100 protein-coding genes (2 of these 100 cut by a window edge) are annotated in these 115,343 nt (G+C 37.4%); 52 read left to right on the top strand and 48 right to left on the bottom strand.

What is annotated here, in order from left to right:
- The 3 genes in view from B0169_RS10930 to B0169_RS10920 are tightly spaced (at most 44 nt apart) and all read right to left on the bottom strand, a layout consistent with a single transcriptional unit that may run on beyond the window.
- Positions 1-367 carry the 5' portion of an alkaline phosphatase gene (locus tag B0169_RS10930; RefSeq protein WP_077286009.1) on the bottom strand. 1,040 nt of this gene lie to the left of the window's left edge, so the window shows 367 of its 1,407 coding nt (coding positions 1-367); the start codon lies at positions 365-367; its stop codon lies off the left edge, out of view.
- A 44-nt stretch (positions 368-411) separates the two neighbouring features.
- Entirely contained in the window at positions 412-1,626 is a 1,215-nt protein-coding gene (locus B0169_RS10925) for an endonuclease/exonuclease/phosphatase family protein (RefSeq protein ID WP_077286008.1), read from the bottom strand.
- Between the two features lie 12 nt (positions 1,627-1,638).
- On the bottom strand, positions 1,639-2,271 hold the full coding sequence (locus tag B0169_RS10920) for a TetR/AcrR family transcriptional regulator (RefSeq protein WP_077286007.1): 633 nt from the start codon (positions 2,269-2,271) through the stop codon (positions 1,639-1,641).
- Between the two features lie 687 nt (positions 2,272-2,958).
- On the opposite strand from B0169_RS10920, the gene B0169_RS10915 reads away from it, so the two are divergent.
- The 3 genes from B0169_RS10915 to deoA all read left to right on the top strand — a co-directional run bounded on the left by B0169_RS10915 (position 2,959) and on the right by deoA (position 8,051).
- A complete protein-coding gene (locus B0169_RS10915; RefSeq protein ID WP_077286006.1) occupies positions 2,959-6,105 on the top strand; it encodes a TonB-dependent receptor in 3,147 nt (1,048 codons plus the stop codon).
- A gap of 197 nt (positions 6,106-6,302) precedes the next feature.
- Complete coding sequence (locus B0169_RS10910) at positions 6,303-6,722, top strand: cytidine deaminase (protein WP_077286005.1); 420 nt, start codon at positions 6,303-6,305, stop codon at positions 6,720-6,722.
- 12 nt (positions 6,723-6,734) lie between these two features.
- Complete coding sequence (gene deoA, locus B0169_RS10905; RefSeq protein WP_077286004.1) at positions 6,735-8,051, top strand: thymidine phosphorylase; 1,317 nt, start codon at positions 6,735-6,737, stop codon at positions 8,049-8,051.
- Positions 8,052-8,171: 120 nt separating this feature from the next.
- On the opposite strand, the gene B0169_RS10900 is transcribed toward deoA, so the two are convergent.
- The 4 genes from B0169_RS10900 to udk form a co-directional block, all read right to left on the bottom strand.
- A complete protein-coding gene (locus tag B0169_RS10900; protein ID WP_077286003.1) occupies positions 8,172-8,750 on the bottom strand; it encodes a thymidine kinase in 579 nt (192 codons plus the stop codon).
- Positions 8,751-8,799: 49 nt separating this feature from the next.
- Positions 8,800-9,573 (bottom strand): deoxyribose-phosphate aldolase, encoded by a 774-nt coding sequence (deoC, locus tag B0169_RS10895; RefSeq protein WP_077286002.1) that lies wholly within the window; start codon positions 9,571-9,573, stop codon positions 8,800-8,802.
- A 95-nt stretch (positions 9,574-9,668) separates the two neighbouring features.
- A complete protein-coding gene (locus B0169_RS10890; RefSeq protein ID WP_077286001.1) occupies positions 9,669-10,910 on the bottom strand; it encodes a NupC/NupG family nucleoside CNT transporter in 1,242 nt (413 codons plus the stop codon).
- A gap of 61 nt (positions 10,911-10,971) precedes the next feature.
- Positions 10,972-11,613 (bottom strand): uridine kinase, encoded by a 642-nt coding sequence (gene udk / locus B0169_RS10885; RefSeq protein ID WP_143323521.1) that lies wholly within the window; start codon positions 11,611-11,613, stop codon positions 10,972-10,974.
- Positions 11,614-11,899: 286 nt separating this feature from the next.
- On the opposite strand from udk, the gene B0169_RS10880 reads away from it, so the two are divergent.
- Both B0169_RS10880 and B0169_RS10875 read left to right on the top strand, forming a co-directional pair.
- Positions 11,900-13,111 carry a phosphopentomutase gene (locus B0169_RS10880; protein ID WP_077285999.1) on the top strand — a complete coding sequence of 404 codons (1,212 nt, stop codon included), beginning with the start codon at positions 11,900-11,902 and terminating at the stop codon, positions 13,109-13,111.
- Positions 13,112-13,222: 111 nt separating this feature from the next.
- Positions 13,223-15,475: a TonB-dependent receptor gene (locus tag B0169_RS10875; RefSeq protein WP_077285998.1), complete on the top strand. Its 2,253-nt coding sequence runs from the start codon at positions 13,223-13,225 to the stop codon at positions 15,473-15,475.
- A 112-nt stretch (positions 15,476-15,587) separates the two neighbouring features.
- On the opposite strand, the gene B0169_RS10870 is transcribed toward B0169_RS10875, so the two are convergent.
- Positions 15,588-16,640 carry a 3-deoxy-7-phosphoheptulonate synthase gene (locus B0169_RS10870; protein ID WP_077285997.1) on the bottom strand — a complete coding sequence of 351 codons (1,053 nt, stop codon included), beginning with the start codon at positions 16,638-16,640 and terminating at the stop codon, positions 15,588-15,590.
- 127 nt (positions 16,641-16,767) lie between these two features.
- Positions 16,768-17,577: a posphoenolpyruvate synthetase regulatory kinase/phosphorylase PpsR gene (gene ppsR / locus B0169_RS10865; RefSeq protein WP_077286141.1), complete on the bottom strand. Its 810-nt coding sequence runs from the start codon at positions 17,575-17,577 to the stop codon at positions 16,768-16,770.
- A 216-nt stretch (positions 17,578-17,793) separates the two neighbouring features.
- Between ppsR and ppsA the strand changes: the two genes are divergently transcribed.
- Complete coding sequence (gene ppsA, locus B0169_RS10860) at positions 17,794-20,184, top strand: phosphoenolpyruvate synthase (RefSeq protein ID WP_077285996.1); 2,391 nt, start codon at positions 17,794-17,796, stop codon at positions 20,182-20,184.
- A gap of 311 nt (positions 20,185-20,495) precedes the next feature.
- Entirely contained in the window at positions 20,496-23,570 is a 3,075-nt protein-coding gene (gene ydiJ / locus B0169_RS10855; RefSeq protein WP_077285995.1) for a D-2-hydroxyglutarate dehydrogenase YdiJ, read from the top strand.
- A gap of 105 nt (positions 23,571-23,675) precedes the next feature.
- On the opposite strand, the gene B0169_RS10850 is transcribed toward ydiJ, so the two are convergent.
- Positions 23,676-24,716: a Leu/Phe/Val dehydrogenase gene (locus B0169_RS10850; protein ID WP_077285994.1), complete on the bottom strand. Its 1,041-nt coding sequence runs from the start codon at positions 24,714-24,716 to the stop codon at positions 23,676-23,678.
- 206 nt (positions 24,717-24,922) lie between these two features.
- Between B0169_RS10850 and B0169_RS10845 the strand changes: the two genes are divergently transcribed.
- Positions 24,923-25,333: a DUF4826 family protein gene (locus tag B0169_RS10845; RefSeq protein WP_164474803.1), complete on the top strand. Its 411-nt coding sequence runs from the start codon at positions 24,923-24,925 to the stop codon at positions 25,331-25,333.
- A 24-nt stretch (positions 25,334-25,357) separates the two neighbouring features.
- Here B0169_RS10845 and B0169_RS10840 read toward each other — a convergent pair whose 3' ends face one another.
- The 7 genes from B0169_RS10840 to B0169_RS10810 all read right to left on the bottom strand — a co-directional run bounded on the left by B0169_RS10840 (position 25,358) and on the right by B0169_RS10810 (position 31,498).
- Complete coding sequence (locus B0169_RS10840; protein WP_077285993.1) at positions 25,358-25,819, bottom strand: GNAT family N-acetyltransferase; 462 nt, start codon at positions 25,817-25,819, stop codon at positions 25,358-25,360.
- 5 nt (positions 25,820-25,824) lie between these two features.
- Complete coding sequence (locus B0169_RS10835; RefSeq protein ID WP_077285992.1) at positions 25,825-26,979, bottom strand: cupin domain-containing protein; 1,155 nt, start codon at positions 26,977-26,979, stop codon at positions 25,825-25,827.
- A 149-nt stretch (positions 26,980-27,128) separates the two neighbouring features.
- Positions 27,129-28,499: an adenylosuccinate lyase gene (purB, locus tag B0169_RS10830; protein ID WP_077285991.1), complete on the bottom strand. Its 1,371-nt coding sequence runs from the start codon at positions 28,497-28,499 to the stop codon at positions 27,129-27,131.
- A gap of 21 nt (positions 28,500-28,520) precedes the next feature.
- Positions 28,521-29,144: a high frequency lysogenization protein HflD gene (hflD, locus tag B0169_RS10825; protein WP_077285990.1), complete on the bottom strand. Its 624-nt coding sequence runs from the start codon at positions 29,142-29,144 to the stop codon at positions 28,521-28,523.
- A gap of 12 nt (positions 29,145-29,156) precedes the next feature.
- Positions 29,157-30,302 (bottom strand): tRNA 2-thiouridine(34) synthase MnmA, encoded by a 1,146-nt coding sequence (gene mnmA / locus B0169_RS10820; protein WP_077285989.1) that lies wholly within the window; start codon positions 30,300-30,302, stop codon positions 29,157-29,159.
- A gap of 64 nt (positions 30,303-30,366) precedes the next feature.
- Positions 30,367-30,888 carry an NUDIX hydrolase gene (locus B0169_RS10815; protein WP_077285988.1) on the bottom strand — a complete coding sequence of 174 codons (522 nt, stop codon included), beginning with the start codon at positions 30,886-30,888 and terminating at the stop codon, positions 30,367-30,369.
- Positions 30,881-31,498, bottom strand: a complete 618-nt coding sequence (locus tag B0169_RS10810) for a pseudouridine synthase (protein WP_412842129.1) — start codon at positions 31,496-31,498, stop codon at positions 30,881-30,883. Before B0169_RS10810 ends, B0169_RS10815 begins: the two co-directional genes overlap by 8 nt.
- Positions 31,499-31,916: 418 nt before the next feature.
- Here B0169_RS10810 and B0169_RS10805 point away from each other — a divergent pair, with 418 nt between their 5' ends.
- Both B0169_RS10805 and icd read left to right on the top strand, forming a co-directional pair.
- A complete protein-coding gene (locus tag B0169_RS10805; RefSeq protein WP_077285987.1) occupies positions 31,917-34,148 on the top strand; it encodes an NADP-dependent isocitrate dehydrogenase in 2,232 nt (743 codons plus the stop codon).
- Between the two features lie 510 nt (positions 34,149-34,658).
- Positions 34,659-35,909 (top strand): NADP-dependent isocitrate dehydrogenase, encoded by a 1,251-nt coding sequence (icd, locus tag B0169_RS10800; RefSeq protein ID WP_077285986.1) that lies wholly within the window; start codon positions 34,659-34,661, stop codon positions 35,907-35,909.
- 90 nt (positions 35,910-35,999) lie between these two features.
- Here the strand turns inward: icd and cspD are convergent, their stop codons facing one another.
- A complete protein-coding gene (cspD, locus tag B0169_RS10795; RefSeq protein ID WP_077285985.1) occupies positions 36,000-36,221 on the bottom strand; it encodes a cold shock domain-containing protein CspD in 222 nt (73 codons plus the stop codon).
- Between the two features lie 203 nt (positions 36,222-36,424).
- Between cspD and clpS the strand changes: the two genes are divergently transcribed.
- Positions 36,425-36,745 carry an ATP-dependent Clp protease adapter ClpS gene (clpS, locus tag B0169_RS10790; RefSeq protein ID WP_077285984.1) on the top strand — a complete coding sequence of 107 codons (321 nt, stop codon included), beginning with the start codon at positions 36,425-36,427 and terminating at the stop codon, positions 36,743-36,745.
- Positions 36,746-36,773: 28 nt separating this feature from the next.
- Positions 36,774-39,026: an ATP-dependent Clp protease ATP-binding subunit ClpA gene (clpA, locus tag B0169_RS10785; protein WP_077285983.1), complete on the top strand. Its 2,253-nt coding sequence runs from the start codon at positions 36,774-36,776 to the stop codon at positions 39,024-39,026.
- Between the two features lie 150 nt (positions 39,027-39,176).
- On the opposite strand, the gene infA is transcribed toward clpA, so the two are convergent.
- The 5 genes from infA to ald all read right to left on the bottom strand — a co-directional run bounded on the left by infA (position 39,177) and on the right by ald (position 43,471).
- Positions 39,177-39,395: a translation initiation factor IF-1 gene (gene infA / locus B0169_RS10780; protein ID WP_011043571.1), complete on the bottom strand. Its 219-nt coding sequence runs from the start codon at positions 39,393-39,395 to the stop codon at positions 39,177-39,179.
- A gap of 84 nt (positions 39,396-39,479) precedes the next feature.
- On the bottom strand, positions 39,480-40,181 hold the full coding sequence (locus tag B0169_RS10775) for an arginyltransferase (RefSeq protein ID WP_077285982.1): 702 nt from the start codon (positions 40,179-40,181) through the stop codon (positions 39,480-39,482).
- A gap of 160 nt (positions 40,182-40,341) precedes the next feature.
- Positions 40,342-41,064: a leucyl/phenylalanyl-tRNA--protein transferase gene (aat, locus tag B0169_RS10770; RefSeq protein WP_077285981.1), complete on the bottom strand. Its 723-nt coding sequence runs from the start codon at positions 41,062-41,064 to the stop codon at positions 40,342-40,344.
- Between the two features lie 3 nt (positions 41,065-41,067).
- Positions 41,068-42,027 (bottom strand): thioredoxin-disulfide reductase, encoded by a 960-nt coding sequence (trxB, locus tag B0169_RS10765; protein ID WP_077285980.1) that lies wholly within the window; start codon positions 42,025-42,027, stop codon positions 41,068-41,070.
- Between the two features lie 322 nt (positions 42,028-42,349).
- Positions 42,350-43,471 carry an alanine dehydrogenase gene (gene ald / locus B0169_RS10760; RefSeq protein WP_077285979.1) on the bottom strand — a complete coding sequence of 374 codons (1,122 nt, stop codon included), beginning with the start codon at positions 43,469-43,471 and terminating at the stop codon, positions 42,350-42,352.
- Positions 43,472-43,593: 122 nt separating this feature from the next.
- Between ald and lrp the strand changes: the two genes are divergently transcribed.
- The 21 genes from lrp to B0169_RS10655 all read left to right on the top strand — a co-directional run bounded on the left by lrp (position 43,594) and on the right by B0169_RS10655 (position 65,172).
- Positions 43,594-44,076 carry a leucine-responsive transcriptional regulator Lrp gene (gene lrp, locus B0169_RS10755; protein WP_077285978.1) on the top strand — a complete coding sequence of 161 codons (483 nt, stop codon included), beginning with the start codon at positions 43,594-43,596 and terminating at the stop codon, positions 44,074-44,076.
- Positions 44,077-44,225: 149 nt separating this feature from the next.
- Positions 44,226-46,682 (top strand): DNA translocase FtsK, encoded by a 2,457-nt coding sequence (locus B0169_RS10750; RefSeq protein WP_077286138.1) that lies wholly within the window; start codon positions 44,226-44,228, stop codon positions 46,680-46,682.
- A gap of 1 nt (position 46,683) precedes the next feature.
- The gene (gene lolA, locus B0169_RS10745; protein WP_077285977.1) at positions 46,684-47,382 is read left to right on the top strand and encodes an outer membrane lipoprotein chaperone LolA; all 699 of its coding nucleotides are present in this window, start codon (positions 46,684-46,686) and stop codon (positions 47,380-47,382) included.
- Positions 47,369-48,724 (top strand): replication-associated recombination protein A, encoded by a 1,356-nt coding sequence (locus B0169_RS10740; protein ID WP_077285976.1) that lies wholly within the window; start codon positions 47,369-47,371, stop codon positions 48,722-48,724. The genes lolA and B0169_RS10740 overlap by 14 nt, the downstream gene beginning before the upstream one ends.
- Positions 48,717-49,118, top strand: a complete 402-nt coding sequence (gene crcB, locus B0169_RS10735; RefSeq protein WP_077285975.1) for a fluoride efflux transporter CrcB — start codon at positions 48,717-48,719, stop codon at positions 49,116-49,118. The genes B0169_RS10740 and crcB overlap by 8 nt, the downstream gene beginning before the upstream one ends.
- A gap of 26 nt (positions 49,119-49,144) precedes the next feature.
- Positions 49,145-50,425, top strand: coding sequence for a serine--tRNA ligase (serS, locus tag B0169_RS10730; protein WP_077285974.1), 1,281 nt, complete (start codon positions 49,145-49,147; stop codon positions 50,423-50,425).
- 738 nt (positions 50,426-51,163) lie between these two features.
- Entirely contained in the window at positions 51,164-52,780 is a 1,617-nt protein-coding gene (locus B0169_RS10725; RefSeq protein ID WP_077285973.1) for a cation:proton antiporter domain-containing protein, read from the top strand.
- 43 nt (positions 52,781-52,823) lie between these two features.
- A complete protein-coding gene (locus B0169_RS10720) occupies positions 52,824-53,732 on the top strand; it encodes an urease accessory protein UreD (protein ID WP_077285972.1) in 909 nt (302 codons plus the stop codon).
- A 49-nt stretch (positions 53,733-53,781) separates the two neighbouring features.
- Positions 53,782-54,084, top strand: a complete 303-nt coding sequence (locus B0169_RS10715; RefSeq protein WP_077285971.1) for an urease subunit gamma — start codon at positions 53,782-53,784, stop codon at positions 54,082-54,084.
- 64 nt (positions 54,085-54,148) lie between these two features.
- On the top strand, positions 54,149-54,454 hold the full coding sequence (locus B0169_RS10710; protein ID WP_077285970.1) for an urease subunit beta: 306 nt from the start codon (positions 54,149-54,151) through the stop codon (positions 54,452-54,454).
- A 2-nt stretch (positions 54,455-54,456) separates the two neighbouring features.
- Positions 54,457-56,160, top strand: coding sequence for an urease subunit alpha (ureC, locus tag B0169_RS10705; RefSeq protein WP_077285969.1), 1,704 nt, complete (start codon positions 54,457-54,459; stop codon positions 56,158-56,160).
- Between the two features lie 11 nt (positions 56,161-56,171).
- Complete coding sequence (locus B0169_RS10700; RefSeq protein ID WP_077285968.1) at positions 56,172-56,624, top strand: urease accessory protein UreE; 453 nt, start codon at positions 56,172-56,174, stop codon at positions 56,622-56,624.
- Positions 56,602-57,333: an urease accessory protein UreF gene (locus B0169_RS10695; RefSeq protein ID WP_143323513.1), complete on the top strand. Its 732-nt coding sequence runs from the start codon at positions 56,602-56,604 to the stop codon at positions 57,331-57,333. Before B0169_RS10700 ends, B0169_RS10695 begins: the two co-directional genes overlap by 23 nt.
- Before the next feature lie 35 nt (positions 57,334-57,368).
- Positions 57,369-57,980, top strand: coding sequence for an urease accessory protein UreG (gene ureG / locus B0169_RS10690; protein ID WP_077285966.1), 612 nt, complete (start codon positions 57,369-57,371; stop codon positions 57,978-57,980).
- Positions 57,981-58,045: 65 nt separating this feature from the next.
- The gene (locus B0169_RS10685) at positions 58,046-58,234 is read left to right on the top strand and encodes a hypothetical protein (protein ID WP_077285965.1); all 189 of its coding nucleotides are present in this window, start codon (positions 58,046-58,048) and stop codon (positions 58,232-58,234) included.
- A gap of 192 nt (positions 58,235-58,426) precedes the next feature.
- Positions 58,427-58,852, top strand: a complete 426-nt coding sequence (locus B0169_RS10680; protein WP_235838545.1) for a TlpA family protein disulfide reductase — start codon at positions 58,427-58,429, stop codon at positions 58,850-58,852.
- 65 nt (positions 58,853-58,917) lie between these two features.
- Positions 58,918-60,045: a M14 family metallopeptidase gene (locus B0169_RS10675; RefSeq protein WP_077285964.1), complete on the top strand. Its 1,128-nt coding sequence runs from the start codon at positions 58,918-58,920 to the stop codon at positions 60,043-60,045.
- Between the two features lie 74 nt (positions 60,046-60,119).
- Positions 60,120-61,616 (top strand): alanine/glycine:cation symporter family protein, encoded by a 1,497-nt coding sequence (locus tag B0169_RS10670; RefSeq protein WP_077285963.1) that lies wholly within the window; start codon positions 60,120-60,122, stop codon positions 61,614-61,616.
- Positions 61,617-61,693: 77 nt separating this feature from the next.
- Positions 61,694-62,023: a hypothetical protein gene (locus B0169_RS10665; protein WP_077285962.1), complete on the top strand. Its 330-nt coding sequence runs from the start codon at positions 61,694-61,696 to the stop codon at positions 62,021-62,023.
- 24 nt (positions 62,024-62,047) lie between these two features.
- Complete coding sequence (locus B0169_RS10660; protein WP_077285961.1) at positions 62,048-62,332, top strand: YeaC family protein; 285 nt, start codon at positions 62,048-62,050, stop codon at positions 62,330-62,332.
- Entirely contained in the window at positions 62,329-65,172 is a 2,844-nt protein-coding gene (locus B0169_RS10655) for a DUF349 domain-containing protein (RefSeq protein ID WP_077285960.1), read from the top strand. The genes B0169_RS10660 and B0169_RS10655 overlap by 4 nt, the downstream gene beginning before the upstream one ends.
- Before the next feature lie 102 nt (positions 65,173-65,274).
- Here the strand turns inward: B0169_RS10655 and ansA are convergent, their stop codons facing one another.
- On the bottom strand, positions 65,275-66,279 hold the full coding sequence (gene ansA, locus B0169_RS10650) for an asparaginase (RefSeq protein WP_077285959.1): 1,005 nt from the start codon (positions 66,277-66,279) through the stop codon (positions 65,275-65,277).
- Positions 66,280-66,442: 163 nt separating this feature from the next.
- Complete coding sequence (gene sppA / locus B0169_RS10645; RefSeq protein ID WP_077285958.1) at positions 66,443-68,305, bottom strand: signal peptide peptidase SppA; 1,863 nt, start codon at positions 68,303-68,305, stop codon at positions 66,443-66,445.
- Between the two features lie 354 nt (positions 68,306-68,659).
- Here sppA and B0169_RS10640 point away from each other — a divergent pair, with 354 nt between their 5' ends.
- Positions 68,660-69,208, top strand: a complete 549-nt coding sequence (locus B0169_RS10640; protein ID WP_077285957.1) for a nitroreductase family protein — start codon at positions 68,660-68,662, stop codon at positions 69,206-69,208.
- Between the two features lie 114 nt (positions 69,209-69,322).
- On the opposite strand, the gene asnS is transcribed toward B0169_RS10640, so the two are convergent.
- Positions 69,323-70,723: an asparagine--tRNA ligase gene (gene asnS / locus B0169_RS10635; protein WP_077285956.1), complete on the bottom strand. Its 1,401-nt coding sequence runs from the start codon at positions 70,721-70,723 to the stop codon at positions 69,323-69,325.
- A gap of 147 nt (positions 70,724-70,870) precedes the next feature.
- Between asnS and B0169_RS10630 the strand changes: the two genes are divergently transcribed.
- On the top strand, positions 70,871-71,248 hold the full coding sequence (locus B0169_RS10630; protein ID WP_235838544.1) for a hypothetical protein: 378 nt from the start codon (positions 70,871-70,873) through the stop codon (positions 71,246-71,248).
- Here the strand turns inward: B0169_RS10630 and bioA are convergent.
- Positions 71,245-72,567, bottom strand: coding sequence for an adenosylmethionine--8-amino-7-oxononanoate transaminase (gene bioA / locus B0169_RS10625; protein ID WP_077286136.1), 1,323 nt, complete (start codon positions 72,565-72,567; stop codon positions 71,245-71,247). The two genes, B0169_RS10630 and bioA, sit on opposite strands and share 4 nt — an antisense overlap.
- A gap of 132 nt (positions 72,568-72,699) precedes the next feature.
- On the opposite strand from bioA, the gene bioB reads away from it, so the two are divergent.
- From bioB to bioD, 4 genes are read left to right on the top strand one after another with little or no spacing between them, the layout of a single operon-like run.
- Positions 72,700-73,770 carry a biotin synthase BioB gene (bioB, locus tag B0169_RS10620; RefSeq protein ID WP_077286135.1) on the top strand — a complete coding sequence of 357 codons (1,071 nt, stop codon included), beginning with the start codon at positions 72,700-72,702 and terminating at the stop codon, positions 73,768-73,770.
- Positions 73,771-73,775: 5 nt separating this feature from the next.
- Positions 73,776-74,936 (top strand): aminotransferase class I/II-fold pyridoxal phosphate-dependent enzyme, encoded by a 1,161-nt coding sequence (locus B0169_RS10615; RefSeq protein ID WP_077285954.1) that lies wholly within the window; start codon positions 73,776-73,778, stop codon positions 74,934-74,936.
- Entirely contained in the window at positions 74,936-75,718 is a 783-nt protein-coding gene (gene bioC, locus B0169_RS10610; RefSeq protein WP_077285953.1) for a malonyl-ACP O-methyltransferase BioC, read from the top strand. The genes B0169_RS10615 and bioC overlap by 1 nt, the downstream gene beginning before the upstream one ends.
- 55 nt (positions 75,719-75,773) lie before the next feature.
- On the top strand, positions 75,774-76,451 hold the full coding sequence (bioD, locus tag B0169_RS10605) for a dethiobiotin synthase (RefSeq protein ID WP_077285952.1): 678 nt from the start codon (positions 75,774-75,776) through the stop codon (positions 76,449-76,451).
- 105 nt (positions 76,452-76,556) lie between these two features.
- Here the strand turns inward: bioD and pepE are convergent, their stop codons facing one another.
- The 3 genes from pepE to B0169_RS10590 all read right to left on the bottom strand — a co-directional run bounded on the left by pepE (position 76,557) and on the right by B0169_RS10590 (position 80,223).
- A complete protein-coding gene (pepE, locus tag B0169_RS10600; RefSeq protein ID WP_235838543.1) occupies positions 76,557-77,294 on the bottom strand; it encodes a dipeptidase PepE in 738 nt (245 codons plus the stop codon).
- 134 nt (positions 77,295-77,428) lie between these two features.
- Positions 77,429-77,830 carry a type II toxin-antitoxin system HicB family antitoxin gene (locus B0169_RS10595; RefSeq protein ID WP_077285951.1) on the bottom strand — a complete coding sequence of 134 codons (402 nt, stop codon included), beginning with the start codon at positions 77,828-77,830 and terminating at the stop codon, positions 77,429-77,431.
- A 1,490-nt stretch (positions 77,831-79,320) separates the two neighbouring features.
- On the bottom strand, positions 79,321-80,223 hold the full coding sequence (locus B0169_RS10590) for a hypothetical protein (RefSeq protein ID WP_077285950.1): 903 nt from the start codon (positions 80,221-80,223) through the stop codon (positions 79,321-79,323).
- A gap of 293 nt (positions 80,224-80,516) precedes the next feature.
- Here B0169_RS10590 and B0169_RS10585 point away from each other — a divergent pair, with 293 nt between their 5' ends.
- The 6 genes from B0169_RS10585 (at position 80,517) to B0169_RS10560 (ending at position 86,490) form a co-directional block, all read left to right on the top strand.
- The gene (locus tag B0169_RS10585) at positions 80,517-81,692 is read left to right on the top strand and encodes a tetratricopeptide repeat protein (protein WP_077285949.1); all 1,176 of its coding nucleotides are present in this window, start codon (positions 80,517-80,519) and stop codon (positions 81,690-81,692) included.
- 95 nt (positions 81,693-81,787) lie between these two features.
- Complete coding sequence (locus B0169_RS10580) at positions 81,788-82,654, top strand: M20/M25/M40 family metallo-hydrolase (RefSeq protein WP_158077077.1); 867 nt, start codon at positions 81,788-81,790, stop codon at positions 82,652-82,654.
- Positions 82,655-82,741: 87 nt separating this feature from the next.
- Positions 82,742-83,299 (top strand): phosphoribosyltransferase, encoded by a 558-nt coding sequence (locus B0169_RS10575; RefSeq protein ID WP_077286133.1) that lies wholly within the window; start codon positions 82,742-82,744, stop codon positions 83,297-83,299.
- 146 nt (positions 83,300-83,445) lie between these two features.
- On the top strand, positions 83,446-84,642 hold the full coding sequence (locus B0169_RS10570) for an alkaline phosphatase family protein (RefSeq protein ID WP_077285947.1): 1,197 nt from the start codon (positions 83,446-83,448) through the stop codon (positions 84,640-84,642).
- Between the two features lie 11 nt (positions 84,643-84,653).
- Complete coding sequence (locus B0169_RS10565) at positions 84,654-85,097, top strand: hypothetical protein (RefSeq protein WP_077285946.1); 444 nt, start codon at positions 84,654-84,656, stop codon at positions 85,095-85,097.
- A gap of 181 nt (positions 85,098-85,278) precedes the next feature.
- On the top strand, positions 85,279-86,490 hold the full coding sequence (locus tag B0169_RS10560) for an EAL and HDOD domain-containing protein (protein ID WP_077285945.1): 1,212 nt from the start codon (positions 85,279-85,281) through the stop codon (positions 86,488-86,490).
- Positions 86,491-86,560: 70 nt separating this feature from the next.
- Here B0169_RS10560 and yghU read toward each other — a convergent pair whose 3' ends face one another.
- Positions 86,561-87,430: a glutathione-dependent disulfide-bond oxidoreductase gene (yghU, locus tag B0169_RS10555; RefSeq protein WP_077285944.1), complete on the bottom strand. Its 870-nt coding sequence runs from the start codon at positions 87,428-87,430 to the stop codon at positions 86,561-86,563.
- Positions 87,431-88,031: 601 nt separating this feature from the next.
- Here yghU and B0169_RS19235 point away from each other — a divergent pair.
- Positions 88,032-88,196, top strand: coding sequence for a hypothetical protein (locus tag B0169_RS19235; protein WP_158077076.1), 165 nt, complete (start codon positions 88,032-88,034; stop codon positions 88,194-88,196).
- Positions 88,197-88,459: 263 nt separating this feature from the next.
- Here the strand turns inward: B0169_RS19235 and B0169_RS10550 are convergent, their stop codons facing one another.
- From B0169_RS10550 to B0169_RS10495, 12 genes are all read right to left on the bottom strand, one after another.
- A complete protein-coding gene (locus tag B0169_RS10550; RefSeq protein WP_077285943.1) occupies positions 88,460-89,848 on the bottom strand; it encodes an MBL fold metallo-hydrolase RNA specificity domain-containing protein in 1,389 nt (462 codons plus the stop codon).
- A 956-nt stretch (positions 89,849-90,804) separates the two neighbouring features.
- Positions 90,805-92,046: a tyrosine-type recombinase/integrase gene (locus B0169_RS10545; RefSeq protein WP_077285942.1), complete on the bottom strand. Its 1,242-nt coding sequence runs from the start codon at positions 92,044-92,046 to the stop codon at positions 90,805-90,807.
- A 370-nt stretch (positions 92,047-92,416) separates the two neighbouring features.
- Positions 92,417-94,039 carry a DUF262 domain-containing protein gene (locus tag B0169_RS10540; RefSeq protein WP_077285941.1) on the bottom strand — a complete coding sequence of 541 codons (1,623 nt, stop codon included), beginning with the start codon at positions 94,037-94,039 and terminating at the stop codon, positions 92,417-92,419.
- The gene (locus B0169_RS10535; RefSeq protein ID WP_077285940.1) at positions 94,036-95,058 is read right to left on the bottom strand and encodes a motility associated factor glycosyltransferase family protein; all 1,023 of its coding nucleotides are present in this window, start codon (positions 95,056-95,058) and stop codon (positions 94,036-94,038) included. The genes B0169_RS10540 and B0169_RS10535 overlap by 4 nt, the downstream gene beginning before the upstream one ends.
- Before the next feature lies 1 nt (position 95,059).
- Positions 95,060-95,515: an AAA family ATPase gene (locus B0169_RS10530; protein ID WP_235838551.1), complete on the bottom strand. Its 456-nt coding sequence runs from the start codon at positions 95,513-95,515 to the stop codon at positions 95,060-95,062.
- 2 nt (positions 95,516-95,517) lie between these two features.
- Positions 95,518-96,186 (bottom strand): AAA family ATPase, encoded by a 669-nt coding sequence (locus tag B0169_RS10525; protein ID WP_077285938.1) that lies wholly within the window; start codon positions 96,184-96,186, stop codon positions 95,518-95,520.
- 105 nt (positions 96,187-96,291) lie between these two features.
- Positions 96,292-96,639: a hypothetical protein gene (locus tag B0169_RS10520; RefSeq protein ID WP_328589019.1), complete on the bottom strand. Its 348-nt coding sequence runs from the start codon at positions 96,637-96,639 to the stop codon at positions 96,292-96,294.
- A complete protein-coding gene (locus tag B0169_RS10515) occupies positions 96,632-98,677 on the bottom strand; it encodes a DUF262 domain-containing protein (RefSeq protein WP_077285937.1) in 2,046 nt (681 codons plus the stop codon). The genes B0169_RS10520 and B0169_RS10515 overlap by 8 nt, the downstream gene beginning before the upstream one ends.
- Positions 98,674-100,209: a DUF262 domain-containing protein gene (locus B0169_RS10510; RefSeq protein WP_077285936.1), complete on the bottom strand. Its 1,536-nt coding sequence runs from the start codon at positions 100,207-100,209 to the stop codon at positions 98,674-98,676. The genes B0169_RS10515 and B0169_RS10510 overlap by 4 nt, the downstream gene beginning before the upstream one ends.
- Before the next feature lie 11 nt (positions 100,210-100,220).
- On the bottom strand, positions 100,221-100,406 hold the full coding sequence (locus B0169_RS19440) for a restriction endonuclease subunit S domain-containing protein (RefSeq protein ID WP_235838542.1): 186 nt from the start codon (positions 100,404-100,406) through the stop codon (positions 100,221-100,223).
- A 46-nt stretch (positions 100,407-100,452) separates the two neighbouring features.
- Positions 100,453-101,358: a WYL domain-containing protein gene (locus B0169_RS10500; protein ID WP_077285934.1), complete on the bottom strand. Its 906-nt coding sequence runs from the start codon at positions 101,356-101,358 to the stop codon at positions 100,453-100,455.
- Between the two features lie 276 nt (positions 101,359-101,634).
- Positions 101,635-102,642 carry a competence protein CoiA family protein gene (locus B0169_RS10495; RefSeq protein WP_077285933.1) on the bottom strand — a complete coding sequence of 336 codons (1,008 nt, stop codon included), beginning with the start codon at positions 102,640-102,642 and terminating at the stop codon, positions 101,635-101,637.
- Positions 102,643-102,762: 120 nt separating this feature from the next.
- On the opposite strand from B0169_RS10495, the gene B0169_RS10490 reads away from it, so the two are divergent.
- A complete protein-coding gene (locus B0169_RS10490; RefSeq protein WP_077285932.1) occupies positions 102,763-103,707 on the top strand; it encodes a hypothetical protein in 945 nt (314 codons plus the stop codon).
- Here B0169_RS10490 and B0169_RS10485 read toward each other — a convergent pair.
- On the bottom strand, positions 103,704-104,051 hold the full coding sequence (locus tag B0169_RS10485; protein WP_077285931.1) for a hypothetical protein: 348 nt from the start codon (positions 104,049-104,051) through the stop codon (positions 103,704-103,706). The genes B0169_RS10490 and B0169_RS10485 overlap by 4 nt on opposite strands.
- Positions 104,052-104,109: 58 nt before the next feature.
- Positions 104,110-104,244: a hypothetical protein gene (locus B0169_RS19630; protein WP_268875717.1), complete on the bottom strand. Its 135-nt coding sequence runs from the start codon at positions 104,242-104,244 to the stop codon at positions 104,110-104,112.
- A gap of 82 nt (positions 104,245-104,326) precedes the next feature.
- Between B0169_RS19630 and B0169_RS10480 the strand changes: the two genes are divergently transcribed.
- Positions 104,327-105,463: a hypothetical protein gene (locus B0169_RS10480; RefSeq protein ID WP_077285930.1), complete on the top strand. Its 1,137-nt coding sequence runs from the start codon at positions 104,327-104,329 to the stop codon at positions 105,461-105,463.
- 288 nt (positions 105,464-105,751) lie between these two features.
- Here B0169_RS10480 and B0169_RS10475 read toward each other — a convergent pair whose 3' ends face one another.
- On the bottom strand, positions 105,752-107,074 hold the full coding sequence (locus B0169_RS10475; RefSeq protein WP_077285929.1) for a Fic family protein: 1,323 nt from the start codon (positions 107,072-107,074) through the stop codon (positions 105,752-105,754).
- A 402-nt stretch (positions 107,075-107,476) separates the two neighbouring features.
- Here B0169_RS10475 and B0169_RS10470 point away from each other — a divergent pair, with 402 nt between their 5' ends.
- From B0169_RS10470 to B0169_RS10455, 4 genes are all read left to right on the top strand, one after another.
- Positions 107,477-109,132 (top strand): amidohydrolase family protein, encoded by a 1,656-nt coding sequence (locus B0169_RS10470; protein ID WP_077285928.1) that lies wholly within the window; start codon positions 107,477-107,479, stop codon positions 109,130-109,132.
- Between the two features lie 147 nt (positions 109,133-109,279).
- Positions 109,280-110,392 (top strand): hypothetical protein, encoded by a 1,113-nt coding sequence (locus B0169_RS10465; protein ID WP_077285927.1) that lies wholly within the window; start codon positions 109,280-109,282, stop codon positions 110,390-110,392.
- Positions 110,393-110,397: 5 nt separating this feature from the next.
- Complete coding sequence (locus B0169_RS10460; protein WP_077285926.1) at positions 110,398-110,925, top strand: hypothetical protein; 528 nt, start codon at positions 110,398-110,400, stop codon at positions 110,923-110,925.
- An 891-nt stretch (positions 110,926-111,816) separates the two neighbouring features.
- Entirely contained in the window at positions 111,817-112,728 is a 912-nt protein-coding gene (locus B0169_RS10455) for a DMT family transporter (RefSeq protein ID WP_235838541.1), read from the top strand.
- A 77-nt stretch (positions 112,729-112,805) separates the two neighbouring features.
- Here B0169_RS10455 and B0169_RS10450 read toward each other — a convergent pair whose 3' ends face one another.
- Positions 112,806-114,590, bottom strand: a complete 1,785-nt coding sequence (locus tag B0169_RS10450; RefSeq protein WP_077285924.1) for a nitrilase-related carbon-nitrogen hydrolase — start codon at positions 114,588-114,590, stop codon at positions 112,806-112,808.
- Positions 114,591-114,821: 231 nt separating this feature from the next.
- Positions 114,822-115,343: the 3' end of an efflux RND transporter permease subunit gene (locus B0169_RS10445; RefSeq protein WP_077285923.1), read on the bottom strand. Its footprint extends 1,869 nt past the window's final position; the window shows 522 of its 2,391 coding nt (coding positions 1,870-2,391); the start codon falls outside the window, past its right edge; its stop codon occupies positions 114,822-114,824.

Genomic DNA, 115,343 nt, shown 5'->3' with positions numbered 1-115,343 from the left:
TATCCACATCAACGCCAATTGCGCCATTATATGACTTTGTTCCAGTAGCAAGCGCAGTTGCGCCAGCTGCTGAGTCGGTAACATAGCCAGAAACACGGGCAGGGTAAGTGCTGCTACTGCCAACAAGGTGGCGATCAAATACGGTTTCTTCTATGGCTTGCGTTTTAGGATCATCATGAAAGTAGCGATAAGCACTCGTGTATGCTGGACCCATACCATCACCCACGATCATAATAATATTTTGAGGTGCGTCGCTTACAGCAGTATGTGGCGATAATGCCCTTGCTTGCTGAGCATTATCAGTTTGTAATTGGCTACAAGACATGATCATCAAACTAGTTAATAACGTTGGTACGAATTTTTTCATCTTTATTTCCGGTAAATATACAAGGTAATTGAAGCGCTAAACGGCTATTTTTTTACTGAATGCTTAAATGCGACATCGACCCAAACTAAGCGATGATCAGATGACGCAGCACGGTCCTTAACTAAACGATATTCAGGCGCATTGACTTGCGGCCAGAAAATGCCAGAATCAAGCACTTTGAGCTGTGCTTTGGCTGGTAACACGTAGTCAGCTCTCATACCCCAAAATGCGGTATGATATTTAGCATTCGGGTTTTCTGCTCTGTGTGCTTTTCCGCCAATGCTTGTTGGTTTAGGGTCGATAACACGTGGATGTTGGGTTAAACGGCGAATACCTGTCTTAATAGAATTGCCATCGACTGCATCAGAATTTAAATCTCCTAGGATCACAAATGCTTTATTTTTAGCTAAGCCACCATAGTTATTTTTATCATCATAAATATAACTTGAAGCACTTGGCGTTAAATAGTCAGTCCAAAAACGCAGTTCATCAAAGTTTCGTTTACCATTGCGATCTTCAGGGCCATCAAATACTGGTGGAGTAGGGTGACTGGCTAAAATGTGGAGCTCATTGCCATTAACGTTAAGTGGAATATCCCAGTGCGACTTTGACGATAACCTAAAATTGTTCCATGCTTGTTCGCTATACCAAGGTTGCTCGGTGGTGGGGTCAATCGGTATTAAGGCATTAGGCATATCTCGCCACTTAAAAAATTGAAAAGTTCTAATTTCATCAACATTAATCGGATATTTAGATAACAGCGCCATGGCAAAGTGGCCTGAAAAATGACCAAAGCCATAGGCATCGCCAGGCAATTGAGCCTTTTTACCGTCATTATTAAGATCATAACCGGTGGCTACACCGGTATTAACAGGGCCTTGATAAAAATAAGGGTAGTGTACGCCAGCATTGCCTTGCTGATTTTTAGCTAGATATTGAGATAAAAAAATCTTTAATGACTGATGATTTTCATCATTGCCATCAAATTCATTCAGCAAAATTATATCGGGATTGACACGCTGTATTATCTCGGCAATGTTTCTTATTTGCGGATGATTTTGTGTTAGTGCTACTGCTAGCTCATCACCTTTAACCTTGGCGTTGGTATTACTTGTTTTTGGCAAGTAATTTAAAGCTTCCATACTGACATTGAACGTAGCAATGCGAAGCTTGGGTGAAGAGTGCTCAGTTGTTGCTGACATAGCCATTCCCGAATAGATTAGCAATGACGTTGCTAATAGCTTGGTGATAATTCTCATTTTATCTGATCCCTATTTTAAGCCACAACCGCGTAATATAAAATCAGTTAAAAAGTTAGTCACTTGGGTAATATCGTCTTCTTCGTAATCAGCACGATTCATTATGGTTAATATTTGTTGTTCAAAATCAGCATAATGCTGCGTTGAAGACCAAATTAGGAAAATCAATTTAACCGGGTCGACATCGACCATTTCACCATTATCAATCCACACTTGGAATAATTTTGCCTTTTCGCGCACCCATTGGCGTAAATAAGTTCGGGCAAATTCTTTTAAATGTAGCGCACCTTGAATGATTTCCATGGCATAAATTTTTGACGCCTGCGGATGTTCAAATGACATTTTTACTTTTGCGGCTATAAATTTTTCAATGGCAACAACAGGGCCGTCGCTGCTATCAATATCACCAATTCCTTGATCCCAAGTGTCAAGGGTTAACTGTAATACTGCATGATAAATATTTTCTTTATTTTTGAAGTAGTAGAGAACATTTGCTTTCGGTAGGCCTGCAGTGTCGGCAATAGACTGCACTGTTGCACCTTTATATCCTTGTAAAATAAATTCTTTTTGGGCTGAAGCTAAGATAATGGCTTCACTTCTTGCTCGAATGCTGCCTTGCTTTTCACTGGTGGTATTGTTGCTCACACGAATAACCTTTCTATTTATATTTAGCTATTTTCAATTAACGCTAGTCTATTACGCTGATGTTACATTTTAATGGATTTATTCCATTATCATTAAAGCGCTTCTTACATAAGATTATTTTCAACTGCTCTTACTTGCTAACATTAGCGGTATCGACGTTAAATCAATGGATTTTTGATGAAAATCAACTAGTTTAATTTGAATTAGTCTTTAAGGCACTGTTTTAATACGTTTTCTAATGCGTAAATGGCAAAGCTTAGATAATTTTAAACAATCTGTTCTTATGGTTAATTTTTTCTATTTAACACAGCCCTTTATAAACTTAACTAAAATCATACTTTATTTTATCTTGACCATATGGTTTGTTTTTATGATTTTTTGTTATATAGTTTTTGTTATTTTTAAAATTAGGTTATAAGTGATTTTGCCCGTTGTTTTAATGTAATCGTTATCCTATTGTTTTATATTGTTATTTTATGGTTGTGGTTGTTTGGTTTTTGAGTTTTATTTAAAAATAAAAAAATCGTGAAACAAGCATGTAAATTTTTGTAATGAAAATGTAAGAAAACTCTGTTTTAATTTCACCCGAATTACACTTAAAAAAATAATAAATAGATTAAAAATTAGCTAAGTGAAACTAAATTAAACATTTTACATAACAAAATTTAACTATTACCAAGGAATAATATGATGAAAAATCATCGTCTCTCTCACATTACTAGCGCAGTTGTACTTGCACTAGGATTGTCAACATCAGCTATGGCTGCTGATACCACATCTTCTGTTAGGGGTACAATAGTAGGGCCTAACGGTCAAGCTGCGCCTAACACTAAGATTATGCTTATCCATCAGCCTTCAGGTACAGTTACTGAAGTCGTTACCAACGATACTGGATCATTCAATGCTGGTGGCTTACGTGTTGGTGGTCCATACCAGATTGTTATCGATTCAGATAAATTTCAAGATGTGGCGAAAAACGATGTTTATCTTCAGTTAGGACAAACATTTCGTTTGAATGAACAATTAAATTCAATACAAAATATCGAAACAATTACGGTTACTGGCAGTCAAACATCTTTTACTCAAAATTCGGGTAGCTCAAGTTTCTTTGGTTCAGATTCTATTGAAAACTCACCTTCATTTAACCGTGATTTAAAAGATATTTTAAGACAAAACCCATTAGCAACTTCTTTAGGCGGTAATGACAATGGCTTTTCAGTTGCAGGCTCTAACCCTCGCTTTAACAGCTTAAATGTTGATGGTGTAGGCCTTAACGATGACTTTGGCTTGAATGGCAATGGTTACCCTACGCAACGTTCACCTATTTCTTTGGATGCGATAGAACAAATTTCAATCGATACTAACCCTTACAATGCAAAATTTGGTGGTTTTAGTGGTGCGCGTATTAATGCGGTAACTAAATCAGGTACTAATGAATTGCATGGTGGTGTTTTCTATGAGAAAACATCTGATAGTTGGGCTGGTGACTACGATACCAACGATTCAAAAGGCAACGAAGTTGAAGGTGTTAAAAGTGACACTTGGGGCGTTCACTTAGGTGGTGCACTGATTGAAGATACATTATTCTTCTTTGCTAATTATGAAAGCTTTGAAAAGCCTACTGTTTCTGATTACGGCCCAGCAGGCGGTGGTAAGCCACTTTCAACTAACCTAACCTTGGATGAATATAACCAAATTGCTGCGATTGCTAGTGAGAGATACGGCATTGCAGACATTGGTGGTTGGGATGGTAATCCAAAAGAAGTCGATGATAAAATCCTCATTAAATTAGATTGGAACATTAATGATGATCACCGTGCTGCTTTTACATTTAACCAAGATGAAAGCAACAGTATTCGTAATGTTACTGATGGTAGAAGTACACTAAATACTTCAACTAACTGGTATGATTATCAACAGAATATGAACTCTTATGCACTACACCTTTATTCTGACTGGAATTCTGATTTAACTACAGAGTTTGCTGTGTCTTATAAAGATGTAGAATCAATCTCAGGTGTTGCAACACGTGATTATGGTAAAGTTAGCATCGATAGAGCAATTAACTTTGGTCCAGATAACTACCGTCATGCAAATGCTTTAGAAACTAAAACTTGGCGTGCAAACTTGGATGCAGAGTACTTAGTTGGCGATCATAAATTGAGCTTTGGTGTTCAATACGAAAGAAATGATATTTTCAACATGTTTGCTGAAGCAACACTAGGTACATGGACATTTGATAGTATTGATGATTTTGCTGCTGGTAATGGTGAGCTTTATTACGGCAATGCACCGACTAACAATCAAGCAGATACTGCTGCGTCATTAGTGATGGGCACTTACTCATTCTACGTACAAGATGATTGGGCACTGAGTACTGATATCGATTTATCATTTGGTTTACGTTACGAAAGAATTTTCTCTAATGACAAACCTTCGTTCAACTCTAAGTTTTATGATCGTTACGGTTACGACAACCAAGAAAACCTTGATGGTACAGACATTTGGTTACCACGCGTTGGTATGACTTGGTATGCAAGCGATGACCTAACTGTTCGTGGTGGCTTTGGTCTATTTAGTGGTGGTAAGCCAAATGTATGGATCTCTAACTCTTACAGTAAAACAGGTATCAATTACGTAACTAACTTTGCTGATTACACAGACTTAACTTCACTTGCTGTACCGCAAGATATTAAAGATTCATTAGCTAATGTGACTCCAGATGGTGAAACTAACGTAATTGATTCAGACTTTAAAACACCATCTGAGTGGCGTTATAGCATTGGTTTTGATTATAATTTCGATAGTGAACTTTTAGGTGATAACTGGACTTGGTCTGGTGAATACATATATGTTCAAAAGAAAGATTCATTAGCATGGCGCGATTTGAACCGTCAACCAAGTGGTGAAGTGACTAAAGATGGCCGTATTATTTATGAACCATTTGATGCCACTAGCCCAGATAACTACGATATCTTACTCACTAATGCTGACAGAGATGGTCACTCAAATGTTATTTCGACTAGTTTGAATAAAAACTGGGATAATGGCTTTGATATGAACGTATCTTATACGCATCAAGATGTTGTTGATGGTAATACAGGTACGAGCTCTCAAGCTGCGTCTAACTACAAATATAATGTTTATGATACCGGTCGTAACGTTGATACTTTAGGTACAGGTAATTATGAAATTGAGCATAGCTTAAAAGTTACTTTAGGTTATACAAAAGATTTCTTCGAAGGCTATAACACACGTATTAACTTATTCTTTGAACGTCGTTCAGGTCGACCTTTCGGTTGGGTGTTAGGTACTTATAAAAACGGTGATCTAGGTGACCAGTCTTACCTGTCTAAATATAATGCTAAAACGCCTTATATCCCAACGGGTGCTGATGATCCAAACGTAGCTTATGATAATGGTATGACTTACGCTGATTTAATGGCTGATTATGTGAATCCTGCAGGTTTGGCTGGTTATGCTGGTGGTTTTGTTGATAAAAACTCTTCAAGACGTCCTTGGATAACGACAATGGATTTATCAATCCAACAAGATATTCCTGGTTTTATGGAAGGTCATAAAGGTACGTTAACTTTTACCGTACAAAACTTGGCTAACCTAATCAACAAAGATTGGGGTCATGTTTATAGCCCAACAGATGGCGACTACAACAAAGAGTTTGCTAACGCTGAATGGAATGACAACGGCCAAATCGTTTATAGCCCGAACAGTCGCAGCAGCATTGGTCCTGTAGGTGGTGATGTAAGTTCTTATGACATCGAAGGCGAAGAATCAGTTTGGTACATTAAAGTCGGTGTTAGATACACTTTCTAATCAAAAATGATTGTTCCGTAACATTAAACCGCACTTTATAGTGCGGTTTTTTTTACTGAAAATTTTACAAACTTTGGGCTTTAAATAACGTACAACATAAAAAGTGCAGTAAATTATCATTCTTGAGTTGCTTTTTTAAGACTATTTTATTAGCATAACGAATAAGTTGACCATTTGGTCAGTTAAAGGGTTTGTAAATGTTTAATATCGAAAATAATCAGCTATTAGCACTTGTTGATGCCGCAAAAGATGGTTTCAGCAAAGCATATGCGCCTTACAGTAATTTTCATGTTGGTGCCGCTGCGTTAACCGTTACTGGCAATATTGTTAAGGGCTGTAACGTTGAAAATGCCTCGTACGGTTTAACAGTTTGTGCGGAGCGTAACTGCTTAGCACAAGGCGTTATATCAGGCGAAAAGGCGTTTTCTGCGATAGTTATTTATACTAATCAAGAAAAGCTAACGCCGCCTTGTGGTGCTTGTCGACAAGTGATTGTTGAATTTTTAGCCCCGCAGGCATTAGTTATGGCCGTTAACCATAACAACGATAGAAAGCAATGGACAGTTAATGAATTATTACCTGATGCTTTTACGCCAAAAGATTTACTTGAAAAATAAGGATTAAAATTAATGTTATTACCACAAGAAATAATTCGCACCAAACGCAATGGTGGTTCACTCTCCCAAGAACAAATACAATACTTTGTTGATGGTTTAGTAACATTAAATTTTAATGATGCTCAAGCAGGCTCTATGGCAATGGCAATTTTTCTACAAGGCATGGAAACGCGAGAAATTATCGATTTTACCATGGCAATGAAAAATTCAGGTGATGTGCTGTCATGGCCGGAATTAGATGGTCCAGTGGTTGATAAACATTCTACCGGTGGGGTTGGTGACAAAGTTAGCTTCATGTTAGCGGCCATCGTTTCAGCTTGTGGTGCTTATGTACCTATGATCTCAGGCCGTGGTTTAGGTCATACCGGTGGTACTTCTGATAAATTGGAAAGTATTGCGGGTTTTAATGTTCAACCGAGTATCGGCGAATTTAAACGTATCGTTAAAGATTTGGGCATGGCGATTATCTCGCAAACCGATAATTTAGCTCCAGCTGATAAACGTCTTTATGGTATACGTGATATTACCGCTACGGTTGAGTCTATTCCGTTGATCACAGCATCTATTTTATCTAAGAAATTAGCCGCTGGTCTTGACTCATTAGTGATGGATGTCAAAGTTGGTAACGGCGCTATGATGTCTAATATTGATGATGCTAAAGCGCTAGCGCAAAGCATTGTTAATGTGGCAAATGGTGCAGGTGTGCCTACTCAAGCTATTATTACTGATATGAATCAAGTGCTTGGCGCTACCGCAGGTAATGCCTTAGAAATGGCTGAAACGGTAAAATATTTAAACGGCACACTCAGAGAGCCACGTTTACATGCCGTTGTGGTTTCGTTAGCAAAAGCTATGCTAGTGAGTGCAAAAGTTGTAACAAACGAAGATGAAGCGTTGAAAAAAATCAATGGCGTTTTAGCTTCTGGCGCTGCCGCTGAACTTTTTGGTAAAATGATCCATGCGTTAGGCGGTCCAAGTGACTTCATGGAAGATCCATGGCGTTCAATGCAGCGTGGTAATATTATTGTTGACGTGCTTGCACCTGAGCATGGTTACATTAATGGTATGCAAACACGTGATATTGGTATGGCTGTCGTTGGTTTAAAAGGTGGTCGAACTGCTAATGGTCAGCAAATTGATCATAGCGTTGGTTTTGATCGTATTTTGCCTACAGGTACGCGAGTTAATCGTGGTGATGTAGTAGCGCGTGTTCACGCGAGCGATGAAAGCTCTGCATCGCTTGCTAGTCAACAATACCTGAGTTCATTAGTGATTAATGAAACGCAAAATGAAGAAACACCGGTTATTTATCAAACTATTTCAAAGTAGCTTTAATGCTATTAGGTTGAAATAATTAAGATCAAAAAAGGCATGCTTTTGCCATGCCTTATATCTTCATGAATGCCAGTTAATAGATTATTTACTGGCATTTATTTTAATGACTCAGTGTTAATTCCAAACAAGCGCCTTGAAGTGCTTTCGGCATAATGATTCGTAGCGTTCGTTACCACCCACTTCGATTTGTTCACCCCCCTTAACTGCATTACCTTCTTGATCACAGCGCATGACAAAATTAGCTTTTTTACCACAATGACAAATGGTTTTTAATTCTACTAATTTATCGGCCCAAGCAAGCAGGGCAGCACTACCACCAAAAGTTTCTCCTAGAAAATCAGTTCGAATACCGTAAGCGAGTACAGGAATTTTTAATTCATCAACAATATCGGTTAGCTGCTTAACTTGCGCTTTAGTTAGAAACTGCGCTTCGTCGATCAGTATACAGGCGATTTTACCTTCTTGAAGTTGCTGTTTTACTTCATTAAATACATTAGTGTTATCGTCAAATAAGTGTGCATCAGCATGAATACCTAAACGTGAAGATACTTTACCTTTAGCGAATCTATCGTCGATATGAGCAGTAAATAATAAGGTTCCTAAACCACGTTCACGATAATTATACGAAGATTGTAATAAGTGGGTCGATTTACCGGCATTCATGGTGGAATAATAAAAATATAGTTGTGCCATCGCTAATTTTATACCTGAGTTATGGTTACTAGAAACCGTTAATTATTGTTTAATAACTTGTTGGATCTGCGGTTTTGTTGCTTGCACCTAAGGTGTTTAACAAATTCGTTAATAGACTACTGGCGCCAAATCGAAAGTTCGCTTTAGTTGCCCAGTCAGCACCAAGAATATCATTAGCTAAATCAAGGTAAACTTTCGCATCTTCAGCATTTTTAACGCCACCAGCTGGCTTAAAACCAACCTGAGTGTTTTTGTCTTTGATCACCCTTAACATTAGCTCTGCTGATTTTGGCGTTGCATTAACTGTTACTTTACCCGTTGAAGTTTTGATAAAGTCAGCACCTGCAGCAATGCAAATTTCACTGGCTTGGGTGATAAGTTGATCAGTTTTAAGTTCACCGGTTTCAATAATAACTTTCAGCTGTACATGGCTTGGACACGCTTTTTTACATGCATTTACTAATTCAAACCCTACTGTGTCATTACCATCGATTAAGGCTCGATAAGGAAAAACAACGTCAACTTCATCTGCACCGTAAGCAACTGCTGCTTTAGTTTCTGCGACAGCAATATCGATATCATCATTACCGTGCGGGAAGTTAGTAACAGTAGCAATTTTGATCTCAGGCGTACCTTGCGCTGCCAGTGTTTTTTTCGCTAGCGGTATAAAGCGAGGAAAAATACAGATGGCGGCAGTATTACCGCAAGGTGATTTAGCATTTGAGCACAGTTGAATGATATCTTCGGCACTTTCAGTGTCGGTTAAGCTGGTTAAGTCCATCATATGAAGTGCACGTTGTGCGTAGTTTTCTAAGGTACTCATGATATGCCTCGTGTATTTAAAAATGCTATTTAGAAAAATTTTAAAAAAGCCCAGTACAGATGACTAGGCTTTAGATAGTTAGAGTGAGCTATAAATTACAAGCTAACAAATACGCCAGCAATAGCAGCACTCATTAAGTTGGCCATAGTGGCAGCCATCATGGCTTTCATGCCTAAGCGTGCAATATCAGGGCGACGATTAGGCGCCATTGAGCCGATACCACCTAGTAAAATTGCGATTGAAGATAAGTTAGCAAAACCACATAAAGCAAAAGTGACAATAGCTTGTGTCGCAGGAGATAAAGTATCTTTAATTTCAACAAAGTTTACATAAGCAAAAAATTCATTGACGACAATTTTTTGACCAATAAAGCTACCCGCTTGCAACATTTCTTCAAAAGGCACGCCAATAAGAAAGGCAAAAGGAGCGAAAATATAGCCAAGCATCCATTCGATGGTTATGCCTTCGTAACCTAATAAATTGCCTACACCTGATACCATTGAGTTTAATAAAGCTATTATGGCAATAAAAGCCAGTAGCATAGCACCAACGTTGACCGCTAATTTTAAACCTGACGCAGCACCTGTAGCTGCAGCGTCAATAACATTAGCAGGTTTATCAGCTTGGTCCATTTCTACATCAGTGTAATCATCATTAATATCTTCGGTTTCAGGTAGTAGTAACTTTGCCATTAATAAGCCACCTGGTGCGGCCATAAATGATGCCGCAATTAAGTATTCAAGCTTTACACCTAAACCGGCATAACCGGCGAGTATAGAACCTGCTACGGATGCTAATCCCCCAACCATAATGGCAAAAAGTTCAGATTGACTCATTTTTGCAATATAAGGGCGGATAACTAAGGGCGCTTCAGTTTGGCCGACAAATATATTTGCCGTTGCTGATAAAGATTCAGGTTTTGATGTTTTTAATAACTTTTGCAGACCACCACCGATAATTTTTACTACCCATTGCATAATACCTAGGTAATAAAGCACTGCGATGAGTGATGAAAAGAAAATGATAACGGGCAGCACACGAATAGCAAAAACAAAACCAACACCATTTTCGAACATGGCATCAGTACCTAAACCACCAAATAGGAAGCTAATTCCTGCTTGTGCGCTATCAATAACCTGCTGTACGCCATTTGTTACTGAGCCTAATACATCTTTTCCAAAAGGTACATAAAGGACAAATGCACCAAGTAAAATTTGTAATGAAAAAGCAAACCCTACGGTTCGCCAATTAATTGCTTTGCGATCTTTTGATAGAAAGAACGCCAATGCTAATAGCGCGAAAATGCCAATGACACCTCGAAGTGCACTTAATTCCATATTTACCTCATAAATTACTTGTTATCGTTATTATTGTTATTATTTTGATCTCTATCGTTAATTAACGCTCAACACGTCTGTGCATTAGTTGACGAATTTTTGCTTTTAGCATCTCTATGGCCATTCTGTTTTTACCACCACGCGTGACTACAATATCAGCAAATACTTTATTTGGTTCAATGTATTGGTGATACATAGGTCTAACCGTTGTTAAATATTGATCTGTAATGGATTCTACACTACGAGAACGTTCTATAGTGTCTCGGTTAATTCTGCGGACAAGACAAATATCGAGTGGAGTATCAATATAAATTTTAATATCAAATTTATCGCGTAACTCTTTATTAGAAAATAATAAAATGCCTTCCACTAAAATAATCGGAGTTGGTGATAAATGCTGAGTTTCACTTAAACGGGTATGGGTTTTATAACAGTAAGTCGGAATATCGACTTCGTTGCCAGCTGTTAATTGCGTTAAATGTTCCGACAATAAACTATGTTCAAATGCACTAGGGTGATCGTAATTGGTTTTAATACGTTCTTCCATCGAAAGATGGGATTGACTCTTGTAGTATGAATCTTCTTTGATAATAACAATACCGCTTGCGCCAAGTTCAGGAAGCAGTTCGTCGTAAATGGTTTGCGCAAAAAGTGATTTGCCAGATGCCGAAGCACCGGTTACCGCAATAATCGTCGGTTTAATGGTTTGCAAAACAGAGAGCCTTAAAAATATGATTAACAAAAGGGTTAGATAATTATTATAGCGACATTATCGCGCACATATTATGGACTAATTAGCCTGAATTTCATTAAAATTTAGACAAAATGACTTTATCTACCTTAAATATTTACAAAATATCAGTTGTCTATAATTAATTGCTTGGTAAAGTACCACATGTTGACCATTTGGTCATGAAATTTATCATTATAAACGAGGATAAATTTGAAAAATTTGTTAAAATGCTTTGATATAAATACAGGATATAAAAATGGCAAGAGTAATAGTTTTAGTAATCGACGGTTTTGGCATTGGTCATGCACCTGATGCAGCAGACTTTGGCGATGTCAGTGCCAATACTTTTGCTAATTTGGCAAAACATTTCTATCAGCACGAAAAGCGAGAAATTAATTTAACTAACTTGGCTAAAATGGGTTTGGTACAAGCCGCGTTTGAAGCAGGTAAGTCAAGCTTTCCAATTGTCGAACAAGCGCCAGAGCAAGGTGCCTATGGCTATGCTGCTGAAATAAGTACAGGCAAAGATACGCCAAGTGGTCATTGGGAAATGATGGGCGTACCTGTACTATTTGATTGGGGATACTTTCCAAAACAAGGTCATGCTTTTCCAGCACAATTAATTGAAAAAATTAATCATGCGACTGGCTATGATGGTATTCTGGGGGATTGTCATGCTTCAGGTACTGATATTATTAATAAACTTGGTCAAGAGCACATCAAAACAGGCCTACCTATTTGTTATACCTCTGCTGATAGTGTTTTTCAAGTTGCAGCCCATGAAGAACATTTTGGCCTAGATAATCTTTATAAATATTGTGAAACCGTGCGAGAATTGCTGGGTGATATGAACATAGGTCGTGTTATTGCTCGGCCGTTTGTTGGCGATAATCCTGATAATTTTACCCGTACCGGTAATCGTCGTGACTATTCTATTTTGCCGCCAGCGCCAACAGTATTGGATGTTTTTACGCAAGCAGGCGGTCATGTAATCAGTGTCGGTAAAATTGCAGATATATATGCACATCAAGGTATTAGTGAAAAAACTAAGGCGACAGGCATAGATGCTTTACTCGATGCAACCATTACACATATCAATAGTGCACAAGACAATAGCCTTATTTTTACCAATTTAGTCAATTTTGACCAAGATTATGGCCACCGTCGAGACCCTGTCGGTTATGCCTTAGCACTCGAAAATTTCGATCAGCGCCTACCTGAAGTCGTTGCTGCAATGAATGACGATGATGTTTTATTTTTAACCGCAGATCACGGCTGTGACCCAACTTGGCATGGTAATGACCATACTCGGGAATATGTACCGGTTGTAGCATTTCATAAACAGGCACGATCTGTTAATATCGGTGAACGAAATACCTTCGCCGATATTGGTCAAACTATTGCTGATTTATTTAAATTGGAAAAAATGCCTTACGGCACCAGCTTCCTCAAAGATCTTGACCTATAAAGAGAAAAATAACCAACAAGTTAATGCTAGGCATAATTGTGCGTTAATTTAAGTAAGTTTAGTTAAAGAAGATTCAACACAAAACATAAACAGTTCTTGGGAGAGTACTTAATGAATGTTTTTAAAAAAACGTCGCTTGCACTTAGTGTCAATGCGGCAATTTTTGCCTCGATTGCTGGCATTTCAGGCTCAGTAATGGCAGAAGAAAATGCTGATAAAGTTGTTGGCATTGAGGTTATCGAAGTTACTGCACGTAAGCGAACAGAGAATGTTAAAGACGTTCCTATTTCAGTTTCTGCGTTAACACCGAAAAAATTAGAGGTATTGGGTTCATCAGGCATGGATGTCAGAGCTTTATCGGCAAAAGTACCAAGCCTATTGATAGAGTCATCTTTTGGCCGAACTTTTCCACGCTTTTATGTTCGTGGTTTAGGTAATACTGATTTCGATTTACTTGCATCTCAACCTGTTTCTCTTATCTATGATGATGTGGTTTTAGAAAATGCGTTAACTAAAGGTATGCCGATGTTTGATATAGAGCGCGTAGAAGTTTTACGTGGTCCACAAGGAACATTATTTGGTCGTAATACACCAGCGGGTATTGTTAAGGTTCAATCAAAAAAACCAACACAAGATTTTGATGCCACCATCTCTGGTTCATACGGTAGCTTTGGTTCAACTGATTTTCGTGTTGCTGTTGGTGGTGGCTTAAGTGATACCGTCTCAGCACGTGTTGCTTTATTGCAGCAAGATCGTGATGACTGGATCGACAACAAAGCACCAGGCTTTGAGCAAAAAGATCAATTAGGTGGTTACAGCGAAACAGCAGGTCGCTTGCAATTATTGTGGGAGCCAAATGACGATTTTTCAGCGTTATTTAATTACCACTTTAGAGATGCAGAAGCTGATGCTCGAGTATTTAGAGCTAATATTATCAAGCCTGGTACTAATGATTTAGTTGATAATTTTGATCGTGCAACTGTTTATCATGATGCCGCTTCTCGTAATAACCAAACGGTTGATATGAAAGGTGCAAGCTTGAAAATTGAATACGATTTTGGTGACTATACGTTAACGTCAATTACTGGCCATGAATCAGCAGAAATGTTCTCAGTAGGTGATATTGATGGTGGTTATGGTGCAGGGGCTGATAGCGGACCAGTTTTTATTCCTTTCCCTTCGGAAACTGGCGCCAAAATGCCAGATCATGCGCAATCAACACAAGAAATACGCATTGCCAGCAATGACTTAGGTGCTTTTGATTATCAATTTGGTTTTTTCTTGTTTGATGAAGACTTAACGATTAATAATTTAAGTTTTGATACTTTTGCCAATGGCGCACCGAATGGCTTAGCTATCCAAAAGATGGAAACATCAGCCTGGGCAATTTTTGCGTCACTTGATTATGAAATATCAGACAAGTTGAGTATTAATGGTGGTTTACGTTATTCAGATGATGAGCGTAAATGGGACGGCGAATTGGTTCAATCTCCATTTGGCGCGCCTAGTTTTAAAGAAAGTAATGATGTTGAAGATTCACAAGTAAGCGGTGATTTTAGTGTGTCGTACGTTCTTAACGACGAAACAAACATCTATGCACGTATTGCTCGCGGCTACCGTTCTCCGAGTATTCAAGGTCGTAGCTTATTATTCTCTGAAAGCTCTACTACGGCTGATTCTGAAACTGTTGACTCTATCGAAACCGGTTTTAAATCAGTATTTGCTGAAAATACAGCACGTGTCGACGGCTCGATTTATTACTTTAAAGTCAGTGATCAACAATTAACCGCTGTTGGTGGTACGGGTAATGTTGCAAGCTTAATTAATGCCGATAAATCTGTTGGTTACGGTTTTGAACTTGACTCTGAGTATTTTGTTACTGCTGACTTTGTTGTTGCAGCTAGCGTAAGCTATAACCATACAGAGTTAAAAGATAGTACGATTGCTGTGCCAGGTTGTGGCGGTGGCTGTACAGTAACTGATCCATTAAATTCAGATGGCTTAGCGCTTATTGATGGTAATTCTTTACCACAATCACCTGAGTGGATCAGCAATATCAGCGCACGCTGGACGAAAGAAGTCGGTGATGGTGAATTGTATGTATATACCGATTGGTCTTATCGCAGCGAAGTTAACTTTTTCTTATATGAATCTGTTGAGTTTAAAGGTGATGCATTATTAGAAGGTGGTGTTCGTGTTGGCTATGAATGGTATACCGATGGTGCAGAATACGAAGTGGCATTGTTTGGTCGTAATATTACCGACGAAGAACAACTTACTGGTGCAATTGACTTCAACAACTTAACAGGTTTTGTTAACGAACCTCGTTTCTGGGGTGTTGAGTTTAAAGCTAATTTCTATTAGGCAATAACTCATTAAGTTGATATTAAAAAGCCGATTATCAAATTGATAATCGGCTTTTTTTAATACTAGCGCTTAGTTACCATAACTAAGTGTTTAACTTATTACAGTAACGTTATGACATTCTCGTGTTAACTGCATTGGCTAATACGTCCAATATCTCTTCACTGGTGTCTAAATTAATACAGGCATCTGTAATACTTTGACCGTAAGTTAAAGGTTGATCTGTAAGCACTTTTTGATTTCCTGCGACTAAAAAGCTTTCGATCATCACACCAAATACAGATTGATTACCTTGTTGAATTTGTTCAGCTAATGAACGTGCAACGTCTATTTGTTTATTATGATCTTTATAACTGTTGCCATGGCTGCAATCAATCATGACTTTATCTGTTAAGCCAGCCTTAGCTAAGGTTTCCCCTGTCGCTTCAATGTCACTTTGATGATAATTAGGTGTTTTACCGCCACGTAAAATAACATGAGCGAAAGGGTTGCCATGCGTTTGGTAGATACACATTTGGCCACTTTTGTCTGGAGAGTAGAGTACATGAGGTACACTAGAAGCTTTTATCGCATCAACCGCGATTTGAACATTGCCATCTGTGCCATTTTTAAAACCAACCGGGCATGAAAGGGCAGAAGCAAGCTCTCTGTGCACTTGGCTTTCAGTGGTACGTGCACCAATTGCACCCCAGCTGATCAAATCAGAGATATATTGCCCAGTCACCATATCTAAAAATTCAGTGCCGGCAGGTAAACCTAATTTATTTATTTTCATCAATAAGTTGCGTGCTAGGTTTAGACCTTTTGCAACGTGAAATGATTTGTCTAAATCTGGATCGCTGATCAAGCCTTTCCAACCTACGGTGGTACGTGGCTTTTCGAAGTAAACACGCATAACAATTAATAATTGTTCAGCATATTTTTCATGTAAAGTTTTTAGTTTTTCTGCGTAGTCAATCGCTGCTTCAGTATCATGGATAGAACAAGGTCCGATAATAACAAGTAAACGTTTATCTTCCCCTGTTATAATTGCTTCGATATCCTGGCGACTTTTGATGATAAAATCAGCTGTTTTATCATCCAGTGGAATTTGCTGGGCAAGTTCAGCAGGTGAGACTAAGTTTTCAATTAACGTGGTTCTAAATTCATCAGTTTTTATGGTCATGTGCTATCAAATGCTTGTTAGCCTGCATATCGACATGCAGCGCAATAATAATATCGCGCTAACATAACGAATATAGCCAATTAAGTGAACCGCTTTCTAAGTTTTTATGTAACTTATTTGTTATAAGTTAATATTTATAGCGCTGAAGGCCGGTTTCCGATAATATTTTTGCGGTTATTTCTTCAACAGAAAGTTTAGTGGTATTGAGAAACGGAATTTTTTCTTGTTTGTATAGTTTTTCAACTTCTCGTACTTCCATTCGACATTGTCGTGCTGATGAGTACTTGGTATTAGCCATCCTACCGTCACGTATATCAACTAATCGCTCAGCATCAATGGTGAGACCAAAAATTTTCTTTTTATGCATTTTTAAAAATGGCGGCAATTTAAGTTCGTCCATATCATCATCGGTAAAAGGGTAATTGGCCGCTTTTATGCCGTATTGTAGAGCTAAATACAGTGATGTTGGTGTTTTACCTGAGCGTGATACGCCAACAAGTATGACATCGGCATGCTCATAGTTGGTGACATTTGAGCCGTCATCATTGGCGAGAGAGTAGTTAACGGCATCGATACGATAATCGTAACTGTTTTCATGAATACTATGCGTTCTATGTGCTTTAGGTTTGGCCTGAATACCAAGTTTTTCTTCAAGCGGTGCAACAAAATGTTCAAGGAAGTTATAAATAATGCCATCACAACTATCAATGATCTCACGAATATCAGGGTTAACAAAAGTATGAAAAACCAACGGTGGCACACCTGTTCGCTTTGCTGCTTTATTGATACGCGCACATGCTTCTAGCGCTTTTTCTTTTGTTTCAACAAATGAAATCGTATCGTGTTCAAATTCTATGGGGAAAAGTGATAATAATGCATGACCGAAAACTTCAGAAGTTATCGCCGTGCCATCAGAAATATAAAAAGCTGCTCGCATGATAAAACCCATTATTTATTTTTGTTGTTGATAATGAAAACTTTTAATTAGTGCTTTAGTTTCAAAGTTAGCAGTGTAAAATGTCTGTAGCATGAAATACACTGTTTAATGAAACTTGTCTGATAAAACTCTTAAGAAAGATATTTTTAGTTGGCTTTGGCAACTAATATCGAGATAGTTTTCTTAAATTTTATTATGTCCAGTGGAGATGTTGTCGTGCAAGAATACGTACTTTGGTATGAAGATTTAGGAATGAATGATGTTGATCGTGTAGGCGGTAAAAATGCATCATTGGGTGAAATGATTTCAAATCTTTCAAATGTCGGCGTGCAAGTACCTGGTGGTTTTGCAACTACCTCATTTGCTTTTAATGAATTTCTAGAACAAAGTGGTCTGAACGATAAAATTTATCAATTATTAGATAACTTAGATGTAAGTGATGTTAATGCCTTAGCTGAATCAGGCAATAAAATTCGTCAATGGGTTATTGATACGCCATTCTTACCTGATATGCAAAAAGATATTGAGCAAGCTTACGCGAAACTCGCCGGCGGCTTTGCTGATGATGCTTCATTTGCGGTTCGCTCATCTGCAACAGCAGAAGATATGCCAGATGCTTCTTTCGCTGGCCAACAAGAAACCTTCCTAAATGTACGTGGCTTAGACGCGGTGATGATCGCGATTAAACATGTTTTTGCTTCTTTGTTTAACGACAGAGCTATTTCTTACCGCGTACATCAAGGTTATGATCATCGGGGGGTTGCGCTTTCAGCAGGCATTCAGCGTATGGTGCGTAGTGATATTTCTGCTAGCGGCGTCATGTTTTCTATAGATACCGAGTCAGGCTTTGAAGATGTTGTTTTTATTACCTCTAGTTACGGCTTAGGTGAAATGGTGGTGCAAGGGGCGGTAAATCCAGATGAGTTTTACGTCCACAAACCTACTTTAGCAAGTGGCAAACCTGCTGTTGTACGTCGCAATATTGGTAGTAAAGCCATTAAAATGATTTATGCTCAATGTCCTGAAACCAAGCAAGAGCATGGAAAGCAAGTTGAAATTGTCGATATTGAACAAGCACAGTCTGATACTTTCTCTTTAACCGATCAAGAAGTTGAAGAGTTAGCTAAACAGGCCGTGATCATTGAAAAGCACTATGGTCGTGCTATGGACATTGAATGGGCTAAAGATGGTCTAGATGGCAAATTGTATATTGTACAAGCGCGTCCAGAAACAGTAAAAAGCCGTGAAAATGCTAATGTAATGGAGCAATTTCAATTAAAGGCAACAGCAGACATTATTTGTGAAGGTCGCTCGATTGGCCATAAAATAGGTAGTGGTGAAGCAAAAGTTTTATCATCATTAGCTGAAATGGATAAGATTTTACCTGGTGATGTATTAGTCACCGACATGACAGACCCTGATTGGGAACCCATCATGAAGCGTGCGTCTGCAATTGTGACTAATCGTGGGGGGCGCACATGTCATGCTGCGATCATTGCCCGTGAAATGGGTATTCCTGCCGTTGTTGGTTGTGGTGATGCTACGAGTAAAATTGCCACGGGCGATGAAGTTACTGTTTCGTGTGCCGAAGGTGATACTGGCTTTATCTATCAAGGCAAGCTTGATTTTACCGTGACCACTTCTGAAGTGTCTTCAATGCCTGATTTACCGTTAAAAATAATGATGAATGTCGGTAACCCAGATCGTGCCTTTGCTTTTGCTCGCTTACCACATGCAGGTATTGGTTTAGCGCGCCTTGAATTTATTATTAATAAAATGATCGGCGTTCATCCTAAAGCGCTATTAAACTTTGATGAGCAATCTGCTGATCTTCAAGATGAAATCCGCGATATTATTGCGGGTTATGAAAGCCCAGTTGAGTTTTATATTGCTAAGCTTACCGAAGGTATTTCAACATTAGCTGCCGCTTATGCGCCGGAAAAAGTTATTGTGCGTATGTCTGATTTTAAATCAAATGAATATGCTAATTTGGTGGGTGGGGAACACTTCGAGCCTGAAGAAGAGAATCCAATGATTGGCTATCGTGGCGCCTCTCGTTATATCTCGAAAGATTTCAGAGATTGTTTTGCTCTTGAGTGTGAAGCGATTAAACGTGTTCGCAACGACATGGGCATGACGCATGTAGAAATCATGATCCCATTTGTTCGTACACTTGATGAAGCATCTCAGGTTATTGATATTCTTGCTGAAAATGGTTTGAAGCGTGGAGAGAATGGTTTACGTGTTATTATGATGTGTGAGTTGCCATCTAATGCTTTATTAGCCGATCAGTTTCTTGACTACTTTGATGGTTTTTCCATTGGCTCAAATGATTTAACACAGCTAACCTTAGGTTTAGATCGTGATTCTGGTTTAGTGGCACATTTATTTGATGAGCGCGATCCTGCCATTAAAATATTGCTCGAAATGGCAATTAAAGCCTGTAAATCGCGTGGAAAATACGTCGGTATTTGTGGTCAAGGGCCTTCAGATCACGAAGACTTTGCTGCATGGTTGGTTGATAAGGGCATTGAAAGTCTCTCACTTAATCCTGATACCGTTTTACCAACTTGGTTGTATTTAGCGGAGCAACACAGTAAAAATTAATCGTTAGCGTTGTCTAGCTTCGTTTAGTTTTTCGATTAAGCAGCCTAGGAGTTTATTATCAAAGTGTAATAAACCACCTAGGCTTTTTTATGACCAAAAAACACGCTAGGCCTTTTTTTGCTAAGTGTCATCCCCGCGGGTTCTATTGACCTTGCATAGCGAAGATCTCGCTGATGTTTATTATTGTTAATTACATAACAATAGATAAAAACTGCATAATTTATGCTTGCTTAAGGTGAGTGAAACTCGCATTTTGCCTTGGTTTGGGTATATAATATTGGCCACTTTATGCTGTTTAAGAATTGTTATTCATGTTACCTCGCCTAAGCCCTCAAGAGTTAGTTTCTCCTTTATATCAAGAGTTTGCCAAAGTTTTAGCAACTAAGGATTTTACTGGCGATATTAATTTTCAATACGGTGCACGTTTAGCGCATGCAACTGACAACAGTATTTATCAACAACTACCGCAATTGGTTCTGCATCCGCGCAGTAAACAAGATATTCAAATAATAACGGCGCTCGGCAGTGAAGCGCACTTTAATGAAATAAAGTTCAGTGCTCGTGGAGGCGGTACGGGTACTAATGGTCAAAGCTTAACGCCCGGTATCGTGGTCGATTTATCAAAATATATGAACCGGATATTAGAGATTAATGTTGAAGAAAACTGGGTTCGAGTTGAAGCAGGGGTAGTGAAAGATCAGTTGAATGATTATTTAAAACCTTTTGGTTTTTTCTTCTCTCCAGATTTATCGACCAGTAACCGTGCCACTATCGGCGGTATGATCAACACCGATGCTTCTGGGCAAGGCTCTTTAGTTTACGGTAAAACCTCTGATCATGTTTTAGGGCTTGAGAGTGTGTTGGCTAATGGTGAATTACTTTCGACATCACCCATGTCAATCGCTGCAGCAGAGACTCTTGCAGCACAAGACACCACTATAGCTAAATTGATGCAACAAGTATTAAGCTCTTGTCGTGATAATCGAGCGCTGATCCTGCAAAAGTTTCCGCGTTTAAACCGCTTTTTGACTGGTTATGATTTAGAAAATGTTTTTAATGATGACTTATCTATTGTTGATTTAAGTCGAATCATTACCGGCTCTGAAGGTTCATTGGCCTTTGTTTGTGAAGCAAAATTAAATTTAACAGCCATTGCTAATGCTAAAACTCTGATCAATATTAAATACGACAGTTTTGATTCGGCATTACGTCACTCACCACGCTTAGTTTCAGCTAAGGCAACATCAGTAGAAACCATTGATAGCAAAGTGCTCAACCTGGCTAAACAAGACATTGTTTGGCAGTTAGTCAGTGATATGTTGCAAGATGTTGATGGCGCTATCATGGACGGTATTAATATGGTGGAATACAACGGTGATAGCGTTGAAAGTGTTGCTGAGCAAGTCAGCGCTTTATGTGCTGAACTTGATAAAGATATTGCCAATAAAACGGGAGTCATTGGCTATCAAGTTACCTCTGATTTAGCCAGTATTGCCAAACTATATACTATGCGTAAAAAAGCAGTTGGTTTACTGGGCAATACTAAGGGTAGCCAAAAGCCTTTAGCATTTGCTGAAGACACGGCAGTACCCCCTGAAAACTTAGCTGATTTTATTGCCGAGTTTAGAGAATTACTTGATGGACATGGTTTGCATTATGGCATGTTTGGCCATGTTGATGCAGGTGTTTTACATGTTAGACCGGCATTAGACATGTGTGATCCAGAGCAAGAAATTTTACTCAGGAAAATTTCAGACAAGGTGGTAGCACTAACTGCAAAATATGGCGGTTTAATGTGGGGTGAACATGGCAAAGGTTATCGTAGTGAATACGGACCAGAAATTTTCGGTGCTACACTCTTTAGTGAGTTGCGTAAAATTAAAGCCGCATTTGATCCATTGAATAAAATGAACCCAGGAAAAATATGTACACCTTTTCACTCTAGTGAAAAATTAGTTTCAGTTGATGATAAAAAGCGTGGCTTTTATGATCGCCAAATTCCAATCACGGTTAAAAATTCTTTCAATTCTGCTCTTGATTGTAATGGTAACGGTTTATGTTTTAATTATGATGCCAATAGCCCTATGTGTCCTTCAAGTAAGGTTACGCGTGACCGTAGGCATTCTCCGAAAGGTAGAGCAGGCTTGATGCGAGAGTGGCTACGCTTAGTTGAGGCTAAAGGTGTTGATATACTGGCTTTAGAGCAAAATATTCAACATTGGTCAGTTAAAAGGTTACTAGATAAAATAAAAAATCGCTTTAATCGCTTGTCAAACGAGCAAGTTAATGATGATTTTTCTCATGAGGTTATGGAGGCAATGCAAGGGTGTTTAGCGTGTAAAGCCTGTGCCAGTCAATGCCCGATAAAAGTTGATGTACCTGATTTTAGAGCACGCTTTATTAACCTATATCATTCACGATATTTCAGGCCATTAAAAGATCACTTAGTCGCCAATGTTGAGTTGATGACGCCTGTTATGGCAAAAGCACCTAAAATAGTTAATAGCATTTTATCATCAACTATTTACGACAAGTTATCACGGGCAAGTATCGGTTATGTAGATACCCCTTTACTGTCAGTGCCAACTTTAACACAAAGAGCAACTGCTCATAACTTTTTGGTATTTGATCTTGAAAAGCTAAAAAAGCTTTCGGCTAGTGATCGCGCTAAATCACTTTTGATTGTGCAAGACCCATTTACCTCATTTTATGATGCGCAAGTGGTTGAAGACTTTATGTTGTTAGCAGAAAAAATCGGCTTTCGACCGGTACTTTTACCATTTAAGCCTAATGGCAAACCACAACATGTGAAAGGCTTTTTAGCCAAGTTTGCTAAAACCGCTAAATCAACTGCTGATTTTTTAAATCAAATTCATCAACTTGATATGGCAATGGTGGGCTTAGATGCATCATTAGCATTGTGTTACAGAGACGAGTATAAACAAACACTTGGTCAGCATCGTGGCAATTTTGAGGTTAAGTTAGCGCATGAATGGCTAATATCGATAATCGATCAGCAAAATATCAATACAAAGGGTGATATCGTGGACTCAGATCAGAATATTGCTTATAAGTTGTTTGCACACTGTACCGAAAAAACCGCATTATCAGGTAGCGAAGGGCAGTGGCAACATATCTTTAAACATTTCGGTTTGTCTTTATCGAGTATAGCGGTCGGGTGTTGTGGTATGGCGGGTACTTATGGTCATGAAAAAGTGAATTTAGCTAATTCGAAAGCACTTTATGAAATGAGTTGGCAGGAAAAAATTGCGAATTTGGCAACAGAGCAAATATTAGTTACGGGTTATTCTTGTCGTAGTCAAATCAAACGTTTAGATAACAGAGTCACACAGCATCCAGTTCAAGCACTCTTAAAGGCACTCTAGTTATTATATAGAATCAATAAAAAAGCACCGTAAGGTGCTTTTTTACTTTTTGCATATCAGTACGTTAAGTCATGATATTTAGATAATGCCAGGTTAAGCCTCGGCTTAAGCACCTCTAGCAATAATGCTACGTGCCATTTCATCAGCAATAATGCCTGTTGGCATATTGTTAGCTGCCGCTGTTTCAAAAACAGTCATTAAAGTGTTGTAAATATTCTCGACTAGCTTTGTTGCACTTTCAGCACAATAAGGTTCAGGGTAAATTTCTAAAGCAACATTGATAATACCGCCAGCGTTGATTACGTAATCAGGCGCATATAAAATGCCTTTTTCTAACAATAGTTGATCATGGCGCGATTCAGCTAATTGATTATTAGCACAACCAGCTACGATGCTTGCTTTTAATTGAGAAATTGTTTCATCATTAATGGCAGCACCGAGAGCGCATGGTGAAAATACATCAACATCTTGACTATAAATTTCGTCTAGACCAACAACCGTTGCGCCAAATTCTGTTGCAGCTTTATCTAGCGTAGCTTGATTGATATCAGTTACGATCAATTCAGCACCAGCAGCATGTAATTTTTCACATAAAGCGTAACCAACACTACCTAGACCCTGCACAGCAACCTTAATGCCTGATAAGTCGTCTTTTTTTAGCTTAAATTTGACGGCAGCTTTTATGCCTAAAAATGTACCTAACGCAGTAAAGGGGCCAGGATTACCACTTTTGCCTTCAAGTCCAGATACAAAAGCCGTGTTTTGGTTAACAATAGCCATATCGCCGGTGGTGATATTGACATCTTCCGCAGTGTAATAACGACCATTTAAATTATTAACAGCCTGACCAAAAGCTTTAAATAACGCTTCTGATTTTAGCTTTTTAGGATCGCCAATAATTACGCCTTTACCGCCACCTAGCTTTAAACCAGCCATGGCATTTTTGTAAGTCATGCCTTTTGATAAACGTAAAACATCTTTTAAAGCTGCTTCATCACTTACATAATCCCAAAAGCGACAACCGCCAGCTGCTGGACCTAATGCCGTACTATGTACTGCAATGATGGCTTTTAGCCCTGAAGCTTCGTCACTGCAATAAACAACTTGCTCGTGGTTGTCAAAATCTACTAAATCGAAAACGGACACTATCGTAATCTCCAATGATTTTAGAAATAGCTCAATGATAAATTTTTCTTGAACTAAGGTTGTAATAATTCGCTGCGCACAATACCATTTAGGTAAGGGCTTCGCTAGTGAAGCTATAAATAAATTTGAATTTTGCTGTGAATTAATTCATACAAACTTTCCATTGTTAACATCCCATTACAATCATTAACAAAAAGACCATAAATATGACTGATAAACTAGAAATGACTGAAGAACAAAAACAAGCATGGATACGCGAACAATACCTCAAAGCAACTAAATACCTTGCTGAGAAAGGTTTAGTCACCGAGAGCGTTGCAGAGACGGAAAGTCGCTATTTAGTACCAGTTATGGCGTTATGGAAAATTAATCTATTGGATAAAACTAAAGTATGGGTGGTATCGGGAGATTTACCGACAGATCATATTGTTTTAGACAAAGGTGAATCAGCACGTGATGTTGTTAGACATTTCTCTTTTAAATGGCAACTACAGGCAGAAAACCTTTTGCGCTTAGATGACCAAGAACAAAAGCAATTTGCTGAGTTTTTGATCACGCGAGCAGATGGGCTTTATCAGCTTTATGATAAAGACGAACTTTGGCAAGCAGAAAAATAAAAAAATTTACCATAAGATTAGGTATTAGTGGCTTAAGTAATACTTAGCCACACTGACTTCGCTTAATGGGCAGGTCATTTTCTGTTTTGGCATGCCCGCTTCCATAAATACCGAGCCTGAGCTATTAAAGTTCATTTTTTTAAAATAATCAGTCGCGTCCAAAGGGCTATAAATAAAGATTTCTTTTAAGTCCATTTCTCGTGCAATGTTAAATAATGTTCGTAAAATAGCTTTATCGACCCGATCTTTACGGCAGTACTTCAATACCGCGATACGGCTAATCTCCCCACTTGAGAGAATACGCCCTGTACCTATCGGCTCTTGCGTTTTATCATGGCAAGCTAAAACATGACAAGCAAAGCGGTCTTTACGATCAAATTCAATATGTTTTGGAATACGCCACTCGCAAACAAAAACTTGTTCTCTAACATTTTTTAATAGGGGAGCTGCCTGCTCCCATTTAACGCGACTAACTGTGTATGACATTTATTTTATTCTATATACCAATAACCCTTATTTAAAACACTAGTTAACAATTGGGTGTTTTTCAAACAACTATTAAAGCTTTTTACTTGGTTTGTCGTTAAAGGCGATTGTTCGGCTAATAATTCAGCTAATGGTAAGCTTTGTTTATCAATTGGAAAACTATCGCCATTGAGAAATAAGGTTATTTCTGCTTCAGAAGTAATGGCTGCTTTTAAGCCCGATACTGGCATAAATAGTATTTCGGGTTCAGATAAAATATCAGCAAGTTTGTCGGCATCTATCTCATTGACCGGCATGAGCAATTCTAATGCATGATGACTTTGCGTTAAGTATTGACCAATAAATTGCTCAAATAATGCAGTATCCTCTAACTGCTCTAGCATAAAAGCTTTCAATTGCTGTTGATCAGCTTTACTGATCAAAGTACTCGAATCCGTTACTTTGCGTGCCGTATCACTAAAGCGCAGCTCACCTAAGTTATTATCAATTAATTTATCAGCAAAGCTTGACCATAGCTCTTGACTTGAAGGCGCTTGAAATCCAATAGAAAAATTAACTGAGTTCTCAATTGATACGCCATTGTGAGGGTGATTTGGCGGAATATACAGTAAATCACCTGCTTCAGTTATTTCATCAATCAAGGGTTCAAATGCGGATACTTGCTTTAGATCAGGGTGGGGGAGCAATGTTGATAAAGCTTTATTAGGAGCACCAACTTGCCATCTTCTTTTTCCACTGCCTTGAATAATAAAAACATCGTATTGGTCTAAATGTGCGCCAACACCACCGTTAGGTGTTGAAAAGCTTACCATGACATCATCAATTCGCCATCTAGGTATAAAAGCAAACGGCTGTAATAAACTATTGGTTGGACGTGACCAATTATTCACTGCTTGTACCAGTAATGTCCAATTTTCCTCACCATATTGAGAAAAGTCTTCAAAAGGGCCATGATCTACTTGCCAATTTCCCTTGTTATCCACGCTAACAATACGCGACTCTATTTCGGCTTCCATTGCCAAACCAGCGAGTTCATCAGCGGGAATAGTATCTTTGAAGTTTTTAAAAGCTTGCTTAATTAACAGTGGTTTTTTTTGCCAATATTCTGCAAGAAATTTTTCAGGGCTTAATTCACCCCAATTTAGTGCTGCTATAGTCATTTTATTACCTTATGATGTCGTCATTTTCTATATAGTTGATATGACGAGTGATTGGTACTTACTTCATCTTACTGCGAATACAGAAAGTAAAAAGGGAGCCATTACGGATCCCTTTTTAATCATTATAAAACTGAATTGCTAGTCAATAACTAGTCTAGTTCATTAATAAATGAAACGGCACGGCCGATATAAGAAGCAGGTGTCATTTCACAAAGTTGTGCTTTTGCCGCTTCAGGTAATGCTAAAGTCATAATGAACTCACGCATTGAATCGCCATTTACACGCTTGCCACGGGTTAATTCTTTTAATTTCTCGTATGGTTTTTCAATGCCGTAACGACGCATGACTGTTTGGATCGGCTCAGCAAGCACTTCCCAGTTAGCATCAAGTTCAGCAGCTAGATTCGCTTCGTTTACTTCTAACTTACTGATCCCTTTACGTGTTGCTTGGTATGCGATCAAGGCATGAGCAAAGCCAACACCTAAATTACGTAAAACAGTAGAATCTGTTAAATCACGTTGCCAGCGAGAAATAGGTAACTTTTGTGCTAAATGAGTGAATAGGGCATTAGCAATACCTAAGTTACCTTCAGAGTTCTCAAAATCAATTGGGTTAACTTTATGTGGCATAGTAGAAGAGCCAATTTCACCAGCAATGGTTTTTTGCTTGAAGTGACCTAGGGCAATGTAGCCCCAAACATCACGGTCAAAATCGATTAAAATAGTGTTGAAGCGAGCAATCGCATCAAATAGTTCAGCTATATAATCATGTGGTTCAATTTGCGTGGTAAAGGCGTTGAAACTTAGACCTAATGAGTTAACAAACTCATGAGCAAAGTTTTGCCATTCTACTTCAGGATATGCCGATAAATGTGCGTTATAGTTGCCAACAGCGCCATTGATTTTACCTAAGATTTCTACTTGGGCAATTTGCTGACGTTGACGTCGTAAACGAATATAAACATTAGCCATTTCTTTACCAAGCGTACTTGGAGAAGCTGGTTGACCATGGGTACGACACATCATAGGAATATCTTTATATTCTACTGCCAGAGCTTTGATATCGTTAAGAATGTCATCAATCATTGGCATTAACACATGTTCACGACAATCAGATAACATTAAGCCATGTGAAAGATTGTTAATATCTTCAGAGGTACATGCAAAATGTATGAATTCTGTAATCGCATTTAACTCAGCATTATCAGCAATTTTTTCTTTTAGAAAATACTCTACTGCTTTGACATCATGGTTAGTTGTAGCTTCAATATCTTTGATTGCTTGTGCATCAGCTTCTGAAAAATCAGCAACTATAGCATCTAATAACGCATTAGCTTGCGTAGAAAATGCTGGAACTTCGTTAATTTCGGCAGTTGCGGCTAATTTTTGTAACCAACGTACTTCAACTGTTACACGGTATTTGATTAAGCCAAATTCGCTGAAAATAGGGCGCAATGATTTAACTTTACTGCCATAACGACCGTCAACTGGCGATATTGCAGTTAATGCTGAAAGTTCCATAGTAATTTCCTGAAGTTAGATTTAAATTTCTTTAAGTAATTGTTGAGCACACGCGACAATCTTTGCGCGGCCAAATAAAATATTTCTGCGTTTACCGCCAACTTGTCGCCAAAGTACGCTTGAGCGAATTCCGGCTAATAATAAAGCACGAATTTTGTGTTGATTACTTTGTTGTTTAAGTAAAGCTGGCTCACCGGCAACTTGAATTGGTGTGCCAATAGGGCTGAGTAAGTCACTGTAAATACTCGCTAAGCTAGCAATAAGGGTGTCGCTGGTAATATCGTAATGGGCAAGCTGGCGTTGGCTTTGTTCAATGCGCTCACCTAGCAGTGATAATTGATTTTTTTTGCTTGCTAAACGGCGTTCAAGTCCTAATAAACTAACCACATAACGGGTTAACTCAGGATCTTTTTCTTTGGTTTGATTGCCTAACTGCTCAATTAATGTGTTTAGGCCTAATTTTAAATGTACCAGTTCGTGACTGTAAACATCTAATATACTCTCTGGAGAAGTCACCATAATACTATTGAGCATAACGCCAAGATCAGATTCATCTATTGAGCCCGTTCGAGCAACTTGTTGCACTAAAGCTGAAGCTTGGCAAACTGCAGCCATGGTAATAGTTTGTTTTTCTAAATTATTCATGTTTGCCTTATGTTAGCGAATCAAGGAGTTGATAATACCGCCACCTAGGCAAACATTATCTTGATAAAATACCACAGACTGTCCGGGTGTAACCGAACTTTGCGGCTCAGTGAACATCACTAAATATTCTCCGTTTGCCATCGGCGATAAATTACAAGCAACATCTTCTTGTCGATAACGGGTTTTTACCGTACAAGCTATTGGTGCTGTGAGTTCAATACGATCAACTAAATGTAATTGATTGGCCACTAAGCCTTTAGAAAATAAGCGAGGGTGATTATGGCCCTGACCAACAATTAATACGTTACGCTTGAGATCTTTATCTACGACATACCATGGCGCCTCACCTGCATTAGCAAGACCGCCAATACGTAACCCTTTACGTTGTCCTAAAGTGTGGTACATCAAACCATCATGTTCACCAATGGCTTCACCTTCTGGGGTTTCAATAACACCGGGTTGTGCCGGTAAATATTTGCCGAGAAAATCTTTAAATTTACGTTCACCGATAAAACAAATGCCGGTACTGTCTTTTTTGTTATGAGTGACTAGGTCAGCTTTTTCAGCAATAGCTCTGACTTCAGGTTTTTCAATATTTCCGACAGGAAAAAGTGTTTTACCCACTTGTTCATGACTTAGGGTGTAGAGAAAGTAACTTTGATCTTTATTACTGTCGAGCCCTCGGTGCATTTGCCATTTACCATCGTCAAATTTGCGCTGTACATAGTGGCCAGTTGCTATGTAATCAGCACCTAAATCTTCGCAAGCAAACTCGAGAAAAGCTTTAAATTTAATTTCCTTGTTACACATAATATCAGGATTAGGTGTTCTACCTGCTTTGTACTCGGCGAGGAAGTATTCAAATACATTATCCCAGTATTCAGTGGCAAAGTTTATGGTGTGGAGTTTAATGCCTAACTTTTCACAAACATTTTGTGCATCTGCTAAGTCTTCAGCGGCAGCACAATACTCGTCGTTATCATCTTCTTCCCAGTTTTTCATGAACAAGCCTTCGACTTGATAGCCTTGCTCTTGTAAAAGATAAGCAGAAACAGAAGAATCAACACCACCCGACATACCTACAATCACTTTTGTATCTTGTGGTAATTTTTCGCTTGGCGCTATTGAGTTTAAATTTACATGTTCGTTCGAGGTCATTACAACTACATTTCAATGGAAAAAGGCGCGAAATTATAGCATGGTCATTTAGCGTGATGATAGATTAAAGATTAGATTTTAGGTGAGTTAACGGAATTTTTTTTCCGCTGAGGTAGTCTTCAATACATTCTAATACTAATGGACTACGTAACTGTGCTGACTTTGCTTTGATTTCAGCTAAGGTGAACCAGTGACAAGCGATAATTTCTTCATCTTCGGGTTGTGTCGATAACAAGTCATCAAGTTCAATAACAAAGCAAAACCGTAAATAATAGAGGTTAATTGAGCAGCGATGATAATAGTAAATTCCGCAGAGATATGCCGGTGTTAAGGACAGTCCAGTCTCTTCTTTTAATTCTCGTTCCATCGCATGGACTAAGTTCTCAGCACTTTCTAAATGCCCCGCGGGTTGGTTATAAACAGTAGCACCATGCTCCAATTCTTCGACTAATAAAAACTTGTTTTGATAACAGACCACAGCTGCAACGGTAGTGTTTGGCTTAAATTGCTCACTACCGTGCGACTTGGCAGAATTTTCATTGCTTATTTGGCTTTTAACACTATGTTTTAATTGAATATCAGGCATGACTTAATCGCTTGTAATCACCATTGTTGATACCATCAATAGTCCATTTGCCTATGCGATAACGTATTAGCCGAAGGGTTGGAAAGCCGACATGTGCTGTCATACGTCTTACTTGCCGGTTTCTACCTTCTTGAATCGTTATTTCTAACCATGTTGTTGGAATAGCAGCACGTTCACGAATAGGGGGCGTACGTGGCCATATGTTGGGTTCGTCAATAACTCGCACTTTAGCGGGTTTTGTCATGCCGTCTTTTAATTGCACGCCTTGGCAAAGTGCATTAATGGCTACTTCAGTGACGGCCCCTTCAACTTGCGCCCAATAGGTTTTATCGGTTTTTTGACTCGGATTAGCCAGTTTATGTTGTAGTTTACCGTCATTCGTTAATAGTAATAAGCCTTCACTATCTCGGTCTAAGCGCCCAGCAGCATATACATCCTTTATATTGATGAAATCTTTTAGGGTTTGTCGGTTTTGATCATCAGTAAATTGGCTTAAAACATCAAAAGGTTTATTAAAAAGTACTATCTCTGCCTTAAAATCAACTGGTCGTACCTTTGTGGGTTTCCGTCTGTTTTTGCCTGCAAATGATTGATTTTGCTTAATTGTCACTAATTTTTGCCTTGTGGAAAATGAGCTAGCGTTAATTCACCTATTTTAATACGCTTTGAATTCCGATACTATGCGCGCGAAAAATTTTTTTATCGATAAAATGAATAGTTATTTACACTATATCAAATCAATTGATTAATTGTACAATTTAGCGCTTGAATAGCGCATGAACATTACACGGTAAATAGTGGCAATGTTCATGCATTAAATGAAGTTATTTGTTTTTTAAAAATAACTGAATGTATCAAGATTACGAAGTGTATATGGCGTTTTAGTTTTGAGTTGAGGGTAAGGTTTCTCATCATTATCTAAATTTTAACGCTTATAATTTTGCTAAATGAGTAATACATTAGTGTAATTGATATAATGAATGATTATTCATTTTATCGATTAATGGCAAATCAGCAAAGGATTTTAAATGACCACAGATACATCAAAAATTATTTATACTATTACCGATGAAGCGCCAGCTTTAGCTACGCATTCTTTTTTACCTATTGTTAAAGCGTTCACAGCATCTTCTGCTATCGACGTTGAAACACGTGATATTTCTTTGGCTGGTCGAATCATCGCTAATTTCCCGAAATATCTGACTGCAGAGCAAAGAATGGACGACGCTTTAGCTGAGTTAGGCGAATTGGCTAAAACACCTGAAGCAAACATCATTAAGTTACCTAATATTTCTGCATCTATCCCGCAGTTACAAGCAGTAATTAAAGAGTTACAAGCAAAAGGTTATAATCTACCCAATTACCCAGAAGAGCCACAAAATGAAGCAGAAGAGTCAATTAAATTGACTTACGCCAAAGTATTAGGCTCAGCGGTAAACCCAGTATTACGTGAAGGTAACTCTGATCGCCGTGCACCTGGTTCTGTTAAGCAATATGCTCGCAACAACCCACATTCAATGGGAGCATGGTCACCAACAACAAAATCTCATGTCGCACATATGCAATCAGGTGATTTTTACGGCAGTGAAAAATCAGTCACCATTAATGGCGCGACTAACGTTAAAATTGAATATGTTGCTGAGAATGGCGATGTGACGTTATTAAAAGAGCATTTAGCACTTTTAGATCAAGAAATTATTGATGCCTCAGTGATGAGTAAAGCCGCTTTGGTTGACTTCTTTACTGCGGAAACAGAAAAGGCTAAATCAGAAGATGTTTTGTTATCGTTGCACCTTAAAGCAACTATGATGAAAGTATCTGATCCGATCATGTTCGGACATGCTGTTAAAGTATTTTATAAAGATGTTTTTGCTAAGCATGGTGCAACTTTTGAACAACTTGGTGTTGATGCTGATAATGGTATTGGTGATGTTTACGCTAAAATTGGACGCTTATCAGCAGAGAAAAAAGCTGAAATTGAAGCTGATATTCAAGCGGTATATGCAACTCGCCCTGAGTTAGCAATGGTAGATTCTGACAAAGGTATTACCAATTTACATGTCCCAAGTGATGTGATTATTGATGCCTCAATGCCTGCCGCGCTTCGTGCGTCTGGTATGATGTGGGGACCAGATGGCAGCCAAAAAGAAACTAAGTTTATGATCCCTGATCGTAATTACGCGGGTGTATTTTCTGCCGTTGTAGATTTCTGTCGTGAAAATGGTGCGTTTAACCCAACCACTATGGGTACTGTACCTAATGTTGGTTTAATGGCACAAAAAGCTGAAGAATACGGCTCGCATGATAAAACATTTACTATGTCAGGTGCAGGTGTTGTACGTGTTGTTAACGATAAAGGTGAAACACTGATAGAGCACACAGTTGCTGAAGGTGATATTTGGAGAATGTGTCAAGCTAAAGACGCGCCAATTCAAGATTGGGTAAAACTAGCTGTAACACGTGCAAAAGCCAGTAATACACCAGCCGTATTTTGGTTAGATGAAAACCGTGGTCATGATGCGCAAATGATTAAGAAAGTTAATACATATCTTGCTGATCATGATACTACAGGTTTAGATATTCAAATTATGGCACCGGTTAAAGCCTGTGAGTTTACCTTAGCGCGTGTTGCTAAAGGGGAAGATACTATTTCAGTTACAGGTAATGTTTTACGTGATTACTTAACTGATTTATTCCCAATTTTAGAGCTTGGTACCAGTGCAAAAATGCTATCAATTGTACCACTAATGAATGGCGGCGGTTTATTTGAAACTGGTGCTGGTGGTTCAGCACCTAAACATGTTCAACAATTTGAAAAAGAAAACCACTTACGTTGGGACTCTTTAGGTGAATTCCTTGCGTTAGCGGCTTCGTTAGAACATTTAAGTGTTACTACCGGAAATAGCAAAGCTCAAGTTTTAGCTGATACACTTGACCAAGCAACAGCTAAATTCTTACAAGAAAATAAATCACCATCACGTCGAGTTGGTGAGCTAGACAACCGTGGTTCACACTTTTATTTAGCTATGTATTGGGCACAAGCACTTGCAGAGCAAACTCAAGATGAAAGTTTAAAATCAAGTTTTGTCGCTGTGGCACAAGCGTTAACCAAACAAGAAGCAAAAATTGTTGAAGAACTAAATTCAGCCCAAGGGCCTAGCATGGATATCAATGGCTACTATTTTGCAGATGTTGAGTTAGCAGAAAAAGCTATGCGTCCAAGTGCGACATTGAATACAATTTTATCAAGCTTACTTTAAGCGTTTAGACCAAGCTACTATACAAAGCTAGGCACATGCCTAGCTTTTTTTTAGTTCTAAATTCCCTACCTAGATAAATAACTCGAGCGCTGGTTAAACGACATTACTTAATTATCCTATTTAAACCTTTACTAGGGCTTTTATATAGCCAATAGCTGCGGCTATTTTGTAAATATACCTTGCTAAGCGCCGACATTTCCTCATGATGTTTTTGTTAACTTATTATGCAAAAAGGTATCGTGAATTACTTAGTCAATATCACAATGAATCAACTGGTTATAAAGGTGGTAAACCCAAACTGAAATCAAGCAGATAGAATGAAAATCTTAATTGATTACGTTATTTCCGTTAAAAAATTTGCAATTAATTTAAACAAGCGTTTTAATTATTCATAGTAATGATGTTGACTATCATGATTTAAGTATTAGTTTCATTGCTCTTTTTCTATTAGTTTAAGGGTAAAGGAACTAGCAAACGGCTATTTTCATTAGTAAATTTGGGAGAGTTCATATGTCGAACCATGTAAATATTCCTAGTGCTGGCACTAAAATAACTTCAGAACAAGGTATATTAAAGGTACCTAACAACCCCATTATTCCTTTCATTGAGGGTGATGGCATTGGTGTTGATGTAACGCCGCCTATGATGAAAGTTGTCGATGCCGCTGTCCAGAAGGCTTATGGCGGAGATAAAAAAATTCATTGGATGGAAGTTTATGCTGGTGAAAAAGCGACACAAATATATGATTCAGAAACTTGGTTGCCTGACGAAACCTTAGCTATGTTTAAAGAGTTTAAAGTGGGAATTAAAGGCCCATTAACGACACCTGTGGGTGGAGGTATGCGCTCTTTGAATGTCGCGTTAAGACAAATACTTGATTTGTATGTATGTCAACGGCCTGTGCAATGGTTTACGGGTGTACCAAGTCCGGTTAAAAAACCCAGTGAAGTAGATATGGTTATTTTTCGTGAAAACTCAGAAGATATTTATGCTGGTATAGAATATCAAGCCGGCACTGAGCAAGCGAAAAAAATGATCAACTTTTTAACCCAAGAAATGGGGGTTACTAAAATTCGCTTTCAGGAAAATTGTGGTATCGGCATCAAGCCTGTATCTAAAGAAGGTACTCAACGACTTGTACGACAAGCTATTCAGTATGCCATTGACAACGACAGAGAGTCGGTTACTTTAGTTCATAAAGGTAACATCATGAAATTTACTGAAGGAGCATTTAAAGACTGGGGCTATGAATTAGCAAGAGAAGAGTTTGGCGCTGATTTACTTAATGGCGGGCCCTGGTGTAGCTTAACTAACCCTAAAACAGGTAAAGAAATCATTATTAAAGACGTTATTGCCGATGCGATGTTACAACAAATATTGCTACGTCCAGCAGAGTACAGTGTTATTGCGACACTAAATTTAAATGGGGATTATTTATCAGATGCTTTAGCGGCACAAGTGGGTGGTATTGGTATAGCACCGGGAGCCAACTTAAATGATGATATAGCTATTTTTGAAGCTACGCATGGCACAGCGCCTAAATATGCAGGCTTGAATAAGGTTAACCCAGGCTCAGTTATTTTATCAGCGGAAATGATGTTGCGTCACATGGGGTGGATTGAAGCGGCGAATTTGCTTTTAAAAGGTATGTCAGGTGCCATTAATGCAAAAACAGTAACTTATGATTTTGAACGATTAATGGACGATGCTACTTTAGTGACTTGTTCTGAGTTTGGTGATTGCATCATTGATCATATGTAGTGGTGAAAATGTAGTTATTAAATAGTAACCATAAAAAAACACAGCCAAAGTGCTGTGTTTTTTATTTTTCATTGAATCATATTTTTTATATTAATTATCTGATTCTAATTCTGATGGTGTAATACTTGCCGCATGATGACCTTTTGGTCCTGCGTTTAATTCGTAATTTACATCCTGACCCGCTTTTAATGTACGGTATCCTTCCATTTGAATCGTTGAATAATGAGCAAAAATATCTTCACCACCATCCTCTGGACGTATAAAACCAAACCCTTTTGCATTATTAAACCATTTAACTGTACCGTGAGCCATACTTCAACATCCTTCTAAAATCATCGGTAATTAGGTATGCTTTCCTTAAAGCATTATATATTCATGTTAAGTGGATAAAAAACAACCACCAAGATAAATCGTAGATAATAATTAGAAATAGTCAAGTATGATATTGCGTTTTTTTACTTATTATTTTTTCAAATCTTAAAGCAAAAATTTAACTGACAGACTAATATAGAATTATGAGCAAATGGAAAGAGTTGATAGATGATCAAAGCGTTCTTGACGATGAGGTTATTGAAAAATTTCAGAAACCCCCTATGTATAATGTAGTGCTACTAAACGACGACTACACGCCAATGGATTTTGTCATTGACGTATTGTGTAAATTTTTTAACATGAATTCAGAACAAGCGACAGAAATCATGCTAGCTATTCATTATAAAGGGAAAGGGCGTTGTGGTACCTTTACTGCTGAAGTGGCAGAAACTAAGGTTGATCAGGTGTTGAGTTACGCAACAAGCAATGAACATCCGCTTAAATGTACTATGGAAAAGGCGTAATAACGCAAGATGCAAATTGGAGTAACCTATGCTAAATAAAGATTTAGAAGTATCGTTAAATATGGCTTTTCGTCAGGCTAAAGAGTCTCGCCATGAATTTATGACGGTTGAACATTTATTGTTGGCGTTGTTAGATAACCCTTCATCGATTGATGCTTTAAATGCTTGCGGCGCTAATATGACCAATCTTAGAAAAGAGCTATTAGCGTTTATCGTCGATACGACACCAGTAATCCCCACTGGTGAAGAAGAAAGAGAAACTCAACCTACTTTAGGTTTTCAACGTGTGCTGCAACGTGCAGTTTTTCATGTTCAGTCCTCAGGCAAAAGTGAGGTTAATGGCGCAAATGTTTTAGTCGCAATATTTAGTGAGCAAGAATCACAAGCCGCTTATTTTTTAAAGAAATCGGATATTAGTCGCTTAGATATTGTTAACTACATTTCTCATGGTATCGCTAAAATTGATCAAGAAAGTGGCACTAGCACAGAACAAGCACCGGCAGGTGATGAAGAACCCCGCACCATTGACAACTTTGCCACTAACCTCAATGAAGAAGCGAAAAAAGGCAATATTGATCCACTCATTGGTCGTGATAGTGAGCTTGAGCGTACTTTACAAGTATTGAGTCGTCGCCGTAAAAATAATCCGCTATACGTAGGTGAAGCTGGCGTTGGTAAAACAGCCATTGCTGAAGGTTTAGCAAATCTTCTGATATCAGACAAAGTCCCTGAGTTTTTGGCGGATGCAACAATTTACTCTTTAGATATGGGAGCATTGCTCGCGGGTACAAAATATCGTGGTGATTTTGAAAAGCGCTTTAAAGCCTTATTAAAAGAACTTGAACAAGATGGTAATGCGATACTCTTCATTGATGAGATACATACCATCATAGGTGCTGGAGCAGCCTCTGGAGGAATGTTAGATGCATCTAACCTGATCAAACCTTTGTTATCATCAGGAAAATTACGCTGTATAGGCTCTACAACGTATCAAGAGTATCAAAGTATCTTTGAAAAAGATCGCGCCTTAGCGCGTCGTTTCCAAAAAATTGATGTTATTGAACCCAGTGTTGATGATACAACAAAAATTCTGCATGGCTTGAAAGATAAATATGAAGCTCATCATGGTGTGCGTTATTCAAATAAGGCGCTAAGGGCAGCAGCACAGCTGTCAGCTAAATATATTAATGAGCGCTTTTTACCGGATAAAGCGATTGATGTTATTGATGAAGCCGGTGCTCGCCAACAATTAATCGCGGCATCTAAGCGTAAAAAAGTAATTAGTAATACAGATATTGAAAACATCGTGGCTAAAATGGCGCGTATTCCTGAAAAGTCAGTGTCATCGACCGAGGTTGATAGCTTAAAAACACTTGATCGTAACTTAAAGCTGGTGGTTTTTGGCCAAGATCACGCCATCGACGAACTCTCGTCAGTTATTCGCTTATCGCGAGCAGGTTTAGGTAACGAAAATAAACCTATTGGCTCTTTTATTTTTGCTGGCCCTACGGGTGTAGGTAAAACAGAAGTCACACAGCAACTGGCGAAAGTACTGGGTGTTGAACTATTACGCTATGATATGTCTGAATATATGGAAAAGCATGCGGTAAGTCGACTTATTGGAGCGCCTCCAGGTTATGTTGGCTATGAGCAAGGCGGTTTGCTCACCGATGCTGTGATTAAAAACCCACATGCTGTTGTTTTATTGGATGAGATAGAAAAAGCCCATGAAGATGTTTACAACATTCTGCTGCAGGTTATGGATCATGGTACCTTAACAGACAACAATGGCCGTAAAGCTGACTTTAGAAACATTATTTTAGTCTTGACTACTAATGCCGGTGTTGCCCATACGGTGAAGCAATCTATTGGCTTTAAGCAACAAGACAATAGCATTGATGCCATGGAAGAAATTAATAAAGTATTTTCACCTGAGTTTCGCAATCGCTTAGACAATATAGTTTGGTTTAACCACTTAAGCGATGAAATTATTCAACAAGTAGTCGATAAGTTTATTGTTGAGCTACAAGTACAACTTGATGAAAAAGGTGTTTCACTCGAGATAACTAAAGATGCTAAGAAATGGATGGCTAGCAACGGTTATGATAAAGCTATGGGGGCAAGACCTATGGCAAGGTTAATACAAGAGCAATTAAAGAAACCATTAGCCAATGAGTTACTTTTTGGTGAATTAACTCAAGGTGGTGTGGCGCGTGTTGCCGTTAAAAAAGATAAACTCGTGATCAATTATGAATCGAAAAAAGAACTCGTTGAACACTAGTGTAAATTAGCCACTTATTTCAAAACAAATAAAAAAACCGAGCATGCTCGGTTTTTTGTTATTTAAATTGGAATTAACTAAATTTAAGTAATAAAAAAACGCCTTATTTATATCAACCTAAAGCGTATTCAAAACTAAATTAATTAATTTTTATCTAGCACGGAAGATAATGCGACCTTTAGATAAGTCATATGGTGTTAATTCAACAGTGACTTTATCGCCAGTTAAAATACGAATGTAATTTTTGCGCATTTTGCCAGAAATATGAGCGGTTACAACATGACCATTTTCCAATTCAACTCGGAACATAGTATTTGGCAAAGTATCTAAAACAGTACCTTGCATTTCAATATTTTCTTCTTTCGCCATTGGGCGCCAAACCTCTAAATTAGTGCGTAAATAAAAAGCTGCGCAGATAATGCCGAATTGCAGCGCTAATGTAAAGCTATAGTGTTATTTATTTACGGTTTGCCATTGATTTTCGACTAATATTTGGTGTGGATTATAACGATTTTTATAGTTCATTTTGTCGCATTGCGTAATTTGGTAGCCAAGATAGAGAAACTGGTGTTCAAGCTGAGCAGCAATTTCAATTTGCTTTAAAATCGAAAAAACACCTAAGCCGTATTTTCTGTAATCAGGATGATAGAATGTATACACAGCGGATAACGCATGAGGGATCTTGTCTGTTACAGCAACACTGATCAAAGTCTCACCGTGCCAAATTTCGATGTAATATTGCGCTGTAATATTATTAAGGGTAAAACTCTGAAATTGCTCTTCAGACGCAGGAAACATAGAGCCGTCGTTATGTATATTATTAATATACTGCTCATACAAAGGGTAATAGCTGGGCTTTATTTGTTCACTAACGACGACTTTAAATTGCTGATTACGTTTTAATAAGCGTTTTTGGCTTTTTGATGGAGTGAAACTTTGTACTAACACACGAAGTGATTGACATGCTTGGCAGTTAATACAATGAGGGCGATAGATATCATTACCGCTACGTCTAAAGCCTTGCTGCATTAACCAACCATAATGCACACTATTATGTAAATTTGTATCTACAGCAACTAATAAGCGCTCTTCTTGCCCAGGTAGGTAATTACAAGGAAATGGCTTAGTGATGCCTAGCTCGTAGTTTATGGTCATTGGTAATTACCTTTTAATAGATGTACTAAGCCTAAATATCTTAAGCGCCCAAGCGAATTACTGGGCAAATTTTATTATAACAAGCTTTATATCAATCATCTAAATGAGTGAGTTTTCTTATACGAAACGGGATTAATTTAATAATACGTTTTCGATGCAATTAGTTCGAATAATACGTTAGGTTTAATCGACGAGGTTGCCAAAAATTTTCCTGGGGTACAATAGTTTTTGCTATTGACTGTTGGGTGATAAAGCTTTCTCTGTTAATTTCGACACAGCCCATAGAAGCTAAAAAGGGGTTTAACATTTGACAGTCAATCATTTCAACATTAATTGACTTGAGTAATTGTGCTAAATAAACCAAGGCAACTTTTGATGCGTTGCTTTGTTTATAAAACATAGACTCACCAGAAAAATATCCGTTGACAGCAACACCGTATAAACCACCGACAAGTTCATCATCTTGCCATACTTCAATAGAATGTGCTTTGCCTTGCAAATGTAATTTTTTATAGGCGGCTAACATTGGACTAACAATCCAAGTTTCCTCGACACGAAAGGGGGCGTCAGCACACAATTCAATGACTTGTTCGAAGCTTTTATTTAACGTTACGGTAAACGTTCGGCGTTTCAGTACCTTGTGTAAGGTTTTATTAATTTTAAGAGCAGATATATTAATGATTGCACGCGGATTAGGACTCCACCACATCACAGGATCACCCTCACTGAACCAAGGAAATATACCGAGCTGATAGGCTTGAAATATGCGGGCAGGTGATAAATCATCACCAAAAGCGAGTAAACCATTGGGCTCAATCAACGCCTTTGATAATGCAGGAAAAGTCGAGCTATTCGAAGATAACCAAGGAATAGCTCTGGTCATTGTCTAGTGACTGCCTTTTGCGTCTAGGTAACGCTCAGCATCAAGCGCAGCCATACAGCCAGCACCAGCTGATGTGATTGCTTGGCGATAGATGTGATCTGCAACATCACCCGCAGCGTAAATGCCTTCAACACTGGTTTGAGTCGCATTGCCATTGGTGCCACTTTGTATAGTCAAATAGCCGTCTTTCATTTCTAATTGATTTTTGAATATATCAGTATTTGGCTTGTGGCCAATGGCGATAAACACACCCATAACATCAAATTCTTCTGTGGCATCAGAGTTCATGTCTTTAATACGAACACCTGTTACACCCATATTGTCACCAAGAACTTCATCTAAGGTACGATCTAAATGTAAAACAATATTACCATTCGCTACTTTGTCCATTAAACGCTTAGTTAAAATCTTTTCTGAGCGGAAGGTATCACGACGGTGAATTAAGTGAACTTCTGAGGCAATATTTGATAAATACAAGGCTTCTTCCACGGCTGTATTACCACCGCCTACAACAGCTACCTTTTGATTTTTATAGAAAAATCCATCACATGTAGCACAAGCAGAAACACCTTTACCCATAAAGGCTTCTTCAGAAGGTAAGCCTAGGTATTGTGCTGAAGCGCCAGTACAAATAATGAGGGCATCACAAGTATATGATCCAGAATCACCTTTAAGCTTATAAGGTTTCTCACTGAAATCTACGTCATTGATATGATCAAAAATAATTTCAGTATCAAATTTTTCAGCGTGCTTTTGCATACGATCCATTAATGCTGGACCAGTAAGGTCATCGGCATCACCCGGCCAGTTTTCAACTTCAGTGGTCGTGGTAAGTTGACCACCTTGCTGCATACCTGTGATCATCACAGGCTTTAAGTTTGCTCGTGCAGCATAAACAGCTGCGGTATAGCCTGCAGGGCCTGATCCTAAAATGAGTAACGGGCAATGTCTTGCTTCGCTCATGAACTACTCCAAAATAAATACGTTAATGTCTTAATGGTTGGGATTCTAAGTGATTATCTCAAGAGAGCAACAAAGAATTAATTATAAATAATAACTTATTACATAAAACTGCAAGCATAATTTTACAAATTCACTGCCTAAGTGCTCTTGATAATAACCTTAAGAATATGAAAGCTAGTCAATAAAACTGTATCGCTTGCATGAGATAACAGCAATGCTAGCTTAAATGCTTGCAACTTTAGCTAGGCTGTTGACGGTTAAAACACAAGCGATAAAAAAAGCCGCTAATAAATAGCGGCTTTATAAATCTACTTATTAAAGCTTATAACGTTGCAACAGCTTCTTCTGGAGCAACATAGTCATAGCCTAATACATCTGCAACAGGCTTATAAGTAATTTTTCCACCTAAAACGTTCAAGCCAGCCATTAAATGTGCATCATCAAGCATAGCTTGCTTAGCGCCTTTGTTAGCTAAAGTAACAGTGAATGGCATAGTTGCATTAGTTAATGCCATTGTTGATGTTCTTGCCACACCACCTGGCATGTTTGCCACACAGTAATGTACAACGTCATCTACCATATAGGTTGGATCTTGATGTGTTGTTGCTTTAGATGTTTCAAAACAACCACCTTGGTCAATCGCTACATCAACGACAACAGCACCTTTTTTCATCATTTTGATGTGTTGTGCTGTCACTAATTTAGGTGCTGCTGCACCAGGAATTAACACTGCACCGATAACTAAATCTGCTTCAACAATCAGTTGATCCATTGCATCAGCTGTTGAGTAAACGGTTTTTAAACGGCCATCAAACTCTGTATCTAATTGACGAAGGCGAGGTAGTGAGCGATCTAAAATAGTTACATCTGCTCCCATGCCAACAGCCATACGTGCTGCTTGTGTACCTACAACACCGCCACCAATAATTAGCACTTTTGCTGGCGCAACACCTGGAACACCACCTAATAAAGCACCTAAGCCACCTTGAGCTTTTTCTAATGCGTGGGCACCGGCTTGAATAGACATACGACCTGCAACTTCAGACATTGGCGCTAATAATGGTAAGCCACCGCCATTTTGAGTAACAGTTTCATAAGCAATACAAGTAGCACCAGAAGCAACAAGTAATTCAGTTTGCTTTGGATCAGGGGCTAAATGTAAGTAAGTAAATAGCACTTGGCCTGGACGAAGCATTTTACACTCGTTAGGTTGTGGCTCTTTTACTTTGATAATCATATCAGCGCTAGCAAAAATTTCAGCTGCTGAATCAATAATTTTTGCACCGGCTGTGATGTATTGATCGTTATCAAAACCGATTGCTGCACCACCATTATTTTCAACGATAACCTCATGGCCATTAACAACAAGCTCTTTAACGCCAGCAGGAGTTAAGCCAATACGGTATTCGTGGTTCTTTATTTCTTTAGGTACACCAATAATCATAGTTATATCTCTCTTATAAAATATGCGACTAGTATAGTGACTTTATAGCGGATTAACCTGTCGTTATTCTTAGTAAATTAGTATATAATCCTGATAAAATGTTAATTTGTAGTGAATTGTATATGAGTTCTACCACCGTAAAAAAAATCGATCGTATCGATAAAAACATTTTAGTTGAACTACAAAAAAATGGTCGTTTATCTAATATCGAACTTTCAAAGCGCGTAGGCTTAAGTGCGACGCCGTGTTTAGAAAGGGTAAAGCGTTTAGAAAATGACAACTTTATCACCGGTTATCAAGCCATTTTAAACCCACATAAGTTAGAAGCAGCCTTATTAGTTATTGTTGAAATAACCTTGACCAAAACCAGTCCTGATGTTTTTGATGACTTTTCTAAAGCAGTCCATCAACTTGACGTCATTCAAGAGTGTCACTTGGTCTCAGGTGATTTTGACTTTCTATTAAAAACTCGTGTTGCTGATATGGCAGCTTACCGTGAACTCCTTGGCAGTACTCTATTACGCTTACCTGCTGTAAGTGAAAGTAGAACCTACGTAGTGATGGAAGAGGTGAAATCATCAAATCTATTACCAATAAAACGCTAAAAGATTTAATTCGCTGCTAATGTTTGGTATTTTAGCAAGATTATAATGATAATTTTTTCAAGAGTGTGCATTTGTCTTCACCTTCTCCTAAGTTAAATGGCGTTCAACGCCTTCTCGAAGCAGGGTTATTAGTATCTTGCGTTTTTGCCATGTTTATTATGTTAGCGTTGTTTAGTTTCGACCCCGCTGACCCTGGCTGGTCGCAAACGGGTTATCAAACACCAGTCCGTAATATGGGCGGGGCAGTTGGTGCCTATCTGTCAGATTTACTGTTAAATTTATTTGGCTTAATTGCTTATAGTTTACCCTTTGTTATTGCTATAACAGGTTGGTTGCTGTTTCAAAAATATCACCAATTAATTCGCCTTGATTACCTTACCCTTGGTTTAAAGTTTATTGGTTTTATTTTGTTTTACATCGGTATTACTTCTATTGCCAGTATGAATTTCGACGATGTTTTCTATTTTTCTGCCGGCGGTATTTTAGGTGATGTGTTAAGTAACTCACTATTACCGTATTTCTCCTTTATTGGCAGTACCTTATTGTTTGTGACTTTTTGTGCATCGGGATTTGTATTATTAACCGGTGTATCGCTGCTTAATTTCATCGACAGGGTAGGGGAATATGCGATAAAAGCGATGGAATACTTAATAAGTTTACCGGCATTGATCAAGCATCATTTAGGAACAGGCCCAGAAAAAGTAACTGTCACCGATAGCGACGCAGAAAAGTTAGCAAGTGTAGATGTCAATAATAACAGCGCAACAGCAGATGCTGATAGCGTACCTGAGCACTACATTGCCTTTGAAAAAGAGCCTGATGAAGTCAAACAAGCATTAGAAACACTCGGTGATATTAAGCATGATAGTATTTTTGCTAAAAGTCATGATGACAGTGCTTACAACACTCGTGAGCATGAACCTTATGTCGATATCGATGAATTAATGGGTGAGCCACTAGCAATGAATGTGCAAGAGCATGTTAGTGATGATGAAATAGCCGCTGCATTTGAGCCTGTTGAAAAAATTACGGTGGAAGAACCTACAACATTGCATGATAAAATTTATCAGCAATTAGAGAATGATAAACCTGTTGAACCCAACTTCAGTGATATGCCGTCATTAGATTTATTAGACCGTCCTGATCGGGCCAAACATCCGATTGACCAAGAGCAACTAGACCGTGTTTCACGTTTAGTTGAGGCAAAGTTGCTTGAATTTGGCATTAAAGCTGAAGTAGTTGGCGTTTTTCCTGGTCCTGTTATCACACGCTTTGAGTTAAATTTAGCGCCTGGCGTGAAAGCCAGTAAAATAACCAACTTATCAAAAGACTTAGCCCGTTCGCTGTCGGCAAAAAGTGTTCGCGTGGTTGAGGTCATAGAAGGTAAATCCGTCATTGGTATCGAGCTGCCTAATAAACATCGAGAAACGGTATTTTTTGCTGATGTAATCTCTTGTGAGAAATTTTCACACTCAAAATCGAACTTAGCTATGGCTATAGGTAGCGATATATCGGGTGAGCCTGTTATTGCCGATCTTGCTAAAATGCCGCATTTATTAGTTGCTGGTACCACAGGCTCTGGTAAGTCAGTTGCTGTTAATACCATGATTGTCAGTATCTTATATAAGTCTTCACCAGAAGATGTCCGTATGATCATGATTGACCCTAAACAAGTAGAGCTTTCAGTTTATGATGGTATTCCTCATTTATTATCTGAGGTAGTAACTGATATGAAAGAAGCAGCTAATGCGCTGCGTTGGTGTGTCGGCGAAATGGAACGACGATACCAATTAATGTCTAAGCTTGGGGTAAGAAATCTCAAAGGCTATAACGACAAAGTTGCCAAAGCAATTGCAGCGGGAGAACCTTTGATTGACCCTTTATGGCAACCAAGCGATGCTTTTACTCAAACTCCCCCTTTGTTAACAAAACTGCCATCAATTGTCATCATTGTTGATGAATTCGCTGACATGATGATGATAGTGGGTAAAAAAGTGGAAGAGCTTATTGCCCGTATAGCCCAAAAAGCACGGGCAGCAGGTATTCATTTAATTCTCGCTACTCAACGACCATCGGCAGATGTCATTACTGGTTTAATCAAAGCCAATATTCCAACGCGAATGGCCTTAAGAGTACAATCGCGTATAGAATCTCGTATCATTTTAGATCAACAAGGTGCGGATCAACTTTTAGGGATGGGTGATATGTTTTATTTACCACCCGGCGAAGCGGTACCCATCCGAGTTCATGGCGCTTTTGTTGATGATCATGAAGTACATGCCGTGGTTAGCGATTGGAAATCAAGAGCTGAGCCAAACTATATAGAAGACATTTTATCTGGAGATAGCGAACAAGAAATTTTATTACCTGGCGAGCAAGCGGAGGGTAATAGTGATGAAGAAATCGATACTTTATATGATGAAGCGCTAGCTTTTATTAGTGAAACTCGTCGGGTTTCCATCTCAAGTATCCAGCGAAAATTTAGAATTGGTTACAATCGTTCTGCTCGTATTGTTGAACAAATGGAGCAAAACGGTGTCGTAAGTCGACCAGGCAATAATGGTGCAAGAGAAGTATTAGCGCCACCGCCGATTAAGGAATCATAAGATGTTTAAAAAAATGAAGTTGCTAAAAAGTGCAGCAGTTATAGCGACATTATTTACTTCAGTATTAACGAGTAATACTGCAATAGCTGATAGCACAGAACCAACTAGTGAGATTAACGCCAATGCCGTTACGCAAGAAAGCGATGCGAGTAAAGCGAAGTTAATGGCAAAGTTGGCAAAAATCGAATTTTTCAGTGCTGAATTTAGTCAAAAAATATTTGATGAAACCGGTAATGAGTTACAGCAAGGTAGTGGTTTATTATCAGTGAGTAAACCTAACTTAGTTAATTGGCAAACCACGTTGCCTGATGAATCCTTGATTGTTTCTGATGGTAGCAATTTATGGTTTTATGATCCTTTTGTTGAACAGGTTAGCGTGTACTCTTTGGCAAATGCGATCGCTAATACGCCCATTTTATTGATCACGAGTAATGACGAAAAGTTATGGCGAGATTATAACGTGAGTCAATTAGCGGATAATCGGTATTTGATCAGTGCCAACAATGACAATGCTCGCGTTAAAAGCTTAGAGCTAACTTTTGCTGAAGACGTTAACAATGTTGAATTGTCTGCTTTTAATATTCTTGATGCCACAGGGCAACTCAGTGTGATCACACTGTCAAACCATAATGAAAAGCCTGATACGAGTTTATTTACGTTTACTGTCCCTGAAGGTGTTTATTTAGATGACCAACGCTAATGGCTCACTTGATTTAGCATTTGCTGAAGATGACAGTTTTAAGCCGCTAGCGGCAAAACTGCGGCCAAAATCATTAGCTGATTATGAAGGCCAAGAACATATTTTAGCCAAAGGTATGCCACTCCCCTTAGCCATTGAACAAGGAAAAGTTCATTCGCTTATTTTTTGGGGGCCACCAGGTACCGGCAAAACTACGATTGCAGAAATTATTGCTAATCATGCCAACGCCGATATAGAGCGTGTTTCCGCGGTAACTTCTGGCATTAAAGACATACGACAAGCGATCGAAAATGCTAAAGACCGTGCAATACATCAACAGCGTAGAACGGTACTGTTTGTTGATGAAGTACATCGTTTTAACAAAAGTCAACAAGATGCTTTTTTACCGCATATTGAAGATGGCACCATCATTTTTATTGGTGCAACCACTGAAAATCCAGCCTTTGAGCTTAACCAGGCCATTTTGTCGCGAGCTCGTGTATATACCCTAAAAAAGCTCAGCCCTGAGAACTTAAATAATGTCTTGCAGCGGGCGATAAATTATCAACAAAAAAACACGCAGCTTGAGATAATTATTGATGATGAAACCCAAAAGCAACTAATTGCATTAGCCAATGGCGATGCAAGAAGATTACTCAACTTGTTAGAAAATTGTTTAGCAATTGCCGATGTTGAAAACAACCAACAGCGGCTGAACAAAGCACAGTTAATTCAAGTTGCGGGTAATAAAATTGCGCTTTATGACAAAGGCGGAGATGCTTTTTATGATTTAATCAGTGCCTTTCATAAGTCAGTACGCGGCTCTGATCCAGATGCGGCTTTATACTGGTATGCCCGAATTTTACAAGGCGGCGGTGATGCGTTATATGTCGCTAGAAGATTGTTAGCTATTGCTAGTGAAGACATTGGTAACGCAGATCCTCGGGCAATGCAATTGGCCATTAACGCATGGGATACTTTTGCACGTGTTGGGCCAAGTGAAGGTGAACGCGCGATAGCACAAGCTGCTGTTTACATGGCATTAGCGCCAAAAAGCAATGCTGTATATAGTGCTTTTAATCAAGCAAAAGCACTTGCGAAAGAAACAAGCGATTTAGACGTACCATTACATTTAAAAAATGCCACCAGTGCTATAACTAAAGCGTTAGGGCATGGTAGTGAGTATCGTTATGCACATGATGAAGTCGGCGGTTTTGCCGCTGGTGAAAACTATTTTCCAGAAGAAATAGCACATACAACGCTTTATCAACCCACTGATCGCGGCTTAGAAAAACAACTGCGTGAAAAACTAAAGTATCTCCAGCAATTAGACCAACAAAGTGATCAACGTCGATATGACTAATAACATCAGTAATCTCAGTTTGTACTTATTTGTTGCTTTAGGTGGTGCATTTGGGGCCAGCTTTCGTTTTTATATTTCACAATTAATTTTAAATTGGCTCGGAAAAGGATTCCCTTTTGCGACGTTGGCGGTTAATATTTCCGGCTCCCTGATCATGGGAGCACTATATGGGTTAATTGAACAGAATGTAATTGAGGTTAGTGTTTATCGAACATTGATCGGAATCGGCTTTTTAGGCGCATTTACGACTTTTTCAACCTTCTCATTAGATACCTTGTTATTAATTCAACAAGGTGATGTATTAAAAGCAACAATAAATATTTTACTCAATGTCAGTTTGTGTATTTTTGCAGCGGCATTAGGTATGTTTATTGTATCTATTTTTAACAAGTAAATAATAAAGAAAACACGTGACATATCATGCTTGATCCAAAACTACTTAGAACAGATATAGAAAATACCGCCGCTGAACTTGCTAAACGTGGATACACGCTAGATACCGCTCAATTGATTGAGTTGGAAGAGCAACGTAAAGCTATTCAAATGAAAACGCAAGATTTACAAAATCAGCGTAACACACGCTCTAAGTCGATCGGACAAGCGAAAGCCCGTGGTGAAGACATTCAGCCTTTGTTGGCGGAAGTGAGTAAGTTAGGTGACGAGCTAGAAGCGGCTAAAGAAGCGCAAACGCAAGTGCTTGCTCAGATAGACAATATTGCCTCTGCAATTCCAAACTTAATTCATGAGTCGGTTCCCGCTGGCGCTAGTGAAGATGACAACGTTGAAATTAAACGTTGGGGTACACCGCGCGTATTTGATTTTGAAATCAAAGATCATGTCGATGTTGCCACAGCTTTAGACAAAGGCCTAGATTTTGAAAGTGGTGCTAAGCTTGCTGGTACTCGTTTTGCCGTAATGCGTGGACAAATTGCTAAGCTCCATCGTGCCTTAGCGCAATTTATGCTTGATGTGCACAGCGAAGAGCACGGTTATCAAGAAATGTACGTACCTTATTTAGTTAACCACGATTCGCTATACGGTACCGGGCAGTTACCAAAGTTTGGTGAAGACTTGTTTCACACTGAATTAAACAACAAAAAGTTATCGTTGATCCCAACAGCTGAAGTACCATTAACAAACTTAGTGCGTGACGAAATTATTGAAGAGCAAGACTTACCAATAAAAATGTGTGCACACACGCCATGTTTTCGTAGTGAAGCAGGTTCATACGGTCGTGACATTCGAGGTTTAATTCGTCAGCATCAGTTTGATAAAGTTGAAATGGTACAGATTGTTAAGCCGGAAGACTCTTTTCAAGCACTGGAAGACTTAACCGGTCATGCTGAAAAAATTCTTGAAAAACTAGCGTTACCTTACCGCACTGTAGTTTTATGTACGGGCGATATCGGTTTTAGTGCCACTAAAACTTTTGATATTGAAGTATGGTTACCTGCGCAAAATACTTACCGTGAAATTTCATCTTGTTCAAATATGGGTGACTTCCAAGCCCGTAGAATGCAAGCAAGATACCGCAGTAGTGAAAGCAATAAACCAGAGCTTGTGCATACGTTGAATGGCTCTGGCTTAGCAGTAGGGCGCACTTTAGTTGCAGTATTAGAAAACTATCAACAAGCTGACGGCAGTATCAATGTGCCAACAGTGTTACAACCTTATATGAAAGGTTGTACTAACATCAGCTAAACGTTAACGGTTGTTTTTTATAAAAATCCAATACTGAGGTATTGGATTTTTTTTTGCCGGTAAACTAACGGCTATCATATTGATAATAAACATTGCGCGAAACTTTATAACAATTAACTAAAGTCATTGTAAACACAGCACTATATTAACCTGAATTCTGGATAAGCAGCACTTGCTCAATCCTAACCCATTGTCTGCGTTAAAACGTCGATAAATAGCCCGCTATTGATAAACGTTTTGCCTTGGAAATGGCATAAATGAAGCATTGATGATGTCTATTAGTGATGTTTACCTTGCTATAGCATTTACTTTGCCACCTAAGCTTTTGAATCACTTGAATATCAAGCACTCATTATCCAGAATTCAGGTTATATTAGTTTCTTAACACAGCCATTATTCCTAACTCTGCTAAATTAAATGCAACACTAGCTTTAGCGCTACTGGTAGTGTTAACAATATTTTTAGTCCAAGTGTTTATAACAAGGGTAAACGGATAATGTTTAATTTTTATCAGAGCCAATTCACCTTAATAAATGCACCTTAATGGTGCGTTTGCTGTAATTTAGGCCGCTTGAGGTGCATAGATAAAAACAGTTATTATCCTATATCTTTAACTTGCTGATTTATATGTCTTTAATTTGTATTGGCTAAATAATTTACTGGTCTGTAATATGCATTGTTTAATCATATGAATTTTTAATTACCGATACAAATCATAAGGTTGACTCAAGGGGCTGTATGGACTCTATACTGATTATTATTGCAGTATCTTTAGCACTGGCAAGTGTGATAAATATCATCTTAGCTAAATTTTCTATTTCGCATATCATCGGTTATATCATTACCGGTACCATTGTCAGTAATTTCTTTGACTTTAATGGCAGTACAAGCCTACATTCTCTTGAGTTAATTGGTGAATTTGGCATTGTTTTTCTGATGTTTACGATTGGCTTAGAAATGTCATTTGCCAAACTAGGCAAAATGAAGGAACTGATATTTTTCAACGGCTCTATGCAGGTTGCATTCAGTGCCAGTGTTATTTTTCTCGTTGCATATTATATTTTCACTATTGATGCAATTACGGCCGTCATTATTGCGCTTTCATTCAGTTTATCTTCTACAGCGATCGTATTACCTTACTTAAAAAAATCTAAAGATATTGTGACACCCTATGGCAAAAAGTCTGTTGCTATTTTAGTGTTCCAAGATTTAGCCGTGATCCCAATTTTATTGTTAATGAGTTTTTTATCAAACAATGAACTTTCGCTAACCGATATTCTATTAAAAACCTTGTTATATGCCAGCGCCATCATTCTTTTTATGTTTACCATTGGTAAAAAAATCATCAGTTGGTTACTGCATTTTTCGTCCAATGCTCGTATGGAAGAGCTGTTTTTAAGCTCAGTATTTACCATCGTTTTAGGTACGTCATTAATCGCTCATGAACTAGGTTTTACATACTCTTTAGGGGCCTTTATAGCCGGTATGATCATTGCTGAAACTAAATTTCATATCAAAGTGGAGTCAGATATATCCTCCTATAAAGACTTGTTACTTGGCGCTTTTTTCTTTTCTATCGGTACGAAAATTGATGTGTTCTACTTTCTCAGTAACCTACATTGGGTATTAGGTACATTAGTGCTAGTGATGCTGATAAAGGCACTCATAATATATCTTTTGATGAGAGCAAAATCGAATAAAAGCGAAGCAATAAAATCTGCTTTAGCCTTATGCCAGGTTGGCGAATTTTCCTTTGCTATTTTTGCTTTGGCGTTAAGCCAAAACCTACTAACAGAAAATGTTGCGAGTTTCTTGATATTGATCACTGTGCTATCCATGATATTAACGCCGTTTATGGTGGGTAATATCTATAAAATATCCGCACTGTTTGTCGTTGAGTTTTTTGAAGCCGACAAAATTACCCGAGTAAATGTAAGCAACCACACCATTGTTTGTGGTTTTGCCATACTCGGTAGAATTGTTGCGAAAGAGTTAACACATCAAGGGGTTAATTTTTTAATTATTTCCGATAATTTACAACATGTTTTACTGGCGAGAAAACGTGGTTATAACGCTTACTTTGGTCACTTAGATAAACAACCTGTGCTTGAGTCATTAAAAGTGGAACAAACAAGCAGTATTATAGTGACTGTTAACACATTAAAAAATAAACAAATTATTTGCCAGGCAGTATTGGACTATTATCCTGAAGCTAACTTAATTGTTAAGGTAAGCACCTTAGAAGAAAAAGCAGCCATGTCAGATATTAAAATCAATTCTTTTGTACATGCTCAGCATGAAACCGCCATGTTATTAGTTAAGAAAAGTCTACCTTCATCGTTAGGAGTAGATTAATTCAAAGCTGTATTTTGCATCAGGTTTGTTTAATAAAATCCCTATGATAATAGAAAAAGCAATCAACAACGACAGCGAGCAAGAGCTGAAAAACTCATGGTTCGCCAGTTTATCGTTAACCTTTAGTTTGACACCAAGTGGTACTCAGCTTACTCGTACAGAGCGATATGGTCCATTAAGTGTACAAAAAGCATTTTATCCAGAAGGACGAGATTGCGCACATATTTATTTGCTGCACCCGCCAGCAGGCATAGTGTCTGGTGATGAACTACATATCAACATTGCCGTAAAGCGTCAAGCACATAGCTTAATAACGACACCAGGCGCTAACCGTTTTTATCGCGCTCGAGAAGATCATGCGATCGGTGATTCAAAACAAGTGCAGCATTGTAAGTTTTATTTAGCAGCCTGTGCAAAATGCGAGAATTTTCCATTAGAAACCATCGTTTATGAAGGAGCAGATGGTTTTAATACTGTAGACGTACATTTGCAAAATGATAGTGCTTATTTGGGCTGGGATATTACTTGTTTAGGCTTGCCATCATCAGGGCAGCCTTTTAAACATGGTCGTTATAGCCAGTTAAATCGCGTTTATTGTCAAAACACACTAATTTATCACGATAGAATCGTTATTAAACCAGAAAATAAAGTACATCAACATATTGCTGGCTTGAATCATCAATCTGTTTTTGGCACTTTTCTAGCTTATGCGCCCTTAGGGCAATTTGATGATGACGAACTTAAGACACTAATCGTGCAATTACGTGAGCATATTATCAGCGAAAAGGCCGATGATAATATCAGTGTTAGTCAAGTACGTCGGTTATTGATCATACGTTATTTGGGCCAACAAGCAGAGCAATGTAAAGCGCTTTTCATACAGTTATGGCAGATTTTAAGGCCGTTATATTTGAATAAAGTAGCAAGCATTCCTCGTATTTGGCATACCTAAAGGCTTTGTATCGGGCCAGTACGGTAACTTTTAAAAAAAAGAGTGAATTATGGATTTATTACCAAGAGAAAAAGACAAGCTATTGTTATTTACTGCTGCACTGTTGGCTGAGCGACGATTGAATCGAGGTGTGAAATTGAATTACCCCGAAGCCATGGCTTATATCTCCATGGAAATTGTCGAAGGGGCTCGAGATGGAAAAACCGTGGCACAAATGATGGATTACGGTCGCACGCTATTAACCCGAGAACAAGTGATGACAGGGGTTGCTGAGTTAATTACAGAAGTACAAGTAGAGGCGACCTTTTTAGATGGCACTAAGCTAGTTACTGTTCATAATCCTATTATTTAAATGGCGTGTAAACGCCTGACATGAGGCGCTTAACTTTATTAATATTCATTGTAAGAGAGCAACTATGATCCCAGGTGAAATTAAAACCGATAACGGTAATCGAGAACTCAATGTCGGTTATAGCAAATTGAACGTATTGGTTGCTAATACAGGCGATCGACCTATCCAAGTTGGTTCGCATTATCATTTTTATGAAGTTAACCCAGCACTACATTTTGATCGCAATCTCACCCGAGGTTGTCGCTTAGATATTACCTCTGGCACAGCGGTTAGGTTTGAACCTGGACAAGTACGTGAAGTTACCTTAGTTGCTTATCGTGGCAAACAGCGGGTATTTGGCTTTCGTGGCGACGTACAGGGAGATTTATAGTTATGGCGAGTATTGATCAGCATTCCTATGCTCATATGTTTGGACCAACCGTCGGCGACCGTGTGCGTTTGGCAGATACCGACTTATGGTTAGAGGTGGAAAAAGATTTTACCCAATATGGTGAAGAAGTAAAATTTGGCGGTGGCAAAGTCATACGTGATGGTATGGGGCAAAGCCAAGCGTCATGTTTTGAAACTGTTGATTTAGTGATCACCAATGCGCTCATTGTTGATCATTGGGGTATTGTTAAAGCGGATGTTGGCATTAAAAATGGGCGTATTGCCATGATTGGTAAAGCAGGAAATCCAGATATTCAAGACCATGTTGATATTGAAATTGGTCCAGGTACTGAAGTTATTGCTGGCGAAGGACAAATTTTAACGGCAGGTGGAATCGATGCACATATTCACTTTATCTGTCCGCAACAAATTGACGAAGCACTCATGTCAGGGGTGACGACTATGATTGGTGGTGGCACTGGACCAGCAACAGGCACTAAAGCAACCACCTGCACGCCGGGACCGTGGAATATTTATAAAATGTTGCAAGCCACCAATGATTTTCCGATGAACTTTGGCTTTTTGGGGAAAGGTAATGCCAGTTTACCTATTGCACTTGAAGAGCAAATTGAAGCTGGCGTTTGTGGTTTAAAGTTGCATGAAGATTGGGGCACAACACCTGCCGCAATTGATAATTGTTTGTCAGTTGCCGAACGCTACGATGTACAAATTGCCATACATACCGATACACTCAATGAGTCTGGTTTTGTAGAAGATACACTTGCCGCTTTTAATGGCCGTACAATACACACCTATCATACCGAGGGGGCAGGCGGAGGACATTCTCCTGATATTATTCGTGCTTGTGGTGAAGCCAATGTTTTACCATCTTCTACCAATCCGACAAGGCCTTATACCATTAACACCATAGATGAACATTTAGATATGTTGATGGTTTGTCATCATTTAGATCCCTCTATTGCAGAAGATATCGCTTTTGCCGACTCGCGTATTCGTAAAGAAAGTATCGCAGCCGAAGATATTATGCATGACTTAGGTGCGATCAGCATGATCGCCTCTGACTCGCAAGCAATGGGACGCGTGGGTGAAATGATCACCCGTACCTGGCAAACCGCGCATAAAATGAAACAACAACGTGGTGCGTTAGCACCTGATACTGCTCGTAACGACAACTTTCGAATCAAACGTTATATTGCTAAATACACAATAAATCCTGCGATTAGTCATGGTATTAGCCATGAAGTTGGTTCAATTGAAGTCGGAAAACTTGCTGACTTAGTGCTATGGAAGCCGGCATTTTTTGCTATAAAACCGGCATTAATTTTAAAGTCAGGCTTTATCGCAGCCGCACCTATGGGTGATGCAAATGCGTCAATCCCAACGCCTCAACCGGTTTATTACCGGCCAATGTTTGGCGCTTATGGCAGTGCTTCAGCACAAACATCGATGACCTTTATGTCACAAGCTGCAATTGACGCTAAAGTACCAGAGAAAATAGGCATGACACGTATGGTCTCTGCTTGTAAAAACACGCGCAACATTTCTAAAGCGGATATGATTCATAACAATTGGCAACCTAAAATAGAGGTTGATGCTCAAACTTATGAGGTTAGAGCAAATGATGAATTACTGACATGTGCGCCTGCTACCACTTTGCCGCTTGCACAACTTTATTGTTTATTTTAGGAAGACATTACATGCTAAAAGCCTATGAACGTTTTGATCATATTCACAGTGAAATATCAGATTCAATTACCCTAGATCACGACACTCGGAAAAAAGCGCGCATTAAAGCTAAAACTGATGGTGGTGCCGACATTGGTATTTTTATGGCGCGTGGCCAGCCATTATTAGTGGGTGAAATCATAAAAACTGAATGCGGACAGTTTATGAGGGTAAAGGGGCAAGCTGAGCCAGTAACAACGGCTATAGCAAACGATTGGTTAACATTTAGCAAAGTCTGTTATCACTTAGGAAATCGTCATACCTCAATGCAAATTGGTGAATTGTGGTTACGTTTTAAACCTGATCATGTACTCGAAGCACTTGCACAAAAATACGGTTTAACTATCGATAAAACACCAGCGATATTTGAACCAGAAAATGGTGCTTATGCTATCGGTACTCATGAGCATTCCCATGCACACTAAGTCTGCCAATGTGCACAAAGCGACACAAGCAGAAGCACTTAAACTTAATCGGCTTTTACAGCTGTGTAGTGCTAATTTACCCGTTGGCGGATTTTCATTTTCACAGGGGCTAGAGTACGCCGTTGAAAAGGGGTGGTTAACGTCTGTTACAACAACAGCTAGTTGGATAACTATAAATTTAGAGCAGAGCATTGCTCAAACAGATCTAGCAATTTTAAAACGTTTATTTATTGCTTTATCTACCAATGATTTAAACGCATTTGCTTATTGGAATAATTATTTAATCGCATGTCGAGAAAGTCATGAACTGTTACTCGCGGACTTGGCCATGGGTAAAGCACTGATACGATTAGTTAAGCAACTTGAACCGCTTAACCTCGAGGCATATCAAATGATATTCGCGTTAGCGGAAATTAGCTTTGTCAGTGCCTTTGCACTTTGTGCCTATGTTTTTCGTCTTGATGTAGTTTCAGCGCAAAGCGGTTACTGCTGGACATATATTGATAATCAGGTAGCCGCGGCAACAAAATTAGTGCCGCTTGGGCAGACTCAGGCACAAAATTTATTATTTAAATTAACAGAAAATACCCCGTTATTGATTGAAAAAGCAAATAGTATTGCTGATGACGAACTTGGTGCCAGTTTACCGCACTTAGCCATGGCAAGTGCTTGGCATGAAACGCAATATACACGACTTTTTCGCTCTTAACCTCAGCCATTATCCAGATAATAAGAGAGTAATATATGAAAAAACAAGTTTTACGTATTGGTGTTGGTGGTCCTGTAGGCTCAGGAAAAACCGCATTACTTCGACAATTATGTCTAGCCTTGCGCGAAAAATACGATATTGCTGTGGTTACCAATGACATTTACACCCGAGAAGACGCTGAATTTTTAACTAAAAATAGTGCTCTTACTGCTGACAGGATCATGGGCGTTGAAACCGGTGGTTGTCCACATACCGCTATTCGAGAAGATGCATCAATGAATTTGGCAGCGATTGATGAACTGCAAAGTTTGCATCCCAATTTAGACTTTGTCTTAATAGAGAGTGGCGGTGATAACTTAAGTGCGACATTCAGTCCTGAGCTATCTGATTTAACCCTTTACGTTATTGACGTTTCAGCAGGTGATAAAATTCCACGCAAAGGTGGGCCGGGCATTACTAAGTCTGATTTATTAATTATTAATAAAATCGATGTAGCAGAGCTGGTTGGTGCCTCACTTGAGGTAATGGATAGAGACAGTAAAAAAATGCGTGGTGATAAGCCTTTTATCTTCAGCAATATGAAAACCGAACAAGGCCTCAGTGACATTATTAGCTTTATCGAAACTGAAGGTATGTTGAGAGTGTAGGCACACAGTATGATAAAAATAAAACCCATAGTACGATTTACAAGTAACTAAATTAAGGACTTTTTATGAAATTATTGACATTATTTATCAGCTTTATTGGCCTTTTTTCATCGGCCGCTTTTGCACATACTGATCATGCACTAGGCGAGGGCAGTATTCATGCACTTTACCATTTTGCCTTTTGGACATTATTTGTTGTGGTGATTTATAAGGCATACGTGTGGTTTCGGGCTAAAAAGTCACAAGAACAATAGTGTGTTGAAGGGTTTATTCGCTTTAAAGAGTTAATTTGGTGCAATAAGCGATATTTTTAATCGCATGATGAACAATAAAATCACTTATCAGGTCTTAATAACTATCAAGTGATTTTATTGGGACATTTTATTTTGTTACGCAGTCTTTTAATACAAACGGTTGTATTTCTAATTATTTTTAATGGAGTTGCTATGTTGCGAGAAACCAGCATGCTTTCTAGCAGTGACCATATCACGCCCAAACCACAGCAATTAAAAACCATGATGGGTCAAGACATGGTATTAAAATCGAACGGTAAGAAAACCATCGTTTATTTTTTTGCGCCGTGGTGTCAGGTGTGTAATTTCAGTATTGAGAACTTACAAAAAGTTTATCAAAAAACACCCGACTTAGATGTTATTGCCGTTGCGCTAGACTTTGTTGATGTCGAAGAAGTTAAAAAGTTTACTGCTAATCATCAATTAACCTTTCCTGTTGTACTAGGTAATGAACAAGTAAAAATGGAATATAAAGTCATGGGTTATCCCAGTTATTACGTTTTAAATGAAGAAAATACCATTATTTCTCGTTCTCTCGGCTATTCTACGGAAATCGGACTGTATTTAAGGACTTTTTAGACTTCTGATCTTTTACTGGTTTGTGTACACTAAGACAATCAAAAAAATAATGAGTAATCAGCCTTATGCAAATTTCAGCAAATTTTGACTCAGGTAATATCGATGTTATCTCAGCACAAGACCCAAGCAATATCGAATTAGCAATTAAAAAAGATCATCAATCAGAATTCTACCAATGGTTTCATTTTAAACTGCACAATACTGAACATGTTGAACATGTTATGCATTTAACTAATGCCGGCAAGTCAGCTTATGTAGAAGGCTGGGAAAATTATCAAGCAGTGGCTTCTCATGATCGCCAACATTGGTTTCGCGTACCAACAGAGTTCGATGGGGAAAAGTTAACAATTAAGTTTACTCCTGAGTTTGATGCAACTTATTTTGCTTACTTCGCTCCATACAGTTACGAACGCCACCAAGATCTGCTTCACAACGCACAATTAGATATTGACTGTCAGTTGCAAGTATTAGGTCAAACACTTGATGGTCGAGATATGTCGGTGTTAAAAGTGGGTGAAGAGAGTGAAGGTAAAAAAGTTATTTGGTTAACCGCACGCCAACATCCGGGTGAAAGTATGGCTGAGTGGTTTATGGAAGGTTTTATCGACCGCTTACTCGACGAAGATGATGGTGTTGCGCGCTCATTACTCAATAGCGCTGTGTTTTATTTAGTACCAAATATGAATCCTGATGGTTCAGCTCGTGGCCATCTTCGTACCAATGCTAAAGGTGTTAACTTAAACCGAGAATGGCAAACACCATCAATGGAAAATAGCCCTGAAGTTTATCTTGTCCGTGAAAAAATGTTAGCAACAGGTGTTGATATGCATTTAGATATTCATGGTGATGAAGCATTACCTTTCAATTTTGTAGCCGGTTGTGAAGGTATTCCTTCGTATGATGAGCGCATACAAGGACTTGAAGAAAAATTTAAAAATGTACTGCTCGCTATTACCCCTGAATTCCAAGATGACAAAGGCTACGATAAAGACGAGCCAGGCCAAGCTAACTTAACTGTTGCGTCTAATTGGGTGGGTGAACAATTTAAGTGTTTAGCTTACACTGTTGAAATGCCGTTTAAAGACAATGATTTGTTACCTGATTATAGTGTTGGTTGGTCTGATGAGCGCAGTAGTTTGTTTGGGCGAGATTTTTTAACCGCTATTTATCATGTGGTTGATGACTTACGCTAGATCAGCAAAGTAGATAACAATATTTTACGAAGCAAAACTAACTTTACAAAAATAATAATAACTAGGGGTCTATAGTGCAGGAAATTGTAAATTCATTAAATAATATTATCTGGAGCCCAGCATTGATTTATCTTTGCTTGGGTACCGGACTGTTTTTTTCGGTTATCACTCGATTTGTTCAAATCAGACATTTCCGAGAAATGTGGCGCCTGTTGCTATCAGGTAAAAGTTCAAAGCAGGGGATTTCATCTTTCCAAGCCTTGGCTGTGTCATTATCGGGCCGTGTTGGTACAGGTAATATTGCCGGTGTTGCTGCGGCTATTGGTTTTGGTGGCCCTGGTGCTGTTTTTTGGATGTGGGTGGTGGCATTTTTCGGTGCAGCAACGGCATACATTGAATCAACTAATGCGCAAATTTACAAAGAAGAGCAAGACGGTTTATACCGTGGTGGTCCCGCCTATTACATTGAAAAAGCGATGGGACAAAAATGGTATGCTTGGATATTTGCCATAGCAACTATTATTGCCTGTGGTGCACTACTTCCCACAGTACAATCTAATAGTATTGGTGAAGCGGTAACCATGGTTTTTGGTAGTGGTAATATCGTTGATACTGCGCTTGGACCTATTGCTATGACGAAGTTATACACTGCGGTATTTATTGTCCTTATACTAGGTTTTATCATTTTTGGTGGCGTTAAGCGTATTGCGAGCTTCACTCAAGTTGTTGTACCTTTTATGGCCTTGGCGTATATCATTATCGCTTGTGTGATGATTTTCTTACATATTGATCGTTTACCTGACGTATTTATGCTGATTATTACAGACGCCTTCACACCAATGGCTGGCGTAGGTGCTGCAATTGGTTGGGGTGTTAAACGTGGTGTGTACTCTAATGAAGCAGGTCAAGGTACAGGACCTCATGCGGCAGCGGCAGCTGAAGTTGACCATCCCGCACAACAAGGTTTGGTACAGGCATTTTCTGTATACATAGATACGTTATTTGTTTGTACAGCCACCGCCTTTATGATTTTGATCACACAGTCTTATAATGTCAGATTAGAAGGTGAAGCAAGCTTTATCGTGCAAAATATTGCTGGCGATATTGCGGCTAATAGCCCAGCCTTTACCCAAATTGCTGTTGAAAGTATGTTGACAGGATTTGGTAAGCCATTTATTGCTATTGCATTGTTTTTCTTCGCATTTACTACTATTTTAGCGTATTACTTTATTGCTGAAAATAATGTTTCATACATTAAACGTACCTTTAACATACCAGCATTAACATTTGCATTAAAAGTATTGATCATGACAGCTACTTTTTACGGAACGGTTAAAGCCGCTGATGTTGCATGGGGTATGGGTGATGTTGGTGTTGGTATGATGGCTTGGTTAAATATTATTGGTATCATCGTCATTTTCTTTATGGCAAAGCCTGCAGTAAAAGCTTTAAAAGATTATGAAAGACAGCAAAAAGAAGGTGTTGATAATTATACTTTTGATCCAAAAAGTCTGGAAATTGAAAATGCTGATTTCTGGGAAAAGCGTCTAGAACAACAAAATAAAAAATAATTGTTATTTACTGAAAAAAAACGCCCGCAAGGGTGTTTTTTTTAGGTAAAATATAGCGTCGAAAAAGAGGTGAATAAATGGCCGTTATCAATTGCCCTAATTGTAAGAAAAAAATTTCTGATAAAGTTAAATCATGTCATCATTGTCAGCTTGATTTAACGGAATTGGACGCAGATAAAATAGCGAGTTTAAAGCGTGTAAATGCGGTAAAAAAATCGCAACAATTAATGAATCATTCTTTTATCGCCATGTTGTTATTTTGTGGTGGTTTCCTTTTTCTGTATTGGCAAGATGCTCAACCCGGCACTTGGCAATATGTCAGTGCTATCACCAGTACTATTTTAGGGTTTATACTCTACATTGTGACGCGAGTCAGACTTATATTAACCAAGCGTAACCAAGCGTAACCAACATTATTTAAAGAGATTATCATGGATATAATTCAGTTAGTTGACACTATGTCAGAAGAAATGTACATGCGTTTAAAGTGTGCCGCTGAAACAGGTAAATGGCCAGAAGGAACACCTGTTGATAAAGAACAACAAATGACCGCTGTACAAATTACCATGGCTTACCAATCTAAACATTTAAACTCTGATCAAACATTGTCAATTGGCCCTAAAGGCGAGATGATTATTAAATCAAAAAGTGAACTACGTTCAGATTTTCCCCCTGCGTTAGATAGCAATGATATTGCTAGGTTTTCAAATCTATGATTTTTTCTAAGTTTTTAAAAAAGAAATGGCAACACAAAGATAGTAGTGTGCGTGTCGAAGCCATCAATAATAATTTATCAATTGAACAGCCAGAACAACGTGAAATTATTGCTCAACTTGCCTGCGATGATGAAAATGAAAATGTTCGACGTGCCGCGTTAATTAAACTAGCCAGTTATCAATCTTGGTTAAAGCATAGCCAAGAAAATTCAATGGCCAAGATTAAGCAGTATGCCGGTAAAAAGATTGCTGCAATCCTCACCGGACAAGATGAAATAAAGATTTCAGAGCAAGAGAAACTCGCTTACATTGCAACTTATAATCACTATAGTTTATATGAAGATTGGTTAAAAATAGCCGAAAACAGTAATTTGGTTATCGCCTTATTTGAAAAAATAGCCAATAAAAGTAAGGACGAAGTAGGCACTAAGCTAACATTAAAACCCCACTTGTTATTAAACCTGTTTAGCCAAAAGCAAAATATAGAAGTTCAGCAATATATTATCGATAAAGTAGACGATATAGAGCTATTAGAAAAATTAAAGAAAAAATCTACTTATGCTGATATAACAGAGCAACTTACAGATAAAATAAGTCGTTTACAGTTTGCTATCGAACAACCGATTGTATTACGCAAAAAAATTAATCTAGTGCTAGCTAAGCTACAAGCATTAAAAGATCAATATGATTACCAAGTCTATATAGCTAAACGTGGTCAATTGGTTGATGAGTGGCAAGCTTTAGCTCGAGAATTTGATTGCTTTTTAACAGATGAAGTTAATAGCTTTACGGCTAAAAAAGCCACGATATTAGCACAGCTTGATAAATTATTTGCTGTCAAGGCTGAGCAACATGCACAAGCAGAAATTGCCCGTGAACTTGATGAGAAAAAACAGCAAGCCCGACAACATTTCGAAAAAACACTCGCTATTATTGATCAAACGTTAACAACCAGTATTTTTGAGAATGAAGAAATTGATGAACAACAGTACCAGACGTTGTTTGACAAGTTAACCAGCGAAATAATTGCTTCAGTGCTGATCAAAGATGAGCAAAATGCTTTCATTACAAAAATTTGTCAGCAACAACAAAAATTACAGCAATTACCTGAAATAGCACAATCGGTAAGCGACGCGACCCATTTAATTTCAAAAATATCTCAGTTAGCATTACCAACAACTGTTGTAGAAATGAATGAACGTCTGGCCATTTATCAGCAGTGGCTAACAAACTGGAAAGATGCAGAGAAGAAAGCTTCAGGTAGTTTACCTGATTCGATCAAATCTTCAGCACAAGAAATTCAAAAAAAATGGCGTGAAGCATTAAAGCCATTGCAGCAACAGCAAAAACAAGAGTTTTCAGCCACACAGAAAAAATTACATGATGTTAAACGACTGATTGGTGCTGGAAAATATAATGTTGCTTTTGGTGTTTTCAAAAAGGCTAAGCAATTATTTAATGCTTTATCTGAACAACAGCAGCACCGCATCCAAAAAGATTATGACGCAATTAACGAAAAAATTGCTGAATTGGCAGATTGGGAGCATTACATTGCGACACCGCGTAAGCAAAAACTTTTAGCTGAAATAAAAGCGATTGTTGACACGCCACTTGATAATCCTAATGAACAAGCTGAAAAAGTGAAGCAATACCGTAAAACTTGGAATAGTTTAGGCCACGCCGATGATGATGCCGAACAAAGTTTAAATACTGAGTTTAATCAATTATGTGAAACTGCCTTTGCTCCTTGTCGGTTATACTTTGCAGAGCAAGAAAAACTTCGCGCACAGCACCTTGTCATGCGTCAATCATATGTCGAACAGGCAAAATTACTTGCAGAAAAAATAACACAGACAACTGAAACTGATATTGATTATAAAAATGTCGAAGTAGAATTAAATCAATTAATTAAACAGTGGCAAAGTGCAGGTCAAGTTGATCGTGCAGTTTATCAAGATGTAAATAGCCAGTTTACTTTAGCACTACAACCGGTAAAGTCTGCGATTAAAAGTTTTCATCAACAAAATAAGTTCGAAAAACAAAACTTAATTAAGTCTGCTGAAAAGTTACTTACTGAAGAAGATGTTTTTGCTGCAGTAGCGCAAGTCAAAGATCTACAAACCCAATGGCGTAATATAGGTTATGCTGGGCCTAAAGTAGAAAATAAACTTTGGCAGAACTTTCGAAAAATCAATGATGATATTTTCGCAAAGCGTGAGCAACAAAGTGCATTGGATAAATCAACAACCAACGCTAAAATGACAGAGTTTGTTAATAGTTTAGCTACACTCGATGCAACATTTGTTGAATTAACGCAATTATCAACGCTGCAACAATATCTACAATCGCTACAAAGTCTATCGCAAGAAGTTGCTCAACAAAAAAACAAAATGCTAACGCTTGAAAAGAAAATTAATGCCAAAATAAAAATGGTAGAGCAGAAAATTGTTGAGGTTAAACTTGCCGATGAAAAACGCCTGTGGGGTTATTTATTTTCTACGCTTGAACATGCGATGGAAAATTCTCAAAGCTTTGCTGAGCAGCCTGACTATCCTCAGTTAAGTATTTTTTGGCAGAAAAAGTTAACAGAACTTGCAAGCTATACTGATGTGGTTGATCGAGCTGAAGCAACTTTAGCACTTGAAATTTTAGCTGGTATTCCTTCGCCAAGTGAATTGCAACAGCATAGAATGACAGTACAAGTAAATTTAATGCAAGCACAAATGTCTTCAGGTATACCAATTGATTTACCGCTTAAGTTCACTGAGTGGTTAATGTTAGGTCAATTTACCAAACAAGATATTGAATTTTTGGCACGTATTAAGCCTATATTTCAATAGTGTAGTTACTTATTGAAGATAAAAAAGTCAGCTTTAATCGCTGACTTTTTTAATTTTTTGATGTTTTATGCTGGCTTTATTACTTAATTATTATTATAGGCGTTAGCTTAGTTCGCCTCGTAAACTGACTTCAAGCAGTTGACAAATTTTTGCTTGGCTGTAATTTTTACTTAGCAAGTAATGTAATTTCGTTAATGTTGCTTCTAAAGTCATATCATGACCACTGATCACACCGATTTTACTTAATGCATTGCCAGTGGCATAACCTTTCATATTAACCGTACCTTTAATACATTGACTACAGTTAACTATCACAATACCGCTATTATTTGCTTGTTCTAGGCAATCTAATAATGCTTGATTTTGTGGCGCGTTGCCAACACCATAGCTTCTTATAATTAATGCTTTAACTGGCTGTTTAATTATATTTTTTATTAATTCTACCGAAATTCCAGGGTATAAATGTACTACACCGATAGGTTGTGGGGTAATTTGTGCTAACGCTAAAGGCAAAGCAACAGGCTCCGATACTTTACCTTGGATCAGTTTTATATTTATACCTGCCTCAAGTAAGGGCGGCAAATTGGGTGAGTCAAAGGCATCAAAACCATCCGCATAAGCTTTAATACTGCGGTTGCCACGAAAAAGCTTATTACTAAAATACAATCCTACTTCGTTGATCGGGTAATTAGCCGCTATATAAAGCGAATTAAGTAGGTTTTCTTGGCCATCAGAACGCAGTTGACTTAATGGGATCTGTGAACCGGTAACAATCACAGGTTTACTTAAGTTTTCTAACATAAAGGATAATGCTGAGCTGGTATATGCCATAGTATCAGTGCCATGTAGCACAACAAAGCCATCGTAATCATCATAATGTTGCTTGATATCGTCGGCGATACGTTGCCAATCAGCCGGAGACATATTAGATGAATCAATTAACGGCTGATATTCATTGATCGTAAATTCAGGCATTTCTTGACGATGAAAATCTGGCATTTTCATTATCGCGTCGGTTAAATGTTGCTTCTGTGGAATGTAACCATTCTCGCTTGGTTTCATACCTATGGTGCCACCGGTGTAAGCGATATAAATGCGTTTTCTCATCGTAAAAAATCTTTATAAAAAGTGGCACTGTAAATTCATGCCAGTGTTGCTGAAATTATTCGAGACTATAACATAAAGCTAGTGAATACCGGTTACAAAAACGGATGTTATCTAATAAAAAAGCCTCGATAAATCGAGGCTTTTTGAACAAAATTATTGTTTATTACTCAATTTCACAGGCCAAACAAAATGAATAGACGCCTTGTGGATCATTAAGTTGCGATAATTGCTTTAATTCAACTGACAGTTTACTGATAATTTCAGTTAAGGTATTCTTATTAAAAGGCTCAACAGACGATTGACCTAACAATACTGACGCTTGGCCAAATAAACTTTGTAAAAACAACGCACGTGGAGTTTTTTGTTTTTCTACTAACAAAGTCTCGTAATCACTTAGGTTAGCGAGTTCGGCGGCAGCTTCAATAGCACTGTCTATATTTCCTAAGGCATCAACTAATCCCAGTTCTAACGCTTTAGAGCCTGACCATACTCGACCTTGAGCGATCGCATCAACTTGTGAAGTGGTCATATTACGATTTTTAGCTACCAGCGCAATAAAATCACGATAGCCACGCTCAATATTGAGTTGGATAATGTTTGCCATACCTGGTGTTAATTCTCTTGTGACACCAAAACCTGCAATATCAGTGGTACCGACACCGTCGGTATAAATCCCTAACTTGCTCAGGGTGTTTTCAAAAGTCATAAAGAAACCAAAAATGCCAATAGAGCCGGTAATAGTGGTAGGGGAGGCTATTATTTTATCTGCTGAAGCTGATATCCAATAACCACCTGATGCTGCATAAGTTCCCATAGAAGCAATCACCGGTTTGCCAGCCGCTTTTAGTAGCTCAACTTCTTGGCGAATAACTTCTGAGGCATACGCGCTACCACCTGGGCTATCGACGCGTAAAACAACGGCTTTTACCTGTTTGTTTTCACGTGCTTTTCGTAATAAAGCCGCAGTACTATCTCCACCAATGGTGCCAGGTTTTTGGTTGCCGTCTAAAATTGTGCCTTTAGCAACAATGATCGCAACTTGATCGCTGCTGACGTTTTCTAGCTCAATATTGGGTGTTATCGCTCTTGAGTAATCATTAAAAGTAATATGTTTATAACTAGACTCACCATCACTGCCCACCATTTTGATTAAATCTTGTGTGACTTGCTCGCGTGTTTTTAGGGCATCAACCCATTGATTTGCTAAGGCATATTCAGCAACATTGCCATTGGCCGCTTTTAGTTTTGTCACTAAAACATCAACATCTTCATCAAAATTACTGATCGGAAAGTTTCGTTGCTCGGCAACATCTGTTTTGTATTGTTGCCAAAGATCATTTAACCATAATTGGTTAGCTTCTTTAGCAGCATCAGACATATCGTCACGAATATAAGGCTCTATAGCTGACTTATACGTACCGACACGAAAAACATGTTGGCTAATTGCCAGCTTTTCCATAGCCGATTTAAAGTAGAGTTGATAGCGTCCATAGCCGTCTAATATCATCCAACCTTGCGGGTTAAGCCAAATTTCATCAGCAAAGCTTGCAAGATAATAGTGATTTTGTGTGTAGTGTTCACCAAGAGCAATAACTTTTTTACCACTGCGCTTAAATTGTTGTAATGCCTTGGCGATATCACTTAATTTGGTAATGCCTGAGCCTTGCATATTTTTTAAATCTAGCACTATCATACTAATGCGATCATCAGTTTCGGCGCTTTTAATCACTGCCAATATATCGGCAAGTAACACTTCAGGTGCAGAATCCGGCTGTTCTAATGCTTCACTAATAAAAGCATCCATTGGATCTATGTTATGTTTTTGTTCAACAATATCGCCACGGATATTTAAGATAAGTGCTGAGCCCGGTTTTACATTAATATTCTCTTCACCGGTGGTTAAGGTAATAAATAAAATAAGTAATAGTGTAAAAAAAACTAAATTAATAATGATTTTTCGAGAGGTATTGAGCAAACTAAATAACCCAAAGGTTATTCTTGCCAAAGTACTTTTATTTTCTTTCATATGACCCGTCTATAGGTTATTTGCAGTAGATTGCCATATGCTACTGAAAATTCGTTGGTTTAAGTAGTCGAAAATGTAAATATTTTTGTCAATTGCTTAAATGAAATCAATGAGTACAAATCTCGTTCTACTCTTTATAGCTTTTCATGAGGGGGAAGTTGATAAAATCAATTTGAAAAAAAGCTAATTAGTTGGATGATTTTAATAACAAATAAATGTTAATGTATATTTATACGTTAACAATGAGATAGCGTTTAGTTTTATCATTATAATGCTTTGAATTTATTAACGCTGACATACAGTAAATATCAGCTAACAAGCCCTAAAGGATTAATTTAAGGAATTTACAGTTTTATGAATGTTTTGGAGTTTTTACATACTCGTCAGTCTAATCCAAACTTGCAAGGTAATGCACCAGGTGAAGATGTGATTAACAATATCCTCAAAGCCGGAATGCGTGTTCCTGATCATGCTGGTTTAACTCCATGGCGCTTCACGGTAGTAAAAGATGAAGGCCTAACCAAGTTAAGTAAGGCATTTAAGTCAGCTATTATTAGTGACAATGGTGATGAAGCTAAGATAGATAAGGCAAGCAAAATGCCATTTCGCTCACCTTTAATTATTGTAGTTAGCACTAAATTTCATCAGCACGTTAAAGTGCCTAAGCAAGAGCAACTTATTGCCGCCGGTTGTGCAGCACATGCCATACAAATGGCGGCTACATGTTTAGGCTACGGCGCAATGTGGCGTACAGGAGAAATGAGCTATCACCCTTTGGTTAAAGAGCGTTTAGGTATTGAGCTACATGAGGAAATCGTTGGTTTTGTTTATATTGGCGATAAAGCCAAAGAGCTGCCTTTGAAAAATAGCCGAGATCTTGAGGATTACGTGCATTATTTTTAGAGATAAGTTAACACGCCGACTATGTTATGCTTGTTTGTTGACATAATACACGCCATTAAAAAAACCCTCAATTGAGGGTTTTTTTAATGCTAAAGCTTACCGTTCCGTTTTTTTCTAGAAAGCCGCGTTGTTTGGCGTTCTCGGGAATGGGATCACGTCACGCACGTTTTGCATACCCGTAGCATAAGCTACTAAACGTTCGAAACCTAAACCAAAACCTGAATGAGGCACAGTGCCATAACGACGTAAATCACGGTACCAGCTATAGTCAGCCGGATCTAAGTTCATTTCAGCTAAACGTTCATCTAAAACATCTAAGCGTTCTTCACGTTGACTACCACCAATAATTTCGCCAATGCCTGGTGCTAGAATATCCATTGCAGCAACGGTTTTTCCGTCATCATTGAGTCGCATGTAGAAAGATTTAATATCTTTCGGGTAGTTTTGTAAAACTACCGGGCCATTGAAATGCTCTTCAGCTAAATAACGCTCATGCTCAGAGTTCAAATCAACCCCCCAAGACACTTTGTTTTCAAACTTTTTATCACATTTTTCTAAGATTGTAATCGCATCAGTATAATCTAAACGCACAAAGTCGTTGTTGATCACTGAGTTTAAACGATCGACAACTGTTTTATCGACGCGTTGTTCAAAGAATGCCATGTCATCAGCACGCTCATCAAGAACAGCTTGAAAAACATACTTGAGCATTTCTTCTGCTAAATCGGCTGCATCGGCAAGATCAGCAAAAGCGATTTCTGGCTCAATCATCCAAAACTCAGCTAAATGACGTGTAGTATTTGAATTTTCAGCTCGAAATGTTGGACCAAAAGTATAAACTTTAGAAAGGGCACAACAATAGGTTTCAACATTCAACTGGCCTGAAACCGTTAAAAATGTTTCTTTACCAAAAAAGTCTTGGTCGTAATCAACTTTACCTTGATCGTTCAATGGCAAGTTTTCCATATCTAGCGTACTGACGCGAAACATTTCACCAGCACCTTCACAGTCACTACCGGTAATTAATGGTGTGCTGATCCAGAAGTAACCTTTACTATGCAAGAAGCGATGAACTGCTTGTGCTAATGTATTACGAACTCGGGTTACTGCGCCGCCAATATTAGTGCGCGGACGTAGGTGCGCTTGTTCACGCAAAAATTCGATACTATGGCGCTTTGCAGCCATTGGATAAGTATCAGGGTCTTCAACTAAGCCTAATACTTCAACTTGCTCTGCCTGTAGTTCAAAAGATTGACCTTTACCCGGAGATTCTACCAAAATACCGGTAACTTTTACCGCTGCGCCTGTTGTAAGTTTTAATACATCAGTCTGATAATTATCCAAATTACTCGGAGCAATTGCCTGAATAGCGTCAAAACATGAACCGTCATGTATCGCTAAAAATGAAATACCTGCTTTGGAATCGCGACGTGTGCGGATCCAACCATGGATAGTAATTGATTCATTAACAGGGTATTTACCTGCCAAGATATCAGTAATTGCAATGACTGACATTTACAAACCTCTTTTCTGTCAAAAATATACTCAAATTTTAAGGATTGATATGTTACCTTGCTTATAAGGTTTAACAAGTAAAAGTTGCTAAATCGGGTCTATATAAAAAGAAAAATTAAAAATTAGTCTCAAATGGCGGTAACTAAGATGAAAATATTAAAAAAAGAGCGAAGGAGCGCGGTAGATATATGGACCTATATTGTCAGAGTCTTAACCATTATTGGTTGGGGATTATTCGTTTTTGCCTTAATTGTTTCATATTACGCAGCACCTGAATCTGATTATGGTTTATTACGCTATCATAATATTGAAATTAGAAAGTTTTGGTTAACGCCTTTAACGGGCTATCTATATATAGTGCTATGGCTAAGTGCCTTATGTAGCTATTTTTGCTTAATACTCGACAAGTACCGAAGTCGCCGTGAAAGCGATGGTAAACATTTCAATATTTTATTGTTATTGGTTATCACCATCGCTTGGATAAGTTTTATTTTAGTGCAAATATCGACGACAAGTACCGGTTAAGCACTACTTGTTGCTTGCTGCTGCAGAAAACATTTATCTTCGTTTAAAACTGTACTAATGGCATTAACCAGCAAAGTTATCTGCTCTGCGCTAATAACAAAAGGGGGCATAACGTAAATCAGCTTTCCGAAAGGGCGTATCCATGCGCCCAATTCGACAAAACGTTTTTGTATTTCTGCCATGTTGACATTTTCTGTTGCTTCAACAACACCGATAGCGCCTAATACTCTAACATCATGCACTCTGTGATGTGTTTGCAAAGGCAGTAGTTGTTGCTTAAATGCAGCTGAGATATTTGCCACTTGTTGCTGCCATTCATTACGCTTTAAAATACCTAAACTAGCATTGGCAACAGCACAAGCTAAAGGATTACCCATAAAAGTTGGGCCATGCATAAAGCAACCGGCTTCACCATTACTGATGTTATTAGCAATTTCGTCTGTACATAAGGTTGCCGCTAAGGTCATATAACCACCGGTTAAGGTTTTGCCTAAACAGATAATGTCGGGGCTAATCTCGGCCCATTCACACGCAAATAACTTACCTGTGCGACCTAAGCCTGTGGCAATTTCATCGGCGATCATTAACACATTATATTGATCGCATAATGCACGACAGGCTTTTAAATAATTTGGGTGATACATACGCATACCACCTGCACCTTGTACGATAGGTTCAATAATAAAAGCGGCTATTTCGTGATGATGTCGCGCAAACATCGCGGCTAATTCATCTGTGTCATTAGCTTGCCAGACTTGATCGAAGCTTATATTAGGTGCTGGAGCAAATAAATTCTTCATAAGTACTGGCTCAAACAGCTGATGCATACCATTAACAGGATCGCATACTGACATGGCAGCAAAAGTATCACCATGATAGCCATTTTTTACCGTTAAAATTTTGTGCTTTTCGGCCTTATTTTTACTATGCCAGTATTGAATAGCCATTTTTAAGGCTACTTCTACTGATACAGAGCCACTGTCACTGAGAAATACTTTATTTAATCCTGAGGGTGTCATACTGATCAAGTTTTTTGCTAGCTCAACAGCAGGTTCGTGAGTTAACCCACCAAACATAACATGGGAAAACTTTTCACTTTGTTTCACCAGTGCTTGGTTTAATTCAGGATGATTATAGCCATGTAACACTGACCACCATGATGACATGCCATCAACGACTTGTTCACCAGTTGCTAAAGAAATATGCACGCCTTGGGCTGACTCTACGAGGTAAGAAGGCAGAGGCTTGGACATAGAAGTATAAGGATGCCAGACATGGTTTTTATCGAATTCGAGTGTTTCTGTATGTATTTTGTTCATATGTAAAGCTTGGCTGAGTAAATGAGTTGACATATAGATGTTGACGCATAGACTACCCGTTAATATTACGAGATGCAATTTCAATACGAGTGAATAACTATGACACAGCAAACATCAGCGGTAAGTGAATCTATGTCTGATACCAACAGCAACAATAGCCATCAAACGAGCAGTGAAATTCGCCATAACTGGCAAGCACATGAAGTGAAAGCTTTGTTTGACATGCCATTCAATGACTTGATGTTTAAAGCACAAGTTATTCATCGTGAAAACTTTAATCCTAATGAAATACAAGTCAGTACCTTGTTATCGATTAAAACAGGTGCTTGTCCAGAAGATTGTAAATATTGCTCACAAAGTTCACGATACAAAACTGATATTGACAAAGAACGCCTTATGGAAGTAGAAAAAGTACTTGAGGCGGCAAAGGTTGCTAAAGCGCAGGGCTCAACGCGCTTTTGTATGGGGGCAGGTTGGCGTAATCCAAAAGCAAGAGATATGCCTTTAGTTGTTGAGATGGTCAAGGGCGTTAAAGCCTTAGGTCTTGAAACGTGCATGACGTTGGGTATGTTGTCTGCTGATCAAGCTGATGAATTGCAAGGTGCAGGTTTAGATTATTACAACCATAATTTGGATACTTCACCAGAGCATTATAATCAAATTATCACCACACGTACCTACCAAGACCGACTAGATACCTTAACAAATGTCAGAAGTTCAGGCATGAAAGTATGTAGTGGTGGTATTGTTGGCTTAGGGGAAGAAAGCAAAGACCGCGCGTCGTTACTTGCACAATTAGCAAACCTTTCACCTCAGCCAGAAAGTGTTCCTATTAACATGTTAGTAAAAATTGAAGGTACGCCGTTATCTGATGTTGCCGACTTAGATCATTTTGAATTTATTCGTTGTATTGCCGTAGCACGCATCATGATGCCTAAAAGTCACGTGCGTTTGTCAGCAGGTCGTGATGCCATGAATGAACAAATGCAAGCCATGTGCTTTTTAGCTGGCGCAAACTCAATATTTTATGGTTGTAAGTTATTGACCACAGGTAACCCTGAAGCAAATAAAGATATGATGTTATTTGATCGCTTAGGCATTAATACTGAAACGATAGCCAGCTCAGAAATTGATGAAGAAAAACTCAAAACAGCTGTTGTCGACCAACAAAATAGTGACTTATTTTATAACGCTGTTAATTAAGTCTGATGGCATTTAATTATTTAACTGATGATGTTGAACAACAGAAACAACGCGCGCGTTATCGTGCGCGTCAGTGTGTTATTGAGCAAAGTGGCCGTTATGTTAAGATTAACGATAAAAACTATGTAAACTTTTCATCTAATGATTATCTTGGCTTAAACCATCATCCTGAAATAAATCAAGCCTTAGCTATTGGTGCTGACAAATTTGGCACTTGTGCTAGCGGCTCGAGTTTAATAACTGGCTATTCTTATGCTCATCAGGCATTAGAACACGATATTTGTGATTGGTTAAATAAGCCCAAGTGTTTACTATTTGCTAGCGGCTTTTCTGCCAATACTGCTTTAATGCAGGCATTAGGGCATAAAAGTAGCCATCTTTATTTAGACAAATTAAGTCATGCATCGTTGATTGATGGGGCACTATCAAGTGAGGCAAAAGTAAAACGATTTTTGCATAATGACATCGAGCAACTACAACGCCTCATATCGAAAAACCAGCAAGCTGAACCTCATGATGATGAATTGAATCAGGTTATTGTTTCTGAGGGCGTTTTTAGTATGGATGGCGATCAGGCTGACGTAGCTAATTTGGCAAAAATAGCGAAACAACATCAAGCCTTGCTATATTTAGATGATGCACACAGTATTGGCGTTATTGGCAAAAAAGGGCAAGGGAGTTCCAGCCTAGCTGATATTGATGTTGTGATGGCAACATTGGGTAAGAGTATTGCAACCAGCGGGGCATTTGTTGCTTGTGATAAGAACTTAGCTGATTATTTAATAAATTTTTCTCGTCATTATATTTATTCAACAGCAATATCTCCAGCTTTAGCCTGGGCGACAAAAAAGAGTATTGAAATTATTCAAGCTGAGCATTGGCGTCGTGAAAAAATTAATGAACTGAGCAAGTTACTGACAGAAAAGCTTAGCCAAAAAATACAATTAATTGAGAATTCATCATCCATTCATGCCATTGTCATTGGCGATGAAACTAGCACCTTAGATGTTTGTCAGCAATTACGAAATAAGGGCATTTGGCTAACGGCTATTCGCCCTCCGACGGTTCCATTTAATAGCTCGCGGTTACGTGTTACCATAACTGCAAGCCATGAAGTTAACGATATCAACTACTTAGCTAGTTGTGTCAATGAGGTTATACAATAATGCCCAAAATGACAAGTCGCTACAAAATAGCGAAATCTTTTGGTTCTGCCAGTGCTTCTTATGACGTTTCAGCTCGTTTACAACGTTATACCGGCAAACATTTAATGCCATGGCTACCTAATCGTAATGATTTAACCGTGTTAGATTTAGGATCAGGCACTGGTTTTTTTACTGATCTTTTAGCGAGTAGTTATCAGCAAGTTATGGGGGTAGATATATCAAAAGATATGTTGAAATTTGCCAAAGAAAATCGCAATCAAGCAATTTCGTGGCTAGAGGCAGATGCCTATAAGTTACCAATTCAAGATAATAGTATAGATTTTATTTACTCTAACTTGATGATCCAGTGGTGTGAGCCATTAGATTCAGTAATCAATGAAGTGATGCGAGTTTTAAAACCAGGTGGACTATTTATCTTTAGTACTTTAGTTAACGGTACTTTATATGAATTGAAATCTGCGTGGGCACAAGTTGATGATGATCAACACGTGATTGATTTCAAATCAGAACGTGAAATTAGAGCGTTGTTAAATGGGTCAGATCGAAAATTATTAGAAGCCAAACAACAAGATATTATTTTAGAATATGAAAATGTATTACACCTTGCCCATGAATTAAAAAGTCTTGGTGCCAATCATGTTCCTAAAAAACAAGGTCGAGGATTAGCAGGTAAAGAAAAATGGCAGAAAATGATGAGACGTTATCAAGATTTTCTAGAGCCTAATGATATTTATCCCGCTACTTATAAAGTATTTTCCGGCTTGGTGGTTAAGTTAAACTAATTAACGGCATCATTTTATTTCATTATTGCTAATTAAATCTTACGAGTAATTCAACATGTTGAAAATATTCATTACAGCCACTGATACCGATGCGGGTAAAACCTATGTTGCTCAAGCGCTGGTAAATGCTTTTGTGGCAAATCATAAAAAAGTTGCCGTTTATAAGCCAATATCTGCAGGGTGTCAGTATGTTAATAATGAACTTGTTAATGAAGATGCTTTGTTATTGCTTCAACAAGCTAATTGCCAACAAACAATAAGACAAATTAACCCTATCGCTTTTGAACCGGCTATTGCACCTCATATTGCTGCAGCCCAATTACAGCAAACGATAAATTTAGCAGAGATTAATCAGGGCTATGACAATATTATGGCGACTGATCCTGATATCATCATTTGTGAAGGTGCAGGGGGCTGGCGTTTACCTTTAGGACAAGGAAAATACCTTTCTGACTTTGTCCAGGTCACAGAACAAAATGTGATCCTTATCGTTAATATGAAACTCGGTTGTTTAAATCATGCAATATTGACTTATCAAGCAATTGTTTCTGATGGGCTTAACTGTTTGGGCTGGATAGCTAATTGTCCAGAAAGTATGCCGTATTTATCAGAGAATATAGCTGAATTAACCGAACTCTTGCCGGTGCCAAAACTTGCAGAGCTTGCTTTTGAACAAGATATTCATCAAGCCGCAAAGAAAATTGATACTTCCCTAATAACAGAGCAACTTTAATTTATTTTCTGTTACACAAGTGAACCTTACCAATAGTTATAAATAGTTTTAACGCTTGTAATATATCGTTATTACAAGCGTTAATATGTTAAACAAAAATCAATTTTACTTAAGCAAACTGTCTAAGTTAGTGTCAGTGCTAATGACTGATTTATTGTTGCCTTTAAACAAAAAGCCATCAGCATTTTTGTCAGTATCAGATAAACCAGACACTAATGCCATGGTGTTGTCTTTAATATCTAATCCCGTGCCTTCAACAATGGCGACAATCGGTGTCGTTTCATTGAGCACCATAAATTCTGCTAAGCGTTGTTCGCGTGTCTCACCATTATGGCCTGGTGGATTATGATCAGTATAATGAGGATTGAGTTGGAAACTAACCAATTGCAAAGCATCAAAACTTTTAGGTTCAATTATTGGCATATCATTGGTTGTACGTATTGAAAGACCCGCGACATTTGAACCAGCACTCCAACCTATATAAGGTACACCTTGAGCCACTTTATCTTGAATAGCGCTGATAAGATTGTTTTGATACAACTGATGTAATAAATGAAAGGTATTACCACCACCGACGGCTATCGCGTTGGCCGTATTAATGGCGTCAATAGGATCATCAAATTGATGAATACCTTTGACGGTAATGCCGCTATCAATGAGTGCGCTTTGCACCATAGCCGTATAGTCATCATAATTTACAGTTACGCCGGCATAAGGAATAAACAATAACTCGGTAACACCATCTAATTTTGCCTTTATCAGTGGTAAAGCATGTTGTAAATATTTTGTATCACCAACACGAGAGCTACTTAGCAGCAATAAGTTTGCCTTTTCAATGGACAATTTTTTAGCCTTTTATGTATGTTAAAGTTTGTATATTTTACCTGATAAAAAACTCGAAGTTTATTAATTCTTGTGAGCTTTTTATATAAGCAAGCGTCACTAAAAATCACCATAACTATTTCGCGTGACTAAACTCAACCCAATTCAGCAAGGCAAGCCTTAGCAATAAAACCAGAGCGCGTTTTGTAGTTAGGTGATTTAGCCACCCGATCATCAATTTGTTTTATTAATAATTCAGGTAGTGTCACATTTATTTTGTGACTTTTTCCCATGTACGGAACAATATCGAAATCCAGTATTGCCCAAATTGGCGAAGTGGCAGTAGACATCATCATATGGTGTTCAATTGTTTTTGCCTGCGGCACTTGCTCGCCATATTCCACCAGTATTTTTAAGTGTGCAGCCATCGCTTCATCTAACAGTAAAAGTCCTTCGTCTATTGTTGCTGCTTTCACTTTACAACCGGGCAAATCGACAATAGAAAATAAGTAATTTTTTTCTTCGTTATTCCGCAAAACCAAAACAGGGTATTTCATAAATCTTTCCTTTATTTACACTCACAAGACTATAACCCCAATAACTTTATGTGTAAATGCACCTATAACTCCTAGAGTTATCTTTGCGTGTTAATTGATAACCCTAACAACCCTATATATGTGTTTAAAGTAACTCTAATAACTCCAAATGTGATGGTGTGTGAATATTCACTCACTCTTGAAGTCATTATTGAGTTACATGTGTGTTTCAGGCGCTATTTAGCTAATAATATTTGTATTTATGAGACTTTGGGTTGAAAAATATTAATGTCAGGGGGAAAGCGAGGGTTATCAGGTGGAATTATTTTGCTTTATAAAGCCAGTGAGTAATACTTTTTATGCCTTTGAGCATAACGTTTAGTAAGCTAAAACTGATATTTTTCTGTGCTGGTAAGTAAAATGGCGTTTATCATCTGAATGACCTCACCGTAATAAATCGATGATTTCAGATAATTATAATCAATTCATAACGGTCATACTTTAGTTGTTTTTGCCGTGTTGTTTGGTTTGTTTAACGTCCATTTAATTGCAATGGACTGATAGAGATTGCTCTTAAACTTAACATTATCTATTACAAGGAATCACTTTAATTGCTGTCGATATACCCAAGCCACTTGAAAATGAAGTTTCAGAGTTAAGCTAGGAAATCAGCGCAAGGCACAGCACGCAGATAATGGTTACTCCCTCATCAAGTGCTGCAACGCAGCACTGATTTTCTATCTTAGCTCCCGCAGGGCAAGGCGATAAAGGGTCATCTCCGGCGTTATTGATTTCGACAATGGAACAACCATTCCTTTCAATCAATGCCTTGGTGCTAACCCTTTTTCGACTTGCTGAATCCTGCATTTCCAAGTGGTTTGGGTATAAACTAACAAAGGTGAATTTTTAATAAGTAACCTTAGTGTTTATTCAAGTTCATGGTTTTACGTTTCTAAAGCTTCATATTCAAAGCAGTAACTTGTTGTCAGCAACAACATTGATACGATTGTAAAAAAGGATTTGTAAAAATATCAGTTTTAATCGAGCCAATTAGCATCATGGGCATTCAGTTACGTATATTAGGTAAATGTACCCTTAACGAAACTTGATTAAAATTAAAGAACCATCATTTAAGAGCCTTACGAAGCGCATCACTAATAATTTATTAATACATCGATTAGTAGTGGCTACCTAACCGGGTAATTCACTACTGTTTTAGCTTGCTGTTATCGAATTTAGTAAAAAAGTTTGTTTTGTTATGTCCGTTTTATGTTGTTGCCATCACATGTTCAAACCAATTAACGTTATCGAGTTCAGTGTCAATTTAAGTATAAATAATCAATGTAAAAATGAAATTTTATTAAGTATATGAACGACTGTTTTAGTCATAGTAATTCAATAACCATGACTAAAAAGACTAATCTTGAGGCAAAAAATACAATTTCTATGGTATACCGTAATGTTAGAATAAATACATATCATTCATAGCATTAAAGGTAACGCGTAATTATTTAGTTGGGTAATTTATGCTTCTCAACATCGTTAAGATCAATTGAATACGCATTGCCTCCAATACCGTGGAAATCTTCGTCAGTAAAAATAATAACATTCTCATCTAAGAAGGTAATTGCTTCTTTTTGCGTCACAATACCCAGATCAATACGGTACTTATCACCAGAGAAAAAGTCATCACCGCGCCAATTTTCAAATAGCCAAATACGTTGCGAGTCTAATAGTGCGAGTTTTTTTCTACTGGGACTTAATGCCGCTGACGTTATCCAACATAATTTTTCTGCAATAGTACAGGTTTTGAATTTACTAATTTTTTTTGCGTCATAGTTTGCTGCATGATCACCAATTTTATATAAGGTTGTAATGCCGTTGAAAGGGACCGTACGGTTTTTAGTAAATAAATAAAGATGTTTTTTATAGAAAACGAATGCTTCAAGATCAAATTCCATTTCGTGTGCTTTAGGTGGAAAGCTAGTATGTTCTGGGTATGTAAACTTTATGATCTCTGCTTGTGTTGTTGCAGACTTGATATCAATTGGGTTTTCAATTTTATAAATGGTTAACCACTTACGTAAATTATCATTATTACCAAAATCTCCCAAAAAGAAGTGACCAAAGTCGTCTTGAGTCATATCCTCCCAATCAATATTCTTGGCGTTTGTTACAGTGATTTCGCGGTCTATGTTGCCATTTTTGTTGATTTGATAAAGCTTTGCCTCATCACCACCATCATTGATCGCCCAAAGCTTATTGTTTTTATCAAACTCTATACCTGATATTTCCTTTAACTGTGCGTCTATAGTGGCATATTTGTTTTTGTATAGCTGATAGCTAGTTACAGCGATAATGATACAAACGGCAATAGCACTGCCAGTAAAAAAACCGACGAGCGTTTTCTTCATAAATTTAGCGACTCAATCATTGTTTAAATATGTTGGCGCGCAGCATAACAAGTAACATTAAAAATTTCATGTTTCAAATTGTATATAGCCAATATCTACAGGCTTTTTAAGCTTTTAACGTCAAAGATTAAAGGTTACTAGCTATCAGCACGACTTTTGAAGTGATGTTTAAAAGCTGGCTGTTTGTCGTTTGCCTTAAAGTGTAAACTTTTATGAATATTGGGCCAATAAACCTACAATTATGTCATTAGCGTTTATGCTTAATCTAACTTCGTTGTTTCTTTGGAGTACAGATGAAAGCGCTAATCAAATACTCACTTATCAGTGCCGCACTATTACTTATGGCTTGTCAGTCAACAAACTCATTAAAAAGCTATCAAGTTAAAAACCCAGCTAGCAGTTTCTATTTAGATAAAAAATTTAAAGGTTACCAAAACATAGTAATAGAAACAGAGACCGAAATTTTTGCTTTAAGTGAAGATATGCAACAAATGGTGAAAAGTATTAGCACAGAGCGAGATGCACGCGAAAAAACTAATCAGCTTTTGAAGCAGTTTTTCAGCCCTGAAAAAATCAACTTAGCATATCAGTCTGGTGCCAATGTTATTGCCTCTGAGGCATTTGAAAATAAAACCGCAAATTGTTTATCGCTTACCATTATGGCTTTTGCAATAGCAAAAGCGGCAAAATTAGACGTTGCTTTTCAAAGTGTTGATATACCTGAATACTGGGTACGAAACGGTAATGTGAACATGCTAACTGGTCATATTAATTTAGCTGTTTTTGAAGAGCCATTACCGCAAAAGTTAGTGTTTTGGCAGCGTAATAAAATTGAAGTCGACTTTGACCCTTTTGTCCTTAAAAAGTCATTCCCTAAACACAAAATCAATAAAAATACAGTGTTAGCCATGTTTTATAATAACAAAGGTGCGAATGCCATGATAAATGGCGACTATCTAACCGCGTATGCTTATTTCAGATCAGCGACCGACTCAGATCCGCTATTTTCTCCGACTTGGGGGAATTTAGGTATTTTATATCGTTTTAAAGGTTTACCGCAAAGTGCCATCAACACCTATCGACATGCAATAACACTAAATCATAATAATTTAACAGCGATGTCAAATTTGAGTCTTTTACTCCACCTTAATAACGAGCATGACGAAGCGAGACAACTTGATAGTCAAATTATGCGTAAACGCGCCAATAATCCATACTATTATGCATTACTGGCCGATGAAAGGTTTTATCAAGGTGATTATAATGATGCGATAAAACATTATAAAAAAGCCATAAAATTAGATGATAATATTCATGAATTCTACTTTGGTTTAGCGAAAAGCTATTATATGTTGGATGAAATCGCCAAAGCAGAAAGTTATATAAAAAAAGCCATGCGCTATAATCGAATTGCGCAAGTTGATCAGCAATACCTTGTTAAGTTAAACCTGTTACAACAAGTTAATTAAGCACTCTTGTAATGCCGGCTTTAATCAGATCTTTTTTGTTATTTATTATCGTCATTACATGTTCAGCTTGTAGTAGCAAAAATAATAGCGAAAAAATGCCACAAAGCATACCTGAAACGCCAGATGTACTAGCGCTTAAACATTTACAATTTTTGTCATCTGAGCGCCTAGCAGGGCGAAAAGTAGGTAGTAAAGGTGGGCAGTTAGCACAAGATTACATTATTAGCCAATTACAGCACTATAAGGTCCGACCATTTAGCTCAGACTATAGAGCGAGTTTTGAGCATCATAATTTTTTTAAATCTATCCAGGGCAGTAATATTGTTGCCTTTACACCAGGTACAGAATCACCTAGCAAGTTTATTGTGCTTTCAGCACATTTTGATCACCTTGGTAGGCAAGGTAGTAAAATTTATCATGGTGCTGATGATAACGCTTCAGGAACCTCCGCTTTATTGCATTATGCAAAGCAGATACAACAATCACCACTGCGCCATAGTGTAATTTTCTTATTTACAGATGGAGAAGAAAGTAACTTGATGGGGGCACGAGCTTTTATCGAACAAAATCAAAGTTTGCTAACAGCTATCGTACTCAATATTAATCTAGACATGATTGCTGGTACGCAGACAACGCAAAATTTACACTTCATTAGTCGCAGGCTTGATCAAATATTAACAGCTAAACAATTGAAATTATTGGCAAGGCAAAATAATCCAGTCGAGATAAAGTCAGGCTTTCATTCCCCTAGACGTAGCGAAAGAACCCATATACGTTGGGAACTAGCGAGTGACCATGCGGTATTCTATCAGCACAAAATACCTTTTATATATTACGGTGTTGGCGAGCACAAAAATCATCATCAAACTAGCGATAGCTATGAAAACATTAATCAACAATTTTTTTTAGCGGCAGTGGCGACTATTTATCAGCAAATTAGCTTTATTGATCAAAATCTATAAATTATGCAACGAGACTACTCAGCTAGACAAAAAAAGCGTTATAATGCTGTTTACTTTAAAAATAAATTAAATGGGGTTATCTCATCAATGGAAAAGCGATTTATAACAGCGCAAGAATTGCTTGAAGATTCATTTCGTGTAGCTGCGAAAGTTTTCGAAGACGGTTTCAGACCACAATTTATTGTTGGGATATGGCGTGGTGGCGCACCAATTGGAATCGCTGTACAAGAATATTTTGATTTTAAAAAAGTAGAAACAGACCATATTGCAGTGCGTACCTCTTCTTATTACGGTATAAATCAGCAAAGCAAAGAAATTAAAGTACATGGTTTGCACTACATTATCGAAAATGCCAATGCAGATGATGGGTTACTGATCGTTGATGACGTTTTTGACTCAGGCCGCAGTATTGAAGCCTTAATAGCTCAAATGAAAAAATTAACGCGTAATAATATGCCTAAAGATGTCAGAATTGCTTGTCCTTGGTATAAACCTCAAAACTCAAAAGTTGATTTGGTGCCTGATTATTATGTACATGAATCTTCAGAATGGTTAGTTTTCCCACATGAATTATCTGGACTAACACCAGATGAAATAGCGCACGGTAAAAAAGATCTTGTTAATATTTTAGATCTATTTGAATAACTAAAATCTGCGCTTTAGATAAAATAACGCACGTATATCGTGCGTTTTTTTATTACAAAAACACAATAATAAGTAACTTACTTGTACAAAAATAGCGAATGCATTATGTTATTCGCCACACAGGGTACTTTACTTGGTCGTAACGCATGAATATAAAATCAATCTTCTTATTTAGCTGCTTTTTCTCAACAGCTGTTTGGGCTAAAACGCCGCTAGTATTATTATCCATTGACGGCTTTGCTCAACGTTACATCGAGCAATATCAACCCAAGGGCTTAATATCACTTATTGAGCAGGGCACTAGCGCAGAAGCATTACTGCCTGTTTATCCGAGTAAAACCTTTCCAAATCATTTAAGTATTATTACCGGCCGCTATCCGATAAACCATGGCATAGTACATAATAGTTTTTTCAATCGTGAAATTAATAAGGTATATAAGCTCGGAGATGGGAAAAATGATGCCCGTTGGTTAACAGCAGAGCCTCTTTGGCATATTAATGAAATGCAAGGAAACAAATCAGCGGTTTATTTTTGGCCAGAGTCTGAAACAGCTGTTGATAATAAAAAAGCCAGTTACTTTTACCCTTATAAACATTCTACGCCCAATAAAGAAAGGCTAGATCAAATACTGGCTTGGTTACGTTTACCAGAAGCGGATAGGCCAAATTTTATTGCTGGTTACTTTGCAACTGTAGATGACAAAGGCCACGGTTTTGGTGAGAACTCACCTGAACTGATTGGCGCGATTAGAAATTTGGACCAATTGCTTGCAGGCTTTATGCAGCAAATTAATCAAGAGTTTTCAGGTCAAGTGAATGTAGTTATTGTTTCGGACCATGGCATGACAAAAATTAATCCATCGCCAGTCATTGATTGGCAGGAAAATATTGTTGAAGGGGTAAATGTAGTTAATGGTTCCACACAACTGTATTTATATAGTGATAACGAAACTAAATTAGCACAAACGGTAAGACTGTTTAAAAGTGAACAGTACGATCAAGATATACATTACCGCGTATATCAATACCCTAATTATCCAGCCCATTGGCATCTAAATCGTATGACCTCGTCGGTGCCAAACGTAATTATTGAAGCGTTACCTTCATATATTTTTAACGATGGCGGCGCACATGATTCTCCTGAAACTCATGGCTATGATGCTAAATTAGAACGAGATCTTGACGCAATATTTATTGCTGTTGGGCCATCATTTAGTAAAAATAAAAAAATTGCCGCATTTGATAATGTTAATGTCTTACCTATAGTTACACGAGCATTAGGCTTAAAGGATATTAAAAACATTGATGGTAACTATCAAATTGCCGAGCAAATAGTGAAATAAAAATACAAAAAATGGCAAGTTTTGATTTTGAACTAGTAAAAGGTCATCAAGTAGCGTCAGGCTTAGCGAATGATGATCGATTTGTTATCGGAACAATTGCTTTGCAATTGCCACTTTTTAATCGCTTAGGCTTAAACCTTGATAATTATCATCGAGCGACATTGAATGCTCAATTTAATTGTGAAGAGGTTATATTAAATCATGTTGACTATCACTTTACGCAAGTTAAGTGGCATCGTGATTTACCCGCGGAAGATTTTCGTTTCTGTCGTTGCCAGGTTTTACATGCCGATCAAGCTTATTCTAGCATTATCTATCAACCGATGGCAGAAACCAAAACTGAGCACTTTCAACCTAAAAACCAATTAGAGATCTTAGCGCCATTTATAGACAACATACATTATGGCGATATTTGTCGATTGGTCGTTGCAGATACAGCATTAACGTTCGTTTAGTTTAAAGAACTTAAACCTAGCAAAGTTAAGTTTGTCAGTGCTAGCACTTTTGCGCGAATCAACGTTAAATAATCTCTGTTAAATTCAACTAATATCCTGCGATATTTTACTAAAATTACTTTTCAATAACCGGCATAATAGGGTATGTTTTAATTACCACAAATCTTTAAATAATAATCCTATGCAAATTAGCTATATTGCCCGTCAAGCTATACTGGACAGAAATAATCAAACAGTTGGTTATGAACTATTGTTTAGAGATAGCCCTGATAATAGATTTCCTGAAATAGATCAAGATATTGCAAGCTCTAAGTTGATAATCCAGAATCACTTTCAGAGTGATATTCAATCAGTCAGCTTAGGTAAATTGGCCTTTATTAACTTCACGGAAAAGTGCTTAATTAACAAATATCCATTGATGTTTGATAAAAACACCATTGTTATTGAGCTTGTTGGTCATCAATCTGCAACACCGCGACTATTAAATATTGTTAAATATTATTCAGATAAAGGTTATAAAATTGCCTTAACTGAATATGACCTCGATGAAAAATGGGACATTTTATTCCCCTATCTTAAAATGATAAAAATTGACACTGGAGTCACAAACGCGAAACGCCTTCGTCCAGTGATCGAGCGAATCAAACCGTTTGATATCAAGTTAATTGCCGAGAAGGTGGAAACTAACTTTCAGTTGCAGTCATTAGCTGAAGTCGGTTTTAACTACTACCAAGGGTTCTTTTATCATGAGCCTGAAATTGTTGAAGGACAAACATTAGCGCCGATAAAATCACAAATGCTGCATTTGATCAGCGAAACGTTTAATCAGCCATTAGATTTTGATCACATAGCAGAAATTATTGGTCACGATATTAACTTAACGGTTGGCTTACTTAAATTAGTGAACAATGTCGCAACCGGTACACGGGTAGAAATAACCTCTTTGAAGCAGGCAGCTGCTTACTTAGGTGAAGATAAATTAAAACAGTTCGTTACCGTGTTAGCCTTATCAAAACTGACTTCTGATAAAACCAGTGAGGTTTCTAAGCAGTCGTTAATCACCGCAAAACTCATGTCGAGTCTTGCCACTGAAAGCGCTTTTGTTGAAATAAGTGATTTTGCTTTTATTACCGGGTTACTAAGTGCCATTGAGGTGATTTTAAGTATGCCGATGGATCAAATCTTAAAAACAATGCCACTGGCAAAACCTATTGAACAAGCTCTGGTAAATCATAGTGGGTTGTTGGGAACTTTGTTAGAATTAACAACAAATTACATTACAGGTAATGGTGATAATATCCAACAATTAACCGAATTTTATGGCTTGGACAGCAACTTTATTCATAAAGAATTTGTCAATGCCAGTAATTGGTGTAAATCGTTAGGTATTTAGCTTAGCGACTATAAAATTTAGAAAAGCGTATATCATAATACGCTTTTCTATAGCGAGTCAGGTCGGCTTGTTAATCTCGTGTCAGTTTATCTTGTGTACGCTCTAAAAAATCATTTGCGTCATGACGTTCATGCAATTGCGTAGCTAGATCTCCCCAAGTTTTATTTACCATAACACCACGTTTAACGGCGGGACGTTGATCTATTTCTTTTGCCCAACGCATAACATTTTTATAACTTTCAACATCTAAAAATTCAGCGGCATTATATAAACGATTCAATACTAATGCGCCGTACCAAGGCCAGATAGCAATATCTGCTATGGTGTATTCTTCGCCACATAAATAATGATTTTTATCTAGATGCTTATCTAAAACATCAAGTTGACGTTTAACTTCCATGGAAAATCTATCAATACAATATTCGATTTTTACAGGAGCATAGGCATAAAAGTGTCCGAAGCCACCACCAAGATAAGGCGCACTACCCATTTGCCAGAATAACCAAGACATACACTCAGCACGCTTTTCTTGACTAGGCATAAAAGCATTAAATTTCTCGGCTAGGTAAAATAAAATCGATCCAGATTCGAATAATCTTATGGCGTCTTCATGAGTTTGATCTAGTAAAGCAGGAATTTTTGAGTTCGGGTTTATGTCAACAAAGCCACTACCAAATTGTTCGCCTTGGCTGATATCAATTAAAAAAGCATCATATTCTGCTTCTTTTATACCAAGTGATAGTAGCTCTTCAAACATAATGGTAACTTTTACACCATTAGGTGTGGCTAACGAGTAGAGCTGAAAAGGGTGTTTACCTTTTTCTAGCACTTTATTGTGGGTTGCCCCAGATGTTGGGCGATTAATATTAGCCCAATTACCTTCGTTATCGGTATTCCACTGCCATATTTTCGGTGGAATATATGAATTTTTTTCACTCATAGTATCTCGAAATATATATAAAATAACTGACGTTATACATTATGTTTTAATTTCCCATAATGCTAGTGATTCACGAGGTTTTTTAATAACTTATTTCACTTTGTAAGATACTTGATATATAAAAAACAGTTAAAGTATTTATATTGTTTAGCGTTTTTTGCTGTTGAGGTGAATATTGAGGTAATTATTGCAACATGAAAATGATAACAAAAATAATCACTATAGTTAGCGTAATACTTTTTACTGGCACTGGATGCAGCAACTTAACAAAGCACCTAAATACGCAATTACTCGGTGAAAACTTAATCCCCCAGAAGCTAGTTTTTTAGCGGATTGGCTAAGGTCTGTTGATCATAAAGAAAATTACCATTCTCGACGTTGGTTGCATCCAAAACACGGATCAGATGATAGTTATATCATCAGTATTACAAAGTCAATATCAAAAAACATTACTTATTACCGGCGTATGCTTGACGAGCCAGGCCAAGTATCATGCACAAATTTTTCTTCAATAACATTAAGCACAAAAAGCAATAGCCATTATCCAAAGTAAATATGGCAAACAAGCTGCATTAAAAGTAATGGTGAACAAGCTCAAATATTGCACGCAATATTACAGGGAAAAGACAGTGTTTATCACTTACAAAAAATATGGCAGGGTCAGGTTATCTTAAAAGATATTAAAAAATGGCAATGGCGTTTTAACCAAGTTTATATTTGCGATAGCCGAGTGAGTGATGCGCAATGCCCACCCGCACTATTGTAATAATCTAAAACTCTGGTTATAAAACTTGCTCAGTAAGCAAACAGTCAAGCGAGCTGAATTAGCTCACTTCTTATTTGAACTTATTCATGAAAGTTACGTTATTTTATTTTTGCACTTAGTTAAGTGAGCAAGGCTATTTGTGATAGTTTTGTCTTCAACATAGCCTTTAGTTTCATTAAGCTCTGTACAATATAAAAGATGTTTATATAGCGTTTTTTTTGCTTGATTTAACTCACTGCATTTCAGAAAACCATACTGATAATTTAAATAGTCACGCTTTGTTTAAAGCTAGCTTGTATAACATTGGCTTGGTGTTGATGCTTTAATTTTTGTGCCAGTATTTCCATTGCCTCTTCTTCACCATGCACTAATACAATAGGTGGCTTGTTGTCAAAACCATTATACCAATCGATTAACCCTTGTTGATCTGCATGCGCAGAGAAGCCACCAACTGTATGAATTTTTGCATTAACTTGTACGGTTTCACCCCATAACTTAATGGTTTTAGCACCATCAACTAATGCCCGACCTAAGGTACCTTTAGCTTGAAAACCAACAATTAAAATATGGGCATTTTTACGCCATATATTATGCTTAAAATGATGCTTAATACGGCCACCAGTACACATGCCACTTCCGGCTATAATGATAGCACCTGAGTTTATTTGATTGATTTTCATGGAGTATTCTGTTGATTCAGACATGTGTAAATTAGGCAGTTCGAAAATCCCTTGCTCATTGCCTTGCACTTCACTGGCGCTTTTATCATACACGTCGCTGTGCTTAGCATAGACCTTAGTCGCTTTTATGCCCATGGGACTATCAAGAAAAATCTGCCAATCCTTTAATTGCCACTCTTGAAAATGCTGGCCAAATTCGTACAATATTTCTTGTGTTCTACCAACGGTAAAAGCAGGGATTAAAATATTGCCTTTGTTACTTTTAGCATGAGCGATAATCTCACCCATTTCTTGCCATGTGTCTTGCCAACTGCGATGTAATCGATCCCCATATGTGCTTTCCATTACTACTAAATCAGCATGTTTAACTTGATAAGGATCGCGTAAAATAGGGGCGTTTTTATGGCCTAAATCACCGCTAAATACTACGGTCTTACTGACATTATTTTCAGTTATTTTTAGTTCAACAATGGCTGAGCCAATAATATGTCCAGCGTCTCTTAGGGTTAATTTTACACCTTCGCAAACGGCTAATTCCTCGTTGTAATTCAGTCCTTTAAAGTACTGTAAGGTTATTTTTGCGTCATCAGTAGTATAAAGGGGTTCAACGAGCTCTAACCCTTTACGTTCACGCTTTTTATTCTCCCAAAACGCCTCTTTTTCATGAATATAACCAGAGTCGACTAGCATAATTTCGCATAAATCTACCGTGGCATTATGGGTGTATATGCTGCCATGAAAACCCTCCTTGATCAGCATAGGTAAACGCCCTGTATGATCTAAATGCGCGTGACTAACAATAACAGCATCAAGTTCGCTGACATCAAAAGGGAAGGGATCATGGTTATGTTTTTCATGTTCATGAGAGCCTTGAAACATACCACAGTCTAGTAATATGTTTTTGTTATTAACTTGTATCAAATGGCATGAACCCGTAACTTCTTTAGTGGCACCGAAAAACTTAATATTCATACAAACTCCTGTACTGATCAAAGAGGCTAATATTGATAATCCATATAATAGCCAACCGTGTAACTAAATTTACTTTACCTTGTTAGCAGTGGGTAAGGTAAAGTTTGTAATTGTGCTTATCTCTTTTTTAAACTTGAAAGCTAAATATCAATGCGTTCATAGTAGAACGTCTTGATCGGAACCTAATACAACATGTCATATATTATAAATGACTATTTTTTATATATTTTATATTCACGACTTATTTTGCAATCTATTGTATAAAGTTAACTCAACTAATGTTGAAATCATACCACCGCTGTAGTGGTAGGTGATGCTAAATTGTTAAATGACGAAACAAAGTCTTGATTAAGATCAAGGGATAATAAAGTAGCAGCTGATAATACTTCAACTTGTATGTTTTAACCTTGTTTTGCTCGGCTGGGACAGTTCGTGAATACTCAAAATATTCAGAGACTCGTCATGTCCTGGTTATTACAAAAGCAGCATTGTGGTAATTAAAGCGGCAGCAGTTTGAATATAATTGACAGATAAAATATTACTATTTAAGCCATACCAGATAAAAGGTCCTTTATAATCAATGGTATACAACATAATTATAGCGTTCAATATTAATACTAACGTCAGATAAATAAACGTTCCTGAAACTATTATGAACTATGGTGTAATGACCACACGAGCCGAATTAATTGATGAAGTGAATGTATATGCCGGTTCTATTTCGCACAGCAACGCGATAGCAATCTGGTTATAAGCGAATAAATTTGCTACAAAGCCATAATCAATACCCATAAAACATAAGCGCTAAGTCTAAGTAAGAAATGGTATTAAATAAAATAGGGGGGTTGTTGGTTTGCCAATATAGCGATCTTTTATAAGGTGCACGTTGAAAATAATCGGCTCACTAATCTGGTTACTATTAGAACAGTGAATCGATTACTGTATTGCTATAAGTATTAATCAACTTTCCTTTTCTTACCGCTTTCAGCACGCTTCTTATTCTCGCTTTGAACGTAAACGGTATCAGTTGTAGCCATACTCGCATGGCCTAGATCCTCAGAAATATCTTTAAGAGGGCGTCCACGCTCAATTTCCATACTTGCGCCTGTATGTCTCAACCAATGTGAAGATGCTTCTTTTAGTTTTAATGCTTTATTAGCACTTTCAGATACGCGCATATTTTCATAAGCTTGGTCGAAAACACTTTGTACTAACCGCCGTAAATGCCGTGAGGTCATGCCACCTTGGCCACGTACTTTTTCCACCAATATTGAATTCTCGTTACTCGCAGGTAAACCGATAAGGCCACGCGAGCTGCGGTAACGTTCTAAAAAGGGTAAAAAGTCGATAGGAACAGTAATATCACGGAGCTTTCTACTTTTACCAAATACCTTGAGCCACCAATTTTCATCTTCATCTTGCCAAAAATGGCTCATAACAGGCGACCAATTAGGTCGTTCAGATAACTCAGATATACGTAAAAACAGGGTTTTCAAAGCCGCAATAACAAATAAATTACGCTCAAAAATAGGGTTTTCATCAGCCATTTCAACCGCAGTATCTAATACATACTGCCATTGACTAGTAGTTAAACGCTTGATTTCTTTAACTTGAGAATCAATTATAAAATGACGACAATCTTTTTTAGCAATTTGAGCGGGATTACCAACACAGAAATCTTCAGACATTAAATAATTATAGAACGCGATAATCGCAGTAAACATTGATGTAAGCGTTTGTTGTGATGGACGATATTTCTTTTTATCAATAATAAATTGAGCTTTTTGACTTTTTGGCGATTGAATTTTAAATGGAAACCAATGTTCATTTGCTGAGGAATATCCATTAGCTATTTTAAAGCGTTCTTGATTTGATGTACCGATCCAAGTGATCGGCGGTTGCCAACAAAAATCTGCATATTCTAAAAAGTCAGATTTACGTAATTGGTCAATAGGTTTTTTCTTTTCAATGAACGACCATAACAGAAAGCGTTCAACGTCATTTCTAAATCTGTCATATGTATGCTCAGATTTATTTCGTCCAATGTACGTAAGAAAAACTTTTCCCCAATTAAATTGCTCAAGCCACCAAGGTTCGTTTGCAGAGAAGATTTCATTTAGCTCAGGATAATCTTCAAGATCGAATTCACACAAATCAAGATAAGGTGGATATAAAGGAACAGGCTTATTTAATATCATTTTAATTTTTCATTCTGAGTATGATTAACGCAATGAAGCTAGTTTAATGCTTTATATACACTATGTCCAATACTGAAGAGTATCGGACATAGTAGGGTGTTTTGATGAGAGAACACTTACCTTGTTGTTATTGTTAATCCAAATTAAGAACTAGATCGGATCCAGTCTTCATTGGGAAATCATGTCATTGAATTAGTTAGAGTATTTGATGTTTTAGTTTACTGACATTTTACTGCTTGCAAGTTAACAACTAGATCCTATTTTGCGTAACGCTACGTGCATGAAATATGTTTTTGCTGATATTCCCTCGTAGATTTTACGTAGCGTACAATTGGTCTATTAATCGTTTTTAATTGAAATAAGCTTTTAATCAGCTGCCATCATATTCAATTCCTAGCGATTCAACGAAATCTCTTTCAGCTTTTTGAATAAGCCGTTGCCTCATTTCCAAGATCTCTTTCTTTGACTCATCTGAAGTATCTAATTGGTATTTAACAATCATCTCTTCTGAAACAAAAAACTTATCACTTTTCTCAAAGCCGTCAAATTCATCAAGTTTGATAAATTTAGGAATCCTTTTCTTAGTTCGATTTGCAATTGGGATAACACTTGCTGGATAGAAAGCTCTCTTGTCATTCTTTATATCCGAAAATAAATAAGATAATGATAAATTGGTAAACTCTTCATTGTTGCTTTGAAAATCATTAAAATAATTAAGCAAAAACAAAATTAACGCATTAGATCTTACACTTCCTGCATTAATCTTAATTGGAAATTCAGCGGTTTTAAATGAAAGTTCAGGTTTATCATTAAAAACTATTTCATCTGTTTCACTGTTTAAATAATCCCTGAATTGTTTATACGCTTCTCGTTGCTTGCTAATTGTATAAATTGTAAAGTAATTTGAATATGTGGTTACCCAAAACCACCTCTTTAAGTCGTTAATTTGTTTTGTTGATGGAGTATCTAGTGTATTGAAAAAGTCAGTTATAAAGATCAACTGCGGTACATAAGGTAATTGTTTCCCATTAAGAACCAAAAGCTCTTTATTTAGAAACTCTACAGCTTTCTTAATACTTGAAATTGTTTTACGTGTAACCTCTATAAAGTCGGGCCTTAAAGCTAATTGCTCTATTCTGTTTGATTGATCAAAATATGCCTTACCAAATGAATGAGTTATACACTTTAATATCAAATCTCTACCGTTTGATATATCGTGAAAATTATATTCTTCAAGATCAAGCAATAACTCATCTATTAAACTACCTAACCGGAAATCACTGTCTTTACTATATGTCAGTGCTGAAATCATCCAATCTGGTGATATTTCAGTTCCTTTAGAATTAACCCTTGAGAATATATCCACAGCTTCTTTTATATGACCTCCGTCAATAGTGATTGAAGGCACTTCATAATCGATTAAACTAGAGCCAAGGTCCGCATACCTTTCCATGTAAAGTTCTACATTTTCTTCGGTGATGTTGTTTTTAATTAAATTTGTCTGAAATGAAAACGCTGCTTTAGTATCAATTAAAGAATATAACGGCACTTGATAAGGCTCAATCATACTTTCTGAGCGTGGAATTAAAAACTCTTCAGTCATTAAATCATAGAAAATATTAAACTTCTTATTTCTTAGACTTAGATCTACTATTTGGTTGTCTTTATTGGGATCTGTTAAACAACCATATAAGGTTGAAAGTCTTTGAAATCCATCAAGAATGTACCAGTACTCGCTTGAATCCTTTGGCTCTTTTATTGAGTAGCCACCTATTTCATTAGAGCGGTCAAAGGTCTCATTTTCCGGCTTCCACAATAATATAGAACCTATAGGATAGCCAAGTTTGATACTATCAAATAAATCTTTAATTGCATTTAAGTCCCATACATAATCCCTTTGAAATTGTGGTACTTGAATGCTCCCCTTGTTGATGCTTTCAATCCAATTTACTAATCGCCTTACCTTAGGCTCGATAGTTAGCTTTTTATTCATAGTAGTTCTCGAACCTTATTGATAATTTCTCTTAGTTCATTTGGGTTTTGTTGATGCTTAGTTCTGGCTAACAGTGATTTTTTATTCACTAGTTCAGTTTCAAATAGTTTTGGAAACTCAGACTTAAAATCATTTCGATCTGTCCCTGTGAACTTTTTAAGGTCGCTTTTTCTAAACTCTTTTTTAACTGTGTCACTTAAATCTGCATAGAGTTCTTGTACATTAGCCTCTAATTGATCGAATCTTTTACCAGGAAATCCTTTTTCTAGGTCAAAAAAATCTTTTTGTACTGGTGATAGGTTCAAATAATACTCTATAAACTTGTTGTTTTCCTTAAAATTATTTAAAACTTCACATGGCAAGTAATTTTCCATCTCGCGCTTTTCTAAAACATGATATGGTATTCCTTGATTTTCCAAAGTAGAAATTAGCGACTGAAGTTCATTCTTATAAGGTTCATCAGGTGATTTTTTATCACTATCGATTAAGACTAAGTACCTTAAGAACTTATTACACCTTTCTGTAGGAATCCCAGCCTCCAGAAATCGTTGGATTTCGGTATCTATAACTTGAGGAATTGCCGTAGCACCACCTCCCATGCCAAATCTCAACCACATATTTTGTCTATGATAATTTAAATCTGGTGCTTCATCAGAGAAAGCTCCAAATAAAGCTCTTAAAAACGTAGAGTCATTTTGGCTGTTCTCCACCAAAATAGTAAGGTGTTCAGAAAGAAAAATATATGCTTCATGTGCGCTAAAACTTTGTCCAATTATCACTTTAAATGATTGCTTATTTGGAGGTGCTTGTATCGTTTGCGTAAATGCTTCTTGATATAAAATTTTTTCTACTTCGTTGGTTTGATTATACCAATCTGATGCTTCTACTACCTCTGTATCAATATAATTTGGATCAATTATTAAGCTGTGTTGTTCTAAACAACTATTTAAAATTTTATTTAGCCAATGTAATTCTTGATTTTGAGGCTCGAATAATTCATTAGAAAGAGTAAATAACACTTTAGCCACCTTTCTGAGCAGAGGCTAATCTTTTTGCTTCATTAAAACTTTCATTGAATATACCGTCAGGCCAGAATGAAACATTACCTTTATTGTCGATATCAATTTTTTTAAGTTCACTAGTGTTATCATTCTCATCAAAATCTACAAAGTAAAACTTTACATTGTCAGAATCAATTTCACCTGAAGCTACTAGACTTCTAATTCTCATTAATAAGTTTTGAGAATGTGTTTCTATTAAATATTTCTTATTTGAATCTTCTAGAACAGATCTAACAAACAGCTCACCTAGCTCACCATGTGCAGCTGGATGTAAATGAAGTTCAGGTTGTTCAAGTATAATTAAGGTTTCTTTACTAGCAGGTAAAAAAGCCCGAGTGACTATAGGAAGAGCTTGACTCATTCCCTGCCCTACGTCTTTTATATTAACGAAAGTACCTGTTGCTTCTCTTCCTATCTCTACCTGAAAGAATGGTGATTTTTCTGGGTTAATTTGAAGCTGCCATCCGTCAAAGTGAGATTTATACCACTCACTTGCGTGATTACTTTACCTTCGTCTTCAAGTGAGTCTTGAATTAAGATAGGATAAGCGTTTTCACCATGCAAACCAAACTTATTCTTGTTATTTATTAAGTGGCGATTGTAGCTTCTGTTTGGTAACTTTCTGAAAGGTCCAATATAGTCCGAGTTAAGTACTAAGTTCAGATCTTCATGAGCAGTTGAGCGGAAGCCATTAAAAGTATTTGTATCATCAAGTTCGAGAGTGTCATCTCCGCGAGTTTGTTTCCAATTCAATATTCCATACGAATCAGTAGCAGGATTAGTTTGAACTATTGATAATTCTAGTGAGTCAGAACCGGAGAACATACCTATGTTTAGTGAATTTGCACCTGTCGTTTTACGACCATGCATTAAATCCCTAAACTCAGCACCAAGCTCAACTTCATCATTTACTAACTGTAATGGTTCGTTAAAATTACCTATAAGAGAATTTTCAATCATGCTAGGTAGTTTTGCCACTGAGCTTTTCCCTGCACTATTTTTACCTAACAAAATAGTTATTGGCTTTAATTCTAGCTCTTGTTTCCTTTTGAAAGATTTATAATTTTCAAATGTTATTTTATCCATTAATAATATTCCTTGATGTAGCCATGTGCTTTACTAAGCAGCACTTGGCCTTATGTAATTGTATGAAAAAAAGCTTTTATCAGTATTTTTAATTCAAGTTAAGCTTTAATGAGCATCTTCAACACTTAAACCTTTCTTAAGCAAATGCAGAATACCGTATTTTTTAATAAGTCTATCAAAACGCTCAAGTACTTTTCGCTCCCAATCATTTGCGCTGTTTTTCTTAAGCTTTTCTAACTCTTGCTTTTGGGTATTTTGTAAAAACTGCCAGAACAACTTAGTATCTATGGCATAATGCATATCAAAATCGGCAGGATAGCCAAGCTTATACAGAGCATTGTTATAGGCAGGTGCAGTTTCCTGCACTCTTGATTTTAAATCTTCTAAGCAAGTGCCTGTTAAATGTTTCTCAATCGCGGCTTCTAATGCTTGCTCGTTTGTTTGACTAACCATTTAATACTCCATTATCAATACTTGCGTAGTGACTAATCAATAAATCAATCATCTCTTTTTGATGCTGCTTAATCTTGCCTTCGTCCCACTCATCGTTTTGCTTCAACTCAAAAACTTGTTTTAACTTGAGTGAGTCATATACTGGTTTAGCTTTGAAGTCTTCCTGCTTTTTACCAACGGTTTGGTTACTGTAGGACGAGTTTTCACCCGGACTCAGTAACACAAGATTGCCAAAAGCATTCAAATAGCTATCTTCTAACAGCTTATTGTATTCTTCATGTTGTGGGTGAACATGCTCAACAGAGTTCTTTGAACTAATGCGGTATTTTCTAAATTTGTCATCTTTTCTATTTTGCTTATTTTTCCAAAGCACATATTCCAGCTTCTGAAACCAATAATGTTCGAAACCAGTACCATTTATTTGTTCTAGATACTCACTCATTTCAGTGGAATTGCCAAAACTAACCTCTGGCTTTTTGAGATAGTAAAAACTTGCCTGCTTTTGGCTTAGCTCTGCATGGAACAAAGCTAACGACAGTTTGTTATCAATATCTTCTAACGCTTTAAGTACAGAGTCTTTTTTGGCCTTTTTATTATTCAGTAACCAACCTAAAAATGGAGTAAGCCAATACTGTGCGCTTCGTTCACCAGTGAAGTAGCGAACACTTTGAAGTTGGCTCAACGCAGTGATCGTTTGAGGTACCCTGTTTAGCCGACCATCAGATAAATTTACTCTGCACCTGCGTAAAACAGGTGTGGATTCCTCGGCCTTTTCTACCCATTTCACAACCCATTTATCAAACTGGTATCTCACTTGCCATAAGCAATCTAAAAACTTAATTACCTCAGACTCAGAAGCATCTATTACAAACTTTTCAAATGCTTGATTAAGTCGTTCACCATTAACTCGGCTCTCAATGTCTTCATTACCAAATTGAGCGTTATAAATTCTAAATGCGTGAATTAAAAACAGAGGGAAATTAATTATAGAACGGCAGAAGACTTCATCGGCGTCATAGCTACCGCCAATAACACTCTTGGATTCTGGCTTTTCTAATAGAGACTCATCACTGATGATTTCATCAAGCGTTAACCCTCGAATGTACTCAGAGCCTTTATCGGAGCCATCCAGAGGCATGTTGGTTTCAACAAGCTTAAATTTTGCCTTATCAAAACTAGCCAGCTCTACATCCTTGATCTCTTTCCAGTTAGAAGCTGTAAACACCCGCCTCACATTGCGCTCAAAGTAGTTATTTAGGTTTTCACACACTTGCCACAAGCCATCATACTCATGACGGTTTTTGCTCAACTTACCTAAAAGTTTCGATTTTAAAATATCCGATTGCTCTAGCTGCACACCACTAGTGTTCATAGTTGCGAACAGTTTATTTAAATCAGTTCTAGCAGGAATAATGTTGTTAACCCAACGTACTTGCTTATAAAAGTACTTAGCAAAATTAACTAAATGCGCTTCGCCTTTTTTGCTGTCTTTACGTACCTCTTTAATAAAACTCGTCGCTGTATTTAACGCTTCGGCTAAATGTTTGGTGTATTCACTTTTATGAACATCTTCGTCAGAGGGCTTATGTGTAAATTCCAAATCAGTCCATGAGCACAATAAACCTTGTACCATTTCTCTAATTGAAAACGTAACGCGAGGCAAATGCGCTAATGTCGCCACATCTGAAAGGTCACAAATAACATTGGCTTTTTTAAATGCAATGGCAATCAGCATTAAGGTCGTCATACGCTGTTGCCCATCAATCAATTCAAAGCTCACTGAAGCATCTTTATTCGCTTTTTTCGACAACTTTGAAGAAAGCACAGTGCCAATATAGTATTGATGCTCTTTTTCGATAAATGATTGCTCTATGTCCTGTAACAGCTTTAAAACGCCTTCGCCACCCCACACATAAGGCCGCTGATACGATGGGATTTCAAACGCGATTTTATTTATTAATAAATCTTGCGGCGTTTGAACTTTGGTTTCGACCTGATTAGCACTTCTCTGAGCATTGTTTGATATTGCTAAACTCATGCAACACACTCCTGTAATGCTTGAATATTATGCTCTTTAAGCTCAACTAATTTGTTATTAATGCCTTGTTTCAACTCAGCATCAAAAGACTGAGCCAGTTGCTTGCCTGTGCGTTCGGCTATGAGAATGTTAAAAAACTTGGCATAACCTTTTAAGAACTTTTGCTTTACGCCATTGGCAGTCTTTCCGTCTCTGTCTGATATACCAATGTTATCTGGCATTATGTCTCGCTCAAAACTTTGTAACATTGCAAGGAGTTGTTTGTGATCATAAGCCGTAGTTATCCAATCAAGTAATGGATATTTGTTGACAAATGACGAAATAGAGTCTTCCCTCACTGTTTTCTCATTGTAAAGTCTAATAGAAAAAACACATCGAGCTAACCAAAAGCTTGCTTCATTAAGGTGCTCAGTACCAAATTCACTGACGTACAACAAAATAGCAATATCAAATAGCTCAGTTAAAAAGCCACTATTGTTCGCCTTTAACACCACTTCGTTGTAAAACGAATAGAATGGCTCAAGATAAGGTTGAGACTGCTCAGCCATCAAGGTGTGATATAGCTCATTAAAATAGGCCAAGTAATTAACCGTATTTATACCTGCATTAAGTGGCTGCTTAGCTAAATAACCATCAACAAGCTGCTGTGATATCGCTCCTGACAAGCTTTTTATTTGAGCGCCACGGCTAAAAGCTAAATCTTCATTTCTGCTGCCAGTATTCTCGGAAAACTCTTTTACAATGGCTTTTTTAACACCTTCAGGTGCACGATGAGAAGGCACATGTTTAAAACCAAATGTCTGCCAGCGTCTTGCTTTAAGCAGCCTGTTAACCACACCATCTAAATAGTTAAACGACTCCCACTTACGCGCATAGTTGTTTTGTATTTCACTGGGTATCGCACGTAAATGGTGAGCTTTAATGACTTGTGAGCCAGATAGTCTTACGCCCCCCGTATTTTGTGTTTCAAAAAAACGATAGGCTTCATCTTCAGATTGTGTAATCACAACCGTAAAATTAATTCGGCTTAAATCGAGTGATAACAAAGACTCTGGGAGAGGTTGTGCTATTAGCCATTGATAGTTTTTGGCTATGCGCTCATGGCTACTTGGCGAACCATATTTCATATTTGGCAGAGAGTAACTGTTACCACTTTTAGTTGCTATTGCCATACAAATTAACTGTAAGGTAGTAATGCGCTGTTGACCATCTATAATATTTAAAATAGTTTCAGAGCCATTAGCAACCTGATGTAAAACTACACTACCTAAATAGAGTAAGGGTTTGATAGGCTTACTTTCCGAATCGTTGTTGATACTCGAAGTAAAATAAATTTTTAAGTCTTCTAGCAAGGCTTCTACATCGCTAGGAGACCATTTGTATGGGCGCTGGTATTCAGGAAGATTTAACCGCATCTTTAAGTCATTCAACTGTTCGTTATCAGAACCTATTACATCTCCAGAGAATAGCTGAGCAGCCGTTACACTGATAACGGTAATATCCATTGACTTGGTTACTAAATCCTTTTGCATCTTCCCCCCTTCTAAGCCACTTCTGGTACTTTAATTTTACCTGTTACCGCACTGTTGATTAGTGTGGTTTTGTATTCTTTGAGCTTTTCAATCTGCTGTTGAAGTAGCTCCATTCCACTGTCTGATGAAATCATAAACTCTTTAATGTACTTAGCTATTGCTTTTTGTTCTTCTAAAGGAGGAATAAACAAGTCCACTTGTGAAAAGTTATCAAAATTAATATATTTAGCTTTAAATTCGTTTTTAATTTTGCTGATAACCCGGTGCAATTGCGAGATTTTCTGCTCCCTGATTATGAGAGTTGTCTTTAATGTGTAAGGTTTGATTATTCTGCAAATACAATTGATATTCTGGGCCTGAAAGTGAAGCACTTTCAGAACAATCCACATTCCAACGTCTTAGTAAATAACCGGCCATTGCCGCTCTAACGTCTAATTTGAGTACCCCATTCTCCATTCCATAATCCATTTTGATGGCGGTTGGGAATTCAACGTTTTTAGGGTGTGGAATGATTTCAAGTGGCATTATCGTATTCCACTGCTCATCTTGAACCTTGATTTCGTTTACTTCAGGCTCGTTATTGATAACCGTTACTTTGGCAAGGCGTGTTAATACAAAGTCTCTGAACGCATTACTCTTTCTGTCATAAGCTCGTACATGCCAACGAAGGCCATTATCAACAATGGTGTGCGGCACTAATTCACGAGCACCAGAGCCACTTGAAAGTGAGGTATAAATAACACTTACCGCTTTGCCGTTAATCATTGCTTGCGTAAGTTTGGCGATAACATTGATATCAGGCACATTTAGCTGGCTTGGTTGCTCTACGGGGAATTCCACATCACCAATGGCATCAAAGCCATCAGATATTTGATGGGCAAGCTTAACCAGCGTGCGCTTAGCATCATGTGTAAAAAGTGGTTTAAAGCTGTTGGTTAGAAAGTATTTCTTTTGAGTATTGTCATACGCCATATTTTTCGGCGCATGTTCTTTATAGAGGTTTATATCGCGAGCCGCGGCGGAAACACCTAATTTGAAGTGCTGAACAATTTCGGAGCGTGTAACGCTGCCGGTAAAAAACAACTTAAAGTCAATATAGGCGAGACGCTGTTGCTGAGCGTAGCTTAACTTTTTCAATTGATTGTCCATATCTTATGAAAGAAAAGAGAAATTTCTTTTTATTATTCAAATACTCAAAGCAGTATGTCTCATAATAAATCACACCTCAATAGATAAAATGTCAATATTAATTATTTTACTAATAATTAAGCGCACTTGTTTGATTAATATCAGGTTATAACTACCCTGCCTTCTTTTAATGGTACTTAAACATAGGTAAAATCACAGTAACTGTAAATATATACAGTTACCGTGTTGTAATGTTACTAATCTCTTCAACTACCAATTTACTAAACTATATAAAACTTACAAATCCTCTGACTTTATGCCCGTAACAATAAACTTGGTGTTGTGACCAATTGAATGTTTCGCTTCAAAGGTTAAAGAGACTAACGCTGGTAGCTCTAGACCTTCTAGTTGTTCTAATACATTTTCATGAACATCTCGTGTAGCCAATTCATTACCATCGCTCGCTTTGAGAGTGAAATTCTTAGTACTTGTGCTTTGAACTGGTTTTATAAAGAAAAGATGGCCAAGCGAAAATTGAGATTTATACCTCGGTGAGTATCCTTCTCCAAATTTATACCCCATTAAAATCACTTTTCCTTCAGTCGGTGATTGCATTGCCTTAATTTTTGCATGACTTAAGTGACTTTGGTTGATGATATCCACCTTATTAGTTATCTCAGTTTCTAAATGCTTTTCATCGCTACTAATAAATTTTCGCGGCGCTTCGTATAAGGTTGCTATGGCAATCTCATAGTAACTGCTTGTGCGAGGTAACATTGATAAATCAATTTCTATCATCTTGCGGTGTGATTGTGCCTGTAATTCTGATTTCTCTTCATCTACAGCGTGAGTTACAAGTATTTCAATATCCAAAGGCTCCCCATTTTCTGTAATTGCGGAAACATCAGGTTGGTAGCCTTCAAGTGGTTTCTCAATTTCAACCTGGCTTAAATGGGTGATACTTTGTTTTAAATAAGAAGAGTTTTGGTGATTAATTCCTAGTGAGTCTTCTAGTTCATAGTTGTCATAGTGCGATGGCATTAATACCTTCTCATGCTCTTTTATAACTTGCTTGGCGAGTAGGTGTAATGCTGTTTCTGGACCATGCTGACAATCATCACTTTCATAATGTGCGAAATGATGTTGGCGAATACTTCCTTTTTTAGCGACTAGGCGTGAATTACAGTGTGGGCAAAAACAGCCACAATCGAGCCCTTGTTCAACATCATTAACTGATACGATTTTCTTGTCTTTTAAACCAAATAGTAGTTCTACATTTTGTAATTCAACAGGTTGATTGCTCATTAGTTTATCTCCAATAATTAAAATAATAGTGGCGGTTACTCCGCTCGAAGTGGATAATCAACCAGAACAACAAATTAATCGTGAAATTCCAGAAATACCGGAAAATGGAACTAGTAAGTTATGGAAAACAAAAAGATTTCTTATTTAAGTAATGCTGTAGAGTTTTTAGAGGACGAGATAAATAACCAGGATGTTGAAGCGTTTTACCGTGCCTGTATCACGCAATTAAGTAAGAATGAACGACTAGAAAAGCCTCAGTTAAGAAACTTTTATTCAGGTAAAGAGAAGTCAGAAAAGACTTACGGAAATTACATGGATAAATTAATTCATCTGCTCGAAAAATTTCAAGAAGAAATACAAAGTAGAAATGCTGAATTAACTTTGGCTAAAAGACCCATTATTAAAACGCATGTTGGTGGTGGCTCTGGTAATCCCACTTATTACTACATCGACTTTGAGGACTGGGAAACACCTCCTTCATTTAATCAAAATGCTGGGCTCCAAAAAACTGAAACCATCAGTCACGATATAATCTACAGAACGAAGACACTAAAACGCACACCATGGTATTTAAAGCTGACAGCCAAGCTATTTGCAAGAACAAAGCATAGACAGTTTTTCTTATTCTTCGTGTTAATATTTTTTATTGTGGCACCAGTTGCGCTTGGCTTTTTAATACAAATGCTCCCATTAACTTACTGGACTCTTCTCGTGCTGAGCTACTTTGTATTATTTTACCCTGCATGGAATATCATTAAGTTAGCAACACAAAAAATTGCCTTAATAGAACATATTTTTCAACCTGTTGGTGCTGTATGTATTTCTAAGGTAAAAAACGTAAAAGACTCAGATAGTTTTTTAGATATTGAACGAGAGATTTTATCAGTTGTTGTTGATGCCACTTGCCCTATTTGTTTCCACAAATACAATCTTAAGGACTCTGTTCAACTAGAAAGCCAGTCGTTATTTAACCGGCGTATCATAGGTAAGTGCTTAAACAATCCAAAAGAGCATAGATTTACTTTTGATAAAGATTTAATGACTGGAAACCCTTTAAATACTTAGGTTTTAGTAAGGTGCCAACCGTTTCCAAACATACATTCATAAACTCGTAAGTGTAAGCTAGATTGTAAGTTAAGAATCTGTGCTCTTTGTAAAGCACCTTTCTCAGTTAAATAAGCTTGTTTTCGATGCCCACTTCCATCAAAGCAAGAGTGACATTCAATAGATGGAGTATGCCTACTTTTAGGTGTTAAGTGCCAATATTCACATTTATTACATTCATAAGCTATAAGAGAACTTTGGTAGTTTTCCTTGATAAAGGTTGCAGCTTCTTCAGCATCAAGTTGTGTATAGTATTGAGACAAGGGCTCACCATTTTTCTTACTAAAACATGTTTCACTTTTCATATTAATTCCTTAATTTTTATGAAAAGAGCTACCCAAATTAATGAGTAGCTCCTACTAACTACTCTTCTTTATCACCTTGATATTCATCATTATTTGGGTTTAATTGATTAGCGTGATTGTCTAAGCTATCCCAATAAGAGTCATTATTTGGATTTAAACTGTCACTTCTATCATCATTGCTTGTTCTACTCATTTGTTTCTCCTTGGTTATGAGTTAATATCAGCACTGATAATTGCATGGATTAAGCTTTAAAAAAGGGACATTTGGTTGAAATATGCGTCATAAAGGCTTCCAAGTAGGTTTATTGTTTAATCACCTACCAGAAATAGTGTTTTTTGCTACTAATTTGTTTTCCTCAGATACTGATCTATTGGTTAAGATGAGCCGCAAGATCAAAAAAGATGAAAATATTACAAGAGACCATCAGATATTCAGAAAAGCGGCAAAAAAAGAGCTTTCTCCAGAGGAGCTAGCAACCTACTTCTCACCTGATAACCCTGACTTTGTAGAGCGATTCAATTTCTTAAAAGACAACGATTTTGATTTAAAGAACCTTGGAGCTTGGTTCATCTTATTGAGCCAAATTAGAGGCTTTAAGTTAAGCTTAAATCCGGAAGATATTGAGATATCAAACTACCTAACGTTCCTAGAAGACTTTTGTTTACTTGAATACAATTTTATTAAATCCAATAAAGGAAAAAATGATTTCGATAAAACAAATGCATTTCTAACAAATTGGCTGAATTGTACTCCTTTTGAGTCAAATGAACCAAAGTTAGAAACACGGGCAAAGTATATGATTTGTCTTGTTATGCATTGGGCCGCCTTATTCGAGAAACTGTTGGAAATAGAATATTGTGAAGCAGAGGAAGGATATAATTCAATCCTAATAAAATCGCTTCCTAAAATATGCATCAAAGGTACAACACCACTATTTTATTTAACGACAGAGCAATTCATAACACGAATTAAAGATAAACGATCAGAGCAGTTTACATCTAAAAAAAAGTATAAATGGACTGATTTTTATCGCGATATAGCTAGAGCTCAACTTCTAGATCCGTATCTAAATCCTGAGGCTTTAAGCGAAGATGATACAAGGTTACTCGACCCTGAAACATCAGCAATTAAAAAACAAATATCTAGGTGGTTTGATGGAGGCCGGCTTTCAATTGAACACGTCAAAAGATACTTTCTAATATTTGAACAATCATATGATCCCAAAGAAATGGATTTCTCTCTATTTTCTATCGAGTTTATAAATATCTTTTCTTATATCCAAATAGAACTGTTCAAAGCAGATGTTCCACCTGAAGTTATCGTAAAAGAATTTTCACGATACAGTGAGTACAAAGACTTAGTGAACAAAAGATACGAAAGTTATCAAAACTCTAATACTCTAATTCCATAAGTTTTAATGAAGTGTCATAGTTAATTTGGCCACCAACTTAGAGGTGTTATTATGCATCTCATCAAACGTTAGGTGGCCAAAAGTTAAACATTGTTGACTGTGATTTTATACCGTTTACTGTTTTTTATAGTGGTAGTGATTAATATATTTAGCATTAATACTACTAACTCAATGTACTAACGAAGTCATAGAAATTGTATGCTTAGATTGCAGACGATTAAGCGAGGCTTTAGGTGAGAAAACAGCATAAAACACTTGTACATATTTTCTCAAATATTGAAACTGCTTTTAGCTGTTTTTCTTTAAGAGGTTTTCAAGCTTTTTCTTCGATGCCTCATCATCTAATGACAATGCTTTATATTCGTCAATCAGTTTTGTTAACCCTGGGTTTTTCTCACCACGAAAATACTCAAGGTTGCGCTCTATTTTCTTTAAGATTTTGCTTAAGCCAACATCATCCAACAATGGAGCGTTTTCTTTACCTACAAACAGGTTGTTATCTTGTGGGAAGCTAACAAAGTAACGTAAGCCACGCTTACCTTCACCTGATGGGTAAAGTAAGCCATTATCAACCAATGATTTTAAATCCCTTGTAGCGGTTGCTGGTGGCGCACCAGTAATCGCTCGATATTTCTCATTGGTTAAGCCATCACGCACAAAGCCATCAGCACCTACTGTGAAGATTTTTTTCATCACTTTGTCTTGGCGTTGGTTGAGCTTGATCTCACCATATTCCGCCCAAAATTTTGATTTTTGCAATACAAATTCCACAGACTCAAGTGACTTATCTTGCGAAGTTTTCACTAGCTCAACAAAACAGGCTATCCACTCATTAATTTGCAAGCTGGAATTGGTGCTTCTAAGTTGCTGGTAATACTCCATACGATGAGCATTTATCATGCTCGACATACTAAAAAGCGGCGGTTTCGAAAAATCTTGAAATAAGGCATGCTCAGCAATCGCTCTGCCAACACGACCATTACCGTCTTGAAACGGGTGAATAGCAACAAACCATAAATGAGCAATTGCAGCTTTTATCGGTCCTGAACAATTGGCGCTGTTATACCATTGTATAAACGCACCCATTTCCCGTTCAACCTCAATGCGATTATTACCTGGTGCTTTGTATATGATTTCACTGTCACCGTATAAATCTTCTCTTATGACATCTATGGGTGAGTCACGATAATCGCCTTTAGTAATAGGGTTTACATAGTAATCTTCACTACCGTGTAAAAGCAGCGTGTGCCAATGACACAGTAAGGTTTTAGACATGGCGCTTTTAATACTCTTACGCACATCAACCAACATGGCAGCAATGCCTTTTTCTTTAGGAAAGTAACCACCACGCTCAGGTTCTTTTAATCCAAGAAAACGTGCAACTGATGAGCGCACTTCCTCACGATTAAGTTTCTCACCTTCAATAGCGCTAGTGCTTAATGCTTCTTCTACCAGTAAATGTACAAAGGCATCGTTATGGTCATTTGTGGGAATTTGCGATAATGCCCCTTCAATGCTGTAAGCCTTTTTCGAATACTCGCTGATACTCGACTCAAAGCGTGCCGCATCATAATCAAATTGAGGCCAGTTTGTATGTTGCCAGTGATACATATGATTTAAATCCTTACTCGTTATAAATCACTTTATAGCGTATTCTGATTTAAGAGCCCACATTTTATAAATCATCTTACTCGTCATTTTGATTTATAAATACCAGAAGTTTAAATCATATTAATCGTTTTGAACAAGCGGGTTCGTTTTCTGATGGTCTTCTTTTAGTCCACTCAAAGGTTTCGTAAGTATATTCTTACGTAGTGGATAAACCTGCATGGCAAAATTTATGCCTTTAGATACAGTACTGATATTGTCAGATGTTATATGTTTTATTAGCCGAACTTGGTAATTTAATCGCCCTCACTATTAATTAAAATATCTAGTTTAAATTGACAACGACCAAATATGAATTATGGTTAATTTCTATACAATTATAATTCAATAAAATTGGTCGACATCATGGATGATTTTAATCGCCGTAGGATGCTTAAGGCTCTAACTTTAGTACTATGCTCATCTTTATTACCCTCATGCTCTATTTTTACTGGCAGAGACTCACATTGTGAAAACTATAAGTTTGATCATTTGAGTAAACCCGATCAAGATATTTTAAAACTAACGCCTGTTATTGATATGCACGCTCATTTTTTTAATGCAACAGATCTCCTTGCTGTTGAGTATATTATGGGCCCTGTTCTTAATGACTTTTTAGGAAGTAAATTTAAATTTACGAGAGTATTATTAACACGTGTCGCAAACGGTATTTTTGGTGTGCTAGAAAGTAAACGAAAATTTATTAATGCCGGTGCTGAGTTGAAATGGCTGTCTTCTAATAATGCTTGTGCACCTGATATTGAATATCGTGAAGTTTCAGCTGAATTTTTTGATGTGGTGCAACAAGAAAATCGTAATAAATCGCTTTCATTTAATAAAACTCAACCCTCAATGAGTTTTGTAGACCTTCTTAATGCTTCAGCAAATGAATTATCTGGTGGTTTTCAACCACATGAGAAGCAAAAATATAAATCTAACGCTAGAATTGAATTCAATGCAAATACTGTATTAAACGCAGTAAATTCAAATAGTGTATATGAGCAAAAAACAGGAATAACTAAAGGATTTCGTACCTTTGCTACTTGCCCTAGTGACCCTGGCTTTTTTTCTAGGATTTTTGGCTTTGTCGGTCGTGTATTAGTTCGCCGAAGCACCAATATCCAAGCATATTATGATAGATATACGAAAAAGCCATTGTACGAAGGTGCAGGCTTTAGGCATGTAATGAATGTAGGTTGCGATTTTGATTTTTTCTTAGGTACAAATTGCAAAACGCCAAGCTCATCTATTGCGGACCAAATTAAGGTTAACGAAAAGTTGCACGAGCATACCAACGGATATGCCATTCCAGTACTTGGTGTAAATCCTTGGAAAGCCGCACATGATGATGGTTATTGTGCACTCATTGAAGCTGCGCTATGCAGAGGTATATACAGAGGCGTGAAGCTTTATCCATCTATCGGATATTCAGTAACGGGAGACTTTAGGAGTGGTGTCAAAAACTATCAATGTGGTGGTAAGGGCGTAACTGAAAAGATTATTTCTACAGGAATAAATAAAATATTCGATATCGTCGAACATTATAAAGGCTATGTTACATCACATACTACCCACTCGAAAGGCGGACAGCCAGGCTCTGAGAAATTGGCTTCCTCTAAACATTGGGCAAAAATTTTAATGCAACGCAAAGGTATGCGGATTAATTTTGGACATATGGGTGACACAGGCGGAAAAATTGGCTCTCATTGGCGGGAAGGATTTTTAGACTTAATGCTCAAGTATGAAAATGTATATGCAGATTTTGGATATCACGAATATGCAAATTATCAAACGTTAAAGTCTGATCTAGAAGTGTTTAAACGTTACGGACAAGAGCTATTTGATAAAATCACTTATGGTTCTGATTGGTACATGATATCCAAGGATAAAGGGGCAAATGCATACCTTTGTAATTCCGTTAGTAACTTTAGACGTGCAGTAGCTGAAGGAATCATTAACAAAACTCAATATAAAGCAATGATGTATGACAACGCGGCTAGGTTCTTAATGTTAAAAAGTTAGGCATTTAAATCCTCGATGTTTAAACGATATACCTGTTTTCATAAATTAATAGAGAGTTCGTTAATTAGACTAGTTTTAATTCTTATAGAATGAAATTGATAAATGAATTCACTTAATAAACGTAGCTAGATTAAAAAGGATTTAATAATGAAAAATTTATATCTTCCGATATTAACTATAATTTTATGTTCTTGTGCAACAGTGAAGGAAGAAGCTACAAATATAACTCGTCTTAATGAAAATAATGAAGCAGATGAAAAGTTAACTAGCTTTGTAGTTGTTGCAGATCCTCAGATTCATAACATCTACGGTAGCAGCTTGAAACAAATGTTTGGTGTATCCGATATAGCTTCAAAAGTAGCAGTTCGCCCTCCAGAATTAAATATATTAGCCAGATATTCATTTCAAAGACTTATAGAGAATAGCTTAAAAGTCGGAAATGAAGCTAATGTAACTCTTGTACTTGGAGATGCTACCAATATTGGTTGTAGTGGTGAGTATGAAACTTTCTACAAAACAATCACAAAGGCTACACCTAATACTGTTTGGCTAAAGGCACATGGCAATCATGATAGTTACTTAATGGGGACAACTAATGGTTATACACTTCACGATAAAGCCGCTAGTACTTTACCTAATAGTGTTTGGCCTCCAAAAGTAATCTCCAATGGATTGCCTTCAGATACAAGTTGGTGGAATTTATCGGAAAAGCCAACCGGCAAAATGAATTGGCGAGATGCGTGCTTGCAAGGCTCTAGTAGTACTCCTATGAATAAAATTAGATGGATGGCTAAGTATATTGGCCATTTAAATAATTATAATGTAGCTATCGATAGCGAACTACTATCAAAAGATAGTAAATTTAATGAATATATTATAAAGAGTAGGCCAAACTCCACAATTGCAGAACGTCCATTTATATTAATTGGGAAATGGTTTGAGCCAACATTTATAAAAGAAGATGGAAAAGTAAGGCTTCCTTCTGAAAGCTTCTTATTAAAACCTTATGGTTCTTATTTAGTACAAGCTTATTCATTAGACAATAATACCATTACAGTTCTGCTTGACTTATCAGTATGTGTAAACGCAAGAGCAGGAAAATATTTTTACTCCGAAAATGCAGGAACCCATGCTTGCATTGGTGACGATCAATTAAATGATATTAAAGCAATTATTCAAAACTCCGAATTTAGTGGTAAAGACTTTATTTTTGCGGGTCATGGAACATTAGACGAATTAGATACCAGCGAACGAAGCTAATAGAGTTGTTTGAATCATCAGTAACCTCAAATAATAAATGGACTTACATTTCTGCTCATACGCACTACCCAATAAATGATCGAATATATCCAACAGGTAAAGAGGTTAATATTGGTTCTACTACTGACTGGCCAATGGAATCTCACAAGTTTTATTTTAGCCACGAGTTTAAAAAAATTACCTCTAGGCATACACAACATTTGGACGAAAACTTGTTAGATTTAGACTTTGATTATGAAAATATTAACTATACAAGTTATTCCAAACCATGGTTTGGTGAATTTTATGAGCTATGCAGACACTTAAATACAGCTAAGGCTTTAATGAACCATAAACCTAACGAAACATATAACAGCCCTAAGCCAGATTATGAATGTTTGAAAAGCAAAAGTTGGGATGAACAAACGGTATTATTAAATTCATATATAGAGCAAATAAATAACAATATGAAAAATCCTGACTTCGCAAAAGAGATGTATAAAATAATGGCTGTTGCTAGCCGTGAGGAAGCATTAAGTTATAGCTTATTTTAGAGTAGACATTATTAGCATTTGTATATATTGTATTTATATACCTGATATTTCTCGCAGCCCTTGCTATGCTTGGGTTTCAGAGTCTGATATTGAAGATCTAGTCGTTAACTTGCAAACGCTATGAAGATCTATCTGTTAGCTTGGAAATAGTAGAAAAAGATCTTTGCAAAATCCTCGTAAGTTCTTGAAATTAAATAGCACAAGATCTACTTCTTAACTTGGATTAACATTATGTATTAATCCAAATTAAGAACTAGATCGGAACCAGTCTTCAATGGTAAATCATCTTATTGAATTAGTTAAAGTATTTTATGTTTTAGCTTACTGACATTTTACCGTTTGCAAGTTAACAACTAGATCCTATTTTGCGTAGCGCTACGTGCATGAAATTTAGTTTTGCGTATATTCCCTCGTAAATTTCACATAGCGTCACGACATTAATTTTAATTATTAGTATATGATTGAATCATTCCATGATTTCGCTGAAGCTTGCGAGTTTCAATTGGTTTAATGGTATTCCCGATCATCAAATAGCCAATGTGGCTTTAGCTCATAATCTGCCCGGATATATTTTCTTTATTATTTCATCATCATGTTTAATAAAACTTTATGGGATACTCTATGGTATTTGGTAATATCTAAGGCTGATCTAATCTTGATAACTTATAGTCATTGTTATCTATTCTTGTAAAATATGTTTAAATGCAATCAATTACTAAGCTTATGTAGTTAATACAATTACTACTGCCGAGCTGACCTATTTTTGTGTTATTGATTTACTCTCTGTTTCGCCAGTTACTGGTATTATATTACTCAACATGACAACTGAACTTTAAACGCTATTAATGTGTGTCTTATGTTTACAGCATGCGCTTTAAATTAGGAATATTTTTGAATTTACATCAGCTTAAAATTATCACTAGCACTATTTTTGCCTTAATTGCTTTTGCAGCAAATTCGGTTTTATGTCGCATGGCACTTGGTGAAAATGCCATTGATGCCAGCAGCTTTACTGCCTTACGCTTACTTTCAGGTATTGTTATTCTATTCGTATTAGTGAGCTTGACCAGTCATTTTAACTCTAAAAGCGAAGCAAAAACTGCCACAGCCACAAAAGGCAGTTGGCTCGCAGCTACTATGCTATTTATTTATGCTGTAGCATTTTCATTTGGTTATATTTCATTAGATACGGGTACCGGGGCTTTAATTTTATTTGGTGCTGTACAAATAACCATGATCCTCTCTAATGTCATTTTAGGTAACAAACTGCATTTATCTGAATGGTTAGGTTTAACTTTGGCTTTTACTGGCTTTGTATACTTAATTATTCCAAGTTTAACCACCCCCTCACTTATGGGGTTTATATTGATGAGTGTTTCAGGTGTAGCTTGGGCAGTTTATACATTACTCGGTCGAGGCTCTAAAAGTCCGTTAAGTGATACTGGCTATAACTTTTTACGCACCACACCTTTTGTATTAGTGCTAATAATGTGTACATTTAGCGATGCGCATTTCACTACAACAGGTATTATTTTGGCGGTGTTATCTGGCGCAATAGCTTCAGGAATTGGCTATTTTATTTGGTATATCGCGTTAAGTGGCTTATCAGTTACTCAAGGCGCTGTAGTACAATTATTTGTACCGATCATTGCCGCTATTGGCGGTGTCATATTTACTAGCGAGTTGCTTACATTGCGCTTAATTGAATCATCTGCTCTGGTACTTGGTGGTATTTTAATGGTAATTCTTGGCAGATATTATTACGTTCAATTAGCTAAGAAAAAGCAGATAAAAAACGGTTAAATACCAAATGTTCAACAAAATAGTTATGTTTGAGCGCCCTGCCGTTTAATTGATTTTATTGTGTGTTTACAGCCATATTAATTAAATACTATGCTGCTTTTATCAGTACTTGCATTGGGGTAAATCAACGCTTTGGTGATTTTTCCATGCTGATGCTTAACAACAGGTTTGTTGATATAACCGTTAAATCGACCAGACTGCCATTGTGTTAGTAAAGTTGCATTATTACTTAAATTGATAATCAGCCCCGTTGATTTTTGTGACTTAACTTTTTTATTATTTTGTTTAAGCTTGTCTTGGTTTTGTTCAACAGATGGTTGAATGGCAAAACTCTTTTCTCTCGTTGCTGCTACTATGCAAACTCTATTTTCAGCCGCTCGCGCCAATAAACTGTAGTTAACTTCTAACGAGTCTTGTATGTCAAAAGGCATGAGTAATAAGTGTATATTATGTGAAGCTGCCATTTTGACTGTGTCAGCAATATTGGCATCGTCAGCGGTTAACATCGCAAGCTTAATATTACCTTGCTCTAAAGGAAGTGAAATAATATTTATAGTATCTGTTAACTCAGTCCATTGATATCGTTGACAAAAATGCAACTGTTGTTGTCTCGCAATTATTCCTTGCTGGTTGATTAATACTGCCTGATGATTTCCGTTAACTACCAGACTGGTACAAACGTACTGGAAAGGCCTAAGCACAGCGCTGATTTGTTGAATAAGGTCATGGCTTAAATACTCTATACGTTTCAACTCATCCTGATCATGGGTGATTGTTTTATCACCAATAAAAAATAACTCTGGTAACTGAATAATATCACTGAGGTTGTTTTCAATATAATGACAAACATCTTCAATGGCCTGTTCGTTAGATTTATAAGTAGCGAAAATAGCGACATTGATGGTTTCTGGTACATTATCACTGTATTCATGGTTTGTTATCGTTGGCTGATCGGCTGTCATTGTTGCTATATTGAATGCTGAACATTGCTGTTGTTTAAACTCAGTACCATCAGGGCGCACCTTATGGGCAAGTCCCGCCGGTGACAAGTCAATATCAGCAAAAGTATAACCAGCTTTATTGTGCTCTATTTTTGCCAACACTTTACCTTCAGGCGTAATAATTTGGCTTTGTCCTGTACCGTAAACTTGTTGAATAGCTTGTCTATTTTCGACATTCAAAAGCTGTTCAGTAGTTTCGGTTACTTTATTACAGGTCTGTTGAGGTCGTAATGCCCCTATTTTATTCGCGGTGGCAATAAATACATTATTTTCAACGGCATGAGTTATGTCATGTAAGGTACTAGTGTCTAAAGCAAATGTATTTTCTGAGTTGCATATGAGTTGTGCTCCATTGAGTGATAATGCACGCGGCACCTGAAAATTATCACTGTCAGCGCCTGACATAAGTCCAAATTTTCCAAAATCATGAGTAAAAACGTTGGTTGCCTGCTTGGTACTGATAAAGAAATAGTTTTCTTGTTCTGTTAATTTTTCTTTATCAACTTGTTGAACAAGTTCGCCATCAGGAGAAAATAAACATGAGGTGATACTAATATTTGATTTTATTGAAATCTCGACTTGATCGCGGCTTAAATCTCGACGTAATGTTACATTAAGTACAATATAACAATCGTGTTTTTTAGCTTGCTGGGCAATTTTTTGTAAAAAGTCACTTTCTATTGCCAAAGCTTGTTGCCAGGCTTGCTCATGACCCGTGTAACAAGGCTGTGTATTGCAAAACTCCGGCAGCACAATAATACTCGGCACACAAGCTGCAGCGTTATCAATCATGCTTAAGCAAGTTGTTAAGTTTTCTTGTGTGTTTAATGAGGTGGCAAATTGTGCAACGGCGACTCGCATGATAGGTATATTCCAGATAATTAGTAACGATTTGCATTAAGTAATGACTTAGCATTACTTTTTATAGCGTGGATTATACCTAGATAAATCTATTTGTGAGCTTGTTTAACGTTAAATTAGTTAATTTATATGTTATCTCTTTGGTCTAGCCATGCTGCTAGGTCAACGAGCAGCTAGCGTAAACTTTATCATTTATCTTCCTATTGTGCTGGCAACATAACGTGTAACCCGTTATTTAACATCATGGCTAGTGAGGTGTTTTTTTAATAAAACTGGCAATGTTGTAATATCCGTCAATAAAGCAACAACCATTGCAATACTGGTTAATAAGCCAAATAACATACTGGGTACGAAATTAGAAAATACTAAGCTGCCAAAGCCAATAACGATCACTGTGGTGGTATATATTAATGCATAACCTACCGATAAATTAGTACGCTTAACCCAAGCTTTTTCGTTGTTTGGCTCGCGCTTTAACTCAGCTAAATAGCGATGAATATAGTGAATGGTGTCATCCATCGAAATACCCATAGCAACAGCTGCAATAGTAATGGTCATTAAATCTAACGGAATTGCAAAAATACCTAATATTCCCATAATAACCGATGTGGTGATTATATTAGGCACTAAGGCAATCCATGCTACTTTAATTGATGAGAAAATGATCATTAACGTGACGGCCATAGCAGCATAAACAATAAGTATTGTAAGCACTTGAGAGTCAACCAAACGAGATAACACATTTTGATATAG

Source organism: Cognaticolwellia aestuarii, assembly GCF_002000025.1.
Lineage (GTDB): Bacteria > Pseudomonadota > Gammaproteobacteria > Enterobacterales > Alteromonadaceae > Cognaticolwellia > Cognaticolwellia aestuarii.
Note: the sequence above shows the minus strand (reverse complement) of the source record. Positions and strands in the feature narration are given on the sequence as shown.

Coding starts and splice junctions, on each gene's coding strand:
- B0169_RS10540 (WP_077285941.1), bottom strand. CDS start 94,039: ATGAATAAAAAGCTAACTATCGAGCCTAAGGTAAGGCGATTAGTAAAT.
- B0169_RS10500 (WP_077285934.1), bottom strand. CDS start 101,358: ATGGACAATCAATTGAAAAAGTTAAGCTACGCTCAGCAACAGCGTCTC.
- B0169_RS10570 (WP_077285947.1), top strand. CDS start 83,446: ATGAATATAAAATCAATCTTCTTATTTAGCTGCTTTTTCTCAACAGCT.
- B0169_RS10775 (WP_077285982.1), bottom strand. CDS start 40,181: ATGACCATAAACTACGAGCTAGGCATCACTAAGCCATTTCCTTGTAAT.
- B0169_RS10595 (WP_077285951.1), bottom strand. CDS start 77,830: ATGAAATACCCTGTTTTGGTTTTGCGGAATAACGAAGAAAAAAATTAC.
- B0169_RS10900 (WP_077286003.1), bottom strand. CDS start 8,750: ATGGCACAACTATATTTTTATTATTCCACCATGAATGCCGGTAAATCG.
- purB (WP_077285991.1), bottom strand. CDS start 28,499: ATGGAACTTTCAGCATTAACTGCAATATCGCCAGTTGACGGTCGTTAT.
- deoA (WP_077286004.1), top strand. CDS start 6,735: ATGTTATTACCACAAGAAATAATTCGCACCAAACGCAATGGTGGTTCA.
- B0169_RS10910 (WP_077286005.1), top strand. CDS start 6,303: ATGTTTAATATCGAAAATAATCAGCTATTAGCACTTGTTGATGCCGCA.
- trxB (WP_077285980.1), bottom strand. CDS start 42,027: ATGAGCGAAGCAAGACATTGCCCGTTACTCATTTTAGGATCAGGCCCT.
- B0169_RS10450 (WP_077285924.1), bottom strand. CDS start 114,590: ATGCGAGTCGCCGTTGCACAATTTGCCACCTCATTAAACACACAAGAA.
- B0169_RS10665 (WP_077285962.1), top strand. CDS start 61,694: ATGGCCGTTATCAATTGCCCTAATTGTAAGAAAAAAATTTCTGATAAA.
- B0169_RS10915 (WP_077286006.1), top strand. CDS start 2,959: ATGATGAAAAATCATCGTCTCTCTCACATTACTAGCGCAGTTGTACTT.
- bioC (WP_077285953.1), top strand. CDS start 74,936: ATGCCCAAAATGACAAGTCGCTACAAAATAGCGAAATCTTTTGGTTCT.
- ansA (WP_077285959.1), bottom strand. CDS start 66,279: ATGAGAAAACGCATTTATATCGCTTACACCGGTGGCACCATAGGTATG.
- B0169_RS10525 (WP_077285938.1), bottom strand. CDS start 96,186: ATGGATAAAATAACATTTGAAAATTATAAATCTTTCAAAAGGAAACAA.
- B0169_RS10615 (WP_077285954.1), top strand. CDS start 73,776: ATGGCATTTAATTATTTAACTGATGATGTTGAACAACAGAAACAACGC.
- cspD (WP_077285985.1), bottom strand. CDS start 36,221: ATGGCTCACGGTACAGTTAAATGGTTTAATAATGCAAAAGGGTTTGGT.
- ydiJ (WP_077285995.1), top strand. CDS start 20,496: ATGTTACCTCGCCTAAGCCCTCAAGAGTTAGTTTCTCCTTTATATCAA.
- hflD (WP_077285990.1), bottom strand. CDS start 29,144: ATGAATAATTTAGAAAAACAAACTATTACCATGGCTGCAGTTTGCCAA.
- B0169_RS10550 (WP_077285943.1), bottom strand. CDS start 89,848: ATGAATATTAAGTTTTTCGGTGCCACTAAAGAAGTTACGGGTTCATGC.
- B0169_RS10465 (WP_077285927.1), top strand. CDS start 109,280: ATGAAAAATTTATATCTTCCGATATTAACTATAATTTTATGTTCTTGT.
- clpS (WP_077285984.1), top strand. CDS start 36,425: ATGAGCAAATGGAAAGAGTTGATAGATGATCAAAGCGTTCTTGACGAT.
- B0169_RS10840 (WP_077285993.1), bottom strand. CDS start 25,819: ATGTCATACACAGTTAGTCGCGTTAAATGGGAGCAGGCAGCTCCCCTA.
- B0169_RS10880 (WP_077285999.1), top strand. CDS start 11,900: ATGGCAAGAGTAATAGTTTTAGTAATCGACGGTTTTGGCATTGGTCAT.
- B0169_RS10640 (WP_077285957.1), top strand. CDS start 68,660: ATGAATGTTTTGGAGTTTTTACATACTCGTCAGTCTAATCCAAACTTG.
- B0169_RS10835 (WP_077285992.1), bottom strand. CDS start 26,979: ATGACTATAGCAGCACTAAATTGGGGTGAATTAAGCCCTGAAAAATTT.
- B0169_RS10630 (WP_235838544.1), top strand. CDS start 70,871: ATGAAAATATTAAAAAAAGAGCGAAGGAGCGCGGTAGATATATGGACC.
- clpA (WP_077285983.1), top strand. CDS start 36,774: ATGCTAAATAAAGATTTAGAAGTATCGTTAAATATGGCTTTTCGTCAG.
- B0169_RS10510 (WP_077285936.1), bottom strand. CDS start 100,209: ATGCAAAAGGATTTAGTAACCAAGTCAATGGATATTACCGTTATCAGT.
- B0169_RS10480 (WP_077285930.1), top strand. CDS start 104,327: ATGCGTCATAAAGGCTTCCAAGTAGGTTTATTGTTTAATCACCTACCA.
- B0169_RS10565 (WP_077285946.1), top strand. CDS start 84,654: ATGGCAAGTTTTGATTTTGAACTAGTAAAAGGTCATCAAGTAGCGTCA.
- ppsR (WP_077286141.1), bottom strand. CDS start 17,577: ATGCGAGCAGCTTTTTATATTTCTGATGGCACGGCGATAACTTCTGAA.
- bioA (WP_077286136.1), bottom strand. CDS start 72,567: ATGAACAAAATACATACAGAAACACTCGAATTCGATAAAAACCATGTC.
- aat (WP_077285981.1), bottom strand. CDS start 41,064: ATGACCAGAGCTATTCCTTGGTTATCTTCGAATAGCTCGACTTTTCCT.
- ureC (WP_077285969.1), top strand. CDS start 54,457: ATGGCGAGTATTGATCAGCATTCCTATGCTCATATGTTTGGACCAACC.
- B0169_RS10675 (WP_077285964.1), top strand. CDS start 58,918: ATGCAAATTTCAGCAAATTTTGACTCAGGTAATATCGATGTTATCTCA.
- sppA (WP_077285958.1), bottom strand. CDS start 68,305: ATGAAAGAAAATAAAAGTACTTTGGCAAGAATAACCTTTGGGTTATTT.
- deoC (WP_077286002.1), bottom strand. CDS start 9,573: ATGAGTACCTTAGAAAACTACGCACAACGTGCACTTCATATGATGGAC.
- yghU (WP_077285944.1), bottom strand. CDS start 87,430: ATGAGTGAAAAAAATTCATATATTCCACCGAAAATATGGCAGTGGAAT.
- B0169_RS10710 (WP_077285970.1), top strand. CDS start 54,149: ATGATCCCAGGTGAAATTAAAACCGATAACGGTAATCGAGAACTCAAT.
- B0169_RS10495 (WP_077285933.1), bottom strand. CDS start 102,642: ATGAGCAATCAACCTGTTGAATTACAAAATGTAGAACTACTATTTGGT.
- infA (WP_011043571.1), bottom strand. CDS start 39,395: ATGGCGAAAGAAGAAAATATTGAAATGCAAGGTACTGTTTTAGATACT.
- B0169_RS10720 (WP_077285972.1), top strand. CDS start 52,824: ATGATAATAGAAAAAGCAATCAACAACGACAGCGAGCAAGAGCTGAAA.
- B0169_RS10475 (WP_077285929.1), bottom strand. CDS start 107,074: ATGTATCACTGGCAACATACAAACTGGCCTCAATTTGATTATGATGCG.
- B0169_RS10890 (WP_077286001.1), bottom strand. CDS start 10,910: ATGGAATTAAGTGCACTTCGAGGTGTCATTGGCATTTTCGCGCTATTA.
- B0169_RS10750 (WP_077286138.1), top strand. CDS start 44,226: ATGTTTATTATGTTAGCGTTGTTTAGTTTCGACCCCGCTGACCCTGGC.
- B0169_RS10655 (WP_077285960.1), top strand. CDS start 62,329: ATGATTTTTTCTAAGTTTTTAAAAAAGAAATGGCAACACAAAGATAGT.
- ureG (WP_077285966.1), top strand. CDS start 57,369: ATGAAAAAACAAGTTTTACGTATTGGTGTTGGTGGTCCTGTAGGCTCA.
- mnmA (WP_077285989.1), bottom strand. CDS start 30,302: ATGACCTCGAACGAACATGTAAATTTAAACTCAATAGCGCCAAGCGAA.
- B0169_RS10490 (WP_077285932.1), top strand. CDS start 102,763: ATGGAAAACAAAAAGATTTCTTATTTAAGTAATGCTGTAGAGTTTTTA.
- B0169_RS10725 (WP_077285973.1), top strand. CDS start 51,164: ATGGACTCTATACTGATTATTATTGCAGTATCTTTAGCACTGGCAAGT.
- B0169_RS10470 (WP_077285928.1), top strand. CDS start 107,477: ATGGATGATTTTAATCGCCGTAGGATGCTTAAGGCTCTAACTTTAGTA.
- B0169_RS19630 (WP_268875717.1), bottom strand. CDS start 104,244: ATGAGTAGAACAAGCAATGATGATAGAAGTGACAGTTTAAATCCAAAT.
- B0169_RS10585 (WP_077285949.1), top strand. CDS start 80,517: ATGAAAGCGCTAATCAAATACTCACTTATCAGTGCCGCACTATTACTT.
- B0169_RS10815 (WP_077285988.1), bottom strand. CDS start 30,888: ATGCCTGATATTCAATTAAAACATAGTGTTAAAAGCCAAATAAGCAAT.
- B0169_RS10560 (WP_077285945.1), top strand. CDS start 85,279: ATGCAAATTAGCTATATTGCCCGTCAAGCTATACTGGACAGAAATAAT.
- B0169_RS10680 (WP_235838545.1), top strand. CDS start 58,427: ATGTTGCGAGAAACCAGCATGCTTTCTAGCAGTGACCATATCACGCCC.
- icd (WP_077285986.1), top strand. CDS start 34,659: ATGTCGAACCATGTAAATATTCCTAGTGCTGGCACTAAAATAACTTCA.
- B0169_RS10520 (WP_328589019.1), bottom strand. CDS start 96,639: ATGGTTAGTCAAACAAACGAGCAAGCATTAGAAGCCGCGATTGAGAAA.
- B0169_RS10545 (WP_077285942.1), bottom strand. CDS start 92,046: ATGATATTAAATAAGCCTGTTCCTTTATATCCACCTTATCTTGATTTG.
- B0169_RS10845 (WP_164474803.1), top strand. CDS start 24,923: ATGACTGATAAACTAGAAATGACTGAAGAACAAAAACAAGCATGGATA.
- ald (WP_077285979.1), bottom strand. CDS start 43,471: ATGATTATTGGTGTACCTAAAGAAATAAAGAACCACGAATACCGTATT.
- crcB (WP_077285975.1), top strand. CDS start 48,717: ATGACTAATAACATCAGTAATCTCAGTTTGTACTTATTTGTTGCTTTA.
- B0169_RS10695 (WP_143323513.1), top strand. CDS start 56,602: ATGAGCATTCCCATGCACACTAAGTCTGCCAATGTGCACAAAGCGACA.
- B0169_RS10515 (WP_077285937.1), bottom strand. CDS start 98,677: ATGAGTTTAGCAATATCAAACAATGCTCAGAGAAGTGCTAATCAGGTC.
- B0169_RS10575 (WP_077286133.1), top strand. CDS start 82,742: ATGGAAAAGCGATTTATAACAGCGCAAGAATTGCTTGAAGATTCATTT.
- B0169_RS10660 (WP_077285961.1), top strand. CDS start 62,048: ATGGATATAATTCAGTTAGTTGACACTATGTCAGAAGAAATGTACATG.
- B0169_RS10805 (WP_077285987.1), top strand. CDS start 31,917: ATGACCACAGATACATCAAAAATTATTTATACTATTACCGATGAAGCG.
- B0169_RS10925 (WP_077286008.1), bottom strand. CDS start 1,626: ATGAGAATTATCACCAAGCTATTAGCAACGTCATTGCTAATCTATTCG.
- B0169_RS10685 (WP_077285965.1), top strand. CDS start 58,046: ATGAAATTATTGACATTATTTATCAGCTTTATTGGCCTTTTTTCATCG.
- B0169_RS10580 (WP_158077077.1), top strand. CDS start 81,788: ATGCCACAAAGCATACCTGAAACGCCAGATGTACTAGCGCTTAAACAT.
- bioD (WP_077285952.1), top strand. CDS start 75,774: ATGTTGAAAATATTCATTACAGCCACTGATACCGATGCGGGTAAAACC.
- bioB (WP_077286135.1), top strand. CDS start 72,700: ATGTCTGATACCAACAGCAACAATAGCCATCAAACGAGCAGTGAAATT.
- serS (WP_077285974.1), top strand. CDS start 49,145: ATGCTTGATCCAAAACTACTTAGAACAGATATAGAAAATACCGCCGCT.
- B0169_RS10700 (WP_077285968.1), top strand. CDS start 56,172: ATGCTAAAAGCCTATGAACGTTTTGATCATATTCACAGTGAAATATCA.
- lrp (WP_077285978.1), top strand. CDS start 43,594: ATGAGTTCTACCACCGTAAAAAAAATCGATCGTATCGATAAAAACATT.
- asnS (WP_077285956.1), bottom strand. CDS start 70,723: ATGTCAGTCATTGCAATTACTGATATCTTGGCAGGTAAATACCCTGTT.
- B0169_RS10590 (WP_077285950.1), bottom strand. CDS start 80,223: ATGAAGAAAACGCTCGTCGGTTTTTTTACTGGCAGTGCTATTGCCGTT.
- B0169_RS10715 (WP_077285971.1), top strand. CDS start 53,782: ATGGATTTATTACCAAGAGAAAAAGACAAGCTATTGTTATTTACTGCT.
- B0169_RS10875 (WP_077285998.1), top strand. CDS start 13,223: ATGAATGTTTTTAAAAAAACGTCGCTTGCACTTAGTGTCAATGCGGCA.
- B0169_RS10485 (WP_077285931.1), bottom strand. CDS start 104,051: ATGAAAAGTGAAACATGTTTTAGTAAGAAAAATGGTGAGCCCTTGTCT.
- B0169_RS10740 (WP_077285976.1), top strand. CDS start 47,369: ATGACCAACGCTAATGGCTCACTTGATTTAGCATTTGCTGAAGATGAC.
- lolA (WP_077285977.1), top strand. CDS start 46,684: ATGTTTAAAAAAATGAAGTTGCTAAAAAGTGCAGCAGTTATAGCGACA.
- B0169_RS10870 (WP_077285997.1), bottom strand. CDS start 16,640: ATGACCATAAAAACTGATGAATTTAGAACCACGTTAATTGAAAACTTA.